The organism is Nonomuraea sp. NPDC004186 (genome assembly GCF_053603495.1).
Genome location: NZ_JBSGFQ010000054.1, coordinates 1 through 87789, shown reverse-complemented (window position 1 = coordinate 87789; position 87789 = coordinate 1). Strand labels below are relative to the sequence as shown.

Sequence of the window (87789 nt, the reverse complement as noted above, 5' to 3'; positions counted from 1 at the left end):
GCTCGGCGATCAGCGGCTGGACGGTGACGTGGGCCTTCGCCAACGGCCAGACCGTCACCAACGCCTGGAACGCGACGGTCAGCAGCAGCGGGTCCCCGGGCGGCCCTTCTTCATGTCTCAGTTGCCGTTGCCTCCGAGGCCGTCGTCACCGATCGGGTTGTCGTCGGTCGGCTGGTCGCCGTCGGACGGGAAGTCCGTCTGGTCGTCCGTGGGCGTGTCCGTCGGCACTTCCGTGGTGGGCTGCGGGTTGTTCGTGTCCAGGCCGGGACCTGTGGACACCACGATCGTGATGGTCGTGCCCGGTGCCTGCTTGGCGCCCTCACCCGGGTTCTGCTGGATGACCGTGCCCTCGGGCTGCTCGTTCGCCTGCGGGACGACCCTGGCCTTGAAGCCGGCGGCCTTGATCTGGGCCTTGGCGTCCGCCTCGGTGAGCCCGATCACGCTGGGCACCTCACCGAGCTCCTTGGGCACGTAGAGGGTGACCGCGCCGCCCTTCTCGATCGCCTCGCCGGCCTTGGGACTGGTGTCGATGACCGTGCCCTGCGACTTGCTGGAGACCTTGGTCTTGACCGTGCCGCGCAGGCCCGCGTCCTCCAACGTCTTCATGGCGTCTTCCTGCGACTGGCCGATGAGGCCGTCGGGCACCTTGACCTTCTCCGGGCCCTTCGAGATGACCAGCTTGACCGGGGAGCCCTTGTCGACCTTGGAGTTCTCGGGAGGGTCGGTCTTGATGACGCTGCCCTTGTCGACGTCGTCGCTGTTCTCCTGGACCACCTGGACGGTGAGCCCGAGGTTCTTGAGCTGCTCTTCCGCGTACGCGCGCTCCTGGCTGGCCAGCGACGGGATCGTGACCTGCGTGGCGGCCGGGGTGCCCTTCGACCCGAACACCGAGTAGCCGACCCCGATGAACGCACCGATGATCGCCAGCGGGACGATGATCCACAGCGCGGTCTTGACGGCGTTGTTCCCGCCGCCGCTCGCCCTGCGCCGCCCGCCACGGCCGCCGCCGCCACTGCCACCCTCGTCGTACTCGTAGGGTGGGACCGCGGTGGTGCGCTGCGTGGCCGGGCCCTGTCCCGCCTGGGTCGCGGTCATCATCCGCGTGCCCTGGTTGAAGTTGCCGTTCATGGCCATCGTCTGCGCGTCGGTCGGCATCCCGGACATCGCCCGCTGGATGTCGGCCCGCATCTCGCCCGCGCTCTGGTAGCGGTGGGCGGGGTCCTTGGCCATGGCCTTGAGCACGATCGCGTCGGCCCACGGGGGGATGTCGCGGTCGATCTGCGACGGCGGGATCGGGTCCTCGCGCACGTGCTGGTAGGCGATCGCGACGGGAGAGTCGCCGGTGAACGGTGGCTGCCCGGTCAGCAGCTCGTAGAGCAGGCAACCGGTGGAGTAGATGTCGCTGCGCGCGTCGACCCGCTCGCCCCGCGCCTGCTCGGGAGACAGGTACTGGGCGGTGCCGATCACCTGCGCCGTCTGCGTCATCGTGGCCGCGGAGTCGGCCATCGCGCGCGCGATGCCGAAGTCCATCACCTTGACGTCGCCGGCGCGCGTGATCATCACGTTGGCCGGCTTGATGTCGCGGTGCACGATGCCGCCGCGGTGGCTGTAGTCGAGGGCTCGCAGGATGCCGTCGACCAGCTCGACCGCGCGCTCCGGCAGCAACCGCCGGTCCTGGCGCAGCAGGTCGCGCAGCGTCCGGCCGTCGACGTACTCCATCACGATGTACGGCACGGGGGTGCCTTCGGTACCGTCTTCGCCGGTGTCGTAGACCGCGACGACGGCCGGGTGGTTCAGAGAGGCGGCCGATTGTGCCTCGCGGCGGAAGCGGGCCTGGAAGGTGTGATCGCGCGCCAGGTCGGACCGGAGGGTTTTGATCGCGACTATGCGGTCCAGCCGGATGTCTCGGGCACGATACACCTCGGCCATGCCGCCGCGCCCGACGACACCGTCGAGCTCGTAGCGACCTCCGAGTAGCCGAGGCTGAGTCATTTCCTGCACTGTCCCTTACCGTTCATCTTGGGTACCGGCCTGCTCGGGGGGCCGCCGGTGTCCATCATCGACCCCAAAGCGCATCACGTCTCCTCCTTGGGCGGGTTTGTATCACCCGGGTCCGGCGAGGCGGTGGGTGTCGGAGTTTTGGGTGTAGTGGTGGGCGTTGGGGTCGGTGTGGGCGTAGGGGTACGGGTGGTCGGGGTCGGTTTCGGTGTCGGCTTCTTGGTGGGTGTTGCCGACTTGCTTACCGTAGCTGACCGCGAGGGTATAGGCCTCGGTGACTTCACCGGAACCACGGAAGGCCGCTTGGTACGTCTTTTCGTGGGCGAGGGTGTCGCCCGGTCCGGCGGCGCCACCGCCGACTTGGTCGGCTCGGCCACGTCCGGCGTCGGCTGCGTGGGCTGCCGGTCGGCGAACGTGATGGCGCTGAGCCCCACCGCGGCCGCGCAGCCCGCGGTGGCCACCAGGGCCAGCGTCCTCCTGTGGCGCTTTCCCACGGCCGGCTCCTGCGGCGTGGTGGCCGAGTGGAGGTGGTCCGTCTCCTGCTCGTCCTCCGGAGCCGGCTCGCGTACCCGGAAGCCTCCCGGGTCGGTGAGCATGCTGAGGTCGGCGCCCTGCTCGGCGCTGGCCAGCGACTCGCGCAGCAGGTAGGCCCGGTCGGCCACCTCCAGCGCCGAGGCCGGGCGCCGCGCGGGGTCCTTCGACAGCAGCGACATGACCAGCTCGCGCACCGGCGCGGGCACGTCCACCCCGAGAGGCGGCGGGTGCTCGTTGAGGTGCTGCAGCGCGATCGCCACCTGGCTGTCGCCGCGGAACGGCGTGCGCCCGGCCAGACACTCGTAGGCCACCACGCCCAGCGAGTAGAGGTCGGTCGCGGGAGTGAGCGGGAATCCCTGGGCCTGCTCGGGGCTGACGTACTGGGCCGTGCCCAGCACCGTACCCGTCTGCGTGACCGGAGCCGCCTCCAGGGCCCGCGCGATGCCGAAGTCCGTGACCTTGATGGTCCCCTCCGAGGTGACCAGCAGGTTTCCCGGCTTGATGTCGCGGTGGATGATCCCGGAGGTGTGCGCGGCGTGCAGCGCCTTGGCCGTCTGGCCCACCACGTCGAGCGTCACCTCGGGCCCGATGGAACGGTTGCGCGCCAGGATCGCCGACAGCGGCTCGCCGTGCACCAGCTCCATCACGAGATAGGCCAGGTCGCTCTGCTCGCCGTAGTCGAAGATCTGCGCCACTCCCGGGTCGGCCAAAGCCGCGGTGATGCGCGCCTCGTTCCTGAACCGCTCACGGAAAGTGGGGTCGGCGTAGATGTGGCTGCGCAGGATCTTCACCGCCACCTCGCGCCCGAGCAACTCGTCACGGGCGCGCCAGACCTCCCCCATACCGCCTGTGGCGATGCGGGAGATCAGGAGATAGCGGTTACGGAGCCGCATGACCCAGCAGGTTACCGTCACTCACTTGTTCAGCACCGCCTCCAGCACGGCCTTTGCGATCGGCGCGGCGGTGTGGCCGCCGGTCGCCTCCGCACCGACGTTGGCAGCACCGGACTCGACGATGACCGCCAGGGCCACCTTCGGATCCTCGGCAGGCGCGAAGGAGATGAACCAGGCATGCGGTGGCTGGCCGTCGGCCGTCTCCGCGGTGCCCGTCTTACCCGCTACTTGGACGCCTGGGACCTGCGCCAGGTTTGCGGTGCCGTTCTGGACGACGCTGACCATCATCTCACGCAGCTTGCCCGCCGTCTCGGAGCTGACGGCTTCCGACAGCTCCTCGGGGTCGGCCTGGTTGATGGTGTCGCCCTTGGCGTCGGTGATCTTGTTGACCAGGTACGGCTTCATCACCTTGCCGTCATTGGCGATGCCCGCGGCGATCATGGCCATCTGCATCGGGGTCATGCGGTTGCTGCGCTGCCCGATCGAGGCCATGGCCAGGGCCGCCTTGTCCTCTTCCGGGCCGAAGTCGCTGGCGGTGACCGACATCGGCACGGCGACCGGCTGGCCCATGCCGAACTTCTCGGTCTGCTCCTTCATCTTGTCGTAGCCCAGCTCCATGCCGATCTTGCCGAACGGCGTGTTGCAGGACTTCTCCAGCGCGTACGTCAGCGTGACCGAGCCGGAGCCGCAGGCCGCGCCGCCGTAGTTGGGCAGGCTGATGTTCGTGTTGGGCAGCGGCAGCCGCTGCGGCGCGTCCACGGTGGTCTGCGGCCCGCGCGAGGAGTCGTCCTCCAGGTAGGCCGCCATGGTCACGACCTTGAACGTCGAGCCGGGCGGGTAGGTCTGCGCGATCGTGCGGTTGAGCAGCGGCTGGCCCTTTTCCTTGGCCAGCTCGTCGAAGCGGGGGAAGACCTTGCCCTTGTCGGTGCCGGACAGCTCGGTCGGGTCGTAGGTGGGCAGCGAGACCATCGCCAGGATCCCGCCCGTCTTCGGGTCGAGCGCCACGAGCGCGCCGCGCTTGCCGCTCTGCCGCAGCGCGTCGTAGGCCGCCTTCTGCGCCTTGGGGTTGATCGTGAGATCGACGTTGGCGCCCCTGGTCGGCTCGCCGGTGAACAGGTCGATGCTCCGCCGCAGCAGCAGGTCGGCGCTGGAGCCGTTGAGCAGCTGGTTCTCGGACCTCTCGATGGCGCTCTCGCTCTCCGGCGAGAAGAACCCGGTGACGTGGGCGTAGAGCCTGGCCTCGGGGTATTGCCTGAGGAACTTGAACCGGGGGTCCTTGGTCTCGACGGACTGCGCGAGCACCTTGCCGCCCGCCGTGATCCGGCCGCGCTCGATGGCGTAGCGCTCGTAGAAGTTGCGGGTGTTGCGGGCGTCGCCGCGCAGGCCCTCCGCTTTCACCGCCTGCAGGTAGTTCACGTTGATCATCAGGAGCGCGAACATGGCCAGGCAGGCCACCGCCACGCGCTTCAGAGGGCTGTTCATCGCTGGAACACCTGCGTCAGTCCTTCGTTCTGGATCGCCTGGGGCGGAGGCCGCCGGGCCGCATCTGACATGCGTACCAATAGCGCGATAAGGATCCAGTTAGCCAGCAACGCCGAGCCACCCTGGGACATGAACGGGGTGACCAGGCCGGTCAGGGGGATGAGATTCGTCACACCGCCGACGATGATGAAGACCTGCCAGGCCAGGATGAACGACAGGCCGCCCGCCAGGAGCTTGGAGAACGGGTCGCGGGCCGCCAGCGAGGTGCGCAGGCCGCGCTCGACCAGCAGGGCGTACATCATGAGCAGCGCCATCAGGCCGGTCAGGCCCAGCTCCTCGCCGGTCGCGGCGAAGATGAAGTCGGAGAACGACAGCGGGATCAGCTGGGGGTTGCCCTCGCCGAGCCCCGTGCCCAGGATGCCGCCCGCGCCGAACCCGAACAGGCCCTGCATGATCTGGAAGCTCTTGCTGCACATCGGGTCGCCCGGCGGATCCTTCAGGCAGACGGGGTCGTTGCCGTAGTAGATCGGGTTGCTCGGATCGAGCCAGGCGTCGAAGCGGGCGCCGACGTGGTCGAAGACCTGCCCGGCGAGGAAGGCGCCGCCGACGAAGAGGAGCACGCCGATCAGCACCCACGAGGTGCGCTGGGTCGCGATGTAGAGCATCGCGATGAACGTCCCGAACAGCAGCAGCGAGGTGCCCAGGTCCTTCTCGAAGACCAGGACGAGCAGGCTGAGCCCCCAGGTGATGAGGACGGGGCCGAGGTCCCTGGCCCTGGGCAGGTCGATGAAGAGCAGCCGCCGCCCGGCCAGCGCCAGCACGTCGCGCTTGGCCACCAGATAGCCGGCGAAGAAGACGACCAGCGCCAGCTTGGCGAACTCGCCCGGCTGGATGGAGAAGCCGCCGATGCGGATCCAGATCTTGGCGCCCTGCACCTCGCTGAGGCTGCCCGGCAGTAGCGCGGGGATGGCGAGCAGGACCAGGCCGACGGCGCCCGCGGTGTAGGTCAGGCGCTGGAGCATGCGGTGGTCACGCAGCACGACCAGGGTGATCGAGAACATGACGACGCCGAGACCCGTCCACATGATCTGGTTGGTGGTGGACGCGCCGCCCATCTTGGCGGCCTCCAACCGGTAGATCATCACCAGGCCGAGACCGTTGATCAGGGTCACCAGCGGCAGGATCAGGGGGTCGGCCCAGGGGGCGAACTTCGCCAGCACGAGGTAGGCGGCCAGCATCAGGCCGCCCAGACCCAGTCCGTACGCCAGCATGCCCGCGGGGACCTTGCCGTCCACCGCCAGGCCCACGTTGGCGTAGGCCCCCATGACGATCAGCACTGCCAGAGCGAGCATGACGAGCTGGGCCATGCGGCGCTTGGCCGGCATCGGGACGGGGGAATCTGCGACTTCGCTCATTTACCGTTGCTTCGTCTTGGTCGCGCTCACGGTTGGCGTGGGCGACGAGCTGGCGGTCGTGGCGGGGGTGTCGCTGCCGTCCTTGTCGTCCTCCTGGGCGAACTTCAAAGCGTTGATCTTCGTCATGCCCTCGTCGACATTGGTGACCGGAATGCCGCCCTTGATCATCGCCTGGTCGGCATCGGACAGCTTGGAGAGCTGCCGGCCCGTGGCCTTGGAGACCTTGAAGAGCTGGAAGGGACCCAGCTCTCTCTGGACCCCCTGGAACACGACCACCTCGTCGCCCCTAGCACCGACGAAGAACTGGTCCTGGGTCCACTGATATCCAAAATAACCGCCGACGCCGACGGCGACGACGCCTATGCCGAACACGGTGACCAGCACGGGCCACACACGACGACGCCTGCGCCGGGGCGCCTCGGCGACCGGCTCATCGAAGTCGTCGTCGGTGAGGACCGGCTGGGGCGCGGTCACCGCGCTGGCTCGCCCCGGATGGGTCTCCTGGGGGTTGCCATGCAGCCGGGTCATGCCGGCGGCCCCGACGATGGCGGCCTCGGCGGGCACCTGCTGCCCGTCGCTGATCTCCACCACGTCGGCCAGCACGCAGGTGATGTTGTCGGGCCCGCCACCTCTGTTCGCCAGATCGATGAGCTGGCGCACGACCTCTTCAGGATCGTCGATGTTGGTGAGCGTGGCGTGCAACGTCTCCGCGCTCACCACGCCCGACAGGCCGTCGGAACACAGCAGGTAGCGGTCGCCGATCTGCGCCTCGCGGAGGGTCAGGTCGGGATCGACCTCACCACTGCCGTCGAGCGCGCGCAGCAGGATCGAGCGCTGCGGATGCGTGGCCGCCTCTTCCGGCGTGATGCGCCCGTCGTCGACGAGCTGCTGCACCAGCGTGTGGTCATGGGTGATCTGGTAGAGCTCCCCGCGCCTGAGCAGGTAGGCGCGCGAGTCGCCGACGTGCACCAGAGCGACCTGGGTGCCGTGCCAGAGCATGGCCGTCAGAGTCGTGCCCATGCCTTTGAGGCTGGGATCCCGCCCCACCATCTCGTGCAGCTTGCGATTGGCGTCGCGTACCGCTGCCTCGATGGCGTTGAGCAGGTCACCCCCCTGTTGGGCCTCTTCCAGAGAGGCCATGGCGGCGATGGCGACTGAGCTCGCCACCTCGCCGTGTGCGTGCCCGCCCATACCGTCTGCGACGGCGAGCAGGCGGCCGCTAGCGTACGCCGAGTCCTCGTTTCCTTCGCGGAGGAGGCCGACGTCCGAGCGGGCGGCGTAGCGGAGTGCGATGGTCATTTGCGCAATTCAATGACTGTCTTGCCGACGCGGATCGGAACACCGAGCGGCACCGGGGTCGGGCGGGTGACTTTCGAGCGGTCGAGATACGTGCCGTTGGTGGACCCAAGATCTTCCACGATCCATTGACCGTCCTGGGGAAAGAGCCGGGCATGCCGGCTGGAAGCGTAGTCGTCGGTGACTACCAGCGTGGCGTCATTGGCCCGGCCAATGGTGATGGGCGTCTCCGTGAGGTTAATGGTGGTGCCCTGCAAGGGGCCACCGGTAACGATGAGCTGGCGTGGCTCGCCCTTTTTGTTCTTGGGCTTCGCCGCCGGTTTGGTGGGTTTCACGCCTTTGCGTGGACCCGCGGGAGCCGTGCGTGAACCGAACAAGTCAGTCCGGATCACGCCGACTGCGGCAATGACGAAGAACCACAGCACCGCCAGGAAGGCGAGCCGGATCAGCAGCAGCGTGAGCTCGGACATGGACCGCTTGTCTACCCCTAATCGCGCCGGAACACCAGAGTCGTGCGCCCCAACGTCACTCGCGTGCCGTTCTGGAGCTCGATCCTGCGTACCGGCTGGCCGTTGACGAAAGTGCCGTTGGTGGACCCGAGATCGACGAGGGCCACCGTCTGGCCCTCGACCCGCAACTCCGCGTGGTGTCGCGAGACTCCCGGATCGACCAGACGAAGATCGCAGTCGGTGCCCCTGCCGAGCAAGGTCACCGGAGTGGTGAGCTCGTAGGAACGGTCGCCCTGCGGGTCGTCCTGAGTGGAGACGAGCAGCCTCGGCCGCCCGTTGAAAGCGTTCGGCCTCGACGGAGGCAGGTCGCTCGCCGGCTGGCGAATCTCGTCCTGCTCGACCGTCGCGCCGCGGATGACGCCGGACCTGATGCGGAACAGCCCCACAGCCAGATCGCCGGCGGTCTCGAAGCGGACCCGGACCGGTCCCACAAAGGAGTAGCCCTGTTCCTTGGCGTACTCCCTGGCAAGGTTGGCCAGCTCGTGACTGATGCTGTCGGCGTAGACCTCAAGCCGTTCGCTGTCGGTCGTGGACAGCTCAACCACGAAGTCGTTGGGCACAAGCGTGCGACCTTGAGCGACGATCGCCGCACGCTCATCCATCTCCCGCTGAACCGCGCTGGCGACCTCGACCGGCTGAAGGTCAGATTTGAACGCCCGCGCAAAGGCCCCCTCAACCAAGCCTTCGAGCCTTCGCTCGAAGCGCTGAAGGACTCCCACCGGGTACCTCCCTTCCTCCGTGCATATGATCGCGGCCCCCAGACGCGTCCGGCGCCCGGTTCCCGCTCGTTCCACGTCACGGCATCCCTGGCGCTCGTCGGCTGTCGCGCCCAGCTCCTCCGCTCCCGTGTCTTATGCGATCGTATCCGGGTTCAGTACCAGTGGCTGTTCCGTGCTAGTGTTCTTTCCGCACCCACAAGGGCGGGTGGCGGAACGGCAGACGCGCACGGTTCAGGTCCGTGTGTCCGAAAGGACGTGAGGGTTCAAATCCCTCCTCGCCCACTCGGTGACTGGGGACTCTTGGTCGCAAGCTTTTGGCTTGCTCCCGTGGGTCCCCTCGTCATTTATCCCGGGGGATAACCCCCGGACCCCCAGCGTTTTTCCGGGGGAGGTCCCCCGGACCCCCCTATCCGGGAGTGGGCTCCCGGACCCTCCATCGCCGCTGGCGCTTCTGTCTTCTGTCATGGCAGACCCACACTGGCGAAGTGTTTGATGGATCGCAAGGGGGGCTGTCTCTCTTTTCAAGAACCTGTTGGTAACGGGCGTGCCGTGTTTTGACGGTACGCCCGTTTGGTTGCAACCGGCTTTCGGGTGACTTGTCGGTGTGTTTTACGTCACAGTGGCTAGGGTTCTGGTGTCCAGGAGTTCACCCAAGAGGTCTGTGAGGCTCACCATGCCGATTACATCGCCAGGTTGAGCTGTTACCAGGGCCAGGTGGGCTCTTGCCTCCTGTAGGGCCGTCACCGCCTCCGGGACCTGGGTTACGCACGGGAGCTTCGGCAGCGGGCGGCAGAGGTCTTCTGCCTTGCTTGTGGGCTGCAGGAGGGCGTCTCTTGCGTGGAGGGCGCCTCTCACGTCGCCTGGCGTGCCTACCAGGAGTCTGAGGTGGCCGCTCCTTGCCGCCGCTTCCTTGATCTCCTTCGCGTTCGCCTGGGGTGGGACCATGACCGCTTGGCCTATGGGGATCATCAGGCGTTCAATGCCCTCGTCGTCCAGGCGGAGGGCGCGGGTCAGGAGGTCGTGTTCGTCGCGGTCCAGGAGGCCCATGCGGCCTGACTCGCCCACCAGCATGGCCAGCTGGCGGGGGGTTCTGGTGGTGGCCAGCTCGTTCCTGGGCTGGACGCCGAACAGGCGCAGGATGAGGTTGGTCAGGCCGTTCAGGGACGACAGGAGCGGGCGCATCACCCAGGTGAAGGCGCGGAAGGGGACGGTCAGCAGCAGGGCCGAGCGTTCCGGGTGGGTCAGGGCCCACGACTTCGGCGCCATCTCGCCCACCACCATGTGGACGAAGGTCACCAGGGCCAGGGCGATCGTCAGGGCGATGGGCATGCGCAGGGCCTCCGGGACGCCGAGGGCGGCGAAGACCGGCTCCAGGGTGTGCTCGATCGCGGGCTCCGTCACCTGGCCGAGGCCCAGGGTGCACAGCGTGATGCCCAGCTGGGCGCCCGCCAGCATGAGGGAGAGCTGCTTGGTGCCGCCGACCGCAGACCTGGCCGCCAGCCTGATCAGGCGGTTGTTGCGGGAGGCGATCTCCTCCAGGCGGTGGCGCCTGGCGGAGACGAAGGCGAACTCCGCGGCCACGAACAGCGCGTTGAAGACCAGCAGGGCGAGGCTGACGACGAGCATGGTCATCGGGCCGCCTCCGCGTGCTGGACGGGGGCCACGCGGACCCACTCGGGCACTCTGCGGTTGAGAGATATCACTGTCAGCTCTGCCAGGTGTTCCTGCTCGTCCTCTGCGAAGGGGTCGGTGTCCTGTTCGATCGGCACCGTCACCGTGTCGCCCTCGTCGGGCATCCTGCCGAGCTTGGCCAGAACGAGGCCCGCGAGGGTGTCGTAGTCGTCGCTCTCCGGGAGCGCGACGCCCGTGGCGCGCTCGACCTCGTCGAGCCGCAGCGTGCCCGGGACCTCCCAGATTCCGCCCGGGTGCTCGACCACGCCGGCCGGCTCCGGGTCGTTCTCGTCGACCAGCTCGCCGACCAGCTCCTCGGCCAGGTCCTCGACCGTGATCACGCCGGCCAGGCCGCCGTACTCGTCGATGACGCAGGCGATGTCGTCCTTGGCCACGCGCATCCGGTCGAGCACGGCGGGGAGCGGGACCGAGTCCGGGACCAGCAGGGCCGGGCGGGTGATGCTCGCCATCTCGCCCTCCTGCAGGCCCGATGAGAGGAACTCGCGTACGCCCGTCACGCCGATGACGTCGCCGTCCTCGTTGATGACCGGGTAGCGGGAGTGGCCGCAGCTGCGCATGATCTCGATCAGGTCCGAGATGGGCTGTTCGGAGCGCAGCACGACGACGCGCGGGCGGGGGACCATGATCTCCTCCGCCGTGCGGTCGCCGAACTCCAGGGCCCGTTCCAGCAAATCGGAGAGTCTCGGGGGGAGTTCGCCCGCCATGGTCGACTCCTCGATGATGCGGGAGAGCTCCTCCGGCGTCGCGCCGTGCTCCACCTCCTCCACCGGTTCGATGCCCACGCGCCTGAGCAGGCCCGTCGCCGCCGAGTCGAACAGCTTGACCACCGGGCCCACCACGGCCAGGTAGACCAGCGTCGAGCTCGCCAGGAACTTGGCCACCGGCTCCGGTCTGGCGATGCCCAGGTTCTTGGGCGCGAGCTCGCCCAGGACCATCTGGACCACGGTCGCCACGAAGACCCCGATGGCGACCGAAAGTCCGGTGATCACGGTGTCGGACAGTCCGGTGTCCGCCAGCCATGGTCGTACGATCGTGGCGATCGCGGGCTCGGCCAGGAAGCCGACCAGCAGTGCGGTGACGGTGATGCCGAGCTGTGCGCCGGAGAGCATGAAGGAGAGGCGGGACGTGACCTGGAGCGCTTTTTCGGCGGCCTGGTCACCCGCCGCCGCCTGCTCGCGGAGCAGGGCGCGGTCGGCGGCCACGAAGGCGAACTCCTGAGCGACGAAGTAGCCGGTCGCCGCCGTGAGGAGGATGAGGGCCAGCAGGCCCAGATAGGCGCTCACCATGGTGAGCTCTCAGAGGAACCCGTGCTGGCGCACGGGCAAAGACTCCACGGGTCCGGAGCGGACACGATCTTCCCTTCGATAGAGGTCGTCCATAACCGTAACGATGCTGGTGGCATCTATGTTTCCGTGGTGACTCTTCCCTGGTTCTGCGTACTTTTCCATGGGAAAACCTTGGCCGAGTGTCTTCACTGGTAAGGGGTTCGACGTAGCGTTTATGACACACCGAAGGGAAGAAGGCGAAGTGTCTGAGGACGACCGTACGCGGGCCATGCGCTCACCAGGCGACGGCCGCCCGCTGCCGCCGAGGCCAGGTGACGGCCTGCGTGCCGGGGGAGCGCCTGCCCACCAGGTCCCGTCCGCGCCCCCTGGGGGGCCGGGCGCGCCCACGCACAAGCTGCCTGTGGCCCCGCAGTACCCCGAGCCGGGGTCAGGCGCCGCCTCTCCCGGCTCCGCCCCGGACGAGCCGGCCCAGGGGCGTTCGCGCGTGTACGGCCGGGCTCGCTCCGGCGGCGGCGGCGGTGGCCCCGTCAAGCCGCTGCGGTCGAGGAGCGGCCCCTCGGACCCGTCGAAGCCCCGCAGGCGGGTGTCCGGCAGGACGATCCTGAAGATCGTCGGCGGGCTCCTGGTCGTGCTGCTGGTGGCGGGCGTGGGCATGCTCTTCTGGATCAACTCCAGGATCGCGGGCATCGACGGCGTGCTCGACGACTATCCGGGCCGTCCCGCCGACACTCCCGGCACCAACTGGCTGCTCGTCGGCTCCGACAGCCGCAAGGGCCTGTCGGCGGCCGAGCGCAAGAAGCTCGCCACGGGCCGGGCGACCGGCGGGAACCGTACGGACTCGATGATGCTGCTGCACATCCCCGAGGGCAGCGACAAGCCGACGCTGGTCAGCCTTCCGCGCGACCTGGCCGTCGACGTCCCGGGCAAGAGGCGCGACAAGCTCAACGCCGCCTACAACGGCGGGCCGCAGCTGCTGGTCCGCACCGTGGAGTCGGTCACGGGCGTGTACATCGACCACTACATGGAGATCGGGTTCGCCGGGTTCGTCGGCATCGTGGACGCCATCGGAGGCGTCGAGATCAACGTACGGGCCGCCGTGGACGACCCGAAGGCCGGGCTCAAGCTGAAGAAGGGCACGCAGGTGCTCAACGGCGCCCAGGCCCTGGGGTACGTACGGACCCGCAAGGGCGGCGCGCTGCCCGACTTCGAGCGGACCAAGCGGCAGCGGCAGTTCCTGGGCGCGGTCGTGAAGAAGGCGGCCAGCCCCGGAGTGCTGATCAACCCGTTCACGTCGATCCCGCTGGCGATGAGCGCCACGGACGCGGTCTCGGTCGACGGTGGCACGGGCGCCTTCGACCTGCTGTCGCTGGGGCTGGCGATGGGCGACAGCCCGGTGACGACGGTGGTTCCGTTCGGCGGCACCGAGCGGCTCGCGGACGGCGGCGAAGCGATCAAGTCGGACCGGCCCAAGGCGCTGGCCCTCTTCAACGCCCTGAAGGAGGACAAGCCGGTGCCCAAGGACGTCATCGACACCGGCAACTAGAGCGGCTCACCCGGAGGTGGAGGTCGTCGCGGCGATGGTCGCCGCGGTGACCGCCGCGATCATGGCCGCGTTGATGGCGGCGATGGTCTGGGCGACCGCGTCGGCCGTCCAGGCGCCCTCCGCGATCTCCTTGACGCGCTGCCTGCTCGCCTCGGGAAAGGCCTTGCGGTCGAGCTTGGCCGCGTGCGCGATGGCGATCAGGACGGCCGTGCGGGCGTCGGGGTCGGCGCCCGCCAGCGCACTGGTCACCCGGTCCCTGACCGCGGCCTCCACGTCGGAGTCGGCCTCGGGCCAGCGCGTCGTGGGGAAGATGCCCAGCACCTTGCCGCGCTGCTCGGTCAGCACGCCCGACTCCGCCAGCCTGGTGAGCAGGCGCCTGCGCAGCTTGGCCGACTGCAGCCGCTGGACCCACCAGGCGGGCTTGCGCTCCTTGCCCTCCTCGGTGATGCGGGCCAGGGTGGCGTCCAGCTCGGAGTCGCCGAGCGGGGACGGGTCCATGACCGTCACCTTCTTGTCCGACAGCTCCAGCCGGCCGTTGACGGCCAGCTCGGCGAGGAGCGCGCCGGCGAGGGCCGGGTCGAGCTGGGTCCCGGCGACGAGCGGCGTGCCCTTCTCGTCGTCGTGGGCGAGCAGGAGCAGCTCTTCGGCGATCGTCACAGTCATGCTTCGACACTAACCTCCCAGCCATGACTGTCTCGGAGAAGTTGCACGCCGTCGGCCGCCCGCTGCTCCGGGCTCAGCTCGACCATCCGACCGTGGCCGGCATCGCGCGTGGCGACCTGCCCGAGGCGGTGTTCAGGTCGTGGCTGGAGCAGGACTACCTGTTCCTGCTCGACTACGTACGGGTGTTCGCGCGGCTGGCCTGGCAGGCGCCCGACGGGCATCTGGGTGATCTGGTGGACCTGGCGCACACCACGTACCACGACGAGTTGAGCCTGCACCGGTCGTTGTCGGCGGAGTTCGGCGCCGATCTGGAGAGGGCGGTGAAGGGGCCGGCGTGCGCGGCGTACACGGCGTTCCTGCTGGAGTCGGCGGCGTCGTACGGGGAGGGGCTGGCGGCGCTTTATCCGTGTATGTGGGGATATTCGAGTCTCGGACAGATATTGGCGGAAATTTCCCCTGTTGAGTCGAGATATCGGGCTTGGGTGGACACGTACGCGGATCCGGCCTTCGCGGCGCTCACCGCGCGGATCGCGCAGATGATCGACCAGGCCGCGCCGGACCCGGCGCGGGCCGAGGAGCTGTTCGCCGAGGGGATGGCGCACGAGCTGGCCTTCTGGAGCGTGCCGTAGCCGTCCACAGGCTGTGGACGGCCGGACGCGCACGTACCCTGGGGACATGCCGGAACTTCCCGAAGTGGAGTCGCTCACCCATTTCCTGCGCGAACGGGCCGTGGGCCGCACGGTCCTGGGGATCGACGTGGTGGCCATCCAGGCGCTCAAGACGTTCGACCCGCCGGTGACCGCGCTCGGCGGGCTGACCATCACCGGGGTGTCGAGGCACGGCAAGTTCCTCGACCTCGACTGCGACGGCCTCCACCTGGTCATCCACCTGGCCCGGGCGGGGTGGCTGCGCTGGCGCGACGACCTGTCGGGCGCGAAGCCCGTACGTCCCGGCAAGGGCCCGCTCGCGGTACGGGTCCGGCTGGCGCCCGACGAGGAGGGCCTGGCGCCCGGGTTCGAGCTGACGGAGGCCGGGACGCAGAAGCGCCTGGCCGTCTACGTCACCAAGAACCCGGACGACGTCCCCGGCATCGCCGCACTCGGCCCCGACCCCCTCGACGAGTCCTTCACCGTCGACGCGCTCAAGCGCATCGTGGGCGGCAACCGCACCCAGATCAAGGGGCTGCTGCGCGACCAGAAGATCATCGCCGGCATCGGGAACGCGTACTCGGACGAGGTGCTGCACGCCGCCAGGATGTCCCCGTTCAAGATCGCGGCCACGCTGACGGACGCGCAGATCGCCGACCTGCACGAGGCCATCATCGCCACCCTGGGGGAGGCGGTGGAGCGGGCGCACGGGCTGGCGGCCAAGGACCTCAAGGCGGAGAAGAAGTCGGGACTGCGGGTCCACAACCGGGCCGGGCAGCCGTGCGACGTCTGCGGCGACACGATCCGCGAGGTGTCCTTCGCGGACTCCTCGCTGCAGTACTGCCCCACCTGCCAGACCGGCGGCAAGCCCCTCGCCGACCGCCGGCTGTCCCGCCTTCTCAAGTGAGCTCGACGGAAGAAGGCACTGTGGAACCGCTCGACGACTACGACGTGCGCCAGTGGGACACGCGCGAGGACTGCGAGGTCCGCCAGATCCTCGACCGCATCGCCGACAAGTGGTCGCTGCTCGTGATCGCCCTGCTCGACTGCCAGAGCCTGCGCTTCACCCAGCTCCGCCGCGAGATCGACGGCGTCAGCCAGCGCATGCTCAGCGTGACCCTGCGCCAGCTGGAGCGCGACGGCCTGGTCAGCCGCACGGTCCATCCCGTCGTGCCGCCCAGGGTGGACTACGCGCTCACGCCGCTCGGCCGTACGCTGCACGAGACCATCAAGTCGCTGGTCACCTGGACGGAGACGCACCAGGAGGAGATCGCCGCGGCGCGTGCGGCCTACGACGCCAGGCGCGAGATGATGGAGTCATGACCGTTCCTGAGATCGAGGCCAGTGCCGTTCCGGCAGACGCTTACCTGCTCGACGTCCGTGAGCAGGACGAATGGGTCGCGGGGCACGCCCCGGAGGCCGTGCACATCCCCATGACCCAGATACAGGGGCGGGTCGACGAGGTGCCCGGCGACCGCACGGTCTACGTCGTCTGCCGGGTGGGCGGCCGGTCCCTGCAGGTCGCGGCCTGGCTCAACCAGCTCGGGCGCGACGCCGTCAACGTCGGCGGCGGCATGCAGTCGTGGGAGTTCGCGAGCCGCCCGATGGTCAGCGAGACCGGGCAGCAGCCGTTCGTGGCGTAAAAAGGCCCCACTGTGGCGGTTTCGCCGTCGCTGAGGCATGATGAGGGCGCCAACTGCAGATTGTCGCGGGAGCTCGGGGTGCGCCGGGCTGAGAGGGCAGCCATAGATCCGCTGCCGACCGCCTGAACCTGTCCGGGTAATGCCGGCGTAGGGAGTGTGCGATGACGCATGTCGTCGACGAAGTTCCGCTGACTCTTGAAGGCAGGCCGCCGAAGACCCTGGGCGTGCTCGATCAGGGCGCGCTCTGGGCGAATCTCGGAGTCAGCCTCCTGGGCTTCTCCGGCGCGTTGCTCCTGCTCAACCCCCTGTCCAACGCTCCCCTCAGCCTGACCGCCGCGCTCCTGGCGACCGTGGTCGGCAGCCTGATCGGCACCGCCATGGTGGGCCTGTCCGCCGTCCCCGGCACCCAGACGGGGCAGCCCGCGATGGTGCTGCTGCGGGGCCTGTTCGGGGCGCGGATCTCGTACGTCCCCACGGTGCTGAACATCGTCCAGATGCTCGGCTGGGCCGCGTTCGAGCTGTGGGTGATCGCCAAGGCGGCCAGCGCGATCTTCGGCGCCGTGCCGTACCAGGTGTGGGTGATCGCGGCGGGGGTGCTGACCACCGCGCTCACGATCTGGCCGCTCGGGTCCGTCAGGCTGCTGCGGCGGTACGTCACCATCGGCGTGATCGTGTCGATGGTGTGGTTCGCCTGGTTCTTCCTCACCAGGGCGCCCGCGCACACCGGCGGGTCCTGGACGGCCTTCGCGCCCGCCGTGGACTACGTGATCGCGCTGTCGGTGTCGTGGGTGCCGATGGCGGCCGACTTCGCCCGGCACTCCAGGTCGAGCAGGGCCGCGTTCACCGGCGTGGTCGGCGGCTACACGCTGGCACAGGTCGCCTGCCTGGGCCTGGGCGTGTTCGCGGTGGCCATGGCGGGGGCCGACAAGGTGGCGGCCGACGGGACGTCGGTGTTCGGCGCGTTCGTGGCGGTGCCGCTGGGCGCGCTGTTCTTCGCGATCCTGGTGCTGCGCGAGACCGACCAGTCGTTCGCCAACGTCTACTCCACCACGGTCTCGCTGCAGAACCTGATGCCGCGGGTGGACCGGCGCGTCTTCTCCGTCGCCATCGGCGTGCTGAGCGTGGCGATCGCCCTGGTCGTGGACGTCAACTCGTACGGGGCGTTCCTCGGGGTGATCGGGGCGGTGTTCGTGCCGATGTTCGCGGTGCTGGCCGTGGACTACTTCGTGCTCGGCGGCTCGCGGAGCTGGAACACCGCTGAGAACGCGCCCTCGCGCTGGTCGAGGCTGGTGCCGTGGGCCCTCGGCTTCGTGGCGTACTGGCTGACGACCTCCGCGCCCACGCTCAAGCCATGGGACCGCTTCTGGCAGGGGGCCCGCGACGCCATCGGCTTCACCCGGCAGCCGTGGATGAACGGGGCGCTCGGCGCGGCCGTCGTCGCCGTGCTGGTCACCCTGCTGATCAGCTGGTCGATGCGCGCCTTTCGACGTTGAGCAGGTGCTGCTTGGCGGCCGCGCCGCCCGCGTAGTCGCCGAGCGCGCCGTCCTCACGCACCACCCGGTGGCACGGCACGATCACGCACACGGGGTTGGAGGCCAGCGCGTTGCCGATCGCCCGCAGCGCGCGCGGCCTGCCGATGCTCGCGCCGATCTCCTCCAGCGTCGTGGTGGTGCCGTACCGGACCGCCATCGTCTTCTGCAGCACCGTGCGGGCGAAGGACGTCGCCAGCGCCAGGTCGACGGGCGTGGTGAACGCGCGCAGACGGCCGGAGAAGTAGGCGTCCAGCTCCCTGCGCACCGGGTCGAGCCGGCGCGGATCCGGTCCGATGAACCTGCCCACGTGCCTCGTGAGCAGCTCGTACACGGCGTTTTCCGGCTCGAAGCTGCACGCCGCGATGCCCTTGCCGGTGACCGCGAGCATCAGCCTGCCGACGGCCCCGTCATAGGGGCCGAACGCGATGTCAGGAGGCGCCTCACCTCGATAGGTGCTGGAGGTCACGCGCAACAGGGCATCGAGATCGTTGCTCGACATGCCGCCAGCCTCCCCGCCGCCGAGAATCACCGTGACCGCAGCGTATCGGACGGATCGCCCGACGCACTCACCACGCCACGTGCACTATGGAGGAGTGGGGGACGAATGGGCCGGTAGGGACGACGAAATAGCTCGCGCTGCCCTCGCCGGTTCGCCCAACGCCGTCGTGGTCGTCGACCGTGATCAGAGCGTACTGGTCTGGAACGAGGCGGCCGAACGGCTGTTCGGGTGGACGGCGGAGGAGATGCTCGGGCGCCGGGCGCCGATCGTGCCGGGCGAGCTGACCGCCGAGCACAACGCCGTGCTCGAACGCGTGCGCACCGGCGGCCAGGTCTCGGTCCGCACCAAGCGCCTACGCGACGACGGGACCGTGCTCGACGTGCGCGTCGACATCAGCGCGCTGCGCCTGGGCAGCTCCGTGGCCGGGTACGTCTGCGTGCACCACCTCGCGCGGGCCGACCAGGTGGCCAAGGACCGCATGGCGCGCCGGGCCAGGCTGGTGCGCCGGCTCACCGACGTGGTCGGCGACATCAACTCCGAGCTGGAGCTGTCGGCCGTGCTCGACCGGATCTCGGCCAGCCTCACGGAGCTCACCGGGGCGGACGCGGGCGGGTTCGTGCTGATCGAGGATGAACGGTTGCGGCTGGTCAGCACGTACCAGCTCCCGGAGGCCATCAGGGGCACCACCACGGACCTGCGCACGAGCCTCGTCGACAAGCTCTTACGCACCGGCAAGACCGTCATGCTGGAGTCGAACGGGCTCGAGGACCTGGTCTGGGCCCGGCTGAAGGGGCTGCACACGATCGCACTGGGCCTTGCCGCGGTCGGAGGGCGCCCGTACGGGGCCCTGTACGCGCTGTTCGCCCAGAGCACACCCGGACACCTCGAACTGGAGCTGCTGGAGCTCCTGGCCGGCCACGCGGGCATCGCCGTCGGCAACGCGGTGGCCTACCAGGAGGCGGTGCGGCAGCGGGCGCACGAGCAGGCCGTCTTCGACGCCAGCGCCGACGGCATCGCCGTGCTCGACGGATCGGGGCGGGTCGTCCGGTGGAACCCGGCCGCCGCCGAGCTCACCGCGTTCCCGGCCGACGCCGTCATCGGCGGGCCGCCGCCGTTCCCGCTGCCCAAGCCGGGCGAGAAGGTCACGTTCCAGATGGAGACCGGGCGGTGGCTGGACGTGGTGAGCGCGCAGATCGAGGAGACCGGCGAGGTGGTCATCGACTTCCGCGACGTGACCACGGCCAAGGAGCTCGAGGAGGCCAAGGACCTGTTCCTGGCCACGACCAGCCACGAGCTGCGTACGCCGATCACGATCGTGCGGGGGTTCGCCAGCACGCTCGACCGGCGCTGGGACAAGATGAGCGACCCCGAACGCCGCTCGGCCGTGCACACGATCTCCGAGCGGGCCAGGTCACTGGGCGAGCTCATGGACCACCTGCTGCTCGGGGCCAGGGCGGGGGCCGACGAGCTCAAGGTGCGGATCGAGGAGTTCGACCTGGCCGAGCGGATCGACGCGGCCACGCTCGGGCTGCCCGCGCTGTCGGACAAGCACCGGGTCGAGGTGGCCATCCAGGACGGGCTGCCGAACGTGCTGGGGGACGCCCTGGCCACGGACATCGTGCTGGGGCAGCTGCTGGAGAACGCGTTCAAGTACTCGCCCAAGGGCGGGCTGATCAGCGTGGAGGCCTGGGCCGAGGCCGACAACGTCGTCGTGGTCGTGGACGATGAAGGGGTCGGTATCGCCCCTACTGACCGAGAGAGGATCTTTGAGAGGTTCGTCCAGGTGGACAGCGGCGACCGGAGACGGTTTGGTGGAGTGGGGCTCGGTCTCTACATAGTCCGCAGCCTCGCCAGGGCCCAAGGCGGAGACGTGAGCGCGCACCCGAGACCCGGAGGCGGCACACGGATGCGTCTCGAACTGCGAGCGTCGGGGGCCTAGTTTCACTATCGGATCCGACACACCGAGGCGGTAACGAGGTGGTCACAGTTGAGCTGATCTATCGTCCAATGTGTACAAGCTGTGATCGAGATGCGGTTTCTGGGATCGAGTAACGGGGCATTTCGGTCGTACCGGGGAGTGTTCCCGCGGGGGGCACAGGGAACGGGGAGGTGGGTGTGTCAAGCGTGGTGCTGCTGCCGTACGCGCCGTCCAGCGTCGCCGTCGCCCGCCAGCGCCTGAGCACTGAGCTGCAGGACAGCGGGGTTTTTTCGACGGCGATCGATGACGCGGTGCTCGTGGTGAGCGAGCTGCTGAGCAACGCGCTGAGGCACGCGCATCCCCTTCCGTCGGGGATGGTGAGAGTGGCGTGGCTTCGGAGTGACGATCACATCGAAGTGGCGGTGAGCGACGGGGGTGCGGCGACCGAGCCGCGCGCGGGCCGCCCGACCCTGTCGTCGCTCGGGGGCCGGGGGCTCGGCATCGTGGAATACGTGGCGGAGAGCTGGGGGGTTCGGCACGACGGTGACACGACCACGGTGTGGGCCATCCTGCCCGCTCCTTGCGGGTCGATGAACGGGCAGGTCACAGCCCTCAGAGAGGCCGGCTAGCCAGCACCGCCCGCTCGGTCGTGGCCCATGCCATGGACACGAGCAGGTAGAGCCCGGCCGCGAGCGGCATCACCAGCGTGGCGAGCACGGAGCCGTACGGCATCCATGGCAGGAGTCGCTTCAGCCAGTCCGGCTGGTCCTCGGTCACCTTGATGTTCCTGGCGGAGAACCATGCCACCACCGCGACCAGCGCGATGACCAATACAAAGACCAAAACCGGCGCACTGACCAGACCGAAATTAGCCACTGTCCCGGCGACCTGCTGACCCAGCGGAGCGCCGAAAAGGGTATGTCCGGCCAGCGCGGTCGGATGCGTGGCCACCCGGTACATCAGCCACATGAACGGAAACTGCGCCAGCATCGGCAAGAACCCGGCGAACGGCGAAGTGCCTTCCTTGGCGAACAGCGCCGAGGTCTCCTTGGCCAGCCGCTCGGGGTTGCGCGCGTGGCGCTTCTGGAGCTCGCGCAGCTTGGGGGCGAGCCGCTGGCGGAGCTTCATGGTCCGGGACTGGCGGACGTTCAGGGGCAGCAGCAGGAGCCGTACGGCCAGGGTGAACAGCACGATGCCCAGCGCGGCGCTGCCCCCGGACATGCTGATGACGAACGTGACAAGAGAATCGATCATGAGCCCTACTTGGAGTGAGATGAGGGAAAAGGGCTCACTCGTACGAGGAGCCCCGCTTGACGATGAAGCGGGGCTTGCCTAAGGGGCTCGTGGACGCGAGCGACCGGCCGCGTCAGGGTCGCGCTGCCGCTGGAAGGCGGTACGGCGCGCGTAACTCAGCGGAAAGCTCGGCGGCCCCCCACTGAGGATGGGCAGGAACGTGGCTGCCCACGTGGCCAGCAGCAGGATCGCCAGCATGGTGATCCCGACCAGCCACGGGTCGAACAGGAAGAACGTCAATGCGATCGGGAGGACTTGCCCACCACGGTGACCGCGACGAAGACGAGCAGAGCGATCACCCCGATGATCAAAGCGATCTTGACCAGGCCTACCAGCATCGGCAGCAGGAAATTGAACAGCACGAAGAGACCCAGCAGGGTCCCCAGCACAAGCATCACGACTCTACCCATGCAGCAACCGTACGTCCTCCGGACATGATCCGCGAGGCTTACGAAGCAATGACGTCCCTGACACTTACGTGTTCCCCGGCCGTACCGTGAAGTCGTGAACACGCGCATCCTGGTGGTCGATGATGATCCGACCGTTTCCGAGGTCGTCGCGCGCTACCTGGAGCGCGACGGTCACGAGGTCGAATGCGTCGGCGACGGGGCGGAGGCGCTGCGCAGGGCGCTGGCCCATCCGCCCGACCTCATGGTGCTCGACCTGATGCTGCCCAAGCTCGACGGGCTGCAGGTGTGCAGGAAGCTCAGGGAGCGCTGGCCCGTACCGGTGATCATGCTGACCGCGCTCGGCGAGGAGATCGACCGGGTGGTCGGGCTGGAGACGGGGGCCGACGACTATGTGACCAAGCCGTTCAGCCCGCGTGAGCTCGCGCTGCGCGTGCAGTCGGTGCTGCGGCGGGCGCGGGGGGCGTCCGTCACCGGCGGCACCGGGGTGCTGCGCGACGGGGATCTGGTGGTGGACGTGGGGGCGCACGAGGTTCGGCTGCGGGGGGACGAGGTGATGTTGACGGCGCGGGAGTTCGATCTGCTGGCACACCTCATGCGCAATCCGCGGCAGGCCTTCAGCCGCTCCGCGCTGCTGAACCAGGTGTGGGGGTGGTCGTTCGGCGACTCCTCCACCGTGACCGTGCACGTCAGGCGACTGCGGGAGAAGATCGAGCCGGATCCGACCGAGCCGCGGAGGATCGTCACGGTGTGGGGGGTCGGATACCGGTATGAGCCGATGGAGGGCGGTTCCTGATGCCGCAGCCCGGTGACCTGCCCATGGTCGTGGCGGTGGCGGCCGGGCTCGGGCTCGTGGTCGCGCTGCTCGGCATCGGGGTGATGTGGCGGCTGCGCACCAGGTCCATCGGGGTGATGATGGCCGTGGTCGTGGTGGTCGCCGTGGCGGCCACGCTGGTCGGGGTCGTGGCGATCATCATGAAGATGATCATCGAGGGTCCCGTCAAGGACTTCGTGCTGAGTGTGGTGGCCGTGGGCGGGCTGGTGGGGCTCGGGGTGGCGTTCGTGCTGGCCAGGCGGGTGGTCGCGGAGAGCCGGCGGCTGGTGGCCGCCGTACGCGACGTGCCGTTCACCGCGCCCCGGGGGCTGCCGGCCGAGCTCCAGACCATCGCGAACACCCTGGAGGAGGCGTACGCGCGGGAAAGGGCCCTCGAAGGGGCGCGGCGGGAGCTCGTCGCGTGGGTGAGCCACGATCTCCGTACGCCGCTGGCCGGGATGCGGGCCATGGTCGAGGCGCTGGAGGACGGGGTGGTGTCCGACCCGCTCACGGTCGCGCGCTACCACGCCCAGATCAAGCTGGAGGTGGAACGGCTCTCGGGGATGGTGGACGACCTGTTCGAGCTGTCGCGGATCCACGCGGGGGCGCTGCGGCTGTCGCGTTCGCGCATCGGCCTGGCCGACCTCGTGGCCGACACCGTCGCCGGGGCCGAGCCGCTGGCCAGGGCCAAGGGGGTGGTCCTGACGGCCGAGGCGTCGGCGTCCCTGCCGGTGGAGGCCGACGCGGGGGCGCTGGGGCGGGCCCTGCGGAACCTCGTGATCAACGCCATCCGGCACACGCCGTCGGACCGGACCGTGGTGCTGCGGGCCGGGGTGGATGAGGAGGGGATGGCTTGTCTGTCGGTGGCGGACTGCTGCGGGGGGATTCCTGAGGAGGACCTGCCCCGGGTGTTCGAGGTCGCTTTCCGGGGGGAGGCCGCTCGTACCCCTACGGCCGACGGCGGGGCGGGGCTGGGGCTCGCCATCGCGCAAGGGATCGTGGAGGCGCACGACGGGGTGATCGGGGTGGTCAACGACGGGCCGGGGTGCCGGTTCGAGATCCGGCTCCCCCTGGTCGCCGGCTGACCGGCCCGCTCGTTCCTGACCGGGCTCCTCGGCTGCCTCCTGCTGATGTACGGCGGCTCGTGCGCCTCTGCCACCCGGCCCCCGCCACCCGGACCCCGCCACCGGGCCGCTGCCACCAGCCTCCTGACGCTTGGCGCTGGGGTGCTCCTGCTATCGGCCTCCTGGCGCGGCCCTCAGACGCTCTCCGGGAGCTCCGGCTCGGCCGGATCCCTCGAGGCGCCGAACGACTCCGACATCGCTCGAAATGTCGGGCAGGGCCAGCGCCACATGCAGCTCCGGCACCGCAGGATCGGATGGGCGGCGTCGCTGGTGATGCCTCCCGCGTCCCTCGGCTGGTGGAGCTCGAGCAACCTCAGCCCGAGCTCCAAGAACCTGAGCAGATCAGCCCGGGCGCCGCCCAGGAAGTCAAGGTCCTCGATCGCGAGCCGGGTGCGGATGGGGACGTAGCCTTCGCGGTTCACCAGGCTGCGGAGGCGCTCTGCTTCGTCATGCCATGAGGTGGCCTTCTCCGTGCGGATGAGGATGTTCTCCAGGCGCTCTCGGAGCCCTTGACGCTGAGGGTCTTCAGGTTTTTCTGCTTTCATCGTCGCGGGACCCGTCTGTCGTGCCCCAGCCCCTCCTTCGCCGTGAAGTCGTGCCGTGTCCGGTGTCACGCTGTCAAGCTTCGCGTACTCTCCGTTTCCATGGAGCCCAAACGGAGGACAAAAACCTGTGGTTGCCCTATCGGCGTGACAACGTGACCGGAAGCCTCCGCGCCGCTAGCCTGCCCATGTGGAGCTCAAGGTCTCGACTCGATCACATGCCGGGTGCGCACTGGTTGCCATCACCGGGGAAATCGACCTCTATACGGCGCCTCACCTGCAGTCCGAGTTCACTCGGCTGCTGCAGGAAGGGCCCAGCCGAGTGGTCATCGACATGTCCGCCGTGGATTTCTGCGACTCCACGGGGATGAACGTCCTTCTGTCTGCGCTCAAGCGGATGAAGGAGCAGGGAGGGGCGCTCGACGTGGCCGCCCCACGTCCTGCGGTCCGCAAGATCCTGCAGGTCACCGGGCTCGACTCGGTGTTCACCGTGTACGACGAGGTGCCGCAGGAGTTCCTCATAACCGAGGGCTCATGACGGGATCCGTGCTCGGATCCGAGGACGTGCAGAGCGGGGTCGCCTCGACCCTGGCCGCAGGGGCGGCGCGCTGGACAGCGGCGCCGCTGCTCGCGCATGCGGCACACCGGGCACCTGCGGCGCGCTCTGAGAACGTGTCGCGCAGGACTCGGGCAACGCGACCTGGGGACATGCCGCGCAGGACCTCAGCAGCGCGTCCTGCGGGCGCGCCGCCGTCGCGCGGGACATTAGCACCGCGACCTGCCGAGACGTCCTGCGTCACAGCAGCACCCCGGCCGGCACATGGGACATGCAGGACAGCTGTGCCTCAGCCTGCGCATGGGACGTCACTCGTGGCAGCACTCCCGCCTCTGCATGAGGCCCTGCCTGAGGTCGTGCATGCGCTCCGGCACGAGGCCCTGCACGCGGCCTCGCAAACAGCCGCCCTGCACGAGATGGCGACGGTGGCGGTGAATGCCACCATGCGCGGCACGTTGCAACCGCCTCACAACGTGCCGTGCTGCCGCTGCCGTACCGACCGTGGCTGGAACGTCGGCTACGGTGGCAATAACGGCCCGAGTCGGGTCGCGAGTCACGGCCCGGGTCGAGTCGCCGGCTACGGCCCGGACGTCGTTCCCGGCCCCGGCGCTCGGCTGAGGAGAAACGGAAGCGTCGTGTGCGGAGGTGGCGCTCGGTGAGCAGCAGCGGCGACACAGCGGTCATCATCCCGGCCGCCAACGAAGCCGACCGCATCGCGGCCACCGTCACGGCTGCCGCGGCCCTGCCAGGCGTGGACCTGGTCGTGGTCGTGGACGACGGCTCGCGGGACCAGACCGGCAGGGTGGCCCGCGCGGCCGGCGCCAGGGTGGTGCGCCACAGCCGCAACAGGGGCAAGGCCGCCGCGATGGAGACCGGCGCAGAGGCCGTCCGTCTCCTCGACGAGGATGCCACCCCCCGCCACCTGCTCTTCCTCGACGCCGACCTGGGCGAGACGGCTCACGCCGCCGCACCCCTCATCGAGCCCGTACGCGCGGGCAAGGCCGACATGACCATCGCGGTCTTCACGACCAGGGTGAAGCTGGGCGGCCACGGCCTGGTCGTACGCCTGTCGAAGGAAGGCATCCGCCGCGCCACCGGCTTCGAACCCGCCCAGCCGCTCAACGGCCAGCGCTGCCTCACCAGAGCCGCTTTCGAGGCGGCCCGTCCGCTGGCGCACGGGTTCGGGGTGGAGACGGCGCTGACGATCGACCTGCTCCACAAGGGGTACCGGATCGTGGAGGTCGAGGTCGACATGGCCCACCGTGCCACGGGGACGGACTGGCGAGCCCAGCTCCATCGAGCGATCCAACTCCGGGACGTGGCCCTTGCGCTAGCCACGCGAGAGCCGCTAATCGCCCAAAACCTCAACAAAGTCCGCCCCAATCGCTGACCATCTCCACACCTGGGGACGACCACAAAGCCGTTTTCCCTCCTCGGGCCAGGGCGGCGGCCTTTCCCTCCACAGGGACCCGCAGCCTGATCCCGCTTATCCACAGGAAGGTCCCGTCCGGCCGAAGCCCCCTCGCGAGTGTGCTGGAATTTGCCGGTGACTTCGGAGAAGCGGCACGAAAAGGCACGGGGCCGGCTCGCCGGGCTGGCCACGGCGGCGATCGGCGCCTCGATCCTGCTGACGATCACCATAGGCCTCCTCGGCCCATCCCCGATGGTGCCCGCGCTGACCGGTCCCAGCTGGCAGCCGCCGTACTCTCTCGACGTCCACCCCAACCCTTACCTGGTGATCGCCTTCGCCGCCGCCACGATCACCCTGGGCGGCCTCGGCCTCCTGACCGCCCTCACCCTGACCCGCCCCCCAAGACTGCCCCACCCACCCACAGCCACCCCACCCACACCCACCCCACCTACAGCCGCCCCAGACACCCCAGCCACACCCACAACCACCCCACCGCCCACCGGCCCGGACCACACCACCTCCCCACAACCAACTCCGACGCAACCCGATGAGCCGCAGCCACCTGCGCCGGGAGCAGCCGGTCCTCTGACCGACATGACGGGGACCGACGTGCCGCACCCCCCTGCGCCGGGGACAGCCGGGCCCGGGACCGACGCGACGGGGACAAATGCACCGCGTGGGGCACTGTCGGGCAAGCTATGGAGGCTGCCGAACGCCCGCCTCCTCGTCCTAATCGGCTGCGCAGCCGCCGCAATCCTGGCGTTCCTACCGCCATCCGGCTCCGGCGACCACCTCAACTACGCCGCCTACGGCCGCATGGTGACACTGGGCCTCAGCCCGTACACCCATGGCGCGGTGGACCTGCCGGGCGACCCCATCGCGGACGCGGTCGAGGAGCCCTGGCGCGAAGAGCCGAGCGTGTACGGCCCGGTGGCCACGGCCGTACAAGCGGTGGCGAGCTGGATCGGCGGCGACTCCCTCCGCCTGACGATATTCGTGCTGGCCCTGTTCAACGCCGCCGCGTTCATAGCGACGGGCCTGCTCATCGACCGTTTCACCAGAGACGACCCGACCAGACGCCTGCGCGCCGCACTCCTGTGGACGGCCAACCCCCTCCTGCTCTACCAGCTGGTGGCAGGAATGCACGTGGACACCCTCGCCATCGCCTGCATGGTCGCCGCCCTCCTGACCAGAAGCCGCCCCACAGGATCCGGGGCCCTGCTCGGGCTGGGAGTGGCGATCAAGGTCAATGCCGGCCTCGTGGCCCTCGGCCCCGCCTGGGAACTAAGACGCCGCCCTGCCCGCCTGGCCCTCATGGCGGCCTGCGCACTCGCGGTAGTGGTCATCGGGTACGCGATCGTCGGCCCGGAAGCGATCGCCCCGATGACGCGCACCAGCAAGTCGATCTCCCACGCCTCGTTCTGGAAGCTCGTCCAGGGCTGGCTTCAGTCCATCGTGGGCACAGGCAGCGCCTACCGAGGAGAGATCCAGATCGGCTCACTCCTGGTGCTCGCACTCCTCGCCTGGTTCCTGCTCCGCCTGGCCTCCCGCTCCCGCCAACCCGGCCTCCCCCCAGCACCCACCCCGAGCAACGAGGCAACCCCCCTCCCATCGAACGGACCTGGCCACCACACGACCTCCACAACGAGCTACCGGGCAGCCAGCGAGCCAAGCAGCGCCACATCGAGCGCAGTGACCCACCCACCGGCAGGTGGACCAGGCAATGCCACCTCGAGCGGAGTGAGCCACCACCCGACGAGCCGGGTGAGTGACGCCCCATGGAGCGGACCGAGTAACGACCCAGGAAGTGGACCGAGTACCGGCCCAGGAACTGGGACAAGTACCGGCCCAGGGAGTGGGACGAGCAACGACCCAGGGAGTGGGACGAGCAACGACGCGAAAGGTGGGACGAGTAACGGCGCAGGTCGCTGGTCGAACCGCTGGACAGCGCTGCACGGCAACGGCGGGCTTGAAGCACCGGTCGTGGCGGCCGGGCTGATGGTCGCCTACGTATTCGCCACGCCGTACATCCTGCCCTGGTACGACGGACTGGCCCTCGGATTGCTGGCGCTGGTGGCGGCCTCCGCAGTGGACAGGTTCGTGGTCGCCCACCTGCTGGTCCTGTCGTTGGCATACCTCCCGGCCAGAGTGAACGGGCAGCCAGAGGATCTCGACTGGCTCAGAGAGGTGGTCCGGCCCCAACTCGCGTGGGTGCTGCTGGCCCTGACGGTGGCATTGGTCCTATGGGCGTGGCGAACTGCCAGACGCGAGCGCCTCCCATCGGTGTCGGCTCAGGCGCGGCGCGTCGCAGGGTGAGCGCTGATCGTTGCCGTCGGCCGGGTGGGGCTTGGGTGCTGGTGGTTGGCGTCTGCTGGACGCCGTTGCCTACTGGCTGACCCTCGTTGCCGGCGTGTGTCGGGTGGGCGGATCGTAAGGCCGGCGCTGGTGCTGGTAGCCGCCGTGGTGATCGGCAGACGGGCCCAGGGGCACCCGGTCCGGCGTCGGACGCCACCGCCCCCTGCTCACCGGGAGCGACGGGCAGGGGCATCCGGCCGTCCAGGCCGGACCGGACACCTGCGAGAGTGAGGGACCCGACCCCGTTTCCCCGGACCACGGACCCCGGGCCCCGGGCCACGGGCCACGGACCACGGACCCCGGATCACGGGCCACGGGCCCCGGATCACGGGCCCCGGACCACGGACCCCGGGCCCCGGGCCCCGGGCCCCGGACCCCGGATCACGGGCCACGGGTCACGGGCCACGGGTCACGGAGCCCGGGTCACGGAGCCCGGGTCACGGAGCCCGGGTCACGGAGCCCGGGCCACGTATGCGATTTGTGCTGCCTGGGCGCGGTGGGTATGCGGGTGACCAGAACGCTCAGCACCGTTCGGAGCGTTCGGCTGAGCGTGTGCCACTCATGCTCACTCCATAGGGACGGTGGTGAGCTGGAGGGCACGGACGCAGGCGGCCAGGGTCAGGGGAACGGCCACCGTCAGGGCCATGGCGGGGATGGCAATGCCGGAGTCGTTCATGAGGAAGCCGACGAAGGCGCACGTGAGGGCGCCGAACAGGCCGGCTCGGAGGGTGGGGGCCAGGCGGTAGGCCTGGCCGAGGGCGGAGGCGCCCCATCGCGAGGGCCGGTCGAGTATCAGGAACAAGAAGGCCAGCGCGACCAGGGAGAGGAGGGTCAGTGACCAGTTCCCGACGGTTACGCCGATCATGGCGCTGAACTTGCGCCCGACGACGGTCCACGCCTGGCCGTCGATGATCTGCTGGACGAAGTTGCCCAGGTGGGTGCGCTGGGAGTCGGGGCGCAGCCAGTCGAACACCGAGAGGGCGCCCACGAACGCGGCCCCCACGAGGCCGACGAGCAGGAGTCTCAACAGCGATACGCGTTTGCCGGAAAGCAGAATGAGGAAGACCGCCAAGCCGATCACGAACGCCGGCACACCGCCGAAGTCAGCTCCCCACGAAGGCCATCCATCCGCGAAGACCGCAAGTCCCCCGTACAGGGCGCAAGCTGTCACGACCACGACCCTGGACACGCCTCTGCTGAGCAACCACTGCGCCACGCCTGCGAGTCCGAGGATGGTGCCTGTGGCGTAGACGGCGAAGGCGATGTTGCTGAAGCCGTAGAAGCGGCCTCCGGTCACGGGCTCGTAGCCGGTTACCGCGTTCACCTGGAGCTTGGAGCCGGTCATGACGTCGATGAGGAGCGCGAGGGAGGTGACGGCGGCGACCACGGTGAGCGGGCCCAGCACGTGCGCCCGCCACGGACCGGCGAAGGCCAGGGCGGTGATCAGTCCGGCGATGGCCACGATCGTCACGATCACCGACAGCATCGGTACGGGCAGGGTCCACCAGGGCACCAGTTGGGCCAGGAATGTGGAGACGGGGATGGCTCCGCTGATCACCGCGACGATCTGGACGGATTTGAGGAGCTTGGAGCTGCTCGCGAAATCGCCGCCCGGGGCGCCGGGGGCTGAGGTGCCTTCCTGCGCAGTAGGCGAGGGCTCGCTGGATGGGTGTTCGGCGGACGAGGGCCCGGTGGGCGGGAGGTTGGTGGCGGAGGGTGACGTGGATGGGTGTTCGGCGGCGGATGGGGATTTCGCGGATGGAGGTTCGGTGGCTGAGGGGTCGGTGATCGAGGAGGCGCTGGGCGAGGGTTCGGTGGGTGGGAGGTTGGTGGATAGGGCTTCGGTGGAGGGGGGCCTGGTGCCGGGAGGGGTGGGGGAAGTGGTGTCTCGGCGGCGGCGGAGGGCCAGGGCGGCGAAGGCGTAGAAGAGGAGCTGGACCGTCACGAGGACGGCGAAGAACGGGCCGCGTACCTCCCGGAGCACCTGGCTCGCCAGGTCCCCGTCCGCCAGTTCGGCCACCGTTTCGGCCGGTGTGGCGGCGGTCGGGCCGTTGGGTTGCCAGGGGCGGCCGACCACTTGGCGTGGGGCGGGGAGGCCCAGGAGCTGGATGGCGGTGGCGGTGAGGTCGGTGATGGTGACCAGGGCGTCCTGGCGGGTGGAAGTGGCCGTGAGGTAGCCGTGGTCGTACGGTCGGCCGTTCGGCGACGGGCCCTTGGCGATCGCCACGTGGAGGTGGGCGATGGGGGACACGTCCGAGATGCCGGCCACGAGGGTGGTGGCGTTGGGGGACAGTTTGGCGATCAGGGCGCCGATCTGCTGGTCCGCCTTGGTCGCGGCCGCCTGGCGGGCCGCGGCCGGCAGCGGGGTGGGGACGCCGTACTCGTCCAATGGCTGCGCGGTCCAGGCGGTTGCCAGGTCGGCGGCTTCCATGACGATCAGGTTGTACGGGGTCAGGTCGCCGGCGGCGTCAAGGGTGGGGGCGTATTTGGCGATATTTCCGGACTTGTCGGCTCCGGCCAGTGCAGCGCCTGGGCCGATGGCGGCGACCTTGCCTCCGTTGTCCGTTACCAGCTGGCCCAGCGTGCCGAGTTGGGCGTCGAACCCGGTTTCGGACTGGTACGCGCTCAGGGCGGGCCAGTCCGGGATCTTGGCCGCTTCCCCGGTGAGCTGGGGGGTGGGGGGTTGGAGGCAGCCCTTGCCTGCCGTACCGGCTCGCTGGCCTGCTGAGATGGTCAGCCAGCCCGCTGTGGGGCAGGTGATGCCGCGGTCCGGGGGTGGTACGGCTCGCGTGGAGAGGGAGGCGGAGGCGCCCTGGCCGAGGAGGGACCACAGGTGGGGGGTCCGGGACGGGTTGAGGTCGCTCCATTCGAGGCCGGGCACGCCGATGAGGGCTACGTGGGCTTGATCGAGCACTTGGGCGGACTGCTGGTGCTGCCGTGCAGCGGTGGTGGATGGGCTTGCGGACGTGCCGGGGGATGTCGCGGCGGCGGCGGAGGCCGGAAATGGGGCCAGCGAGAGGCAGGTTGCGGCGGCCAGGCCGAGGGTGAGGACGAGGGTGCCGAGAGTGCGCCTGCTCGCATGGGTGCGCTTGGGTGCTCCTGCCTTGGAGGCGGGCTGGAGCACCGACCTGGCGGAGGCGCGCGCGGGCGTGGGCCTGGCAGCGGCGTGGGTGGCCGGGGTTTGATGTGGTGCCGCGATGGGGTGTTCTGATCTGGGCCGGGGGGCGGTGCCATCGGCTGTGCGCGTGGGCGTCAGCCCGCTGGTGCTGGGGGCAGGGGTGGGGTCGGCGCCGTCCCAATTGGGCGTGGCGTGTGGCATGTACGGACCCCCATTGTTTGCCCTCGATCAACAACAGCCACGGTAACGTGCCACATCGTGACAAGTGGCGAGGTGCGAGTGGTACGGCGGCAGTGGTGGGCGTGGGCGGTCGTGGTGCTCGTGGTCGCGGCGGCCGTGGCGCCCCTGGTGGTCGTGTGGCTCACCAATCCGGATGACCAGCGGCTGGTCGACCTGGACGTTTACCGTACCGGGGGCCAGATGCTGCTCGAGGGCCGGCCGGTGTACGACTATGTCACACCCGCCCCGCAGCTGTTGCCGTTCACGTATCCGCCCGTCGCGGCGATGCTGGCGGTGGCGCTGGCCGAGATGTCGTGGGGGACGGCCCAGTGGGTCTGGACGGCCGGGATATTCGCGGCGCTGGCCGTGACCGTGTGGCTGTCGTTCAGACAGGCGCTCCGGAAGTACGTGCCCTGGGTGTTCGCGCTGCTCATGGTGGCCTGCACGTACCTGATGCCGATCAGGGACCAGGTGCGTTTCGGGCAGGTGGACATTCTGCTGGTCGCGTTGTGCCTGGCCGACTGCGTGGTCAAGCGGCCCTGGTGGCCGCGGGGGTTCCTGATCGGGCTGGCCACGGCCGTGAAGCTCACCCCGGGCGTCTTCCTGATCCACCTGCTGGTCACGCGGCAGTGGCGGACGTTCTTCATGGCGGCGTTCACGACGGCGGTGCTCACGCTGCTGCCGTTCGCGGTGATCCCGCGGGACGCGTCGCAGTTCTGGTTCTCGGCACTGCTCGATCCCAACCGCCTCGGCTCGAACGCGGGCACCACCAACCAGTCGATCCGCGGCATGCTGATCCGGCTCTACCTGCCCGAGACGGCGACGTACGCGATCTGGCTGGTGATCGTGGCCGTGGTCGGGTGGTACGGGTTCCGCGGCGCGCGGGCGGCGTACCGGGCGAATGACCAGCTCACCGCGGTCGCCCTCGTCGGGCTCATGGCCGTGCTGCTCTCTCCCGTCGCCTGGATCCACCACCTCGCGTGGGTGGTCGTGGTGCTCGGCGCGATCGTGGGCGACGGGCGCGATCCGGTCAGGCTGCGGGTGGCGGCGGGCGTGTGGCTCTATTACGTGCTGCCGATCCCCTGGTGGGGCGTCTCGTTGAAGGCGGCCGACATCCCGGGGGTCAGCCTGGTGCTGGGGAAGATCGTCCAGAACGGGTTCGGGCTGGGCGCGCTGGTCCTCGTGTGGTTGTTGGTGTCCTGGTTGCCGAAACGGCGTCAGATCGCATGACCGAGCCATTACCCTCTGTGCCGTGCTCGTTACCACATGGGTCATCGTGGGCGTCGTCGCCGGGGTCAGCGGCGTGTTCGTCGGGTATCTGTCGCTCCGGCAGGCCAGAGCGGCGGTGGAGGACTGCCAGCGGATGCTCGCCCGGCAGACCAGCGAGGGCATGGGCGATCTCAAGGCCATCAGGGACGTGGCCGTCTGCCGGTACGACGCGCTCTCCGAGATGACCGGGCGGCTGTCGTTCTCGGTGGCGATGATCAACGGGCTGGGCGACGGCATCGTGCTGACCTCGATCAACGGGCGCAGCGAGACCCGTACGTACGTGCGGCCCGTGGTCGGCGGGAAAGGGCGGGAGCCGCTGTCGCCCGAAGAGGAGGAGGCGGTGCGGGCGGCCAGGCTGGGGCTCGGGCCGATGATCCTGTCCCGGGCGTCGGGCCCGCTGTAGGCCGGAATGTCGCGGGCCGGGGGCATCGTGCTCGTTGAGCAGCCGGGCCGCCGTAGGCGGGCAGTTCCCTGGGTGAAAGAGGCGCGCGGCGCGCCCACCTGCGGATACTCTGGATGCATGCCCAGACTCGCCTATCTCGGACCGGAAGGCACCTTCACCGAAGAGGCCCTGCGGCTCCTCGACCCCACGGCCGAGCGCCTGCCCTGCGCCAACGTGCCCGCCGCGCTCAACGCCGCCCGCAGCGGCGAGGCCGACGGCGCCGTCGTGCCGCTGGAGAACTCCATCGAGGGCGCGATCACCACGACGCTCGACGAGTTCGCGTGGGGCGAGCCGTTGCTGATCACGGCCGAGCTGCTGCTGCCGGTGCAGTTCTCGCTGCTGGCCCGGCCCGGCACCGAGATCCCCCACATCAAGCGGGTCTACACGCATCCCGCGGCCATCACCCAGTGCCGCGCCTTCATCGCGCGCGAGCTGCCCGACGCCGTCGTGGTGGCCGCGCCGTCGACCGCGGCGGCGGCCCAGGAGGTCTCGCTGCCCGGCTCGCCGTACGACGCCGCCATCGCCGCCCGCATCGCCGGCGAGCACTACGGGCTGGTGGAGCTGGCCACGGACATCGGCGACAGGTCCGACACCGTGACCAGGTTCGTGCGGGTGGCCCGGCCCGGTCAGCTGCCCGAGCCGACCGGCTCCGACCGCACCACGCTGGTCGTCTTCCTCGCCGACGACCACCCGGGCGCGCTGCTGGAGATGCTGACGGAGTTCTCCGTACGCGGGGTCAACCTGACGCGCATCGAGTCGCGGCCGACCGGTGACGGCATCGGACGCTACTTCTTCCACTTCGACTTCGAGGGACACGTGGCCGACGCCCGGGTCGGGGAGGCCCTCGCCGGGCTCCACCGCATCTGCGGCGAGGTGCGTTTCCTCGGCAGCTACCCGCGCGCCGACGGCATCGCGCCGCAGATCAAGCGGGGCACGTCGGATCCCGAGTTCGCCGAGGCGGGCGGCTGGCTCGCCCGGGTCCGCGCGGGTCAGGTCTGAGGCCACGGCGGACCGAGTCGGCGTGTACGCGCGGGTCAGGTCCGAGGCGACGACCGATCGGGTCCGCGTGTACGCGGTAATACTGGGGCGGGCTGCTGCCCAGCGCCGGTAGCCTTTGGCTTGTGATTGACCTGCGTACCCTTCGTGAGGATCCCGACCGGCTACGGGCGTCGCAGCGTGCCCGCGGTGAGGACGACTCCGTCGTCGACACGCTGCTCGACCTGGACGAGCGCCGCCGATCCGCGCTGACCTCGTTCGAGTCTCTGCGCGCCGAGCAGAAGAGCATGGGCAAGTCGGTCTCCAAGGCGCAGGGCGAGGAGAAGGCCGCGCTGCTCCAGCGGGCCAAGGACCTCGCGAGCCAGGTCAAGGCCGCCGAGGCCGAGGCGGAGAAGCTGACGGGCGAGCTCGACGAGCTCGTCCAGGCGGTGCCCAACATCGTCGAGGAGGGCGCGCCCGAGGGCGGCGAGGACGACTACGTGGTCCTCGAGACCCATGGCGAGCCGCGCCAGTTCGACTTCGAGCCCAAGGACCATCTGGAGCTCGGCGAGGCGCTCGGCGCCATCGACATGGAGCGGGGCGCCAAGGTGTCCGGCTCGCGGTTCTTCTTCCTCAAGGGCGTCGGCGCCCGCCTGCAGCTCGGCCTGCTCAACATGGCCATGCAGCAGGCCATCGAGGCCGGGTTCACCCCGATGATCACGCCGGTGCTCGTCAAGCCGGAGACCATGCAGGGCACCGGCTTCCACGTGGCCCACGACAAGGAGATCTACCGCCTCCCCGAGGACGACCTCTACCTGGTCGGCACCTCGGAGGTCGCGCTGGCCGGCTACCACGCCCAGGAGATCCTCGACGGCGGCGACCTGCCGCTGCGCTACGCGGGCTGGTCGTCGTGCTTCCGCCGCGAGGCCGGCTCGTACGGCAAGGACACCAGGGGCATCATCCGCGTCCACCAGTTCGACAAGGTCGAGATGTTCTCGTACGTGCGCCCTGAGGACGCCCACGAGGAGCACCTTCGCCTGCTCGCCTGGGAGAAGGAGATGATGGCCAAGATCGAGGTTCCGTACCGGATCATCGACACGGCGGCGGGGGACCTCGGCATGTCGGCGGCCCGCAAGTTCGACTGCGAGGCGTGGATCCCGACCCAGGGCCGCTACCGCGAGCTGACCTCGACCTCCAACTGCACGGAGTTCCAGGCCCGCCGGCTCGCCGTCCGCTACCGCGACAAGGACGGCAAGCCGCGGCACCTGGCCACGCTCAACGGCACGCTGGCCACGACCCGGTGGATCGTGGCCATCCTGGAGAACCACCAGCAGGCCGACGGCTCCGTGGTGGTTCCCGAGGCGCTGCGGCCCTACGTGGGCCTCGACGTGCTGGAGCCGTCCAAGTAAGCGCGGCGGGCGTCGTTCCTGATGAGGACGGCGCCCCCGAGCACGACCAGGCCGGTCAGCAGCACGGCCAGGGCGACGGCGACCCAGTACGGGCCCGGGGTGCCCTCCGACCAGCCGTAGAAGGGCGTGTAGACGGTCAGGTAGACGAGCGGGGCCGCCAGCACCCCTACGGCCGCGGGCGTGGGCCGAGCCCGGCCGGCGCCCGCCAGCACGAGGCACACCACCGCGCCCACCACGGTCGCGAGCACGCCGAACAGGATCAGGCCCGCCGCGTACTCGCCGGCGAAGAACGGATCGGGGCTGCTGAGCGCGGTGAAGAGACCGAGGCTGGCGGCCGCGGCGAATCCGATGTACGCGCGCTGGTAGCGCTGCAACCCCGCTGCGGCGCCGCCGAACAGCATGCACACCGCCAGGAAGATCGCCACGTTGCGCTCCGGCGACAGGTCGGCCGCGGCGGGTTCCGGCGAGCCGGGCAAGCCGACGTGTCGCCACTCGCCGGACACGTCGCGGACCAGGATCCCGTCCACGCCGTTCGCGACGACCACGACGTGCCCGCCCGGACGGGCCTGCACGGCCAGTGCCATCGAGTGCTGTTCGGCCCTGGACGGGTGCCGCCGGGCGAGTCGTTCGCGGTCGTCCGCGGTGAGCGCCCATGAGGGGCCCCAGGTCTTGCCGCCGTCGTCGGACTGCTCGACGGCCACCCGGTCGGGTACCACCTGGTAGCACCGCGTCGGCTGCCGGGGCACGCAGGCGGCGCTCTGCAGCGGCCTGCTCTCCCACGCACCGCCGTCCTCCTCCCAGGTGACCCCGCCGTCGTCGGAGATCTGGGTGAGGCCGTCCTGCACGTGGACGACGATCGAGTCCCCGTCCACATTGACAGAGCTGGCGCGGGGCACGGGCGCAGCCGATGTGGCCGTCACCGCCAGTACGGCCAGCGGCATCGTGACGATCACGCGCCAGCGCGCGGAGTACGACTCCAGGCTGCGGCGGCGTACCCACCAGGCCAGGGCGAGCGCGGGCAGGGCGAGGAGGTCCGTGGGATCGGCCAGGACGCGCGATGGGCCCGCCACAAGGGTCCAGGCATGGGAAGCCAGCTCAGCGCCCGTCTCCGTGGTTTTCACGAGCGTGAAGAGCACCCCGGTCAGCACGGTGGCCGCCAGATCGGCCCGCCGCCAGAAGAGCAGGGCCACCAGCGCGGGGGCGACGACCAGCCCCGCCACGTCGCTGAGCTTGCCCGTGAGCGGCCCGGGCCAGGCCTGCTTGAGCAGGTGGTCGTTGATGAAGAGCACGAACACCCCGGCAACGGTCACGGGGTGACATAACCAGGCGTACCTCATGTAGGGGTGGATGGCCGCGAAGCCCAGAAGGTTCGCGGCCGTGACCAACCCGGAACAAGCAAAAGACCGAGGCCCGCTGGAAGCGAACCCCGGCCTGTCTCGCTGCTACAAGGTCAGATGGCGCGGACCTGGGAGGCCTGCGGCCCCTTCTGGCCCTGCGTGATCTCGAACTCGACCCGCTGACCGTCTTCAAGGCTGCGGTAGCCACTGCCTTGAATCTCGGAGAAGTGCACGAACACGTCCGGCGCACCGCCGTCCGGGGCGATGAAGCCGAAGCCCTTCTCGGCGTTGAACCACTTGACGGTTCCCTGAGCCATAAAAGCTCTCCCTCAGGATGTGAATCTATGGGACCCACACCTCGTGGGTCCCGGTGTGTCGTACAGCAAGCACCCGGGGTGGCTCAGACAAAGTCATGCTGGTTTTCACTACGGGATCAGCTAATACAACGCCATCACATCTAACACCATTCTGGCGCGTTGGTGTTCCCGTACCAACGAAGATTTCTGTCAGGCGGCATCACCCGGCAAACTGGAACCTGTTATGCAGAGCCTTCCCGCGCCCCGTCTTGTGGCCACCGACCTCGATGGCACCGCGTTGCGTACTGACGGAACCGTGTCTCCCCGCACAGTGGCAGCCTTCGGCAAAGTCGAGGAATCCGGTGCTGTGCTCGTGTTCGTGACGGGGCGTCCGCCCCGGTGGATGGGCGGGGTCGCGGGTGCCGTACGTCACCGTGGGCTCGCAATCTGTGCGAACGGGGCACTGATCTACGATCTCCATACCGAACAGATAGTGGAATCTCACCTGATCACGGTCGATGTACTCGAGGAAGTCGTGGATCAGCTAAGAGCGAACGTGTCCGATCTCGTATTTTCGGTCGAGTATGAAGCGGGTTTTGCGCATGAGTCAGAATTCCTCCTGGGTGGCCTGGACAGGGGGGCCCTAACGGCACGCGTCGACTCGGTAACGGCGCGTCCGTGCGCCAAGCTGCTGGCCCTGCACCCCGGAATGGACGCGGACGAGCTGCAGGCCACCGTCGAGGGGTTGGTGGGGCATCTGGTGACCGCGACCCACTCCAGCCCGAGGGGCCTGATCGAGATGAGCGCCCAGGGTGTGACGAAGGCCACGGCGCTGGCGGCGCTGGCCGGGCAGCACGAGATCAAGCCCTCGGAGGTGATCGCGTTCGGTGACATGCCGAACGACCTGCCCATGCTGGGCTGGGCAGGCACGTCGTACGCGGTCGCGAACGCACATCCGGACGTGCTCGCGGCCGTCGACCACGTGACCGCGGCCAACGACGACGACGGCGTCGCTCAGGTGATCGAGCGGCTCTACGGATAGCCGGCGGCTGCCCGGAGCAGGCGCTCGCGCCCGTTACAGGTAGGGGCCGGAGCCGCCGGGCGGGCGGTGCTGGTCGTCCCCCTGAGGCACTCCGGGAAGCGCCCTGCGCATCTGCTCCAGCTGGGCACGCGCGGCCATCTGCTGCGCGAACAGCGTGGTCTGGATGCCGTGGAACAACCCTTCGAGCCAGCCGACCAACTGGGCGTGCGCGATGCGCAGCTCCGCCTCGCTCGGCGGCGCGCCGTTCTCCTCCGTGAACGGAAGGGACAGCCGCTCCAACTCGTCGACCAGCTCAGGAGCCAGGCCGTCCTCGAGCTCCTTGATCGAGGACGCGTGGATGTCCTTCAGCCGCTTGCGGCTGGCCTCGTCGAGGGGCGCGGCCCGGACCTCGTCGAGGAGCTGCCGGATCATGCTGCCGATGCGCATCACCTTGGCGGGCTGCTCGACCAGGTTGGTGACCGATCGATCCTCTTCGCCACTATCGCCCTGACCTTGGAAGTCAGGGCCCACCACCACGATGTGAGGGGTGTTGTTGTCCTCAGCATTCATAACACTCACCGTACTAGCAGGATCTTGCCGACGTGCTCCCCCGAATCCAACAATCGGTGGGCTTCGGCGGCCTCGGACATCGGTAGTTTCGCGTGCACCACAGGACGCACGGCCCCGGCGCTGACCAGGGGCCAGACGTTGTCCACAACACTACGGACGATTGCCCCCTTCTCGTCCACCGGACGTGAGCGGAGCGCGGTCGCGTGCACGGAGGCGCGCTTGGCGAGCAGGGCCCCCAGGTCGATCTCGCCCTTGACGCCGCCCTGCAGCCCGATGATCACCAGTCGGCCGCCGGTGCGGAGCGCCCGGACGTTTCCGGCAAGGTATTTGGCGCCCATGATGTCGAGGATGACGTCCGCGCGTACTTTGTCGGCGAAGTCTTCCTCGCGGTAGTTGATGACCTCATCCGCGCCCAGCTCCCTGACCCGCTCGCCCTTGGCCGCCGAGCCGACCGTCGCGACGACCTGCGAGCCGAGTGCCTTGGCGAGCTGCACGGCGAACGTGCCGATCCCGCTGGCCCCGCCGTGCACCAGCAGCGTCTCGCCCCTGCGCAGCCGCCCGACCATGAAGACGTTGGACCACACCGTGCACGCCACTTCCGGCAGCCCGGCGGCCTCCTCCAGCGGCACGCCGTCCGGCACCGGCATGACCTGCTCCCACGGAACGGCTACGCGCTCAGCGTAACCGCCGCCCGCGAGCAGCGCGCACACCTGGTCACCAGGCTTGAACTGCTCGACGTCCGCGCCGACCTCGGCCACCACGCCGGAGACCTCCAGCCCCGGGTACGGCGACGCGCCGGGCGGAGGTGCGTAGAACCCCTGCCGCTGCAGGACATCGGCCCGATTGACCGCCGAAGCGGTCACGTCGATGAGGACCTCTCCCCGCTCGACCCGGGGATCCGGCACCTCACGCCACTGAAGTACCTCTGGTCCGCCCGGCTCGGCGATCTCAATGGCTCGCATGCGAACTACGGTAGCCGGGCAAAGAAGTTGTGGGTTGCCGAGCTGTGTGGTTGCCCATGGCGTTAATCTGCAAGGTATTTGCTGCCCCTTTAGACCCACCCGAGGGGGAACACGGTGGCAAGACACGATCGAGAGGAATCGCTCGAGGAGCAGCTGGCGTGGCTCGACGCGATCAAGGAGACGGAGGAGGCCCCCGTCTCTGTGAGCGCCTCGACCGCGGCTGCCGACGAGTCGGTCGCCTCGCCGTACCCCCAGGACCCGTGGCGGATGGTCCCCACGCAGCCCGACACGCCGACGCCGCCGCTGTTCCGCGCGGCCGTCGACTCCGTGTACGGCGCTGCGGCGGCCGAGGACCTGCCCGACGGTGAGATGGAGGCCGCGGAGTGGCTCGGCACGGCCAGCGCGGCCACGAAGGAGCCCCCGGCCGCCCCACCGAGCGCCCCGCGCGAAGAGGATCCGTTCCACGCTCCGTTGAAGCCGCTGCCGCGGCCCGACGACACCGACACGTACGCGCTGTCGTTCACCCCGCCCGAGCCGTCGGGGCCGCCGGAGCCATCGGATCAGGAGACACAGGACACGTCCTGGTCGTCCGTGCCCGAGTGGGCCCGGGCGCCTGAGCCGCCCCGCGAGGAGCCGGAGAAGGAGAGCGCCCGAGCGGAAGCCGAGCCTGCCACGGAGAAGGACGACGAGTCCGCCTCCGAGGAAACCTCTCCGAAGACCGAGCGCCCGCAGTGGTCGGAGCCGTTCGACACCCTCCCGACGATCCAGCCGCCCAAGTGGGCGGAGCCGGCCGCCACGCAGGAAGCCGAGCCCCAGGAGCGGCCGGCGGACGAGCGCGCCGAGCCCGCGTGGCCGAAGGACGAACCCGCGGAGCCGTCGTGGCCCAAGGGCGAGCACACGGAGCCGCCGTGGGTGAAGAACGCGGAGCCGTCGTGGTCGACGGACGCCGAGCTGTCATGGCCGAAGGACGCGGAGCCGTCGTGGCCGAAGGCCGAGCCCGCGGAGCCTGAGGAGCGGCGTGAGGAGCGGCCTTCGTGGTCGGAGCCGACTCCGCAGGAACGGTCCTCGTGGTCCGAGCCCGCCCCGCAGGAGCGGTCCTCGTGGTCGGAGCCGGCCCAGCAGGAACGGTCCGAGCCGGCCCCGCAGGAGCGGCCCTCCTGGTCGGATCCGGCTCAGCAGGAGGAGCCCCCGCAGTGGACCGAGCAGCACGAGTGGCGTCCCGCGGAGCGCGAGATCCCTCCGCCCGCGGAGCGGCGGCGCCGCCCTGCCCCGATCCCCGTGTTCACCGCATCGCCCAGGCCGCCGATCACCGGCCGTCCGACCGCCGACAGCCTCGACCCGGAGTCCCTGCTACGCGGACGGCGTAACGCCCCCTCCAAGGGCTGGCGCCGCCTGATCTACAAGGCGTCGGGAGGCTGGATCAAGCCGGGCGAACCCCCGGAGGTCCGTCGTCGCCGCCAGCTGGTGAGCAGGGCCCGCACCCCGGTCACCGCCGGCCACCACCGCGTGGCCGTGCTGAGCCTGAAGGGCGGCGTGGGCAAGACCACGACCACGGTCGGTCTCGGCGCCACCCTGGCCCAGGTCCGCGGCGACCGGGTCATCGCCGTGGACGCCAACCCCGACCGCGGCACCCTGTCCGACAAGCTCGTCCTGGAGACCTCGGCCACCGTGCGTGACCTGCTCAACGAGCGTGACCAGGTCAAGCGCTACGTGGACATCAGGGCGTTCACGTCGCAGGCGCCCTCACGGCTGGAGGTGCTCGCCTCCGACCGCGACCCGTCGGTGTCCGAGGCGTTCAGCGGCGCCGACTACCAGGCCGTCTCCCAGGTGCTGGAGAACTTCTACTCGATCTGCATCACCGACTGCGGCACCGGCCTGCTCCATTCCGCGATGGGCGGCGTGCTCGGGCTGGCCGACCAGATCGTGCTGGTCAGCTCCCCGTCCGTGGACGGCGCCAGGGCGGCCTCCGCGACGCTCGACTGGCTGGAGGCCCACCACTACGGCGACCTGGTGAAGAACGCGACCGTGGTGCTGTGCAGCGTGCGGCCGCGCTCGAAGTCGGCGGTGGACATCAAGAAGCTGGAGGCCCACTTCGCCGCCAGGTGCCGCGCGGTGGTCCGGGTGCCGTACGACCCGCATCTGGAGGAGGGCGCGGAGATCGACCTCGACCGGCTGCAGGAGCCGACCAGGGACGCCTACCTGCAGCTCGCCGCCTGCGTGGGCGACGGGTTCGCGGGCATCCGCGAATGAGGGGAGCGAGCGGAGGGTGTGGGATTCGAACCCACGAGGCCATCGCTGACCTGGCCGCTTTCAAGGCGGCTGCACTCGTCCACTATGCGAACCCTCCTGTGCGGAAACCACGATAGCGGCTGCGGTGACAGGGGTGTACGTTCAGGAGGTGGCGGATCTCAACGTCGAGGTGGAGCGCGGCCGATCGGCAGCGCTCGTCCGCCTCGACGGAGATCTGGACAAGCTCACCGCGCCGCAGCTCAAGGAGTGTCTGGGCAGGCTCCTCGCCGAAGGGCTCGTGCGGGTCGACATCGACGCGAAGGCGCTGGAGTTCTGCGACTCCAGCGGCCTGTGGGTGCTCGTGGAGCACCAGCGCCGGGTTACCGCCCAAGCCGGTAGGTTACGCCTGGTCGGAGTCCACGGCGTGCTTCAGCGCGTGCTCGACGTGACGGGCCTGAAGGCCGCCTTCGACGCCGTGCTCGCCGTGGAACGCTGACGCCGTACTCGCCGCGGAACGCTGAGAGCAGGTCAGTCGCTGAGGACCTGAGGGAGGTCAGTCGGCCAGCTGCGAGAGCAGCCACTTCGGGCCCACGGTCTCGGCGCCCAGCTCGTGCACGCGTTCCTTCAGCCCCCGGTCCGCGGTGACGACGAGCACCCGTTCCCACGGCTTGGCCTGGCGCACCACGTCGACAATCGCGTCGTCGCCGCTCCCGGTGGCCGCCACCACCTGAACCCCCGGCGGCTCCGGCGCGCTCCTGGCGGCGCCCTCCACGACCGCCACGACGCGCGGATACCACTGCGCCAGCACCGGATGCGTGAGCCTGAGCCGCGACACGGCCTCCAGCAGCCGGGTCGCCGCGCCGAGCCGGTCGCGCCACCAGCCGTGCTCGGCCCGCGCGCCCACGATGTTGGCCACGTCGAGCACGAGGGTCTCCGGCCTGATCTCCCCCTGGATGTCGTCCCAGGTGGCGGCGAAGCCGGGATGCAGCTTCCGGTCGGTCACCTTCGGCAGCGGGAGCCAGCGCATCTCGCTGCTCTCCGCGTTGGCGGGTGCGGCGGCCAGCAGCTCGGGCGACGCGGCGATCACCGTCTCGAACGCCCACCCGCCGTGATCGTCGCGGTAGACGCCCTGCACCCGTAGCCCGTCGCCGGCGAGCGCCGCCTCCTCGCGGGCCTCCCGCAGCGCGGAGGCGACAGCGTCCTCGTGGCTGTCGCGGGCCCCGCCCGGCAGCCCCCAGGTGCCGCCGTGGTGGCTCCACCAGGAGCGTTTCTGCATGAGCACGTACGGCGTGCCGAGCTCGTCATGGTGGACGACGAGCAGCCCCGAGGCGCCGTGCAGCCCCCAGTGCCTGTGGCCTTGGGAGCATTCGATCCAGCCGTCGCCGTCCTTAGCCGCCATGGGAGATTCTCTCAGCCTCCGCCCTTGCTGAAATGCTGCAGGTCCTTGGCTCCTGACCAGTAGCCGCCCCACTCCCAACCAACCTGGTCAAAGGCCTTAACTACCTTGTCGCCAGGATTTATTACGCCCTTTCCCTTCATGGGGCGTTTTGTGAACTTTTTGGATGCTTGGTGCGCTGTGCTACCACTTGCGGTGACATATGGGTTCTGGATGGGATTGACGTCTATCGCTTGCCCGTAGGCGTGCTTGGACCAATGAGTGGACCCGGTCGCTTGGCGGCAATTGAAGGCCGAGGTGTTGTTGGCCTCGATCGAGTCGAAGTCGTCACCCTTGTACGCGTCCACCAGCTTCATCCGCTCGATCGGCCAGCGCCAGCCGTACAGCTTCTTGAAGACCGTCACGATGTCGTCGGTGACCGCCTTGTTCACCACCAGCTGCCCGGTGTGCGGCTTGTCGTCGAAGCCCCAGTACGTCATCGTGACCAGCCGCAGGTCGCGGTAGTGGACCGGGCAGCCGGGTCGCCACGAGTACGGGAGCTGCTCGCGGGAGAGCCGCGAGATCTTGGCGCTGAAGGCCGGCGGGGCGGTCGAGCCGGGCGCGCCCGTGGTGGGCGACGGCGAGGGCGTGGGCGAGTCGAGGCTCTCGAAAGCGGGAGCGGTCTCCTGAGGGACGGAACCGGTGGCGGCAGGCTTGCTCGTCCCGCACGAAACGGACGCGAGCACCACGAACGCCATGGCGGCAGCACGTTTCATCTCGCCACCATATGCGACGTCCCACCAGCTCAGGGCACTATCAGCACAGTACGGCGAGCCCGTTTCGCCAGCCCGACCGCCACCGAGCCGTGCCAGGAGGAACGCGAGCGCCCCACCACGATGGCGTCGGCCATGTATGAGCTGGCCAGCGTCTCCAGTTCGCGCGCCGCGTCACCGCGCATGCTGACGAACTGCCACGGAACGCCCGCGCCTCTCAGCTCGTCCCGCAGATCTTCGGTCAGGTCGGCCGCCGCGTCGGGAATGATCGGCGACCCGGCGAAGAACCACAGCGCGGCGCTGTTGAGGGATTCCACGAAGGCGATGAGCAGCGCCGCGTTGTCCCGCCGGGCGAGCCCGGCCGCGTACGCGAGCGCGTTGCGGCTCGGGCCCGATCCGTCGAAGCCCACCACGAGCAGGCCGGCACCGTCCTTGCCGATCTCGAACTGCCCGGCCGGGAGCCTGCCGGTCAGTGGCTCCCGTCCGGGGTCTGTGTCACCGCCGAACACGGCACGTCTCGTCTTAGCTGTCGGCGTGCCGTGATGGAGCCGCAGCGGAGCGAGGACGTCCATCACGGCTTCCCGAGCGGTGCTCGGCAATCAGCACGTCGCGGAGGGCCAGCTCGCGCAGGGCGTCGGCCGCGTAGATCACCAGGGCCACGAACGAGACCGCGGCGATCGAACCCCCGAGCCACAGATCGTTGACCGTCGCGTCGACGTAGGCCGCGCCCCTGCCCTGGTAGCCGACCGCGAACGGCGCGGCGACCAGCCACAGGCCACCGAGGAACAGCAGGACGAGGGCGGAGACGCCCAGCTTGGCCTTCATCGGTTGTCCTCCACTCCGACCAGGGAAGCCTTGCCGTTACGGCGGTGCTCACCCGAGTTGTTCATGTCCTCGCGCAGCGCCTCGACGAGGGGGGCCAGCAGGCTCGCCAGCTCGGCGGACGACGCCTGGGGCGCGACCGGCACGGGCTCCGGCTCCGGCTCGGGCTGCCGCTGCCGGACGGCCACGAGGCCCCGTACGACGAGCTCCTCGTGGATGGCCAGCACGAAGCAGATCGCGCCGATGAGCCCCACGACGGCCACGCCGAGGCCGGTGAAGAACTCCGACTGGGTGGTGTTCGTCCAGTCGGCGTCCTCCGGCTGGGAGCCCAGGGCGAAGGGGGCGATCATCAGCCACAGCCCGGCCAGGACGGCCAGGGCGGCCGCGACGGCGCCCACGAACTTGCGAATCACTGTGAGATTCCTCCTGATACGAGGTCTTTCTGCGGGGGTGCGGCCTGCGCGATGAGGGCTCGCGAGGTCGGCCGCAGCACGTTCTTGGCGACGGACCGGGCCCGCTCGCGTTCCGGGCGGTCGTCCGGTGGCGCCATCTTGGCGACCGCGGTGAGCAGGGCGGACGGTTGGCCGTTGGCCCGCTCGACGCGCTGGGCGATCAGCTCGAGCAGCAGCCCGGCCAGGACCAGGTCGTCCTTGTTCAGCGGCGCCGGCGCCGCGGCAGCCGGCGTCGAGGAGCCGCGCAGCGGCAGCTCCTTGAGGAAGATCGTCGCCACGAACCCGAGCAGCGCGATGGGCACGCCCACCATGAACACCGTCTCCAGGCCCCTGGTGAACGCCTCCAGCACGATGTTCTTGATCGGCGTGGGCAACTGCTGGATGGCGCTCGGGCTGCCGAGCTTGACGTTCGAGCCGCCGGGCAGCGCGATGTGCGCGGCCCTGAGCATGTCGGCTATCTCGTCCTTGAGGCGGTTCGTCAGGATCGCGCCGAAGGCCGCCACGCCGACGGCGCCGCCCAGCGAGCGGAAGAACGACACGCCGGACGTGGTGGAGGCCATGTCACGCAGTTCGGAGCCGTTCTGGGCGGCCAGGATGAGCATCTGCATGGACAGGCCGAGCCCGGTGCCCAGCACCGCCACGTCGAAGCCGATGAGCCATTCGCTGGAGTCCACGTGCAGCCGGGACAGCAGGAACAGCCCGACCGCCACGACCAGCAGGCCCACGACCGGGAAGATCTTCCACCGGCCCGTCTGGGTGACGATCTTCCCGGAGATCACGCCGGCCAGGAACAGCGCCAGCACCATGGGCAGCGTCATCAGGCCGGACTCGGTCGGGCTGAGGCCCTTGACGATCTGCAGGTACTGCGGCAGGTAGATCATCGCGCCGAACATCGCCATGCCGACGAACAGCGAGGCGAGGCCGGTGAGCACGAACGTACGGTTGCGGAACAGCCGCGGCGGCAGGATCGGGTTGCGCGCGGTCCGCTCCGACAGCACCGCCAGGGCCAGCATCAGCAGGCTGAGCGCCGCCAGGAAGTACGTCCAGATCGAGTTCCACTCGAACTCGACGCCGCCCAGCGTCAGCAGCAGCATGAGCGCGCTCGCGCTGGCCGTGATCGTCGTCGCGCCCCAGATGTCGATCGAGGTGCTCCGCTTGATCTTCGGCAGTTTCAGGACCTTCTGGATCACGATGAAGGACACCAGGGCGAACGGCACCACGACGTAGAAGCACCAGCGCCAGCCGAGCCAGTCGGTGTCCACCAGGAACCCGCCGAGCAGCGGGCCCGCGACCGTGGAGATCCCGAAGACCGCCCCCATGTAGCCGGAGTAGCGGCCACGCTCGCGGGGGGACACGATGTCGCCCAGGATCACCTGCGCGAGTGCCGACAGACCACCCACACCAAGGCCCTGTACGGCCCGCGCCGCGATGAGCTGCCCCATGTTCTGCGACAGACCGGCCACCAGCGAGGCCGCGACGAACAGCCCGAGCGCGGTCTGGAAGAGCAGTTTCCGCCCGAACACGTCGGACAGCTTGCCCCACAACGGCGTGGACACCGTCATGGTCAGCATGGTCGCGGAGGCGACCCATGAGTACTGGTCCTGACCGCCCAGCTCACCCACGATCGTCGGCAGCGCCGTGCCCACCACCGAGGTCGAGATCATCGACGTGAGCATGGCGAGCATCAGCCCGGACATGACCTCGAGGATTTCGCGGTGGGTGTACTGCCGCCTCGCGGGGGCTGCGGCCTGAGCATGCGCCACCAAGGCTTCATCATCCCCTTACTACAGTTTTGCGAACTTGAGTATACGCCCGTTTACTAGCCGCGCGGCAAGTGGGGGTGCGTTCAGTAGAGTTCGGTGTGTGGATGCTCAGGTGTCTGAGGCGAGGCCCCGCGACCGCGAGGCCACTCGCGAGCGGATCCTTCGTGCGGCCCGCACGCTCTTCGGCGAGCAGGGGTACGAACGCGTGACCGTTCGCATGATCGCCGCTGCCGCGGACGCCAACATCGCCCTGGTCGGCCGCTACTTCGGCTCCAAGGCCGGCCTCTTCGGCGCGGTCCTGGACGGGGAGCCGACCATAAGGGACCTGTTCGGCGGCGACCGCGGGAGCCTGCCGCGCCGCCTGGCGGAATATGCGGCCGAGCGCATGGAGCACCCGCCGGAGAGCCCGATCCTGCGCACCCTCGAACGCTCCGCCGGCGATCCGGATATCCAGGCCGTGGCCCGCGAGCGCCTGATCACGGCGCTGCTCGACCCGCTCGAGGAGCAACTGGGCGGCCCGGACGCCCACGCCAGGGCCCGCATGGCCACGGCGGTCTTCCTCGGCATCGGCGCCATGCGCCGCCGCCTCGGCCCCGAGGCGCCCAGCCCGGCCGACGTCGATCGCCTGACCGCGGTCTTCGAGGCCTGTCTGCGCTGAAAGTTTCACCCCCTGTCAAGGTTCTGGCCTGGGAAGACGTGGATGGCAGCGATCGGATGTCTTTGAGCGGGCACTGACGGTTACCTACGATCCGAGGAGCTGGTGGGAGCGCTCCCACATGACGGACGGAGTGAATTTCATGTCTCGCAGAAGGCCCGTCCTGGCGGTGCTCCTCTCGGCGGCCGCCATGGCCGCGGCGGGGGCGATCGTCCTGTCCTCGTCCACCGCCGAGGCCGCCGACTCCGCTTTCTACGTGGATCCGCAGACGAACGCGGCCAAATGGGTCGCCGCGAATCCCAACGACAGCCGCACCCAGGTGATCAGGGACCGGATCGCCGCCGTGCCCCAGGGCCGGTGGTTCGCCACGTACAACCCCGCCACCGTGCGCAGCCAGGTCGACGCGTACGTCGGCGCCGCCGCCTCGGCGGGCAAGATCCCGATCATGGTCGTGTACGACATGCCGAACCGCGACTGCGGCGGCGCGAGCGCGGGCGGCGCGCCGGACCACGCGTCGTACCGGGCCTGGATCGACCAGATCGCGGCCGGTCTCGGCGGCCGGCCCGCCACGATCGTGCTGGAGCCGGACGCGCTGGCGATCATGACGAACTGCATGAACGCCTCGCAGCAGGCCGAGGTCAAGGCGTCCATGGCGTACGCCGGGAAGAAGTTCAAGGGGACGTCGTCGCAGGTCAAGGTCTATTTCGACATCGGACACGATGCCTGGCTGTCCGCCTCGGAGGCCGCGTCCAGGCTGACCGGCGCGGACGTGGCCAACAGCGCCGACGGCATCGCCGTCAACACCTCCAACTACCGCGCCACCTCGGGCCTGGTGTCGTACGCGAAGAGCATCATCGCGGCGACCGGCGTGTCCAGGCTGAAGGCGGTCGTCGACACCAGCCGCAACGGCAACGGGCCGCAGGGCAGCGAGTGGTGCGACCCGGCGGGCCGCGCCACGGGCATCTGGAGCACCACGAACACGGGTGACTCGGCCGTCGACGCCTACCTCTGGGTCAAGCCGCCCGGCGAGGCGGACGGGTGCATCGCGAGCGCGGGACAGTTCGTGCCGCAGCGGGCCTACGACCTGGCCGTCGCCGCCCCGCCGCCCACCGTCGGCCCGACCGTGACGCCCACGGTCACCCCCACCGTGACGCCGACCACCGGCCCCGCGGGCTGCGCGGCGACGTACAAGGTGACGAGCCAGTGGCAGGGCAGCTTCCAGGGTGAGGTCACCGTGAAGAACACGGGCTCGGCCACCATCGCCGGCTGGAAGGTCGGCTGGACGTTCCCGAACGGGCAGTCGATCACGCAGCTCTGGAACGGCAACCTCTCGGGCAGCGGCACCGTCACCGTGACGAACCTCAACTGGAACGGGACCCTCGGGGCCGGAGCGAGCACCACGTTCGGCTTCGTCGCCAACTGGAACGGCCAGAACGGCGTCCCGTCACCGGTGACCTGTACGGCCTCATGAGACTCGATGGGCCCTTGCGCCCGCCAGGGGCCCATCGGTGAAATAACGGCGCCTTCGCGGCTGTTGTCCACAGCCAGGTCGAACCGCTCTGCGAAAGGCGCGTACTCATGACTCTGCCGCTGTCCATCCTTGATCTGGCGATCATCGGCGAGGGCGAGACGGCGGCGGACAGCTTCGCCGCCAGCGTGGCCCTGGCCCAGCGGGCCGAGGACCTGGGCTACCGGCGGATCTGGTACGCCGAGCACCACAACATGGCCAGCATCGCCTCCTCGGCGACCAGCGTGCTCATCGCCCACGTCGCCGCCCACACCCGGACGATCCGCCTCGGGGCGGGCGGCGTCATGCTCCCGAACCACGCCCCGCTCACCATCGCCGAACAGTTCGGCACCCTCGAAAGCCTGCATCCGGGACGCATCGACCTGGGCCTCGGTCGCGCGCCGGGCAGCGACCAGCAGACCATGCGCGCCCTGCGCCGCACCCCGTCGGCCGCCGACACGTTCCCGCAGGACGTTCTGGAGCTGCAGGGTTACCTGTCGGGTGAGTCCCGGATCCCGGGCGTGGACGCCACGCCGGGCAAGGGCACGAACGTCCCGCTCTACGTCCTCGGGTCCTCGCTGTTCGGGGCGCAGCTCGCCGCCGCGCTGGGGCTCCCGTACGCGTTCGCCTCGCACTTCGCCCCGGCCGCCCTGGAGGAGGCCGTGGCGCTCTACCGGCGTGACTTCCAGCCGTCGGCGCAGCTCGACCGCCCCCATGTCATCGCCGCGCTCAACGTGATCGCGGCGGACACGTCGGAGGAGGCGCAGGAGGAGTTCCTGGCCTCGAAGCGGCTGAGGGTGAGCAGGTTCCTGGGGCGGGGGCGCACGTTCACGACCGAGGAGGCGGACATGATCCTCGGGTCGCCGGCCGGGCAGCAGATCGTGCAGATGGCCAAGTATTCGGCGGTCGGGGACGCGGCGGAGGTCAAGGAGTATGTCGACCGGTTCGCCAAGCTCGCCGACGCCGATGAGCTGATCGTCGCCTTCTCGGCCGCCGACAGGAAGGTCTGGCTGCGCTCGGCGGAACTGCTGGCCGAGGCACACGGGCTCTGATCAACAGGGGCGGCGGAGAAAGCGGGCGGGCGTGGCGGTGGAAGCGGGCGGGGGGAGCCCGATCGTTCGGCCCTGAGATGGTCGGCGGTCAGCGCCGAGGGCCGGTCTTCTATCCTTCGCCGAGCAGGCGTCTGCGCAAGTAGGGGCCGGTGGCCTCGGACGTGGGCACGGGAGCCATCCCCGCGGCGATGAGCTGGGCGCGCAGGGCGACGACGGTGCGTTCGAGCGCGCGGATCTGGGCCTGGAGCTGGCCGATCTGGTCGCGCATCGCCGTGGTCGTGCTCTGCTCGCCGATCAGGTCGGTGCTGAGCTGGGAGGCTTGATTCTGCACCCTGTTCAGCTGTTTCTCCATCTGGCTGAGCGCGTCCTCGTAGATCGTCTTCGCTCTGAGGAAGGCCTCGGCGTCCACCTTGGAGCGTTCTAACTCGGCTTGGCGCTCGGCCTGGAGGATGGCGGTCTGCTGGGTCTTCTTGTTGGCGTCGGTGGCGGAGCGGAAGGCCAGGTACGCCACGCCGAGCGGGACGATCCCGACGGCGACCTGGATGAGGATGTCAGTCAGCGTGGCCTCCTTCCACTGGGCGTATCACGCCGGTGTACGTGATCCCGTCGTCGCTGTGCCAGGCGTTGACGGTCAGCGCGATGGCGAACTCCGTGCCGTCGCGACGCAGGCCGACCAGCGGAATGATCCGACCGGCCAGCTCGGAGTGGCCGTTGACGCGGACCTTGGTCAGCCCCATGTCGTGCCTGTCGCGGAAACGCGCCGGCATGAGCATCGTCAACGGCCGCCCGACCGCCTCGTCGGTGCTCCAGCCGAACATGGTGGCGGCCTGCGGATTCCAGGACTGGATGATCCCGGCGGCGTTGGCGACGATCACCGCCGAGCCGGAGCCCGGGAGCCGGTCGAGCGTGACGGCCTCCGGCCAGGTCGCGATCAGCGTGATCCAGCCGCCGAACGCCAGCCACACCGCACCCCCGACCCAGCCTCGCGGATTGTCTCCGGTGAACGTCGAGGCCAGGAACACCAGGCCGTACAGGAGGACCAGCGCGGTGGCGGCGGCGAAGGCCATCCGGTCGGAGCGCAGGAACATCTGCACCAGGCACAGCACGCCGGTGGCGAGCCAGAGCACCGCCCAGACGTCAAGCGGCGCGATGGAGGCCAGCACGGCATAGGAGGGGGTGGCACGCTGGCTCGCCGGCGCGAAGGCCAGCGAGGCGGCGATGGCCAGAGATAACAGGCCGACGAACGCCAGGGACGCGCCGCGCCGCCCGATCCGCCGGAGGACTCTGTTACTCACGGTGGCAAGACTAGTGCAGAGGGTTAATGTTTCGCGGGATTGTCAGCCCTGAGCCGAAGCGCAGGCACAATGAGGCCATGCCAGGCTTCGAGAGGCTCACCGTCGAGGAAGCACGCACCCTCACCCGCGCAGAGCTCCTGCCGCGGATCGAGGAGGAGCAGAAGTACTGGTACGAGCGCATTCACCACTGCCAGATGAAGCCGGGTGACGACGCGGCGTTCAGGACCTTCAACCGGATCCTGCACGTCACCGCCGACCTCGGCCGCACCCACGACGACACCGAGGCCCTCCTCCAGAGCAGGTCCCTCGACGAGGACTACTGGCGCAAACCCCTCGGCGAGCTGGGCCTGCTCTGAGGCTTACGCCGGGGGCCGGCAGACGGTGCCCTGCGCGGGCAGGCGCAGGCTGGTCAGATAGCGGTTGACGTGGGCGATGATGCAGGAATCGCCGCTGTTGTACAGGCCGTGGCCGTTCCCCTCGTAGCGGACCGCGGCCGAGCCGGGCACCCGCCGTACGATGTCCGCGGCCCCGTCGAAGTCCGTCCAGGAGCCGACGCCCAGGTAGGGCGGCAACCCCTCGGCAGGCAGCGGCGCGGGCGGGTTGGTGACGGGGGCCGGCCAGCCGACGCAGGCGAGCGGGTGCCAGAGCTCGGTCCCGGCGAGGTTCGGCAGCAGGCGCTCACCCAAGCGGCGCTTCTTCCGGTACTCCTCGTAGTCGCGGAATCCCATGCCGTCGAGGCAGTGGGTCATGTTCACCCCGGTGTACGAGGGGACCTTCAGGCTTTTCGTGCTCTGTCGGACATAGTCGGCGAACCCTGAGGCGTCACCGGCGGCGGCCCGCTTGATCGCTTCGGCGAGCTCCTTCCACCGGGAGTACTCGGGCTTCGGACCCGGTGAGATGACGCTGGGGGCGGCGGCCTCCTTGATGTCGAACCCGCTGTAGGCGGACCGCTCTCCCCTGACCGGCACAGGGGAGCGGTCGGCCCGCGCCACCAGCGCCCGCCAGACCTCGCCGACGTCCTGGCCATGCAGCGCGCAGGCGGTGGTCGCCGCGCACCAGGCCGCGAAGCGGGCGAAGGACTCCTCATGCGGGAGCCTGCCCTGCGCGCGGTCCTCATAGGGGTTCGCCGGGCCGTCGAACACCATCGCGCGCACCCGGCCGGGGAACAGCCGGGAGTAGGCGATCGCGGGGACGCCGCCGTAGGAGTTGGCGATGAAGCTCAGCTTCTCCTCACCCAGCGCGACGCGGATCGCCTCCATGTCCCGCGCCAAGGAGGCCGAATCCATGTGGTCGAAGAACTCGGGATCGGCGGCGCGGCATCGCTCTGCCGCCGCCCGGTTGCGCCTGCCCAGCTCGGCGTACTCGGCAGGGGTGTCGGGCAGGGCGATCCACGGGCCGGAGACGAGGCAGTCGTACGGCAGCACGCCCTTGTCGATGGTGTTGCGGGGCTCGACGCTGACCACGTCGAAACGATCCCGCAGCTCGGCGAAGCTGCCCGCGGCCTTGCTCAGGTCCTTGACGCCCGAGCCGCCCGGCCCGCCGGGGACCGCGAACACCGTGCCGATCCGGCGTTCGGCGCCGGTCGCGGGCAGCATGCCGACGGTCAGCCGGATCTTCCGCCCGGACGGCCTGGCCCAGTCCAGCGGCACCTCGATCGAGGCACACCGCATGTCCTTGGAGACGTCCTTACAGGCCGCCCAGGCCGGCGACGACGGGCCGGAGCCCGGCGAACCGGCCGCGGCGGCGGGAACCGCCGACACCAGGACGGCGGCGGCCGTTCCCACCGCCAGCACCTTGATCCTGCGCCCCTTCAACGCGATCGTCACCGCGCCCGCCGTCAGCGCGGCGACCACGTACGCGACCAGCAGCCCCGCCGCCACGGCAGGCGGCAGGATCCCGCCGCCGACCCCCGCGATCTGGAGCGGCAGGTTCTCGATCATGAACGAGGCGGCCTGGGCGCGCAGCGGCATGGGCAGTGTCCTCGCCACCACCGGCAGCACCACGATGATCACGATCAGCGCGACCAGGGCGCCGGGGGTGGAGCGGACGGCCGCCCCGACGCCGAGCCCGATCAGCGCGACCGCCGCCATCGACAGCCCGGCGAGCACCACCGAGGCGAGCACGCCCGGCTCCGACAGCGGCGTGCCCAGGGTCTGCCCGTCGCGGAGCAGCTGCCCGGCCCGGTCGCCGAGCACCATCATGGCCCCCGCGTGCATGCCGAACGCCAGGACCTGCCCCGCCACCAGCGCGACCGCGGCCAGCCCCGGGACCTTGGCCAGCAGCAGCGCCTGCCGGCGCGGCACGGCCACCAGGCTCGTCTGGATCATCCCGGTGCTGTACTCCGAGGTGATCGCGAGCGCGCCCAGCGCCGCGAACACGAAGTAGGCGACCGCGATCCCGTTGCCGAGGCCGTCCCCATTGCCGGTGAAGGCCATCCGCTCATGGAGCGACAGGTTGTCGAACCCGCGTCCGATCATGAACGACACCCCGGCGCAGGCCAGGACGGCCGCCACCGAACAGGCCAGCAGGTAGAGGTTCGAGCGGAGCGACCGGAGTTTCTGCCACTCCGAAGCGATCACGTCGATCATCGGCCGCCTGCCTTGTACTCGGCGCTGTCCTCGGTGAGCCGTACGAACGCCTCCTCCAGGGACGCGCCGCGCGGCGACAGCTCAGCGAGCGCGATCCCCTCGGAGAGCGCGAGCACGCCGATCCGGGCCGCGTCCAGGTCGTGCACCGACAGGGCGCCGTCGTCCTCGAAGGTCACCGCCGCCCCGTGCGCGCGCAGGACGCCGGCGAGCCGCTCCGGGTGCGGCGTACGCACCAGCACGTCGCGCTGGAAGTGCCCGGCCAGGGCCTCCATGTCGGTGTCGGCGATCAGCCGTCCCCGCCCGATGACGACGACGTGGTCGGCGGTGAGCGCCATCTCGTTCATCAGGTGGCTGGACAGCAGCACGGTGCGGCCCTCGGCCGCCAGGGAGCGCAGCAGGTCGCGGAGCCAGCGGATGCCCTCCGGGTCCAGCCCGTTCAGCGGCTCGTCGAGCATCAGCACCCCCGGGTCCCCGAGAAGCGCCGCGCCTATCCCCAGGCGCTGCCGCATGCCGAGCGAGAAGCCGCTGATCCGCTTGCCGGCGACGGCGTTCAGGCCGACCTGGTCGAGGACGGCGGTCACCCGGCGGCGGCCGATGCCGTTGCTGCGGGCCAGGCAGGCGAGGTGCGCGTACGCGCTGCGGCCCCCGTGCACCGCCCCGGCGTCGAGCAGCGCCCCCATCGAGCGCATGGGCCGGCGCAGCGACGCGTACGGGTGGCCGTTCACCAGCGCCTTGCCGGCGGTGGGGACCTCCAGGCCGAGGACGGCGCGCATGGTGGTGGACTTGCCCGCGCCGTTCGGGCCGAGGAAGCCGGTCACCAGCCCCGGTTTCACGGTGAACGTCAGGTCGTCGACGGCGACCTTGTCCCCGTATCTCATGGTCAGTCCGCTCACTTCGATCATGGTCTCCCCCCGGTCGTCCGGCTGACGGCCGCCAGCCTGCCGGTCCGGCGGGCGGATCTCGATGGGGGTGCGCCCACCACGGAGGTAGGTCCAGGCCTACCGCCCGCGCGCCGCGCGTCGGGCAGACTGCAGGCGTGACCGGGATCCGCCGAGCGTTCGCCGCCGGTGGCGGGCTGTTGCTGAACGCCGCCACGGGCGTGGCCGCGCCGGCGCTGATCGGCATGCTGCTGGTGAGCGTCGTGCTGGTCCCGGTGGCCGGGCTCGGCGTGCCGCTGCTGCGCCGCGCGCTCGCGCTCGTCCGGTCCCTGGCCGGGGTGCAGCGGGCCTGGGCGGGACGCGTGCTCGACCCGGGTCCGCGGCCCGCTCCGCACGAGGCCGGCACCCGGCGGGAGCTGGCCTGGCTGGGCGTGCACGCCGTCACGTGGCCGGTCCCCGCGCTCGTCGTCTGGGGGCTGCTGGCCGCCTTCGACTACATGTTCTTCCGGGTACGCCCGATCGAGACGAGCACGCTGAACACGTTCTCCCTCAGCGTCTCCATCGCGGCCATCGCGGCCGTCATCCTGATGGCCCTGCCCCTGCTCATAACCGGACAGGCGCGGCTGTCGGCGCTGCTGCTCCTCCCGGAGGCGACTCCGGCCGCGCGGATCAGGCAGCTGACCGAGTCGCGGGCCGTGGTGGTCGACGCGCAGGCGGCCGAGCTGCGCCGGATCGAACGCGACCTGCACGACGGCGCGCAGGCCAAGCTGATCGCGATCCGGATGAACCTGGGGCTGGCCCGCGACCTCCGCGATCCGGCCCAGGTCCGGATGATGATCGACGAGGCCCGGGAGGTCGCCGGCCAGGCCCTGACCGACCTGCGGGACCTGGTGCGCGGCGTCCATCCCCCGGTGCTGGCCGACCGCGGCCTGGCCGGCGCGGTCGAGGCCGCCGCGCTGCTGTGCCCGGTGCCGGTCGAGGTCGAGATCGACCTGCCGGGCCGCCTGGACGCGCCGGTCGAGTCCGCGGTCTACTTCGCCACCGCCGAGGCGCTGACCAACGTGGCCAAGCACAGCGGCGCGTCCCGTGCGTGGCTGCGGGTGTCCCACACGGGCGGCCTGCTCCGGGTGGCGGTACGCGACGACGGGCGCGGCGGGGCCGACCGGGCCGCCGGCAGCGGCCTGCGCGGCATCGACAGACGCCTGTCCGCCTTCGACGGCCGGCTCGTCCTGCGCAGCCCGTCCGGCGGCCCGACCGAACTCACCATGGAGCTCCCGTGCGCGTTGTCATAGCCGAAGACCTCGCCCTCCTCCGCGACGGCCTGATCCGCCTGCTGACGGCGAACGGTTTCGAGGTGGCCGCGGCGGTCGACAACGGCCCGATGCTGCTGGACGCGCTGACCCGCGGCCGCCCGGACGTGGCCGTGGTGGACGTACGGCTGCCGCCCGGCTACTCCGACGAGGGGCTGCGCACCGCGCTGGAGGCCCGCCGCCTGGTGCCGGGGCTGCCGGTGCTGATCCTCTCCCAGTACGTGGAGCAGCTGTACGCCCGCGAGCTGCTCTCCGACCGGTCCGGCGGCGTGGGCTACCTGCTCAAGGACCGGGTCGGCGACGTCGACCGGTTCGTGGACGCGGTACGCCAGGTCGCCGCGGGCGGCACCGTCATGGACCCCGAGGTCGTCTCGCAGCTGCTGACCCGCCGCAGCCGGGACGAGCCGCTGGGCGGGCTCACGCCGCGGGAGCGGGAGGTGCTGGCGCTGATGGCGGAGGGCCTGTCCAACCTCGCGATCGCCGCCCGTTTCCAGGTCACGGACAAGGCGGTCGGCAAGCACACGAACAACATCTTCGCCAAGCTGGGCCTCCCACCGTCCGACGACCACAATCGCCGGGTGATGGCGGTCCTCACCTACCTGCAGCATGTGACGTAATGGGGGCCCTGCCACACCCCGGAACAGCTCGCCCTCCCATGCGGCGTCCGGCGACGGCACAGTGAGTGTCGACGACCGGAAAGGAGCCATTCATGGAGTACCGACGTCTGGGACACACCGGCGTCTCGGTCAGCAAGCTGTGCCTCGGGGCCATGATGTTCGGCGACTGGGGCACCAAGGATCACGACGAGAGCATCCGGATCATCCACCGTGCCCTGGATGCCGGGATCAACTTCATCGACACCGCCGACATCTACTCCGACGGCGAGTCCGAGATCATCGTGGGCAAGGCCCTCGCCGGCGGCCGGCGCGACGACGTCGTGCTCGCGAGCAAGGCCCACATGCCCATGGGGGAGGACCCCAACCAGCGCGGCAACTCCCGCCGCTGGATCGTCCGCGAGGTCGAGAACTCGCTGCGGCGGCTGGGCACCGACTGGATCGACCTGTACCAGATCCACCGGTACGACACCGAGACGGACATCGACGAGACCCTCGGCGCGCTCACCGACCTGGTCCGGGCCGGCAAGGTCCGCTACGTCGGCCACTCGACCTGGCCGGTCTCGGCGATCGTGGAGGCCCAGTGGACCGCACGCGAGCGCGGTCGTGAGCGGTTCGTGTGCGAGCAGCCGCCGTACTCGATCCTCACCCGCGGGATCGAGGCCGACACGCTGCCGACGCTCGCGCGCTACGGCATGGGCGTGCTTTCGTACAGCCCGCTGGCCGGCGGCTGGCTGACCGGCCGCTACCGCGCGGGCGCGGACGCGGAGGCGCCGTTCTCCGCGGCTCGCCGGCGCCTGGCCAACCGGTTCGACCTGTCGCTGCCGGAGAACCAGCGCAAGCTGCAGGCCGCCGAGCAGCTCGCCGAGCTGGCCGACAAGGCGGGGATGACGCTGGTGGAGCTGGCGATCGCGTTCGTCCTGCGCCACCCCGCCATCACCTCGGCGATCATCGGCCCCCGGACGATGGAGCACCTCGAGTCCCAGTTGCCGGCCGCCGACATCGAGCTGCCCGACGACGTGCTGGACCGCATCGACGAGATCGTGGCGCCCGGGGTGACCATCAACCCCGCCGACAACGGATGGGTCAGCCCGGCGCTCCTGCCCGCGGCACGGCGCCGGCCCTGATCCGGTGCCGGCGCGCATCGAGGCCCAGGCGGGGTGAGCGATACTGAGCTGATGGCCATCCTCACCGTTGGCCGGGCGGCCGCGCTCGTCGGGGTCAGCGTGAAGACGCTGCACCACTGGGACACGATCGGCCTCGTACGCCCGAGCGGGCGCACCTGGGCCGGATACCGGGTTTACTCCGACGACGACGTCGCCCGGATCCACCGAGTCCTCGTCTACCGGGAGCTGGGATTCCCGCTCGCCGAGATCGGCCGGGTCCTCGACGACCCGGACGTCGACGCGCGCGACCACCTGCGCCGGCAGCGGTCAGAGCTCGTGGAGCGCATCACCCGGCTGCAGAAGATGGTCAGCGCGGTCGACCGCATGCTGGAGGCGTCGAAGAAGGGGATCCGGTTGACCCCGGAGCAGCAGGTGGAGATCTTCGGCGACGACTGGCAGCCCGCCTGGGTCGAGGAGGCGGAGGACCGCTGGGGTGACACCGTGCAGTGGGCACAGTACGCCGAGCGGGCCGCCGCGATGACACCGGAGGACTGGAAGGGCATCGCGGCCACGACCGAAGCTCTGAACGCCGACCTCGCCGCCGCGATGCGCGCCGGCGTCGCGCCCGGCTCCGGCGACGCCGACGCCCTGGCCGAGCGCCACCGCGCGCTGATCTCGACGTACTTCGACTGCACGCACTCGATGCAGGCGTGCATAGGGCGGATGTACGCCGCCGATCCCGGGTTCGCGGCGCACTTCGAGGCGGTCGCACCGGGCCTGGCCGCCTGGCTGCGCGACGTGATCTTCGCGAACGCGAAGGCGCACGGCGTCGACCCGGAGTCCGCGGTCTGGGAGTGACCTCGCCGCGGCGTCAGCCGCGGGGGCTGTCGGTGGGCGGCTTGATCCGGACCCGCTCCTCAGGGTGGCTGTCGATGTCGTCGAGCTGCTCGCGGATCGTCCTGCGCAGGTCGTCGTAGTCCTCGAAGCGGTAGTCGTTGAACAGCGTGTAGCCGGTCCACATCAGGTTGGCGCACACCTTCGGCGGCACCTGGCCCGTCGCCGCGCCCATGCCGACCAGCGCGACCGACGTGATGCTGCCCGGCTCCTTCTCGTTCTGCATGTGGATGGCCTGGAACGCGGCGGCGCACGCCATGGCCACGTTCAGCGTCTCGCTCACGTCCTGCGCCGACTGCACCATCGTCGGCGTCGAGATCAGGAATTTCGGGTTGGTCGCCCCGGACGGCACGCACACGGCACTGCCCACCGGCAGCGACCCGTCGAACCGGTCGCGGATCGCCCGCTGGACGCGTAGCTGGATCCCGGCCCCGAGGTGCCGCTTGATGACCGCGTCGACCCCGCCGTCCATCCGCCCGCGGGAGTTGGTCGGGCTGACCCAGGCGTCGGCCTGCTCGGAGAGGATCGAGCCCTTGTGGATCTCGACCTCAGGGGTGTCGGCGAACGCGGCCAGCCACTCTTGCACCACCTTCGCGTTGACATCCACCAGGACCACCTTGAGCGGCGGCTGCACGGGATCGACGGTCATGGCTCACTCCAGGCGAGGGGGAGGGACGTTTCCAGCGGACACGAACATACAGCTCCACAACGACAAAACTGGATCTTGCCTGGGATGTGTGAATGATCTCCGCGTATGCGAACGCATCACATTCGGGATCTTCACGCGGCACAATGCCTCCACCTCAGTCCCCTGTGCCGCCACCGGCACGCCTCGCCGACCCGGGAGCCCATCGATGCGCGACGCCAACACCCCCACGTCACCTGACGCCAACCCCACGTCGCCCGGACCGGATGACGCGAACAGTCCGGATGACCCGCTGGCCTTGGCCGACCTCTTCAAGGGCGGCGGCGAGCCGTGGCTGCCGCTCCTGAAGCCGGTCATCGAGGCACAACCGGCCGCCGCCACCTTCATCGGCCCGAACCGCAGTCCCCAGGTCGTGCCCGTCCGCGAACTGACCTTCCAGGCGCTCAAGCCCAACCCGCCGCACAAGTGGAAGGTCGTCGTCTTCGGCCAGAACCCGTACCCGCGGGCCGAGAGCGCCACCGGCATCGCGATGTTCGACAACACCTTCCACGACTGGGCCGACAGCCAGTTCGGCAAGGTCATCACCATCCGCTGCATCATCAAGGCGGCGGCGATGTGGAAGCACGGGATCCCCAAGAAGACGCCGATCGCCAACATCCGCGCGCTGCTGAAGCAGCATGACACCGTGCAGCCGCCCGAGTGGTTCCAGGCGATGCTCACGCAGGGCGTGCTGCTGCTGAACGCGGCACTCACCGCCAGCGGCGACGGGGCCATGGGGACCGACCAGCACACCGCGTTCTGGCGGCCGGTCGTCGAGAGGCTCGTCGAGGAGATCCTCAGGGCCAAGCAGAACGCCGACGAGGCGGACCGGGGCGTGGTGTTCGCGTGGTGGGGGGCGCACGCGCGCAGCCTGAAGGAGGTCGTACTCCGGCTCCAGAAGAAGTACCCCAAGGTCGAGGTCCGGCACATCGACCACCCCAACCCCGCGGCACAGGGCGACATCTTCTGCGACGGGAACCACTTCGCCGACGTGAACGCGGCACTCGCGGCGCTCGGCGCCGACGAGATCGACTGGCTGCCCAGCAAGGGGTGGAACAAGCTCGCCGCGCAAGGGGGCGGGGCGGACGCGGACACCGCCGACCGGATGGGGGCGTTCATCGCGTCCACGATGGAGCTGCACAAGCTCTACCTGGAACGGCTCGCCAGCGTCAAGGACGAGGGCCTGGACCTGCCGGCGATCACCGGCGTGTTCGACACCCCGCTCATGGACTTCCGCGAGGCCGTCTCCCCGGTGGCCAAGCTGCTGTCGGGGCTCGACTGGCACACGGAGCAGTCGTACCGGTTCGGCGAGAAGCAGTCGGCCGGTGCTGTGGATGGCCTGTCCGCCGACGAGATCGCGGCCCTCTACCTCTACACCTGCGAGTCGGCGTTCTACCGGCAGATCAACGCCACCCTGCGCAATCCGGACCGCACCCGCATCGTTCCGTACCTCCCTTACCTGCGGCTCCTGTTCTCGGCCGTGTCGCGCCTCCCGGTCCGCAAGAAACCGCTGTGGCGCGGGGTGTCGCTGGACCTGCGGGCGCAGTACCCGCTCGGCCGGACCGTGACGTGGTGGGGCGTGTCCTCGTGCACGTCGGAACTCGGCGTGGCCCAGGCGTTCCTCGGCCGCCGCGGCAAGCGCACCCTCTTCGAGGTGCACCCCGCCCGGGCCGTCGGCATTCGCAGCTTCTCCGCGTTCACCGGCGAGGAGGAGTTCATCCTGGCGCCGGGAACGCAGCTCAAGGTGACCGACGTCAAGGCGGAGCGCGGCGGCCTGTGCACCGTGACGCTCACCGAACTGGCCGAGCAGCACCTGGTGGCCTGAGCGACTCCGACCATCGATCGCCCGGCATGCCGTGCCGCCTGCCGTTTTACGTATGAGAGAGCCACCCGGTGGTCCCGGGTGGCTCGGGGAGCGGATGGACCGGTCAGAACACCGTTTCGGCGTTGGCGGAGCGTACGGTCCACGGCGGCCCGCACGTGCCGCGTCCCGTGAACCGGTTCCCGGCGAAGATGATCGGGCTGGCGAACTGGTAACCGTCGGAGCAGGTCACCAGGATCCTGATCGCCCCGGTGAACACCGAGCAGTCGATGTCGATGTAGTACGCCGGGATCGGGACGCTCCGGGAACATGAGTAGGTGGCGGTCAGCGCGGCCCCGCCGTCCTTGCCCTGGGCGTCCTTGAGCGTCGTGGTCGACTGGTCGGTGAACCCGCGTTCGGGCGCCGCGGCGGCCGAACCCGTGTGAAGCGCGACAGAGAACAGCAGCGCCGTGATCGCGGCCAGCACGCCCACGAGCATTCTTCTCGCATGTACTGCCATGTGATCGAACCTTTCGCTGGATTTCCCTTTCGGCCCGGCCGAGCCTTACCAGTGATACTTTCGCCAAGCCAGGAGCGCCGGTCATCGTCACTTCGGGAGAATCTCCGCCATGGCGCCGGGCAGGTGTTCATCACTAATGTCAAAATGGCGGTCAGACAAAGCCGTGCTCGTTCCACGCGCCGGCCAGCAGCCGGGTGACGGTGGTGCTCAGCACCCGGACGCCGTGCGTGGAGCCCGGCTCGATCCCCACCAGCTCCCGCACCCGCCGCAGCCGATAGTCGAGCGTGCGCGGGTGGATGTGCAGCGACTCGGCCGTACGCAGCCGGTTCATGTCGTTGCGGTAGTAGGCGTCCAGCGTGGGCACCAGGTCGGGCCCGTCGCCGAGCCGCCGCGCCGTCTCCCGCAGCCACTGGTCCACCTGCGGCGTCTCCACCGCTCCCAGCTCCGCGAACACGTCGGCCACCCCGTACGGCCGGCGCGGCACCCGTTCGATCGGCGCCACCCGGCTGACCTTCCGCGCCAGCGCGGCCGCCTGGACCAGCGCGCGGCGGCGCCCGTGGGCGGTGCCGACCGAGCACGGCCGCCCCACGACCTCGGCGACCGCCCGCGCCAGCGCCAGCCCGGCCCCCTCGGCCGCCGCCCGGTGCTCCGGCCGCGTCCCGTGGTAGGGCACCAGCGCCACGAGCTCATCCGGTTCCTGCCATCCGAACGGCATCCGGTGCCGCTGCAACAAGGTGCCCATGACCTCCTCCCGGCACTGCTCCGGCGGCTCCGGGGCCACCCGTACCACCGTGACCAGATAGTGCTCGGTCATCGGCACTCCGAGGCTCCCGGCCAGCTCGCCGGCCATCGGGTCGTCGTGCAGCACCATGGTGGCCAGCAGGTGGACGCGTGAGGCCGTCGGCAGGAACCGCTCGTACCCCCGGAAGTAGCCGCGGGTGTAGACCGCCTGCGCCGCCGTGCCCTGCTCGGCCAGCCAGTCGATCATGCGCATCGTGTCGGTCAGATCGCCGGGCCCGGCCGCCTCGGAGATCTCGCGCAGCGTGAAGGCGGCATGCAGCGCGAGCGCGCCGCGCTGGCAGCCCGGTGCCACCCCCTGTGCGCCGCGCTGCTCGCCGACCGACTCGATGAAGGCCAGGTCGCTTTCCAGCAGCGGCTCGCCGCAGGCGGCCAGCTCGGCCGTCCGACGCCGTACGACGACCGCGAACTCCATCATCGACGCCCGTGATCCGGACTCGATCGCCTGGAAACCGGCGATCTCGTCGGCGCAGGCGTCCACCACTCTCCTCGCGTTGTCGTCGGCCCTGCGTTTGAGCATGCCGAAGAGGTCCCCCATGTCGAATTCTCCCCGTGACGTCGCCGTCGTTCATGTCTCTTCTGGAACGCGCAGTGCGATATTCGTCGGCGGGGTGGTTTCGTATCAGTGGGCTTTTCCGGCGTTTTCGGTCACCCGGCAGAAACGGGGGTGTGGTCAGGTATGAAAGGAGCACTCCTGGATTTCGGGCCGCCGAGGGCCGGTGAAAGTTTCATTCGACGGACTATCCCGCGGTCCAGCGGGATCCGGAGCTCAGGATGCGGTCCAGAGTGCGTCGGCCCATCCGGCTCATGGGGGGGTTGGTGTCGAGGTAGTACCAGACGAGGCCCATCGCCTGCTGGAAGGCCCACGCTTTGCCCCGCTCCCATTCCAGGTCGTCGCACCCGAGGTCCAGGCGGAGCACCTGCCGCGGCCCGGCCTCAAGCAGATGCCAGGCACTCACAAGATCCAGAGCGGGGTCGGCCGGCCCGAAGCCGCCGACGTCGAGGACCCCGGCCAGCCGACCGGCGGACACGAGCACGTTGCCCGGAATGAGATCACTGTGGGTCATCACGTCGGCGTCCTTGCGCGGCAGGCTCCGAAAGTCCTTCCACAGTCCGCGAAGCCGGGGGACGTCGAGGAGTTGTTCGCTCTGCTCGAAACAGGTCTCCATCCACCCGTCATGGGCTTGCAGGTCGCCTCCCCGGCCTTGGCCGGCGAACGTGCGGCCACGCGTGTCGATCGCGCGCAGGTCATTGATGAGATCGGCCAGGTCGTGGGCGAACGCGACCGATTCGCCCGGGTCCTCATCGGTGGCCACGGCGCCGGGCAGCCAGGTCTGCACCGACCACGGGAGGGGGTAGCCCGCGCCGGGCTCACCGAGCGCGACGGGCTCGGGCGTGGGAAACCGCGTGCGACCTGCCAGCTCCCGGGCGGCTTCCGCTTCGGACTCCAGCCAGCCGCGAATCGAGTCGACGTGCCCGTCCTGCAGAGGGAACCGAGCCGCGAAGCGGTCGCCGATGCGAAAGATGGCGTTGACCGTCCCGTGGGCCGCGATGCCGGTGATCGGCAGGCTCCGCCACTCGGGGAACTGTTCATCCACCAAGGCGCGTACTGTCTCCGGTGACACCGTCAGCTGGTTGGCGTGCATATCCACGCCGGAAGCGTTCCGTGTCCCAGCCTTCTCCCGCAACGGCTTTTCGGCGAATACGTCGTACCTGAATGCGATGATCACGGCACTGTTCTCCGAGAAAGGCAGCAGATGAACTACTGGTTCGAGAGCGAAGCCGTGTCCGTCACCTACGTTCGTGATCTGTCCGCGGAGCAGGCCCTCCTCCGCATGGGCGCCACGATCAGCCCCGAAGCCGAGGCCGAAGGGGAGGAGGGTGAGATCGCCGCCTTCGAAGTCGATGGCGGAGTCGTTCTGGCCGAGCCGAACGGCTTCGCCGCGACCCTGGACGAGGTGATCACACGGCTGTCCAAAGACACTGTGGCGGCCACTGTGTTCTACAACGTCAATCTGGATCAGCAGTTCGTGTATGCCGAGGGCGGCGTGGTCGTCACCACGTTCGAGCCCGACCGGCCGGACAGCCGCGCCGGCAGCGACCCTGACCGCCTGCTCCCGCGCATGCGCGAACTGGGCATGGAGACGGAGAGCGACCTGGTCAAGGCCGCCGAGCTCGCCCAGATCGTCACCGGCCTGGAGCTGCCCGGCGATGACGCCGATCCCACCTTGATCGGCATCATGCCGGACTACTGACGGGACCTCGCCGCTAACGGTGCCGGGAAGACCACGACGGTGAACGTGCTGACCACGCTGCTGACCCCCGACGCGCACGATGCCCCACCGCGATCGCAGTGAGTTCCGACATGACGACCGGATTCATCAACCGGCTTCGTGTGATGAGCGTGTCCCGGGCCGCGGTGCTGAACGCGCACGTGATCGGGACCATGCTACGGAGCCTGTTGGCCATCGCGCTGGTCACCGGGGTCGCGTTGCTGATGGGATTCCGGCCGTCGGCGGAAAGTGCGGGCCTCGCCGGTGTCCCGCTGATGATCCTTCCCTTCTTGAGCAGCGCATTCGTGCCGGCCGACAAGATGGGGCCGGGTGCGCGGCAATTCGCCGAGTACCAGCCGTTCACCTCGATCATCGAAACCCTGCGCGGGCTGCTGACCGGCACGCTGTCGACGGGCTCGGCCAGCACGGCGATCGCCTGGTGCGGGGATCATGTTGATCGGCTACCTGTGGGCGCGCGCGTCGTTCACGAAGCGAGCGTGATCTCGGCCAGCTCGCGCCAGTCCCTCCGCGCACCGTCATGGGTCGCCTCGGTGAACAGGGTTTCGCCGAGGCGATTCCGCGTGTCCGCGGCGATCCTGGAAGCGTCCGGCAGCGAACGATCCGGCGTGCCGCGCACGCTGTCGCTCGCCCCGAGCAGTCGCGCGGCCTGCTCGTACTGTCCCTGGCGCAGCGCGAGATCCGCGATCCCGATCAACAGCTCGGCGACCGCCGGTAGATACGCATGCTCCACAGTCGTGCGGAACGCCTCGGTCCGGTGTGCGCGGGCCGTCTCGAGATCCTCGGTGAGGTAGCCGTACAGGTCCATGGTCTTGGCAAAGATGGAGCCGACCCTGTCCGAGCCGCCCAGCACCGCCTGCACCGTGGCCAGGTGCTCGTGTGCCTGTTCCTGCTCGCCGCGCCAGCGCGCCAGCACCGCCTTCGACAGCGCCAGCTCGGCAAGCGCGTCCGGCCACGCGATCCCGCCCGCGCACCGCTGCGCTTCTGCCATGGCGGACGTGCTGGATCGCTCATCGCCGAGCAGCCAGTACAGCTGGGCCTGCCGCGCCCGCAGGCCGATCACGTCCTCGGTCGCGCCTATCTCGGTCAGCGCCACGGCCGCCTCTTCGTAGTGCTCACACGCGCGCGTGAACTCGCCGCGCATGGCGAGCCGTTCGGCCAGGAAGGTCAGCGCCAACGAGATCCCCCACCGGTCACCCAGCGTGCGGAACTCGGCAAGGGCGATCTTGGCGTCGACGTCCACGTCGGTCTCGTCGCCGCCGAGCGTTAGCCGGAACCGGCCACGAGTGAGCCTGGCCTGCGCGCGCACCCATGGATCATCATCGGTGATGAGCGGCTCCAACGCGGGCAGGAAGTCCGTCGGACCCTCCAGAATCCGCTCCAGCAACCCGACGAACCCGAGCAGCGGGTGGTGATACCCGCTGCGCTGGGACAACCGGTACGCCTCCTGGATCCACTCCCGCGCCTGATACTGATCGCCGCCGACCCCGGAGCTCACGAAGATGGTCACGAGCAGGCACGCCAACGCCCGCACCTCATCGGGCACCTCACCGGGCAGCGAGACCGCCGCGATGCTCAACTCGGCGCCCTCGACCCTGTGCCTGCTGAAGTAGTACCAGCCCGCGGCCCCGACCAGCCGCGTCGCCTCCTCGGCCCATCCCTCGGCGATCGCCCCGCGCAGGGCCGCGCTGATGTTGTCGTGCTCGGGCTCGAGCGTGGACAGCCATTCCAGTTGCTCGGCCCGACGCAGGTGCGGATCGGCCGTCTCGGCCAGCTCGGTGAAGTACGCAAGGTGCGCCCGGCGCGCCTGCTCGGTCTCCCCGGCTTCGGCGAGCCGGTGCGCCGCGTACTCCCTGATGGTGTTGAGCATCCGGTAGCGCGGCGTGTCCTCGCCGTCGGCGAGGAGCAGCGACTTCTCCATCAACGCGGTGAGCACGTCGAACACCTGCTCCCCGGCGAACGCCTCGCCCCCGCACACCCGTTCGGCCGCCTCCAGGCTCGCCCCGCCGGAGAACACCGACAGCCGCCGCAGCACGCCACGTTCGGCCTCGGTCAACAGGTCCCAGCTGTAGTCCACGACCGCGCGCAGCGTCTTGTGCCGGGAAAGCGCCGTACGGCTGCCGCCGGTCAACAGACGGAAACGGTCATCGAGCCCGCGTGCCAGCTGATCGACGGACATGGTGCGCAGCCGTGCCGCGGCCAGCTCGATCGCCAGCGGCATTCCGTCGAGCGCCCGGCAGATCCGCGCCATGGTCGCCAAGGTGTGCGCGTCGGAGCCGATGTCCTTGCGCACCAGACCCGCGCGGTCCCGCAGCAGCCGCACCGCGGACGAGGACGCGACCTCGGAGGGGTCGGCTCCCTCGGCGGGCAGCGCGAGTGGCTCGACCCCCCACAGGACTTCCCCGAAGATACCGAGCGGTTCCCTGCTCGTGGCCAGGATCCGCAGCCTGCGGCACTCTCCCAGGAGCCGATCCGCGAAGGCCGCGGCCGCCTCGATCACGTGCTCGCAGTTGTCCAGGATCAGCAGGATCGTGCGCTCCCGGACCGCGGTGATGAGCCGATCCATCGGGTCCCCGGCCCGCGCGCCACCGAGCAATGCCTGGTCACGCAGGCCGATCGCGGTGAGAACGGCCTGCGCCAGGTCACCGCCTGCCCCCACCGAGGCCAGTTCGACGAGCCACGCCCCATCCGGCAGCTCGGTGAGCATCGTTCGCGCGGTCTCCGTGGCCAGCCGGGTCTTGCCCGAGCCGCCCGCCCCCGTCAAGGTGACCAGCCGGTGCTTGACGGCCAGTTCGGCGACCGCGGAGACGTCGTCATCCTTGCCGACGAAACTCGTCAACTCGGCGCGCAGGTTCGTCCTGTGGTTCTCCGTTCGCCGGCCCAGCTCGCCGCGGAGCAACGCGGTGTGCAGCGCGGAGAGCTCGGCCGACGGATCGGCGCCCAGCTCCTCGGCGAGCCGCTCGCGCGTCCGCTGGTACAGGGTCAACGCCTCGTTCTCACGCCCCGCCTCGGCGAGCGCTCGCATCAAGGCCGCCACGAACCCCTCCCGCAGCGGGTACGTGGCAACCAGGTCGGTCAGCTCGGAGACCAACTCCGAGCCGTGGCCGAGGCGGATGTCGGCATCCACCCGATCCCCGAGAGCGGCGACGTAGAGCTCGTTCAGACGCGCGACCGCGGAGTCGAACGCGTCGCTGCCCTGCAGCGCGATGTCCGCCATGGCCGTACCACGCCACAACGCCAGGGCCGGGCGCAGCAGATCCGCCCGCGCCGCAGGCTCGGCGGCACGGGCCTGACCGACCAGCTGCTCGAACCGGGACACGTCCACGGCATCAGCAGCCAGAGCCAGCCGGTACCCGCCGGAATCCGCCTCGATCACACCGGCCGGCAACACCCTGCGCAGCCTGGAGACCAGCGCCTGCAAGGCGTTCACTTCGTCCGCGGGCGGCTCTTCCCCCCAGATCCAGTCCACCAGCCTCGCACGCGTGACGATCCGGCCGGGTTCGAGGGCGAGCGCCGCCAGCAGTGCGCGCAGCCGAATCCCAGGAACCTCCACCACGGCCCCGTCATGGTTCCGGACCTCGAACGGTCCGAGCAATCCGACTCGCATATCGGTAATTGTGCCGAACCGCGGCGGCGACTACCGCCACCGCATGCAATCCGAAGGCGTTGTCGCAGGTCAGGCGAACGTGTTCGGTCTTCAGCTTGGGTCTTCAGCTTGGGTCTTCAGCGACCCTTGCGGCAGCGGCGGATGCCCGCGGCCTGAGCCCCGCCGGCAGCCAGGACCGGCCCGTAGCCTGCCTGCTGGACTGGACTGGTCGGCCAGCAGGTCAAACCTGGGCGCCTCGATCCCCGCTGCCGCAGCACTACGTCATGCCGGTGCTCTGAACCTCCTGCGCTTCGGCCTCTTCGCGGGCCACCCGTTTGTGACGTTCTGAGCCGTCAACCCCGGCGGGTGGATCAGGCTCAGGAGGACGCCGATCTGGGCGGGCGACAGCGGCATGCCGTTGAGCAGCTCTTTCATGGGGATCATGGGTCCACCCTGACGGAGATCACGACGCCGGGTCCAACACCGGAAAAGCCAGGATTAACGCGGATCTGTTGTTAATGTTGCCGCGTGGACCTGCATCCCCGGCTGCTCAGGGTGTTCGTGACCGTCGCCGAGGAGCTGCACTTCGGCCGCGCCGCCGCCCGCCTGTACGTGGCCCAGCAGGCGCTCAGCCGCGACGTGCGGCGGCTGGAGGAGCAACTCGGGCAGGCGCTGTTCACCAGGACCACCCGGCGGGTGGAGCTGACCCCTGCGGGGGCGCGGCTGCTGTCCGGGGCCAGGCGGCTGCTCGCGCTGCATGACGAGCTGGTCGCGGAGGTCTCCAGCGCCCGGGGACCGCTGCTCGTGGACGTCAACATGCAGGGGCACGAGCCGCCACGGCCGCTGGTCAGGGCCAGGGAGCTGGCGCCGGGAGTGGAGATCCTCGCCCGCTTCCACGGCGGGCTGGCCTCCGGGGCCGCCGCCATGCGGGAGGGGCGTCTCGACGTGTCGTTCGGCCGCTTCGCCGGACTGCCCGCTTCCGTGCGCAAGGGGCTGGCCCAGGTGCCCGTACGGCTGGATCCGCTCGCCGTGCTGGTCTCCGAGGACCATCCGCTGGCCGCGCTGGAGGAGGTGCCGCTCGGCGTGCTGGCCGATTTCCCGCTGGACGCCATGGCGGGCAATCCCGCCACCACCGAGTGGACCGACCTGGGCGAGCGCCTGGCGGAGGAGTTCGGGCTCACCCTGGCCACGCCACACGCGCCACCGGTCGGATCCCACGAGATGGGCCTCTACCTGCAACGGCACCGCGAGCCCGTGCTGGCCACGGCGAAGGTCGGCGGGATTCCGGGCGCCGTGGTGCGGCCGCTGGTCGATCCCGTGCCGCTCGCCCTGGAGAACCTCGTCTTCCCCGAGGGCCTGCGACATCCGGGTCTGGACGCGCTGCTCCAGGCCGTGACGGAGATCCGAAGCATGGAACGCCGGCTGCGCCGGCCGCCGCACTCCTGGCTGCCCGAGGCCGACGAGGCGCTGCTGAGGCGGTCGGGACGTGGTCACGGGGATGGCGTCTCGGAGGCGGGCCCAGGTTCGGGACGGTGGCCGGCATGACCGAGGCGACCCGCAACGACGTGGACGGGCAGCGCGCCCGTCGATCACGCACCGCGTAGATCGTCCTGAAAAGCACGAAGGCCCGCTCCAGGTTTTCCCTGGTGGCGGGCCTTTCTACTGTGCGCGGCCGACAGGAGTCGAACCCGTAACCTTCTGATCCGTAGTCAGATGCTCTATCCATTGAGCTACGGCCGCTCGCTGCGTAAGCAAGCATAGCGGGTTCTGCGGAGTACCTCGAACCAGTTATGGCAACCGTGGGGCCCGCTCCCTCCATCTTGCCCGTGATCTCGCTGGTTGGCCGGGGGTGGCGGTACATCGAAGGGTGTATCCACAGGCGGGTCCCGCGCAGGAGGGAACGGGGCGTGTGGGGTGGTGAGATGGGGACATGAAACGGGAGGCGTTGGGGGCCGGGGTGGCCTTTGCGATGGGGGTGGTTCTCATCGCGGGTGGGGCCGCGCTCCAGCGGGGCGTGCCCGTCTGGCTGCTGTGCGTGCCGCTGGCGATCACCTGTGCCGGGGTGCTGGTGCGGCAGCGGGCGCCCCTCGCCTCGCTGGGGCTGGGGGTCGTCGCGATCACGATCGACGCGTTCGTGGGGCCTTCACTGGCGACGGTGCTGATTTTCACCGACAACCTCTATGCCGCGGCGCTTTACGGGCCGGCTCGGTTCGCTCGGTGGCTGCTCGGGATCACCGCCGTGCTGGCGGTCGCGGCCGGGGCCGTGGCCGGGTTCCTCGCCGCGGACTGGCGGCTGCTCGCTGTCATGGGGGTGCAGGCGGGGCTGGTGCTGGTGACGCCCGTCACCACGGCGCTGGTGCTGCGGGAGCACCGGGATCGGGCGGCGGCGGAGCGGGAGCGGGCCGAGCAGGTGGCTCATCTGGCCGAGCTCGACCGGCAGGCGGCCGTCGCGGCTGAGCGTACGCGGATGGCGCGCGAGCTGCACGACATGATCGCGAACCATTTCAGCGCCATCGCCATCCAGTCCACCGCCGCGCTTTCGCGTAAGGATCTCGATCGGGCGACCGTCCGGAAGGTCATGGAGTCCGTACGGGAGAACAGCGTGAAGGGGCTGGCCGAGATGCGGACGATGATCGGGCTGCTGCGGCAGGAGGGTGACGATCCCGCTGAGGCCATGCGGCCTCGGCTGGCCGATGCGGAGACGTTGGTGGAGCGGGTCACGCGGGCCGGGCTGGTCGCCGAGCTGCGGGTCGAGGGGGAGCCGCGGGAGCTGCCCGCATCGGTTGATCTCGCCGGATACCGGATCCTGCAGGAGGCGCTCACCAACGCGCTCAAGCATGGGGACTCGCCGGTCCGGGTCGTCATCGCGTACGAGGCGGGGCGGGTTCTGATGAGTGTCGAGAACGCGGTCGGCGGGCGTGGGGCGCGGCTGCCCGGTGCTGGGGCAGGGCTGATCGGGATGCGGGAGCGGGTCTTGCTGGTCGGTGGTTCTTTCGAGGCCGGGGCTTCGGGGGACGGTGATCTGTGGCGGGTGTCTGCCGAGTTGCCCACCGGTGATGAGCAGGCGGTGCCGTACGCGGCCGTCCTGGGCCTTGGTTCGCGGGAAAGGGAGTCGGGGGTCGAGGCGCGGTGACGATCAAGGTGCTGGTGGCCGACGATCACGCGGCGGTCCGGGCGGGGATCGTGCTGATTCTGGACGGGGCCGAGGACATCGAGGTCGTTGGCGAGGCGGCGGACGGGGAACAGGCCGTGGCCATGGCCCGGGAGGCGCGCCCGGACGTGGTGCTGATGGACGTGCGGATGCCGCGGCTCGACGGCATCTCGGCCACGCGGGAGCTGGCGGGGGTCAGCGACGTGCTGATCCTGACCACGTTCGATCTTGATGAGTACGTCTTCGGGGCGCTGCGGGCGGGGGCCGCCGGGTTCCTGCTGAAGAACACCGATGCCGAATCGCTGGTCGAGGCCGTGCGGCTGGTGGCGCGCGGGGATGGGCTGATCTCGCCGGGAGTCACGCGGAAGCTGATCGCGGCGTTCGCCGGGCAGGCGCCGCGGAGGGAGCCGGCGGCCGATCCGGGGAGTTTGACGCCTCGGGAGCGGGAGGTGCTGGCCTGCATCGGGCGGGGGCTGTCGAACGCCGAAATCGCCAGAGAGCTGGACATGGCGGAGGCCACGACGAAGACGCATGTCAGCCGGGTTCTGAACAAGCTGGGGTTGAAGAGCCGGGTGCAGGCGGCGATTTACTACTCGGGAGAAGGGGCGTAGAGGCTTAATCTGGGCGTTGTGAGCACGCCGCCGCCCCCGCCCCCGGAGCAGCCCGGAGAGCCCACCCCGCCTCCGGAGGAAGGGTCATCCGAGGGGCAGGCCGGTTGGGTCCCCCCATCTCCGGGGTACGGATCCGGGCAACCGCCGTACGGGCAGCCCCCGTACGGGCCGCCCCCGTACGGGCCGCCGCCCTATCCTCAGGGGGCGCCGGCGGCTGGGCGTACGTCTACGGGGGTGTTCGTCGCGTTGGTGTTCGCCGGCGTGGCCATCTACAGCGTTTTCAACATCGTCATCGGGCTGCTCGTCTTCGTCGCCGCGTTCGGCACATCCGACAGCGCCACCACCCCATACCTGGCGGTCGGCGCGATCTTGCTCGCCCTCATCGGCCTGGGCGCCGGCGCGGGGCTGCAGTTCGTCCGCAAGCCGTGGACCAGAGGCATAGGCCTCGGCCTCATGATCGGATGGGCGCTCTGGTCCATCGTGACCGCCGGCTTCTGCACGGGCCTCAACCCCGGCCTGTACACCTGACATGCCCTACCACGAGATATTCGTCGGCCTGGGCGTGCTCGTGGCCTCCGTCGTCTTCGTACGGGAGGCGCGGCGGAGGGGCGCGCTCAACGAGCAGTCGCTGACCGCCGTCGCCGGCGCGCTGGTCGGGGGAGCCATCGGGATGCGGCTGGCGGGCTGGCTGGAGACGCTGGATCTCAAGGACCTCTGGCTGTACGGCTCCCGCAGCATCCTCGGCGGCCTGACCGGCGCGTACGTGGGCGTGCTGCTGGCCAAGAAGATCATCGGCTACAAGGAGCGGACGGGAGATCTGTTCGCCCCGGCCGTCGCGCTGGGCATGGCGGTCGGCCGGATCGGATGCCATCTGACCGAGGCGCCGGGCAGGCCGACCGAGCTGCCATGGGGAGTGCACGCGCCCCCGACCACTCCCGAGTGCCCCGGGTGTCTCACTGGGCAGGCCATGCACCCGTCGTTCATCTACGAGATCATCTTCCAGCTCGCCGCCTTCGCCGCGCTCCAATGGGCGCGCAAGCGGCTCACTCGGCCGGGCGAGCTGTTCACGCTCTACGTCGCCGCGTACGCCGTCTTCCGCTTCCTCGTCGAGTTCACCAGGGCGAACGAGACGGTCTGGCTCGACCTGACCAGGCCCCAGTGGTTCCTCGTCCCGAGCCTGCTGCTGCTCGCCCTCAGGCTCGGGTACGGCTGGCGGCGCGGCTACTACGATCCCCTGTTCGAGCGAAGGGTCATGGCATGAGTGCAGGTATGGGTTTGCGGGGCGACCGCATCCACAGGTACGTCAATGCGTTCTGCCCCCACTGCCACGGCCAGGACCTCGACAAGGTCGAGCGGCTGAGCGGCTATCTGGCTGAACGCGACGGCAGGATCTGGCTGGAGCGCGGCTGCCGCGAACACGGCCTAATCAAGACGTTGTACGACGAAGACCCAGAAATCCTGAAATATCTCGAAGAGTGGACCGCTCCGACCAAGCAGCACGTACCCGATATTTCCGGGAACTTCCTCCCCATCCCTTCCGCCTACCTCCACGGTCTCCCCGAAATGCAGACCCAGCACACCTGCATTCTCCTTGAGGACATCGCCGAAGCCTGCAACCTCCGCTGCCCCACCTGCTTCGCCGACAGCTCCCCCGACCTGACCGGCATTGTCCCCGTCCAGGACATCCTCGCGAACGTCGACCAGCGTCTCGAAAGGGAGAACGGCAAGCTCGACGTTCTCATGCTGAGCGGCGGCGAGCCCACGCTCCACCCCGAGCTCAAGATCCTCCTCACCGAGCTCGAACAGCGCCCGGTCACCCGCATCCTGATCAACACCAACGGCGTCCTCGTCGCCAGGGACGACTCCCTCCTCGACCTGCTCACCGAGCACAGGGATCGGGTGGAGGTCTACCTCCAGTACGACGGCCCGTCGGCCGAGGCCTCGAAGCACCACCGGGGCGGCGACCTGACGCGCATCAAGGCCCAGGCCGTGAGCAGGCTGTCCGAGCGGGAGATCTTCACGACCCTCGTCATGACCGTCGCGCTGGGCGTCAACGACGGTGAGATCGGCGACGTCGTACGCCTCGCCCTCGACACGCCGTACGTGGGAGGCGTGTCGATCCAGCCCCAGTTCGGGTCCGGCAGGTCGGGCGCCATCGACCCCATGGACCGGCTCACCCACACCGGCGTGCTCAAGCGCCTCGGCCCGCAGACCGACGGCCTCGTGACCTGGCGCGACCTGACTGCCCTGCCCTGCTCCCACCCCCATTGCTGCTCGGTCGGCTACCTCCTGCGCGACGACTCGAGAAGGTGGCGCTCGCTCACCGCGCTGATCGGCCACGACCGGCTCAAGCAGAACCTGGGCCTGGTCTCCAACCGCATCGCCGACACCGAGCTGCCGCGCGAGCTGCGCCTGGCCGTACAGGAGTCACTGCTCGGCCTGCTGTCGGAGCAGTCGTCACTGTCGCACCCGCAGATCGGCGACCTGTGGCGGACCATCAGCGAGAACTGCGACCTGGGCATCTCCACGCTGCTCGCCCTGACCGTCAGGCGGAAGAAGCTGCGCAGGATGCTGGGGGAGCGGGTGGTCCGGATCACGATCAAGCCGTTCATGGACATCTCGACCATGATCGAGGAACGGCTCGCGCAGTGCTGCGTGCACGTGGGGACGCGGGCCGAGCAGGACCAGTGCGCGCCGTTCTGCGCCGTGCAGGCCTGGCCCCAGCTCTCCCGCCAGCGCCTGTCGGCGGTGGCGGCCCGGCCGCGCGCGCCCTTCGAGCCGGTACTCATCGAGCAGCCAGGTTCACCACAGTGAACTCTTGTCTGCCTCCTGTGCCGGTGTCCCAGAAGGGCGTGTCGGAGGGCGAAGAGGATCTTCCCGGACCTTTCGCCCAGGGACCGAGCCGGCCCATTGTCCCGGTGGACAGGTCGTAGAGCACGACGGTGTCCGTTCCGCCGCGCAGCACGAAAAGGGCGTACCGGTCGCCGATGAGCGAGTCCTGTCTCCACGGAAGCAGCTCAGGAGGCAGAGTCCGCCGTTGGGAGCCGTCCACACGCTGCACGATCACGCGCCTGCCCTCCACACCGACACACCATTGTGGATGGCACCGCATGAAGCTCACATCGCGCGGCAGCGGCACGTCGACGGCCTGGCCGGTCTCCAGGTTGACGAGCCGGTTCTCGTTCATTTTCCGCTTGTCGCCGACCTTCCGGGCCGCCCAGGGCCAGGAGGTCAGATGGAGGCCGTCGGTGCGTGGCATCCGCGCAGGCGTCCCGCCGGTGATCGGCATGCGGTAGACGCCGCCTTCCGCCGGCGACCACACGAGGGAGTCGCCCACGATGCCGATCGCAGCGACGTTCGCCGCGACCTCGCCCACCCGCCTGGCCGTGCCCCCCGCACGGGGCATGATCCAGAAATCTGACCATTTGCCCCCATTCCAGGTCCCACCGAACCAGGCGATGTACTGCGCGCTCACCGCTATCTTCGCCAGGTGATACTCCTTACGCGGAGCCGGGACGTCGCCGAGGACGCGCGTGGTCTTCGTGGTCGAGTCGTACGCCTCCAGCCGCACAGTCGACTTCCCTGATGCGGATACCGCGGCCAGCAGCACCTCGGTCGCGCTCAGACTGGTCACTGGTTCCGTGGTCAAGCCCAGGGGGTTCTTGGCCGGCACTTTGACGATGGCTCGCGGCCACACCTCGGTGACCGATCTGACCCCTTGCGAAGGGGTCACAGGCTCGCGGCGACCGTCCATACGTGAGACGACCGCCGCCGTACCCGCCACGACCGCCACCACCGCCGCGGCGGCGAGCACCACCCGCACGCGCTTCCTGGTACGCCGGGCGCGGCGGCGGCGGGCCACGCCGTCCGCGAGATCACGGTGTTCCATCTGGACGGCCGCCGCCCGCAGGGTCCGGGCCAGATCGCGCTCGTCCCGCACCGCGTCACCACGCCTTCCCGAAGCCCCGTTCATCGCGCCTCCTGCAGCACTCGCTTGATCCGGAGCTTGTCCAGGGCGCGGGCCGCCTGGCTGCGCACGGTTCCGCGGGAGACACCGAGGATCTCGGCGATCTCTACGTCCGAGAGGTCCTCGTAGTACCGGAGCACGAGTACGGCCCGCTGCTTGCGGGGCAGTTCCTGGAGCTCGGCCCAGAGGTCGGCGTCGCCGTAGCGATCGAGTTCGCCGCGTTCGGGGACGGTGGCCACCAGGTCCTCCCGGCGCCGCCGGCGCCACGACCTGATGTGGAGCCTGACCATGGTCGTGCGGACGTACCCCTCGGGGTCGTGCTTCTTGCGCACGCGGGGCCAGGCGTCACCCAGCCGGGCCAGGGCCTCCTGTACGAGATCGGCCGCGTCCTCGGAATTTCCGGCCAGCACGAAGCCGTACCGGAGCAGCGCGTCGCCCCGGGCTCGGACGAACTCGTCGAAATCCTCCACGAACCCAGGGATCACACGGGACGCGCTTCTGTTGCAAACCTACTCGGCGGGAACGTACAGGCTCAGCGTCTCGGCGATGCAGGCGGGCCGCTTCTCGCCCTCGATCTCGATCGTCATCTTCAGGTTGGACAGGTAGCCGGCGGGGGTGCCCTTCACGTCCGTCAGCTCGCCCACGGCCCTGATCCGGGCGCCGACCAGGATCGGCCGGGGGAAGCGGACCTTGTTGAGGCCGTAGTTGACGCCCATGGCGATGCCCTCGACCTTGACCATCGAGAACATGAACGACGGCAGCAGCGACAGGCTCAGGTAGCCGTGGGCGATCGTGGCACCGAACGGCCCCTCCTTGGCCCGCTCCACGTCGACGTGGATCCACTGGTGGTCGTCGGTGGCGTCGGCGAAGAGGTTGACCTGGTCCTGGGTGACGGTGCGCCACTCGGTCGGGCCGAACTTCTCGCCGACGGCCGCCTTGAGCTCCTGAACATTCGCGAAGGTCCGCATGGATCCGAACGCTATTGCGCAGGCGGGACGGGTGCCAAGTTCGGCGCCGCCGCGACCTGTTGCGAAGATCTTTACTCGAAACCATCGCATAGGTGTTCGAGTCCGCGCTACAGTTCTGTGTACCGCAATCGAACAAGGGTTCGGCCTGGTGAGAGGGGGTGTGTCCGATGACGGTGCTCGCGACCGCCCCTGCTCGGACACGCCGTAGCACTTTCTTCCCAAATCTAAGACGGCCGCTATATCCGGCAATAAAGTCCGAGAGCGTGGACCCTGTGCGAAACCCCTACGCCCCCGGAGCCGGCCAGCGTCCGCCGGAGCTCGCCGGGCGCGACCGAGAGCTGCAGCAGTTCGAGGTCGTGCTGGAGCGGGTGGCCCGCGGCCGTCCCGAGCGCAGCATGGTCGTCACCGGCCTGCGAGGGGTCGGTAAGACCGTCCTGCTCAACACGTTCAAGTCCATGGCCATGCAGCGGCTGTGGGGCACGGGCAAGATCGAGGCCCGGCCCGACCAGTCGATCCGGCGCCCCGTGGCGGCCGCGCTGCACATGGCCATCCGGGAGCTGGCGCCGCGCCACCGCGCCCCCGAGCGCATCGAGGAGTTCCTCGGCGTGCTCAAGGCGTTCGCGATGCGCGATCCGGCGGCGGCCAAGGGCACCTCGCACTGGTCGCCCGGCATCGAGGTGCCTGCCAGCCGCGGGCGCGCCGACTCCGGCGACCTGGAGATCGACCTCACCGAGCTGTTCGTCGACGCCGCGAGCGTGGCCACCGACCTGGCCGTGGGCATCGCGCTCTTCATCGACGAGATGCAGGACGTCCCGGCCGCCGACGTCTCCGCGCTCTGCGCCGCCTGCCACGAGCTGTCCCAGACGGGCGGGCCGCTGATCGTGGTGGGGGCCGGGCTGCCGCACCTGCCGAGCGTGCTGTCGGCCAGCAAGAGCTACTCCGAGCGGCTCTTCCGCTACGCGCGCATCGACAAGCTCGACCGCGAGGCGGCCGATATGGCGCTGATCCTGCCGGCGCGGGAGGAAGAGGTGGAGTTCACCCAGGAGGCCCTCGACGCCCTCTACGAGGCGGCCGACGGTTATCCCTACTTCGTGCAGGCGTACGGCAAGGTCGCCTGGGACCTGGCGCCGCGCAGCCCGATCACCATCGAAGACGTCAAGGTCTCCGCGCCGGAGGCCGAGGAGGAGCTCGCGGTCGGGTTCTTCGGCAGCCGCTACGAGCGGGCCACCCCGGCCGAGCGCGACTACATGCACGCCATGGCGCAGATCGGCGACGAGCCGGTCGCCACCGCGGAGGTGGCCGACGCCCTCGGGCGAAAGCCGTCCAGCCTCTCGCCCGCCCGTGACAGCCTCATCAAGAAAGGGCTCATCTACAGCGCCGAGCGCGGCCTGATCGCGTTCACGGTGCCGCACTTCGGGAAGTTCCTGCGCGCTCAGCCGATCTGAGCGACGCCCCTAGACCTCTATTGGGCTGTCTAGTGGGGAAGCTAGACAGCCCAATAGAGCTATATCGCCATGCCTGTCGAGCGGAATCTAACGCTTTCTAGCGTCAGGCCGATACTGGCGTATATTCCGGCAGAGTCCCGTTGCCCGCCGCGCTGACCACGGCCATCCGCACCGCCGGGCGCCGGCCGCTGAGGTAGACGGCGAACACGACGTCGTCCGCGTCGTGGTTGCGGAAGGCGTAGAAGCGCCAGCACAGCTCGCGCCAGTTGTCGTACGGCTCGGCCGAGGTCAGCTCGCCCGCGTGGGCCCGCCAGGTGCCGCTCGACCTGAGCCTGGCCAGCGTGACCGACTCGGCGGGGCCGCGGCGCTGCTCGCAGGGGGCGCGGAACCGTACGCGGTCGATCAGCTCCTCGATCTCCGGGGAGAGGAGCGCGAGCACGGCCACGCCCGCGACCGTCAGCCACTGCGGGTGGACCACGGCCACCCACCCCGGCACCGGTGCCCACACCGACAACCCGGCCATCCCGGTCAGCGCGACCGTCCGGCCGACCGAACGCAGTCCGACCGGCGCCGAGCTCACCTCGCCGAAGCAGCCGCAGCCGGCGTCCGGCCGGCGTCTGCGCAGCTCCAGCAGTACGTACGTGGACAGGGCGAAGAAGGCGACCGTACCCCACCGGAAGAACGGATGCGCCGTGACCAGCAGCCCCACGGCCAGGAATAGCTCACCCGCCGCGCAGACCAGCAGCGCGACGGCCTGCATCCGCCCCGGCACCAGGACGGCGGGCCCCAGCCTGGACAGCGAGCCGGGTTCGCCTCCTGTGCGCACGGTGATCAACTTGGCCACCATGCCCAAGAGGAGCACCGCGATCAGAAGCGGCAGCTGCGATTCGAACACGTGCCCGTCACCCCAATCCGATCTGAGCGTTGAAACAGCCTTTGACCAGGTCGCCGCCGAGCTCCACATAGGAGAACGGCGACAGCTCCACGACCCGCCCGCGCGGCGACGTGTCGCACTCGACGCAGCGGTCGCAGAAGCGCCCCGCCACGCACCCGCACGCCACCACGGGAACGTTGGCGTTCCGCTGCGAGCACAGGTTCCTGACCTGGAGCAGCGACCCGACGGCGAGGTACGGCAGCCCGGTGCACGACACGCCGGCGTCGGGGCAGCCGGTGTCGGAGCGCTCCAGCATCGGGTACGCGGCGCCGCGCTCTTCCTCGTCGAACGTGTCCGACCAGGTGGCGGGGCCCGAGATGCGGGACTGCAGCCCGGCGTACGCGGGCGGCGGGGTGGGCACCGCGCGGGCCGGGTAAGGGGGCTGCGAGGTCGCGGGCAACATGGCCAGGCTCGTCCCGTTCTGTCTGATCCCGATCGCGTCGAACAGGTAACCGGGCTCGAACTTGGGATGCCGCACCTGCAGCCGCCCCGACGCCCGGTAGGGGATGACGACCGTACGGTGGCCCCGGTGCGGGCCGCAGTCGAGCTCGACCGTCAGGTCCCTGCGCCCGCTGATCGACAGGATCGTCCCGGTGATGCGGGTGGTGTCCGCCCAGATGCGCTCCACCACGCGTCCGTCACGCGTACGCATGACGACCATGGAACCCGCGGGGAGATCGGCGGGCGCGGCGTCCTTCCCGTGCCAGGCGGTGGCCCAGGGGGCGATCACGAGCCGCTCCTCGGCGCCGTCGGGGGTCTCGATGATGATCAGATGCGGGCTGACGTCCTTGATCTCGCCGGCGACGGCGCGTAAAGGCTCCCCATTGTCCGGGTCAGGACCGGGAACGCCGGATTCGCGACCGAGCGCGGCCGCGGCGAGCACCCGACGGCGCTCAACGCTCGGATACCCCATCGGCCCCTCCCTCGTCGGTACTAGATTCACACGACTTGGGCGTAGCTCACACCGTAGCGGCGCAGACGGGATCAAAATACGCATCCCCGGGGAAGTGAGATGACACCCGGCGTCGAACAAACCGCCACCGACCTTGACCTACCTTTATCGTCGGCGGGCCGAAACCTGAATTCTGGTTCAAGCTCAATAGAGCATCAGGCTGCGATTCTGGCCACGATGCAGACCACCGGTTGGGAAGACGAGTTCCGCGAGTACGTGAGGGCGCGCGGTCCTGCTCTGCTGCGCGCGGCCCACCAGCTCACCGGACACCCGCTGGACGCGGAGGACCTGCTGCAGAACGCGCTGACCAAGACGTACCTGGCCTGGGACCGCATCGAGGACCGGGGGGCGCTCGACGGGTACGTGCGGCGGGCCATGGTGAACATCAACATCTCGCAGTGGCGGCGGCGCAGGCTGGAGGAGTACCCCTCGGACGATCTGCCCGAGGTGTGCTGCACCTCCGAGGAGCCGCACGGGGACGTGCACGAGCAGCTGGAACAGGCTTTGGAGGAGCTGCCGGAGCGGATGCGGGCGGCGATCGTGCTGCGGTATTACGAGGACATGACCGAGCCGGAGATCGCCAGGACGCTGGGGATCAGTGTGGGCACGGTAAAGAGCACGGTGTCGCGCGCGATGGCCAAGCTCAGGAACGCGCTGGGCCTTCCATCGCACGGGCACGGCTCATGACCTTCGATCTACGACCTCGGCCTCATGGGGCTTCGGCTTGCACGCCCATGGCGGCTTGCGCCAGGGCCGTGGCTTCTTCCGGCTGGTGTGCGGCCATCTCCGTGCATGCTGCCGTGGCCTGAGCCCCAGTCGCCCCACTTGCCCCTGCGGTGGCGCAGGGCCGTACCACGTCCCTGATCTTCCGCAGCGTGGCCAGGAACGCCTCCAGCTCCTCCGCGCCCAGCAGCCCGGTGAACCAGTCGTCGATGTCCTGCACGTGCTGCGGCAGCACGGACTCCAGCCGCGCCCGCCCGGTCTCGGTGAGTACGGCGTAGGAGGCCCTGCGGTCGCTGGGGCACGCCTCCCGGGTCACCAGCCCTTCCCGCTCCAGCCGGTCGACGACCCTGGTCACCCCACTCGTCGACAGTTCGGTCTGCGCGGCCAGATCGCTCATCCGCAGCCGCTGTCCCGGGGAGCGGCCCAGCCGGAGGACGGTCTCGAAATCGATCTCCGACAACCCCGCGCCGCCGAGCACTGGCTGAAGTCTGGCCAGTAGCCCCCCATGCACCTCCGTCAGAAGCCCAACGGCCGTCAGCCGGTGGTCGTCAAAGTTCATCACCCTCATAGCGTAACCGACGATAGTTGACGCGTGGAATATTCCTCGTGTAGAAATTTGTTGCCGCAGACATCCGCACAGCAACGAACCCCCAATCGAGGAGAACCCCGATGACCACCACCCGCACCTGGGAGTCCCTGACCATCCCCGCCGCCGGCACCTACAACTTGGACGTGGCTCACACCCGCATCGGTTTCGTGGTCAAGCACATGATGGTCAGCAAGGTCCGTGGCCACTTCGGCTCCTTCAGCGGCTCGGTCACGATCGCCGAGAACCCGCTCGAGTCGACCGCCGAGCTCACGATCCAGGCCGACAGCATCGACACCGGGGTCGCCGACCGCGACGGCCACCTGCGCAGCGACGACTTCCTGGCCACGGAGAAGTTCCCGGCGATCACCTTCAGGAGCACCCGCGTGGTCGGCCACTCGGGCGACGAGTTCACCGTCGCCGGCGACCTGACCGTCCGCGACGTCACCAAGGAGGTCGAGCTCACGGTCGAGTACGGCGGCGCCGGCACCAACCCGTGGGGCGCTCCGGTCTGGGGCTTCTCGATCACCACGGAGTTCGACCGCGAGGAGTTCGGCCTGACCTGGAACCAGGCCCTGGAGACCGGCGGCGTTCTGGTGGGCAAGAAGGTAAAGATTGAGATCGAGGGCGAGGCCAACCCGGCCGCGTAACCCGGTTATCCACAGCCCCGAAGCCCGTCCACGCTCTGGGCGGGCTTCATCCACAGGCAGTTATCCACGGGCTGTTGATAACTCTTGGCGAAGGACGGGGATCAATCACTTTGCCGCCTCGCCAGAAGGCCGGTACGCTGTCCTGAGCCGCGAAGGCTTCCAGGAGGATTCGCCTAGTCAGGTCTATGGCGCCGCACTGCTAATGCGGTTTGGGTTTACCGCCCATCCGGGGTTCAAATCCCCGATCCTCCGCAGGCGGAAGGCCCTCTCCCTTGATCGGGGAGAGGGCCTTTTTGATCTTCTGTGGGCACCAGGGTTGCAGTTTGGGTTGTAGTTGCCCGTCACGGCTGTCCCCAGAGGGCCTGGTCCATGCGGTTGCTGGCGTCCTTTATCTGGAGCGTGGCCACGTGTGTATAGCGCTCTGTGGTGGTCACGCGGGTGTGGCCGAGGATCTCCTGTGCGACTCGGATGTGGACGCCCTGTTCGATGAGCAGGGTTGCCGCGGTGTGGCGGGCGTCGTGAACGCGGGCATCTCGTACGCCGGCCTGCTTGAGGATGGATTTCCACTGCTTCCAGTCCTCCGTGCGCTCGATCGGGCCGCCGAGCTGCGTTGTGAAGACCAGATCGTGATCGGTCCACTTACCCCCAGCCTTGAGCCGTTCGGCGGCCTGGAGCTTCTTGTGGATTCGTAGAAGGGCCAGAAGCGCCGGCGGGTACTGGAGGGTGAGCTTGCTCTTGCCCTTGCGTTGCCGAAGATCAGCCCGCCGCCGGTGCGCTTCGGGCACTTGTCCGCGTGACTCGTACAGTCCTTGAGGCATGGGCGCCTGAAGCAGCGGTGCGAGCGCTTCTTGCAGTCCGGCTTGCAGTCGCGATCATGCCGGTGCTCCTTGCAGTTCTTCTTGCACGCCTTGCGGTGCCACTTCTCTCCACAGGCGTGCGGATTGTTGCAGCCGTGCTGCCACTCCGACCGCTGGATCTGGACGGAAGGCGCGTCCACCAACGTGGCTACGTTTCGTGCGAGGCGTCCCCGCCGTACTGCGATCGTGAGGGCACGAGACAGGATGCGGTGGACCTTGAGAACGCTGCTGGAGGAGAGGCCCTCTTCGAGTATCGCGGTATAGGCGGTGTCCAAGTGCTCAGGGGCGAGCCGATCGAGGCGATGCTTGCCGAGGAGCGGCACGATCCAACTCCTCGTCTTGGATCGGTAGTCCGTCAGCGTGCGCGGCACCAATTTCTCGAAAAGAACCAGGCGCTCGCAGATCACATCGAGGAACTCCGCCATCCATTCGGCAACGGTCGGAGCACGTCACGCCTTGCTCACGCGCCCTGACTCTCGCTGGGTTTCGAGCTCGCGGACCTTGCGCGTCACCTCCGCCTCTGCCTTGCCCTTACGGTGGCGGCGATCAGGTGACCCGTCCGGCTTGATACCGACTCCCCGGCCCTCCGCCCGCCCGCCGTCCGGGCGTGCGGCCTGGGGGCCGGTCCCGCACGGCGCGGGACGCCGGGCCGGGCACCGCACGCCGCCCCCGCCGTACCGACCGAACGCACCGGCCGGGGTTGCCACACCGCCGCACCCAAGTAGCCCTTACGATCGCCGCGGCATGGCTGGTCGCCGTACACGGTAGGGTCCGTTCCTTACCCTGGCTCACCGACTAACGTGGCTGATCGCCGAGCTTGACCCCTGAACCGGCGGATTGCAGGGTGACGAGCTATGGGCAGAAGGCGCTACGTCGCCAGAGGCGTTCCCGGCGGCTACCGGATCTGGGACAACAAGGTGCGACGCTGGTGGGGCGACCTCTACGAGTTATGCCCCGACGATTTGCTCGACGAGTTGAACGGCGCGCGTGACTACGACAAGATCACGGCTCTCCTCAAATGTTATCGAGCTATGAAGCGGTAGGAGGTGATCCGCTCCGGATGAAGGTTTTGCGAGGTGGCGTCTCATACGCCATCCATGGCTTCCAGTCGTACCAAAGGACCAGTGGGTAGCTGTAGTCGTCGTCCATGTTGCCGGGCGGAACGGACCGTTGGGCAACCATAAGCGGCCAGTCGGTCGTAGGGCTGGCGTGCCGACGTGGCATGTCGTCAGGGACCAAAGCTCCAGACGTTGCCGACGGGGCGCCCGCCGCGCCGCAGCACGGTGCCGAGAAGGCCAGTGAGGTCATCGTCTACGTGGGCGAGAAGTTCGTCGCCGAAGACACATAAAGACGCTTCCCGCCAGTTGCCGAACGTGCCCATCCGGAGGTCCTCAGTGACTTGGATGACGTGTTCATCGATGAGATAGGCGTAACTCATCCACGGGGGTTGCCCCGGCCCGCCGATGCGAGTTGGGTCGATGCGAGAGCCGCTGATGTACCACTTGAGGCGGTAGAGCCGGTCGCCGGGCCGAGCGCTGGCACGTAATCCGCGCGCGACGATCTCCTCTACCTCGGCAAGCAGGGGGTCGTCCGGGCGGTCGACGGCCTCGAGGTGCCAGGTGGCGGAGGCCGGAGGTTCGGCGAGACCCCGATCGGCGGTCTCGTAGGTCACCTCGAACCGGGTCTCGAACCGCTTCCAGATCTCGTCATGCTCAGGATCGGACAGAAGCTGTTTCGCGGGGCGCTCCCGGGCCGGTTCACCAGCAGGCGCCCAGCGGTAGGTGCTCACCCGGGCGATCTCATGGAAGCCCGCCGCGAGGTAGGCAGGGATCAAGGCGCCGGTCGCCTCGGCAGTAAGGTGACGCGGCGTCCGAGGCCGATACACCTGCCGAATATCGCGCCATTCCGCCCAGGCGGCCGCGGCGTGGAGCAGTTCGGGGCGTGGGCCGGTGATTCCACCGATGGCCGCGAAGTCGGTGTCGGCCACTCGTTCGATCCAGATTGCGTCCAGGATCCGCCCGTCGTACTCCAACACCAGGATCTGCATCTCTGATCCTGTTCCGCGGGCCGTCCCGTCGGCCTCCAACTCCGTAAGCGGCCTTCGCTGCTCTGGCGCGGCCGCGGCCATGCGACACAGCCGCTCTCGTTCCCCACGGAGATAGGGCCGTATGCGCATGCCAGATCGCAGGACTTCGGGTGACGGGATGTCGGCGATATCGGCCGCCAAGAGGGTCCGCTCCAGCCCCGGGATGAATCCTGCGTCTCGCAGCGATGCAGGGAGCAGGGGTGAGTCGTGGGAGTGGACTTTCCACTCGATCGGTTCGCAGCGTGCGGCGAAGATCTCCTGTTGTCGGCGGATCAGCCCTGCCAGATCTTCGCAGACGAGACTGGTGAGGTCGACGGTCCCGTGGGTGCCGAAGTGGGTTCGTACCAGTGGTCCATCCCGCTCGATCACGGCTCCCCACAGCAACTCCTGCGGCACCCGGCCCCGCAACTGGTTGTCGTACGCAGTCAGCAGCGCCTCAGCCACTCCATTCACGCAGTCCACCCCTGATCAGTCCGGCGACCATGTGCCACGGCTTGATCATCCCAACTGACCTTGTGTGTTCGCACGTACATGGCTCTGCGTATTCGTCAGCACACCGGCAGTGGCAAGATTCGGAACACGCGCGGAATGATCTTGCTCTTTCGGCTCGCGCCAGCTTGATCGTCCGGGTCATCAGCGGGCCATTGAAGGGGGTGACGAAGGGGAAGCCATGGTCACGCAGGAACGGCTTTTGCCTTGCTCGGCCCCCCGTTGAGCTGTGATCGATACAGTTCCCAAACTGATAGTGCGGGAAGATGCTCTTGTGGGAGATCTCTGGGGCGCCATTGATGATCACATCGTCCGTGGACGTGTCCTTCCGGTCCTGATGATCATGCGGGACCAGTTCGGTGACACGATCCATGAGGCTATCGACAGGTTCGCCGAGCGCTACGAGTACCTCCGGGAGGTGCGGCCCGATGACTTCACGAAGTCTCGCGAGGAATACGGGCGGGGCTTCTACTCCTAGTACTCCAGTGTCACTTTGAGATCATGGCTGCTGTTCGGATGCGCCCTCCTGGGCGATGAGAAATCGGTAGCCCTCGATCATGGCGTTGAACGCCCATTCACCCCATGGCGCGTGGCGTAGTTCCTGAGTCACCGCTCCGGCTGCCTGGTGCTGCTCGTGGACCTTCTCCACACCGTCATCGAGCCGGATGTAGACCTCGACACCTGCGCCGCGGTGGTCGCGTGCGGCCGCTGGGAGGAATCGTTCGTCGTCGACGCCCAGCATGACTTGGGCATCGCCGAGGCTCACGCAGGCAAGGCGGTCATCGGAGTCCGATGGCGTGGCGAATACCAGCTCCCAGCCCGCCCGCTTGAAGGACTCGGCGGCGCGGTAGGGGTCGTCGCAGGCGAGGATCACGGAGATCATGCGACATAACCTAGTGTCCTGAGTCAGTAATTCGTCTAGTGTTCATGGTTATGGGGCGTCCGGGACCGAAGGTGGAGCCGCTGCATCTGACCGATGGCGAGCGG

At 69.4% G+C, this 87789-nt stretch carries 87 protein-coding genes, 4 tRNA genes, 1 pseudogene and 1 riboswitch; of the genes and pseudogenes, 45 read left to right on the top strand and 47 right to left on the bottom strand.

Features of this window, described 5'->3' with window-relative positions:
* Window positions 1-8: 8 nt before the first annotated feature.
* Window positions 9-86, top strand: a pseudogene (locus tag ACWEPL_RS36180) (cellulose binding domain-containing protein); the annotation flags it as partial.
* Window positions 87-117: 31 nt separating this feature from the next.
* Here the strand turns inward: ACWEPL_RS36180 and pknB are convergent.
* From pknB to ACWEPL_RS36145, 7 genes are all read right to left on the bottom strand, one after another.
* Window positions 118-1992, bottom strand: coding sequence for a Stk1 family PASTA domain-containing Ser/Thr kinase (gene pknB, locus ACWEPL_RS36175; RefSeq protein WP_452438862.1), 1875 nt, complete (start codon window positions 1990-1992; stop codon window positions 118-120).
* Window positions 1993-2075: 83 nt separating this feature from the next.
* A complete protein-coding gene (locus tag ACWEPL_RS36170; RefSeq protein ID WP_355203177.1) occupies window positions 2076-3425 on the bottom strand; it encodes a serine/threonine-protein kinase in 1350 nt (449 codons plus the stop codon).
* Window positions 3426-3446: 21 nt separating this feature from the next.
* On the bottom strand, window positions 3447-4907 hold the full coding sequence (locus ACWEPL_RS36165) for a peptidoglycan D,D-transpeptidase FtsI family protein (protein WP_363977469.1): 1461 nt from the start codon (window positions 4905-4907) through the stop codon (window positions 3447-3449).
* Window positions 4904-6322, bottom strand: a complete 1419-nt coding sequence (locus tag ACWEPL_RS36160) for an FtsW/RodA/SpoVE family cell cycle protein (RefSeq protein ID WP_363977466.1) — start codon at window positions 6320-6322, stop codon at window positions 4904-4906. Before ACWEPL_RS36160 ends, ACWEPL_RS36165 begins: the two co-directional genes overlap by 4 nt.
* Entirely contained in the window at window positions 6323-7621 is a 1299-nt protein-coding gene (locus ACWEPL_RS36155; protein WP_452438861.1) for a Stp1/IreP family PP2C-type Ser/Thr phosphatase, read from the bottom strand.
* Complete coding sequence (locus ACWEPL_RS36150; RefSeq protein WP_350732387.1) at window positions 7618-8088, bottom strand: FHA domain-containing protein FhaB/FipA; 471 nt, start codon at window positions 8086-8088, stop codon at window positions 7618-7620. Before ACWEPL_RS36150 ends, ACWEPL_RS36155 begins: the two co-directional genes overlap by 4 nt.
* A gap of 17 nt (window positions 8089-8105) precedes the next feature.
* Window positions 8106-8846, bottom strand: coding sequence for an FhaA domain-containing protein (locus ACWEPL_RS36145; RefSeq protein ID WP_091081864.1), 741 nt, complete (start codon window positions 8844-8846; stop codon window positions 8106-8108).
* A 199-nt stretch (window positions 8847-9045) separates the two neighbouring features.
* Between ACWEPL_RS36145 and ACWEPL_RS36140 the strand changes: the two genes are divergently transcribed.
* Window positions 9046-9128: transfer RNA gene (locus ACWEPL_RS36140), tRNA-Leu, on the top strand.
* 327 nt (window positions 9129-9455) lie between these two features.
* Here ACWEPL_RS36140 and ACWEPL_RS36135 read toward each other — a convergent pair.
* Window positions 9456-10478 (bottom strand): hemolysin family protein, encoded by a 1023-nt coding sequence (locus ACWEPL_RS36135; RefSeq protein ID WP_363977459.1) that lies wholly within the window; start codon window positions 10476-10478, stop codon window positions 9456-9458.
* Window positions 10475-11824 carry a hemolysin family protein gene (locus tag ACWEPL_RS36130; protein ID WP_452438860.1) on the bottom strand — a complete coding sequence of 450 codons (1350 nt, stop codon included), beginning with the start codon at window positions 11822-11824 and terminating at the stop codon, window positions 10475-10477. Before ACWEPL_RS36130 ends, ACWEPL_RS36135 begins: the two co-directional genes overlap by 4 nt.
* A 241-nt stretch (window positions 11825-12065) precedes the next feature.
* Between ACWEPL_RS36130 and ACWEPL_RS36125 the strand changes: the two genes are divergently transcribed.
* Complete coding sequence (locus ACWEPL_RS36125; protein WP_363977453.1) at window positions 12066-13367, top strand: LCP family protein; 1302 nt, start codon at window positions 12066-12068, stop codon at window positions 13365-13367.
* Window positions 13368-13373: 6 nt separating this feature from the next.
* On the opposite strand, the gene ACWEPL_RS36120 is transcribed toward ACWEPL_RS36125, so the two are convergent.
* Window positions 13374-14030: a GOLPH3/VPS74 family protein gene (locus ACWEPL_RS36120; protein WP_363977451.1), complete on the bottom strand. Its 657-nt coding sequence runs from the start codon at window positions 14028-14030 to the stop codon at window positions 13374-13376.
* Window positions 14031-14053: 23 nt separating this feature from the next.
* On the opposite strand from ACWEPL_RS36120, the gene ACWEPL_RS36115 reads away from it, so the two are divergent.
* The 5 genes from ACWEPL_RS36115 (at window position 14054) to ACWEPL_RS36095 (ending at window position 17813) form a co-directional block, all read left to right on the top strand.
* Window positions 14054-14659 carry a TenA family protein gene (locus tag ACWEPL_RS36115; protein ID WP_452438859.1) on the top strand — a complete coding sequence of 202 codons (606 nt, stop codon included), beginning with the start codon at window positions 14054-14056 and terminating at the stop codon, window positions 14657-14659.
* 46 nt (window positions 14660-14705) lie between these two features.
* Complete coding sequence (locus ACWEPL_RS36110; protein WP_452438858.1) at window positions 14706-15584, top strand: Fpg/Nei family DNA glycosylase; 879 nt, start codon at window positions 14706-14708, stop codon at window positions 15582-15584.
* A 20-nt stretch (window positions 15585-15604) separates the two neighbouring features.
* Window positions 15605-16000, top strand: a complete 396-nt coding sequence (locus ACWEPL_RS36105; RefSeq protein ID WP_350732399.1) for a winged helix-turn-helix transcriptional regulator — start codon at window positions 15605-15607, stop codon at window positions 15998-16000.
* Complete coding sequence (locus tag ACWEPL_RS36100; RefSeq protein WP_350732401.1) at window positions 15997-16320, top strand: rhodanese-like domain-containing protein; 324 nt, start codon at window positions 15997-15999, stop codon at window positions 16318-16320. The genes ACWEPL_RS36105 and ACWEPL_RS36100 overlap by 4 nt, the downstream gene beginning before the upstream one ends.
* Window positions 16321-16375: 55 nt before the next feature.
* Window positions 16376-16491: riboswitch (TPP riboswitch) on the top strand.
* Window positions 16482-17813, top strand: coding sequence for a purine-cytosine permease family protein (locus ACWEPL_RS36095; RefSeq protein WP_452438857.1), 1332 nt, complete (start codon window positions 16482-16484; stop codon window positions 17811-17813). It overlaps the preceding riboswitch by 10 nt.
* Here ACWEPL_RS36095 and ACWEPL_RS36090 read toward each other — a convergent pair.
* Entirely contained in the window at window positions 17782-18351 is a 570-nt protein-coding gene (locus ACWEPL_RS36090; protein ID WP_363977436.1) for a methylated-DNA--[protein]-cysteine S-methyltransferase, read from the bottom strand. The two genes, ACWEPL_RS36095 and ACWEPL_RS36090, sit on opposite strands and share 32 nt — an antisense overlap.
* A gap of 94 nt (window positions 18352-18445) precedes the next feature.
* On the opposite strand from ACWEPL_RS36090, the gene ACWEPL_RS36085 reads away from it, so the two are divergent.
* On the top strand, window positions 18446-20290 hold the full coding sequence (locus tag ACWEPL_RS36085) for an ATP-binding protein (RefSeq protein WP_452438856.1): 1845 nt from the start codon (window positions 18446-18448) through the stop codon (window positions 20288-20290).
* A 176-nt stretch (window positions 20291-20466) separates the two neighbouring features.
* Window positions 20467-20898 (top strand): ATP-binding protein, encoded by a 432-nt coding sequence (locus tag ACWEPL_RS36080; protein ID WP_355203142.1) that lies wholly within the window; start codon window positions 20467-20469, stop codon window positions 20896-20898.
* Here ACWEPL_RS36080 and ACWEPL_RS36075 read toward each other — a convergent pair.
* The 3 genes from ACWEPL_RS36075 to ACWEPL_RS36065 form a co-directional block, all read right to left on the bottom strand.
* Window positions 20882-21523 carry a YidC/Oxa1 family membrane protein insertase gene (locus ACWEPL_RS36075; protein WP_363977430.1) on the bottom strand — a complete coding sequence of 214 codons (642 nt, stop codon included), beginning with the start codon at window positions 21521-21523 and terminating at the stop codon, window positions 20882-20884. The genes ACWEPL_RS36080 and ACWEPL_RS36075 overlap by 17 nt on opposite strands.
* A gap of 78 nt (window positions 21524-21601) precedes the next feature.
* Window positions 21602-21802: a DUF6412 domain-containing protein gene (locus tag ACWEPL_RS36070; RefSeq protein WP_350732412.1), complete on the bottom strand. Its 201-nt coding sequence runs from the start codon at window positions 21800-21802 to the stop codon at window positions 21602-21604.
* Complete coding sequence (locus ACWEPL_RS36065) at window positions 21799-21972, bottom strand: hypothetical protein (protein ID WP_185079462.1); 174 nt, start codon at window positions 21970-21972, stop codon at window positions 21799-21801. The genes ACWEPL_RS36070 and ACWEPL_RS36065 overlap by 4 nt, the downstream gene beginning before the upstream one ends.
* 94 nt (window positions 21973-22066) lie before the next feature.
* Here ACWEPL_RS36065 and ACWEPL_RS36060 point away from each other — a divergent pair, with 94 nt between their 5' ends.
* Both ACWEPL_RS36060 and ACWEPL_RS36055 read left to right on the top strand, forming a co-directional pair.
* A complete protein-coding gene (locus ACWEPL_RS36060) occupies window positions 22067-22765 on the top strand; it encodes a response regulator transcription factor (protein ID WP_350732414.1) in 699 nt (232 codons plus the stop codon).
* A complete protein-coding gene (locus ACWEPL_RS36055) occupies window positions 22765-23868 on the top strand; it encodes a sensor histidine kinase (RefSeq protein WP_355203135.1) in 1104 nt (367 codons plus the stop codon). The genes ACWEPL_RS36060 and ACWEPL_RS36055 overlap by 1 nt, the downstream gene beginning before the upstream one ends.
* Before the next feature lie 173 nt (window positions 23869-24041).
* Here the strand turns inward: ACWEPL_RS36055 and ACWEPL_RS36050 are convergent, their stop codons facing one another.
* Entirely contained in the window at window positions 24042-24329 is a 288-nt protein-coding gene (locus ACWEPL_RS36050) for a hypothetical protein (RefSeq protein WP_350732418.1), read from the bottom strand.
* Window positions 24330-24639: 310 nt separating this feature from the next.
* Between ACWEPL_RS36050 and ACWEPL_RS36045 the strand changes: the two genes are divergently transcribed.
* From ACWEPL_RS36045 to mptB, 3 genes are all read left to right on the top strand, one after another.
* Window positions 24640-24987, top strand: a complete 348-nt coding sequence (locus ACWEPL_RS36045; protein WP_185069723.1) for an STAS domain-containing protein — start codon at window positions 24640-24642, stop codon at window positions 24985-24987.
* A 673-nt stretch (window positions 24988-25660) separates the two neighbouring features.
* The gene (locus tag ACWEPL_RS36040; RefSeq protein ID WP_363977422.1) at window positions 25661-26395 is read left to right on the top strand and encodes a glycosyltransferase family 2 protein; all 735 of its coding nucleotides are present in this window, start codon (window positions 25661-25663) and stop codon (window positions 26393-26395) included.
* A gap of 273 nt (window positions 26396-26668) precedes the next feature.
* A complete protein-coding gene (mptB, locus tag ACWEPL_RS36035; protein WP_452438864.1) occupies window positions 26669-28732 on the top strand; it encodes a polyprenol phosphomannose-dependent alpha 1,6 mannosyltransferase MptB in 2064 nt (687 codons plus the stop codon).
* 604 nt (window positions 28733-29336) lie between these two features.
* Here mptB and ACWEPL_RS36030 read toward each other — a convergent pair.
* Window positions 29337-31685, bottom strand: coding sequence for a hypothetical protein (locus ACWEPL_RS36030; RefSeq protein ID WP_452438855.1), 2349 nt, complete (start codon window positions 31683-31685; stop codon window positions 29337-29339).
* Between the two features lie 462 nt (window positions 31686-32147).
* On the opposite strand from ACWEPL_RS36030, the gene ACWEPL_RS36025 reads away from it, so the two are divergent.
* The 4 genes from ACWEPL_RS36025 (at window position 32148) to serS (ending at window position 36203) form a co-directional block, all read left to right on the top strand.
* Entirely contained in the window at window positions 32148-33338 is a 1191-nt protein-coding gene (locus tag ACWEPL_RS36025) for a glycosyltransferase 87 family protein (RefSeq protein WP_452438854.1), read from the top strand.
* A gap of 22 nt (window positions 33339-33360) precedes the next feature.
* Entirely contained in the window at window positions 33361-33780 is a 420-nt protein-coding gene (locus tag ACWEPL_RS36020; RefSeq protein ID WP_350732427.1) for a DUF4446 family protein, read from the top strand.
* Between the two features lie 117 nt (window positions 33781-33897).
* Window positions 33898-34818, top strand: coding sequence for a prephenate dehydratase (gene pheA, locus ACWEPL_RS36015; RefSeq protein WP_350732429.1), 921 nt, complete (start codon window positions 33898-33900; stop codon window positions 34816-34818).
* Between the two features lie 122 nt (window positions 34819-34940).
* Window positions 34941-36203, top strand: coding sequence for a serine--tRNA ligase (gene serS, locus ACWEPL_RS36010; protein WP_363977412.1), 1263 nt, complete (start codon window positions 34941-34943; stop codon window positions 36201-36203).
* Here the strand turns inward: serS and ACWEPL_RS36005 are convergent.
* Together ACWEPL_RS36005 and ACWEPL_RS36000 are read right to left on the bottom strand one after the other, a co-directional pair.
* Window positions 36167-37513, bottom strand: a complete 1347-nt coding sequence (locus ACWEPL_RS36005; RefSeq protein WP_452438853.1) for a hypothetical protein — start codon at window positions 37511-37513, stop codon at window positions 36167-36169. The genes serS and ACWEPL_RS36005 overlap by 37 nt on opposite strands.
* A gap of 140 nt (window positions 37514-37653) precedes the next feature.
* The gene (locus tag ACWEPL_RS36000; RefSeq protein ID WP_093173019.1) at window positions 37654-37857 is read right to left on the bottom strand and encodes a cold-shock protein; all 204 of its coding nucleotides are present in this window, start codon (window positions 37855-37857) and stop codon (window positions 37654-37656) included.
* Between the two features lie 250 nt (window positions 37858-38107).
* On the opposite strand from ACWEPL_RS36000, the gene ACWEPL_RS35995 reads away from it, so the two are divergent.
* Window positions 38108-38878, top strand: coding sequence for an HAD family hydrolase (locus tag ACWEPL_RS35995; protein WP_452438852.1), 771 nt, complete (start codon window positions 38108-38110; stop codon window positions 38876-38878).
* Window positions 38879-38911: 33 nt separating this feature from the next.
* Here the strand turns inward: ACWEPL_RS35995 and ACWEPL_RS35990 are convergent, their stop codons facing one another.
* Both ACWEPL_RS35990 and ACWEPL_RS35985 read right to left on the bottom strand, forming a co-directional pair.
* Entirely contained in the window at window positions 38912-39427 is a 516-nt protein-coding gene (locus ACWEPL_RS35990) for a bacterial proteasome activator family protein (RefSeq protein ID WP_192789222.1), read from the bottom strand.
* A gap of 5 nt (window positions 39428-39432) precedes the next feature.
* Entirely contained in the window at window positions 39433-40389 is a 957-nt protein-coding gene (locus tag ACWEPL_RS35985) for an NAD(P)H-quinone oxidoreductase (protein WP_363977402.1), read from the bottom strand.
* A 114-nt stretch (window positions 40390-40503) separates the two neighbouring features.
* Here ACWEPL_RS35985 and ACWEPL_RS35980 point away from each other — a divergent pair, with 114 nt between their 5' ends.
* On the top strand, window positions 40504-42639 hold the full coding sequence (locus ACWEPL_RS35980; protein WP_452438851.1) for a nucleotide-binding protein: 2136 nt from the start codon (window positions 40504-40506) through the stop codon (window positions 42637-42639).
* A gap of 10 nt (window positions 42640-42649) precedes the next feature.
* Here the strand turns inward: ACWEPL_RS35980 and ACWEPL_RS35975 are convergent.
* Window positions 42650-42736 (bottom strand) — tRNA-Ser (locus ACWEPL_RS35975).
* A gap of 51 nt (window positions 42737-42787) precedes the next feature.
* On the opposite strand from ACWEPL_RS35975, the gene ACWEPL_RS35970 reads away from it, so the two are divergent.
* Window positions 42788-43114 carry an STAS domain-containing protein gene (locus ACWEPL_RS35970; RefSeq protein WP_363977399.1) on the top strand — a complete coding sequence of 109 codons (327 nt, stop codon included), beginning with the start codon at window positions 42788-42790 and terminating at the stop codon, window positions 43112-43114.
* 57 nt (window positions 43115-43171) lie between these two features.
* Here the strand turns inward: ACWEPL_RS35970 and ACWEPL_RS35965 are convergent, their stop codons facing one another.
* The 6 genes from ACWEPL_RS35965 to ACWEPL_RS35940 are packed head-to-tail and all read right to left on the bottom strand — an operon-like array spanning window position 43172 to window position 47806.
* The gene (locus tag ACWEPL_RS35965; protein WP_363977396.1) at window positions 43172-44017 is read right to left on the bottom strand and encodes an NUDIX hydrolase; all 846 of its coding nucleotides are present in this window, start codon (window positions 44015-44017) and stop codon (window positions 43172-43174) included.
* An 11-nt stretch (window positions 44018-44028) separates the two neighbouring features.
* Complete coding sequence (locus tag ACWEPL_RS35960; RefSeq protein ID WP_452438850.1) at window positions 44029-44751, bottom strand: M15 family metallopeptidase; 723 nt, start codon at window positions 44749-44751, stop codon at window positions 44029-44031.
* 47 nt (window positions 44752-44798) lie between these two features.
* The gene (locus ACWEPL_RS35955) at window positions 44799-45275 is read right to left on the bottom strand and encodes a universal stress protein (protein ID WP_355203098.1); all 477 of its coding nucleotides are present in this window, start codon (window positions 45273-45275) and stop codon (window positions 44799-44801) included.
* Window positions 45276-45288: 13 nt separating this feature from the next.
* A complete protein-coding gene (locus tag ACWEPL_RS35950) occupies window positions 45289-45591 on the bottom strand; it encodes a hypothetical protein (RefSeq protein ID WP_363977390.1) in 303 nt (100 codons plus the stop codon).
* Window positions 45588-46001 carry a hypothetical protein gene (locus ACWEPL_RS35945; protein ID WP_350732449.1) on the bottom strand — a complete coding sequence of 138 codons (414 nt, stop codon included), beginning with the start codon at window positions 45999-46001 and terminating at the stop codon, window positions 45588-45590. The genes ACWEPL_RS35950 and ACWEPL_RS35945 overlap by 4 nt, the downstream gene beginning before the upstream one ends.
* Window positions 45998-47806: an MDR family MFS transporter gene (locus ACWEPL_RS35940; protein ID WP_452438849.1), complete on the bottom strand. Its 1809-nt coding sequence runs from the start codon at window positions 47804-47806 to the stop codon at window positions 45998-46000. The genes ACWEPL_RS35945 and ACWEPL_RS35940 overlap by 4 nt, the downstream gene beginning before the upstream one ends.
* A 109-nt stretch (window positions 47807-47915) precedes the next feature.
* Between ACWEPL_RS35940 and ACWEPL_RS35935 the strand changes: the two genes are divergently transcribed.
* From ACWEPL_RS35935 to ACWEPL_RS35925, 3 genes are all read left to right on the top strand, one after another.
* A complete protein-coding gene (locus ACWEPL_RS35935; protein WP_363977382.1) occupies window positions 47916-48461 on the top strand; it encodes a TetR/AcrR family transcriptional regulator in 546 nt (181 codons plus the stop codon).
* Window positions 48462-48600: 139 nt separating this feature from the next.
* On the top strand, window positions 48601-49929 hold the full coding sequence (locus tag ACWEPL_RS35930; protein ID WP_452438848.1) for a glycoside hydrolase family 6 protein: 1329 nt from the start codon (window positions 48601-48603) through the stop codon (window positions 49927-49929).
* Between the two features lie 107 nt (window positions 49930-50036).
* Window positions 50037-51017, top strand: a complete 981-nt coding sequence (locus ACWEPL_RS35925) for an LLM class flavin-dependent oxidoreductase (RefSeq protein WP_452438847.1) — start codon at window positions 50037-50039, stop codon at window positions 51015-51017.
* A gap of 109 nt (window positions 51018-51126) precedes the next feature.
* Here ACWEPL_RS35925 and ACWEPL_RS35920 read toward each other — a convergent pair whose 3' ends face one another.
* Both ACWEPL_RS35920 and ACWEPL_RS35915 read right to left on the bottom strand, forming a co-directional pair.
* Entirely contained in the window at window positions 51127-51528 is a 402-nt protein-coding gene (locus tag ACWEPL_RS35920) for a hypothetical protein (RefSeq protein WP_363977373.1), read from the bottom strand.
* Between the two features lie 40 nt (window positions 51529-51568).
* Window positions 51569-52312: a PAS domain S-box protein gene (locus tag ACWEPL_RS35915; RefSeq protein WP_363977370.1), complete on the bottom strand. Its 744-nt coding sequence runs from the start codon at window positions 52310-52312 to the stop codon at window positions 51569-51571.
* A 77-nt stretch (window positions 52313-52389) separates the two neighbouring features.
* Between ACWEPL_RS35915 and ACWEPL_RS35910 the strand changes: the two genes are divergently transcribed.
* Window positions 52390-52668 carry a hypothetical protein gene (locus tag ACWEPL_RS35910; RefSeq protein WP_452438846.1) on the top strand — a complete coding sequence of 93 codons (279 nt, stop codon included), beginning with the start codon at window positions 52390-52392 and terminating at the stop codon, window positions 52666-52668.
* Between the two features lie 3 nt (window positions 52669-52671).
* Here ACWEPL_RS35910 and ACWEPL_RS35905 read toward each other — a convergent pair whose 3' ends face one another.
* Both ACWEPL_RS35905 and ACWEPL_RS35900 read right to left on the bottom strand, forming a co-directional pair.
* Window positions 52672-54900 (bottom strand): alpha/beta fold hydrolase, encoded by a 2229-nt coding sequence (locus ACWEPL_RS35905; RefSeq protein WP_452438845.1) that lies wholly within the window; start codon window positions 54898-54900, stop codon window positions 52672-52674.
* Window positions 54897-55802: an ABC transporter ATP-binding protein gene (locus ACWEPL_RS35900; RefSeq protein ID WP_397368934.1), complete on the bottom strand. Its 906-nt coding sequence runs from the start codon at window positions 55800-55802 to the stop codon at window positions 54897-54899. Before ACWEPL_RS35900 ends, ACWEPL_RS35905 begins: the two co-directional genes overlap by 4 nt.
* Window positions 55803-55936: 134 nt before the next feature.
* On the opposite strand from ACWEPL_RS35900, the gene ACWEPL_RS35895 reads away from it, so the two are divergent.
* From ACWEPL_RS35895 to ACWEPL_RS35880, 4 genes are all read left to right on the top strand, one after another.
* The gene (locus ACWEPL_RS35895) at window positions 55937-57070 is read left to right on the top strand and encodes a histidine kinase (protein ID WP_452438844.1); all 1134 of its coding nucleotides are present in this window, start codon (window positions 55937-55939) and stop codon (window positions 57068-57070) included.
* On the top strand, window positions 57055-57705 hold the full coding sequence (locus ACWEPL_RS35890; RefSeq protein ID WP_363977355.1) for a response regulator transcription factor: 651 nt from the start codon (window positions 57055-57057) through the stop codon (window positions 57703-57705). Before ACWEPL_RS35895 ends, ACWEPL_RS35890 begins: the two co-directional genes overlap by 16 nt.
* A gap of 92 nt (window positions 57706-57797) precedes the next feature.
* A complete protein-coding gene (locus ACWEPL_RS35885; protein ID WP_452438843.1) occupies window positions 57798-58829 on the top strand; it encodes an aldo/keto reductase in 1032 nt (343 codons plus the stop codon).
* A gap of 51 nt (window positions 58830-58880) precedes the next feature.
* Entirely contained in the window at window positions 58881-59666 is a 786-nt protein-coding gene (locus tag ACWEPL_RS35880) for a MerR family transcriptional regulator (protein ID WP_452438842.1), read from the top strand.
* Between the two features lie 13 nt (window positions 59667-59679).
* On the opposite strand, the gene ACWEPL_RS35875 is transcribed toward ACWEPL_RS35880, so the two are convergent.
* Window positions 59680-60351: a macro domain-containing protein gene (locus ACWEPL_RS35875; RefSeq protein WP_452438841.1), complete on the bottom strand. Its 672-nt coding sequence runs from the start codon at window positions 60349-60351 to the stop codon at window positions 59680-59682.
* 205 nt (window positions 60352-60556) lie between these two features.
* Between ACWEPL_RS35875 and ACWEPL_RS35870 the strand changes: the two genes are divergently transcribed.
* Entirely contained in the window at window positions 60557-62212 is a 1656-nt protein-coding gene (locus ACWEPL_RS35870) for an ADP-ribosyltransferase domain-containing protein (protein WP_452438840.1), read from the top strand.
* A 103-nt stretch (window positions 62213-62315) separates the two neighbouring features.
* Here the strand turns inward: ACWEPL_RS35870 and ACWEPL_RS35865 are convergent, their stop codons facing one another.
* The 3 genes from ACWEPL_RS35865 to ACWEPL_RS35855 all read right to left on the bottom strand — a co-directional run bounded on the left by ACWEPL_RS35865 (window position 62316) and on the right by ACWEPL_RS35855 (window position 65236).
* Window positions 62316-62708 carry a hypothetical protein gene (locus ACWEPL_RS35865; RefSeq protein ID WP_350732479.1) on the bottom strand — a complete coding sequence of 131 codons (393 nt, stop codon included), beginning with the start codon at window positions 62706-62708 and terminating at the stop codon, window positions 62316-62318.
* Between the two features lie 151 nt (window positions 62709-62859).
* The gene (locus ACWEPL_RS35860) at window positions 62860-64044 is read right to left on the bottom strand and encodes a PucR family transcriptional regulator (RefSeq protein WP_452438839.1); all 1185 of its coding nucleotides are present in this window, start codon (window positions 64042-64044) and stop codon (window positions 62860-62862) included.
* A gap of 202 nt (window positions 64045-64246) precedes the next feature.
* The gene (locus ACWEPL_RS35855; RefSeq protein ID WP_452438838.1) at window positions 64247-65236 is read right to left on the bottom strand and encodes an aminoglycoside phosphotransferase family protein; all 990 of its coding nucleotides are present in this window, start codon (window positions 65234-65236) and stop codon (window positions 64247-64249) included.
* Between the two features lie 105 nt (window positions 65237-65341).
* On the opposite strand from ACWEPL_RS35855, the gene ACWEPL_RS35850 reads away from it, so the two are divergent.
* The gene (locus ACWEPL_RS35850) at window positions 65342-65761 is read left to right on the top strand and encodes a DUF6461 domain-containing protein (RefSeq protein ID WP_363977332.1); all 420 of its coding nucleotides are present in this window, start codon (window positions 65342-65344) and stop codon (window positions 65759-65761) included.
* A gap of 502 nt (window positions 65762-66263) precedes the next feature.
* Here the strand turns inward: ACWEPL_RS35850 and ACWEPL_RS35845 are convergent.
* Together ACWEPL_RS35845 and ACWEPL_RS35840 are read right to left on the bottom strand one after the other, a co-directional pair.
* On the bottom strand, window positions 66264-69404 hold the full coding sequence (locus ACWEPL_RS35845; RefSeq protein ID WP_452438837.1) for a BTAD domain-containing putative transcriptional regulator: 3141 nt from the start codon (window positions 69402-69404) through the stop codon (window positions 66264-66266).
* 261 nt (window positions 69405-69665) lie between these two features.
* Window positions 69666-69827 (bottom strand): hypothetical protein, encoded by a 162-nt coding sequence (locus ACWEPL_RS35840; RefSeq protein WP_363977323.1) that lies wholly within the window; start codon window positions 69825-69827, stop codon window positions 69666-69668.
* Window positions 69828-69911: 84 nt separating this feature from the next.
* Here ACWEPL_RS35840 and ACWEPL_RS35835 point away from each other — a divergent pair, with 84 nt between their 5' ends.
* The gene (locus ACWEPL_RS35835; protein WP_452438836.1) at window positions 69912-70928 is read left to right on the top strand and encodes a LysR family transcriptional regulator; all 1017 of its coding nucleotides are present in this window, start codon (window positions 69912-69914) and stop codon (window positions 70926-70928) included.
* Window positions 70929-71050: 122 nt separating this feature from the next.
* Here the strand turns inward: ACWEPL_RS35835 and ACWEPL_RS35830 are convergent.
* Window positions 71051-71123 (bottom strand) — tRNA-Arg (locus ACWEPL_RS35830).
* 229 nt (window positions 71124-71352) lie between these two features.
* Between ACWEPL_RS35830 and ACWEPL_RS35825 the strand changes: the two genes are divergently transcribed.
* The 5 genes from ACWEPL_RS35825 to ACWEPL_RS35805 all read left to right on the top strand — a co-directional run bounded on the left by ACWEPL_RS35825 (window position 71353) and on the right by ACWEPL_RS35805 (window position 75959).
* Window positions 71353-72516, top strand: coding sequence for a sensor histidine kinase (locus tag ACWEPL_RS35825; RefSeq protein WP_363977317.1), 1164 nt, complete (start codon window positions 71353-71355; stop codon window positions 72514-72516).
* Between the two features lie 2 nt (window positions 72517-72518).
* Window positions 72519-73145, top strand: a complete 627-nt coding sequence (locus ACWEPL_RS35820; RefSeq protein WP_452438863.1) for a response regulator — start codon at window positions 72519-72521, stop codon at window positions 73143-73145.
* A 234-nt stretch (window positions 73146-73379) separates the two neighbouring features.
* Window positions 73380-73673: a hypothetical protein gene (locus ACWEPL_RS35815; RefSeq protein ID WP_363977311.1), complete on the top strand. Its 294-nt coding sequence runs from the start codon at window positions 73380-73382 to the stop codon at window positions 73671-73673.
* Between the two features lies 1 nt (window position 73674).
* The gene (locus tag ACWEPL_RS35810) at window positions 73675-74406 is read left to right on the top strand and encodes a prolipoprotein diacylglyceryl transferase (protein ID WP_449912425.1); all 732 of its coding nucleotides are present in this window, start codon (window positions 73675-73677) and stop codon (window positions 74404-74406) included.
* Window positions 74403-75959, top strand: coding sequence for a radical SAM protein (locus ACWEPL_RS35805; protein WP_363977305.1), 1557 nt, complete (start codon window positions 74403-74405; stop codon window positions 75957-75959). The genes ACWEPL_RS35810 and ACWEPL_RS35805 overlap by 4 nt, the downstream gene beginning before the upstream one ends.
* On the opposite strand, the gene ACWEPL_RS35800 is transcribed toward ACWEPL_RS35805, so the two are convergent.
* From ACWEPL_RS35800 to ACWEPL_RS35790, 3 genes are read right to left on the bottom strand one after another with little or no spacing between them, the layout of a single operon-like run.
* Window positions 75931-77118, bottom strand: a complete 1188-nt coding sequence (locus ACWEPL_RS35800; RefSeq protein WP_452438835.1) for a hypothetical protein — start codon at window positions 77116-77118, stop codon at window positions 75931-75933. The two genes, ACWEPL_RS35805 and ACWEPL_RS35800, sit on opposite strands and share 29 nt — an antisense overlap.
* A complete protein-coding gene (locus tag ACWEPL_RS35795; protein WP_452438834.1) occupies window positions 77115-77582 on the bottom strand; it encodes a SigE family RNA polymerase sigma factor in 468 nt (155 codons plus the stop codon). Before ACWEPL_RS35795 ends, ACWEPL_RS35800 begins: the two co-directional genes overlap by 4 nt.
* Before the next feature lie 39 nt (window positions 77583-77621).
* Complete coding sequence (locus ACWEPL_RS35790; protein WP_350732503.1) at window positions 77622-78080, bottom strand: MaoC family dehydratase; 459 nt, start codon at window positions 78078-78080, stop codon at window positions 77622-77624.
* 263 nt (window positions 78081-78343) lie between these two features.
* On the opposite strand from ACWEPL_RS35790, the gene ACWEPL_RS35785 reads away from it, so the two are divergent.
* The gene (locus ACWEPL_RS35785) at window positions 78344-79525 is read left to right on the top strand and encodes an ATP-binding protein (protein ID WP_350732505.1); all 1182 of its coding nucleotides are present in this window, start codon (window positions 78344-78346) and stop codon (window positions 79523-79525) included.
* 103 nt (window positions 79526-79628) lie between these two features.
* Here ACWEPL_RS35785 and ACWEPL_RS35780 read toward each other — a convergent pair whose 3' ends face one another.
* Both ACWEPL_RS35780 and ACWEPL_RS35775 read right to left on the bottom strand, forming a co-directional pair.
* Window positions 79629-80420, bottom strand: coding sequence for a MauE/DoxX family redox-associated membrane protein (locus ACWEPL_RS35780; RefSeq protein WP_363977295.1), 792 nt, complete (start codon window positions 80418-80420; stop codon window positions 79629-79631).
* Between the two features lie 7 nt (window positions 80421-80427).
* Window positions 80428-81372, bottom strand: coding sequence for a hypothetical protein (locus ACWEPL_RS35775; RefSeq protein ID WP_350732508.1), 945 nt, complete (start codon window positions 81370-81372; stop codon window positions 80428-80430).
* Between the two features lie 216 nt (window positions 81373-81588).
* Here ACWEPL_RS35775 and ACWEPL_RS35770 point away from each other — a divergent pair, with 216 nt between their 5' ends.
* Entirely contained in the window at window positions 81589-82098 is a 510-nt protein-coding gene (locus ACWEPL_RS35770; protein WP_350732510.1) for a SigE family RNA polymerase sigma factor, read from the top strand.
* Between the two features lie 22 nt (window positions 82099-82120).
* Here ACWEPL_RS35770 and ACWEPL_RS35765 read toward each other — a convergent pair whose 3' ends face one another.
* Complete coding sequence (locus ACWEPL_RS35765) at window positions 82121-82612, bottom strand: MarR family winged helix-turn-helix transcriptional regulator (RefSeq protein WP_452438833.1); 492 nt, start codon at window positions 82610-82612, stop codon at window positions 82121-82123.
* 191 nt (window positions 82613-82803) lie between these two features.
* On the opposite strand from ACWEPL_RS35765, the gene ACWEPL_RS35760 reads away from it, so the two are divergent.
* Window positions 82804-83370 carry a YceI family protein gene (locus tag ACWEPL_RS35760; protein WP_363977288.1) on the top strand — a complete coding sequence of 189 codons (567 nt, stop codon included), beginning with the start codon at window positions 82804-82806 and terminating at the stop codon, window positions 83368-83370.
* Window positions 83371-83532: 162 nt separating this feature from the next.
* A tRNA-Ser gene (locus ACWEPL_RS35755) sits at window positions 83533-83622 on the top strand.
* 89 nt (window positions 83623-83711) lie between these two features.
* Here the strand turns inward: ACWEPL_RS35755 and ACWEPL_RS35750 are convergent.
* Complete coding sequence (locus tag ACWEPL_RS35750) at window positions 83712-84155, bottom strand: tyrosine-type recombinase/integrase (protein ID WP_452438832.1); 444 nt, start codon at window positions 84153-84155, stop codon at window positions 83712-83714.
* An 89-nt stretch (window positions 84156-84244) separates the two neighbouring features.
* Here ACWEPL_RS35750 and ACWEPL_RS35745 point away from each other — a divergent pair, with 89 nt between their 5' ends.
* On the top strand, window positions 84245-84700 hold the full coding sequence (locus ACWEPL_RS35745) for a hypothetical protein (protein ID WP_452438831.1): 456 nt from the start codon (window positions 84245-84247) through the stop codon (window positions 84698-84700).
* Between the two features lie 381 nt (window positions 84701-85081).
* Window positions 85082-85270 (top strand): hypothetical protein, encoded by a 189-nt coding sequence (locus ACWEPL_RS35740; RefSeq protein ID WP_363977282.1) that lies wholly within the window; start codon window positions 85082-85084, stop codon window positions 85268-85270.
* 185 nt (window positions 85271-85455) lie between these two features.
* On the opposite strand, the gene ACWEPL_RS35735 is transcribed toward ACWEPL_RS35740, so the two are convergent.
* Entirely contained in the window at window positions 85456-86766 is a 1311-nt protein-coding gene (locus tag ACWEPL_RS35735; protein ID WP_452438830.1) for a DUF2716 domain-containing protein, read from the bottom strand.
* A gap of 379 nt (window positions 86767-87145) precedes the next feature.
* On the opposite strand from ACWEPL_RS35735, the gene ACWEPL_RS35730 reads away from it, so the two are divergent.
* Complete coding sequence (locus tag ACWEPL_RS35730; RefSeq protein WP_452438829.1) at window positions 87146-87280, top strand: hypothetical protein; 135 nt, start codon at window positions 87146-87148, stop codon at window positions 87278-87280.
* Between the two features lie 21 nt (window positions 87281-87301).
* On the opposite strand, the gene ACWEPL_RS35725 is transcribed toward ACWEPL_RS35730, so the two are convergent.
* Window positions 87302-87685, bottom strand: a complete 384-nt coding sequence (locus ACWEPL_RS35725) for a hypothetical protein (protein WP_452438828.1) — start codon at window positions 87683-87685, stop codon at window positions 87302-87304.
* Window positions 87686-87789 lie beyond the last annotated feature (104 nt).

Excerpts from the sequence above, each read along its gene's own strand:
- ACWEPL_RS35760 (WP_363977288.1), top strand. The coding sequence starts at position 82,804 with ATGACCACCACCCGCACCTGGGAGTCCCTGACCATCCCCGCCGCCGGC.
- ACWEPL_RS35960 (WP_452438850.1), bottom strand. The coding sequence starts at position 44,751 with ATGGCGTTCGTGGTGCTCGCGTCCGTTTCGTGCGGGACGAGCAAGCCT.
- ACWEPL_RS35905 (WP_452438845.1), bottom strand. The coding sequence starts at position 54,900 with ATGATCGACGTGATCGCTTCGGAGTGGCAGAAACTCCGGTCGCTCCGC.
- ACWEPL_RS35845 (WP_452438837.1), bottom strand. The coding sequence starts at position 69,404 with ATGCGAGTCGGATTGCTCGGACCGTTCGAGGTCCGGAACCATGACGGG.
- ACWEPL_RS35885 (WP_452438843.1), top strand. The coding sequence starts at position 57,798 with ATGGAGTACCGACGTCTGGGACACACCGGCGTCTCGGTCAGCAAGCTG.
- ACWEPL_RS36000 (WP_093173019.1), bottom strand. The coding sequence starts at position 37,857 with ATGGCTCAGGGAACCGTCAAGTGGTTCAACGCCGAGAAGGGCTTCGGC.
- ACWEPL_RS36065 (WP_185079462.1), bottom strand. The coding sequence starts at position 21,972 with ATGGGTAGAGTCGTGATGCTTGTGCTGGGGACCCTGCTGGGTCTCTTC.
- ACWEPL_RS35850 (WP_363977332.1), top strand. The coding sequence starts at position 65,342 with ATGGGCGCCACGATCAGCCCCGAAGCCGAGGCCGAAGGGGAGGAGGGT.
- ACWEPL_RS35865 (WP_350732479.1), bottom strand. The coding sequence starts at position 62,708 with ATGGCAGTACATGCGAGAAGAATGCTCGTGGGCGTGCTGGCCGCGATC.
- ACWEPL_RS35840 (WP_363977323.1), bottom strand. The coding sequence starts at position 69,827 with ATGATCCCCATGAAAGAGCTGCTCAACGGCATGCCGCTGTCGCCCGCC.
- ACWEPL_RS35790 (WP_350732503.1), bottom strand. The coding sequence starts at position 78,080 with ATGCGGACCTTCGCGAATGTTCAGGAGCTCAAGGCGGCCGTCGGCGAG.
- ACWEPL_RS35990 (WP_192789222.1), bottom strand. The coding sequence starts at position 39,427 with ATGAATGCTGAGGACAACAACACCCCTCACATCGTGGTGGTGGGCCCT.
- ACWEPL_RS36150 (WP_350732387.1), bottom strand. The coding sequence starts at position 8,088 with ATGTCCGAGCTCACGCTGCTGCTGATCCGGCTCGCCTTCCTGGCGGTG.
- ACWEPL_RS36100 (WP_350732401.1), top strand. The coding sequence starts at position 15,997 with ATGACCGTTCCTGAGATCGAGGCCAGTGCCGTTCCGGCAGACGCTTAC.
- ACWEPL_RS36095 (WP_452438857.1), top strand. The coding sequence starts at position 16,482 with ATGACGCATGTCGTCGACGAAGTTCCGCTGACTCTTGAAGGCAGGCCG.
- ACWEPL_RS36090 (WP_363977436.1), bottom strand. The coding sequence starts at position 18,351 with ATGTCGAGCAACGATCTCGATGCCCTGTTGCGCGTGACCTCCAGCACC.
- mptB (WP_452438864.1), top strand. The coding sequence starts at position 26,669 with ATGGTGCCCGCGCTGACCGGTCCCAGCTGGCAGCCGCCGTACTCTCTC.
- ACWEPL_RS36075 (WP_363977430.1), bottom strand. The coding sequence starts at position 21,523 with ATGATCGATTCTCTTGTCACGTTCGTCATCAGCATGTCCGGGGGCAGC.
- ACWEPL_RS36155 (WP_452438861.1), bottom strand. The coding sequence starts at position 7,621 with ATGACCATCGCACTCCGCTACGCCGCCCGCTCGGACGTCGGCCTCCTC.
- ACWEPL_RS35900 (WP_397368934.1), bottom strand. The coding sequence starts at position 55,802 with ATGATCGAAGTGAGCGGACTGACCATGAGATACGGGGACAAGGTCGCC.
- ACWEPL_RS35860 (WP_452438839.1), bottom strand. The coding sequence starts at position 64,044 with ATGGGGGACCTCTTCGGCATGCTCAAACGCAGGGCCGACGACAACGCG.
- ACWEPL_RS35930 (WP_452438848.1), top strand. The coding sequence starts at position 48,601 with ATGTCTCGCAGAAGGCCCGTCCTGGCGGTGCTCCTCTCGGCGGCCGCC.
- pheA (WP_350732429.1), top strand. The coding sequence starts at position 33,898 with ATGCCCAGACTCGCCTATCTCGGACCGGAAGGCACCTTCACCGAAGAG.
- ACWEPL_RS36115 (WP_452438859.1), top strand. The coding sequence starts at position 14,054 with ATGACTGTCTCGGAGAAGTTGCACGCCGTCGGCCGCCCGCTGCTCCGG.
- ACWEPL_RS35730 (WP_452438829.1), top strand. The coding sequence starts at position 87,146 with ATGCGGGACCAGTTCGGTGACACGATCCATGAGGCTATCGACAGGTTC.
- ACWEPL_RS35985 (WP_363977402.1), bottom strand. The coding sequence starts at position 40,389 with ATGCGAGCCATTGAGATCGCCGAGCCGGGCGGACCAGAGGTACTTCAG.
- ACWEPL_RS35725 (WP_452438828.1), bottom strand. The coding sequence starts at position 87,685 with ATGATCTCCGTGATCCTCGCCTGCGACGACCCCTACCGCGCCGCCGAG.
- ACWEPL_RS35740 (WP_363977282.1), top strand. The coding sequence starts at position 85,082 with ATGGGCAGAAGGCGCTACGTCGCCAGAGGCGTTCCCGGCGGCTACCGG.
- ACWEPL_RS36165 (WP_363977469.1), bottom strand. The coding sequence starts at position 4,907 with ATGAACAGCCCTCTGAAGCGCGTGGCGGTGGCCTGCCTGGCCATGTTC.
- ACWEPL_RS36160 (WP_363977466.1), bottom strand. The coding sequence starts at position 6,322 with ATGAGCGAAGTCGCAGATTCCCCCGTCCCGATGCCGGCCAAGCGCCGC.
- ACWEPL_RS35925 (WP_452438847.1), top strand. The coding sequence starts at position 50,037 with ATGACTCTGCCGCTGTCCATCCTTGATCTGGCGATCATCGGCGAGGGC.
- ACWEPL_RS35770 (WP_350732510.1), top strand. The coding sequence starts at position 81,589 with ATGCAGACCACCGGTTGGGAAGACGAGTTCCGCGAGTACGTGAGGGCG.
- ACWEPL_RS36170 (WP_355203177.1), bottom strand. The coding sequence starts at position 3,425 with ATGCGGCTCCGTAACCGCTATCTCCTGATCTCCCGCATCGCCACAGGC.
- ACWEPL_RS35800 (WP_452438835.1), bottom strand. The coding sequence starts at position 77,118 with ATGAACGGGGCTTCGGGAAGGCGTGGTGACGCGGTGCGGGACGAGCGC.
- ACWEPL_RS36055 (WP_355203135.1), top strand. The coding sequence starts at position 22,765 with ATGCCGCAGCCCGGTGACCTGCCCATGGTCGTGGCGGTGGCGGCCGGG.
- ACWEPL_RS35825 (WP_363977317.1), top strand. The coding sequence starts at position 71,353 with ATGGGGGTGGTTCTCATCGCGGGTGGGGCCGCGCTCCAGCGGGGCGTG.
- ACWEPL_RS35880 (WP_452438842.1), top strand. The coding sequence starts at position 58,881 with ATGGCCATCCTCACCGTTGGCCGGGCGGCCGCGCTCGTCGGGGTCAGC.
- ACWEPL_RS36135 (WP_363977459.1), bottom strand. The coding sequence starts at position 10,478 with ATGACCATGCTCGTCGTCAGCCTCGCCCTGCTGGTCTTCAACGCGCTG.
- ACWEPL_RS35805 (WP_363977305.1), top strand. The coding sequence starts at position 74,403 with ATGAGTGCAGGTATGGGTTTGCGGGGCGACCGCATCCACAGGTACGTC.
- ACWEPL_RS35965 (WP_363977396.1), bottom strand. The coding sequence starts at position 44,017 with ATGGCGGCTAAGGACGGCGACGGCTGGATCGAATGCTCCCAAGGCCAC.
- ACWEPL_RS35745 (WP_452438831.1), top strand. The coding sequence starts at position 84,245 with ATGCCGGTGCTCCTTGCAGTTCTTCTTGCACGCCTTGCGGTGCCACTT.
- ACWEPL_RS35870 (WP_452438840.1), top strand. The coding sequence starts at position 60,557 with ATGCGCGACGCCAACACCCCCACGTCACCTGACGCCAACCCCACGTCG.
- ACWEPL_RS35910 (WP_452438846.1), top strand. The coding sequence starts at position 52,390 with ATGCCAGGCTTCGAGAGGCTCACCGTCGAGGAAGCACGCACCCTCACC.
- ACWEPL_RS36110 (WP_452438858.1), top strand. The coding sequence starts at position 14,706 with ATGCCGGAACTTCCCGAAGTGGAGTCGCTCACCCATTTCCTGCGCGAA.
- pknB (WP_452438862.1), bottom strand. The coding sequence starts at position 1,992 with ATGACTCAGCCTCGGCTACTCGGAGGTCGCTACGAGCTCGACGGTGTC.
- ACWEPL_RS35810 (WP_449912425.1), top strand. The coding sequence starts at position 73,675 with ATGCCCTACCACGAGATATTCGTCGGCCTGGGCGTGCTCGTGGCCTCC.
- ACWEPL_RS36120 (WP_363977451.1), bottom strand. The coding sequence starts at position 14,030 with ATGACTGTGACGATCGCCGAAGAGCTGCTCCTGCTCGCCCACGACGAC.
- ACWEPL_RS35875 (WP_452438841.1), bottom strand. The coding sequence starts at position 60,351 with ATGACCGTCGATCCCGTGCAGCCGCCGCTCAAGGTGGTCCTGGTGGAT.
- ACWEPL_RS35950 (WP_363977390.1), bottom strand. The coding sequence starts at position 45,591 with ATGAAGGCCAAGCTGGGCGTCTCCGCCCTCGTCCTGCTGTTCCTCGGT.
- ACWEPL_RS36130 (WP_452438860.1), bottom strand. The coding sequence starts at position 11,824 with ATGGTGAGCGCCTATCTGGGCCTGCTGGCCCTCATCCTCCTCACGGCG.
- ACWEPL_RS35775 (WP_350732508.1), bottom strand. The coding sequence starts at position 81,372 with ATGGGGTATCCGAGCGTTGAGCGCCGTCGGGTGCTCGCCGCGGCCGCG.